This is a genomic window from Zestomonas ipomoeae (assembly GCF_057128665.1).
The window spans coordinates 1-101900 of record NZ_JBSKHQ010000018.1 but is presented as its reverse complement, the minus strand read 5'-3'; the positions used below and the strand labels follow the sequence as shown (position 1 = coordinate 101900).

104 protein-coding genes, 2 tRNA genes, 1 pseudogene and 1 riboswitch are annotated in these 101900 nt (G+C 63.4%); of the genes and pseudogenes, 61 read left to right on the top strand and 46 right to left on the bottom strand.

Features of this window, described 5'->3' with window-relative positions; genetic code table 11:
- Window positions 1-157: 157 nt before the first annotated feature.
- Window positions 158-352 carry a hypothetical protein gene (locus ACWKV7_RS18330; protein WP_483859140.1) on the bottom strand — a complete coding sequence of 65 codons (195 nt, stop codon included), beginning with the start codon at window positions 350-352 and terminating at the stop codon, window positions 158-160.
- A 121-nt stretch (window positions 353-473) separates the two neighbouring features.
- Between ACWKV7_RS18330 and ACWKV7_RS18325 the strand changes: the two genes are divergently transcribed.
- Genes ACWKV7_RS18325 through rimI form a run of 3 tightly spaced genes read left to right on the top strand, consistent with a single transcriptional unit; the run spans window position 474 to window position 3288 of the window.
- Window positions 474-2018, top strand: coding sequence for a 2-isopropylmalate synthase (locus ACWKV7_RS18325; protein ID WP_483859139.1), 1545 nt, complete (start codon window positions 474-476; stop codon window positions 2016-2018).
- Complete coding sequence (locus ACWKV7_RS18320; RefSeq protein WP_483859138.1) at window positions 2015-2800, top strand: energy transducer TonB; 786 nt, start codon at window positions 2015-2017, stop codon at window positions 2798-2800. The genes ACWKV7_RS18325 and ACWKV7_RS18320 overlap by 4 nt, the downstream gene beginning before the upstream one ends.
- Window positions 2801-2835: 35 nt before the next feature.
- The gene (gene rimI / locus ACWKV7_RS18315; protein WP_483859137.1) at window positions 2836-3288 is read left to right on the top strand and encodes a ribosomal protein S18-alanine N-acetyltransferase; all 453 of its coding nucleotides are present in this window, start codon (window positions 2836-2838) and stop codon (window positions 3286-3288) included.
- Window positions 3289-3445: 157 nt separating this feature from the next.
- Here rimI and ACWKV7_RS18310 read toward each other — a convergent pair whose 3' ends face one another.
- Window positions 3446-3955, bottom strand: coding sequence for a phosphotransferase system, HPr-related protein (locus ACWKV7_RS18310; protein ID WP_483859136.1), 510 nt, complete (start codon window positions 3953-3955; stop codon window positions 3446-3448).
- A gap of 231 nt (window positions 3956-4186) precedes the next feature.
- Between ACWKV7_RS18310 and ACWKV7_RS18305 the strand changes: the two genes are divergently transcribed.
- From ACWKV7_RS18305 to ACWKV7_RS18255, 11 genes and pseudogenes are all read left to right on the top strand, one after another.
- On the top strand, window positions 4187-6130 hold the full coding sequence (locus tag ACWKV7_RS18305; protein ID WP_483859135.1) for a bifunctional metallophosphatase/5'-nucleotidase: 1944 nt from the start codon (window positions 4187-4189) through the stop codon (window positions 6128-6130).
- A gap of 77 nt (window positions 6131-6207) precedes the next feature.
- On the top strand, window positions 6208-6858 hold the full coding sequence (can, locus tag ACWKV7_RS18300; RefSeq protein ID WP_483859134.1) for a carbonate dehydratase: 651 nt from the start codon (window positions 6208-6210) through the stop codon (window positions 6856-6858).
- Window positions 6855-7766, top strand: coding sequence for a DMT family transporter (locus tag ACWKV7_RS18295; RefSeq protein ID WP_483859133.1), 912 nt, complete (start codon window positions 6855-6857; stop codon window positions 7764-7766). Before can ends, ACWKV7_RS18295 begins: the two co-directional genes overlap by 4 nt.
- 278 nt (window positions 7767-8044) lie before the next feature.
- The gene (locus ACWKV7_RS18290) at window positions 8045-10981 is read left to right on the top strand and encodes an HD domain-containing phosphohydrolase (RefSeq protein WP_483859132.1); all 2937 of its coding nucleotides are present in this window, start codon (window positions 8045-8047) and stop codon (window positions 10979-10981) included.
- Between the two features lie 237 nt (window positions 10982-11218).
- Complete coding sequence (locus ACWKV7_RS18285; RefSeq protein ID WP_483859131.1) at window positions 11219-11491, top strand: type II toxin-antitoxin system Phd/YefM family antitoxin; 273 nt, start codon at window positions 11219-11221, stop codon at window positions 11489-11491.
- Window positions 11457-11771 (top strand): type II toxin-antitoxin system RelE family toxin, encoded by a 315-nt coding sequence (locus ACWKV7_RS18280; protein ID WP_483859130.1) that lies wholly within the window; start codon window positions 11457-11459, stop codon window positions 11769-11771. Before ACWKV7_RS18285 ends, ACWKV7_RS18280 begins: the two co-directional genes overlap by 35 nt.
- Window positions 11772-11804: 33 nt before the next feature.
- Window positions 11805-12188, top strand: a pseudogene (locus ACWKV7_RS18275) (HD-GYP domain-containing protein); the annotation flags it as partial.
- 367 nt (window positions 12189-12555) lie between these two features.
- Entirely contained in the window at window positions 12556-12999 is a 444-nt protein-coding gene (locus ACWKV7_RS18270) for a hypothetical protein (RefSeq protein WP_483859129.1), read from the top strand.
- On the top strand, window positions 12996-13592 hold the full coding sequence (locus ACWKV7_RS18265) for an Nmad2 family putative nucleotide modification protein (RefSeq protein WP_483859128.1): 597 nt from the start codon (window positions 12996-12998) through the stop codon (window positions 13590-13592). Before ACWKV7_RS18270 ends, ACWKV7_RS18265 begins: the two co-directional genes overlap by 4 nt.
- Complete coding sequence (locus ACWKV7_RS18260; RefSeq protein ID WP_483859127.1) at window positions 13589-14725, top strand: pyrophosphatase; 1137 nt, start codon at window positions 13589-13591, stop codon at window positions 14723-14725. Before ACWKV7_RS18265 ends, ACWKV7_RS18260 begins: the two co-directional genes overlap by 4 nt.
- Window positions 14704-15366 carry a uracil-DNA glycosylase gene (locus ACWKV7_RS18255; RefSeq protein ID WP_483859126.1) on the top strand — a complete coding sequence of 221 codons (663 nt, stop codon included), beginning with the start codon at window positions 14704-14706 and terminating at the stop codon, window positions 15364-15366. The genes ACWKV7_RS18260 and ACWKV7_RS18255 overlap by 22 nt, the downstream gene beginning before the upstream one ends.
- A 203-nt stretch (window positions 15367-15569) precedes the next feature.
- On the opposite strand, the gene ACWKV7_RS18250 is transcribed toward ACWKV7_RS18255, so the two are convergent.
- Window positions 15570-15959 carry a hypothetical protein gene (locus ACWKV7_RS18250; RefSeq protein ID WP_483859125.1) on the bottom strand — a complete coding sequence of 130 codons (390 nt, stop codon included), beginning with the start codon at window positions 15957-15959 and terminating at the stop codon, window positions 15570-15572.
- A gap of 86 nt (window positions 15960-16045) precedes the next feature.
- Entirely contained in the window at window positions 16046-16285 is a 240-nt protein-coding gene (locus ACWKV7_RS18245) for a DNA-binding protein (protein WP_483859124.1), read from the bottom strand.
- A 117-nt stretch (window positions 16286-16402) separates the two neighbouring features.
- On the opposite strand from ACWKV7_RS18245, the gene ACWKV7_RS18240 reads away from it, so the two are divergent.
- Window positions 16403-16675 (top strand): DNA-binding protein, encoded by a 273-nt coding sequence (locus tag ACWKV7_RS18240; RefSeq protein ID WP_483859123.1) that lies wholly within the window; start codon window positions 16403-16405, stop codon window positions 16673-16675.
- An 858-nt stretch (window positions 16676-17533) separates the two neighbouring features.
- Here ACWKV7_RS18240 and ACWKV7_RS18235 read toward each other — a convergent pair.
- The 7 genes from ACWKV7_RS18235 to ACWKV7_RS18205 form a co-directional block, all read right to left on the bottom strand.
- Complete coding sequence (locus ACWKV7_RS18235; protein ID WP_483859122.1) at window positions 17534-17995, bottom strand: hypothetical protein; 462 nt, start codon at window positions 17993-17995, stop codon at window positions 17534-17536.
- Between the two features lie 128 nt (window positions 17996-18123).
- A complete protein-coding gene (locus ACWKV7_RS18230) occupies window positions 18124-18558 on the bottom strand; it encodes a hypothetical protein (protein WP_483859121.1) in 435 nt (144 codons plus the stop codon).
- Between the two features lie 15 nt (window positions 18559-18573).
- Complete coding sequence (locus tag ACWKV7_RS18225) at window positions 18574-19191, bottom strand: hypothetical protein (protein WP_483859120.1); 618 nt, start codon at window positions 19189-19191, stop codon at window positions 18574-18576.
- Between the two features lie 60 nt (window positions 19192-19251).
- Window positions 19252-19722: a hypothetical protein gene (locus tag ACWKV7_RS18220; protein WP_483859119.1), complete on the bottom strand. Its 471-nt coding sequence runs from the start codon at window positions 19720-19722 to the stop codon at window positions 19252-19254.
- Between the two features lie 174 nt (window positions 19723-19896).
- Window positions 19897-20376, bottom strand: a complete 480-nt coding sequence (locus ACWKV7_RS18215) for a hypothetical protein (protein WP_483859118.1) — start codon at window positions 20374-20376, stop codon at window positions 19897-19899.
- A gap of 33 nt (window positions 20377-20409) precedes the next feature.
- Window positions 20410-20784, bottom strand: a complete 375-nt coding sequence (locus ACWKV7_RS18210) for an Imm3 family immunity protein (RefSeq protein WP_483859117.1) — start codon at window positions 20782-20784, stop codon at window positions 20410-20412.
- 1 nt (window position 20785) lies between these two features.
- Window positions 20786-22333 carry a deaminase domain-containing protein gene (locus ACWKV7_RS18205; RefSeq protein WP_483859116.1) on the bottom strand — a complete coding sequence of 516 codons (1548 nt, stop codon included), beginning with the start codon at window positions 22331-22333 and terminating at the stop codon, window positions 20786-20788.
- Window positions 22334-22710: 377 nt separating this feature from the next.
- Between ACWKV7_RS18205 and ACWKV7_RS18200 the strand changes: the two genes are divergently transcribed.
- Window positions 22711-23712 (top strand): alpha/beta hydrolase fold domain-containing protein, encoded by a 1002-nt coding sequence (locus ACWKV7_RS18200; protein ID WP_483859115.1) that lies wholly within the window; start codon window positions 22711-22713, stop codon window positions 23710-23712.
- Window positions 23713-23972: 260 nt separating this feature from the next.
- Here ACWKV7_RS18200 and ACWKV7_RS18195 read toward each other — a convergent pair whose 3' ends face one another.
- The 10 genes from ACWKV7_RS18195 to ACWKV7_RS18150 form a co-directional block, all read right to left on the bottom strand.
- On the bottom strand, window positions 23973-24251 hold the full coding sequence (locus ACWKV7_RS18195) for a hypothetical protein (protein WP_483859114.1): 279 nt from the start codon (window positions 24249-24251) through the stop codon (window positions 23973-23975).
- 207 nt (window positions 24252-24458) lie between these two features.
- A tRNA-Met gene (locus ACWKV7_RS18190) sits at window positions 24459-24535 on the bottom strand.
- Between the two features lie 145 nt (window positions 24536-24680).
- Entirely contained in the window at window positions 24681-25781 is a 1101-nt protein-coding gene (gene ychF / locus ACWKV7_RS18185) for a redox-regulated ATPase YchF (protein WP_483859113.1), read from the bottom strand.
- A gap of 30 nt (window positions 25782-25811) precedes the next feature.
- The gene (gene pth / locus ACWKV7_RS18180; protein WP_483859112.1) at window positions 25812-26396 is read right to left on the bottom strand and encodes an aminoacyl-tRNA hydrolase; all 585 of its coding nucleotides are present in this window, start codon (window positions 26394-26396) and stop codon (window positions 25812-25814) included.
- A 30-nt stretch (window positions 26397-26426) separates the two neighbouring features.
- Window positions 26427-27029, bottom strand: coding sequence for a 50S ribosomal protein L25/general stress protein Ctc (locus tag ACWKV7_RS18175; RefSeq protein ID WP_483859111.1), 603 nt, complete (start codon window positions 27027-27029; stop codon window positions 26427-26429).
- 108 nt (window positions 27030-27137) lie between these two features.
- Window positions 27138-28079 (bottom strand): ribose-phosphate pyrophosphokinase, encoded by a 942-nt coding sequence (locus ACWKV7_RS18170; RefSeq protein ID WP_483859110.1) that lies wholly within the window; start codon window positions 28077-28079, stop codon window positions 27138-27140.
- A 93-nt stretch (window positions 28080-28172) separates the two neighbouring features.
- Window positions 28173-28247: transfer RNA gene (locus ACWKV7_RS18165), tRNA-Gln, on the bottom strand.
- Between the two features lie 3 nt (window positions 28248-28250).
- Window positions 28251-29132 (bottom strand): 4-(cytidine 5'-diphospho)-2-C-methyl-D-erythritol kinase, encoded by an 882-nt coding sequence (ispE, locus tag ACWKV7_RS18160; protein ID WP_483859109.1) that lies wholly within the window; start codon window positions 29130-29132, stop codon window positions 28251-28253.
- Between the two features lies 1 nt (window position 29133).
- Window positions 29134-29751, bottom strand: coding sequence for a lipoprotein insertase outer membrane protein LolB (lolB, locus tag ACWKV7_RS18155; RefSeq protein WP_483859108.1), 618 nt, complete (start codon window positions 29749-29751; stop codon window positions 29134-29136).
- Window positions 29752-29754: 3 nt separating this feature from the next.
- Complete coding sequence (locus ACWKV7_RS18150) at window positions 29755-31488, bottom strand: tetratricopeptide repeat protein (RefSeq protein WP_483859107.1); 1734 nt, start codon at window positions 31486-31488, stop codon at window positions 29755-29757.
- Window positions 31489-31661: 173 nt separating this feature from the next.
- Here ACWKV7_RS18150 and hemA point away from each other — a divergent pair, with 173 nt between their 5' ends.
- The 6 genes from hemA (at window position 31662) to ACWKV7_RS18120 (ending at window position 37155) form a co-directional block, all read left to right on the top strand.
- Window positions 31662-32939: a glutamyl-tRNA reductase gene (gene hemA, locus ACWKV7_RS18145; protein ID WP_483859106.1), complete on the top strand. Its 1278-nt coding sequence runs from the start codon at window positions 31662-31664 to the stop codon at window positions 32937-32939.
- Window positions 32936-34018, top strand: coding sequence for a peptide chain release factor 1 (gene prfA / locus ACWKV7_RS18140; RefSeq protein WP_483859105.1), 1083 nt, complete (start codon window positions 32936-32938; stop codon window positions 34016-34018). Before hemA ends, prfA begins: the two co-directional genes overlap by 4 nt.
- An 87-nt stretch (window positions 34019-34105) precedes the next feature.
- On the top strand, window positions 34106-34933 hold the full coding sequence (gene prmC / locus ACWKV7_RS18135; protein ID WP_483859104.1) for a peptide chain release factor N(5)-glutamine methyltransferase: 828 nt from the start codon (window positions 34106-34108) through the stop codon (window positions 34931-34933).
- A gap of 57 nt (window positions 34934-34990) precedes the next feature.
- A complete protein-coding gene (locus ACWKV7_RS18130) occupies window positions 34991-35749 on the top strand; it encodes a molybdopterin-synthase adenylyltransferase MoeB (protein WP_483859103.1) in 759 nt (252 codons plus the stop codon).
- The gene (gene murI, locus ACWKV7_RS18125) at window positions 35739-36533 is read left to right on the top strand and encodes a glutamate racemase (protein WP_483859102.1); all 795 of its coding nucleotides are present in this window, start codon (window positions 35739-35741) and stop codon (window positions 36531-36533) included. Before ACWKV7_RS18130 ends, murI begins: the two co-directional genes overlap by 11 nt.
- A gap of 106 nt (window positions 36534-36639) precedes the next feature.
- The gene (locus ACWKV7_RS18120; protein WP_483859101.1) at window positions 36640-37155 is read left to right on the top strand and encodes an acyloxyacyl hydrolase; all 516 of its coding nucleotides are present in this window, start codon (window positions 36640-36642) and stop codon (window positions 37153-37155) included.
- 139 nt (window positions 37156-37294) lie between these two features.
- Here ACWKV7_RS18120 and ACWKV7_RS18115 read toward each other — a convergent pair whose 3' ends face one another.
- On the bottom strand, window positions 37295-37795 hold the full coding sequence (locus tag ACWKV7_RS18115; RefSeq protein WP_483859100.1) for a DUF2878 domain-containing protein: 501 nt from the start codon (window positions 37793-37795) through the stop codon (window positions 37295-37297).
- A gap of 157 nt (window positions 37796-37952) precedes the next feature.
- Here ACWKV7_RS18115 and ACWKV7_RS18110 point away from each other — a divergent pair, with 157 nt between their 5' ends.
- On the top strand, window positions 37953-38714 hold the full coding sequence (locus ACWKV7_RS18110) for a substrate-binding periplasmic protein (protein ID WP_483859099.1): 762 nt from the start codon (window positions 37953-37955) through the stop codon (window positions 38712-38714).
- 4 nt (window positions 38715-38718) lie between these two features.
- On the opposite strand, the gene ACWKV7_RS18105 is transcribed toward ACWKV7_RS18110, so the two are convergent.
- The 9 genes from ACWKV7_RS18105 to ACWKV7_RS18065 all read right to left on the bottom strand — a co-directional run bounded on the left by ACWKV7_RS18105 (window position 38719) and on the right by ACWKV7_RS18065 (window position 47733).
- A complete protein-coding gene (locus ACWKV7_RS18105) occupies window positions 38719-39993 on the bottom strand; it encodes a class I SAM-dependent methyltransferase (RefSeq protein ID WP_483859098.1) in 1275 nt (424 codons plus the stop codon).
- A complete protein-coding gene (locus ACWKV7_RS18100; RefSeq protein ID WP_483859097.1) occupies window positions 39980-40777 on the bottom strand; it encodes a DUF1365 domain-containing protein in 798 nt (265 codons plus the stop codon). Before ACWKV7_RS18100 ends, ACWKV7_RS18105 begins: the two co-directional genes overlap by 14 nt.
- Entirely contained in the window at window positions 40774-42021 is a 1248-nt protein-coding gene (locus tag ACWKV7_RS18095; RefSeq protein WP_483859096.1) for an NAD(P)/FAD-dependent oxidoreductase, read from the bottom strand. Before ACWKV7_RS18095 ends, ACWKV7_RS18100 begins: the two co-directional genes overlap by 4 nt.
- Entirely contained in the window at window positions 42018-42785 is a 768-nt protein-coding gene (locus ACWKV7_RS18090) for an SDR family NAD(P)-dependent oxidoreductase (protein ID WP_483859095.1), read from the bottom strand. Before ACWKV7_RS18090 ends, ACWKV7_RS18095 begins: the two co-directional genes overlap by 4 nt.
- On the bottom strand, window positions 42782-43207 hold the full coding sequence (locus tag ACWKV7_RS18085) for a nuclear transport factor 2 family protein (RefSeq protein ID WP_483859094.1): 426 nt from the start codon (window positions 43205-43207) through the stop codon (window positions 42782-42784). Before ACWKV7_RS18085 ends, ACWKV7_RS18090 begins: the two co-directional genes overlap by 4 nt.
- Window positions 43200-44630, bottom strand: a complete 1431-nt coding sequence (gene phrB, locus ACWKV7_RS18080) for a deoxyribodipyrimidine photo-lyase (protein WP_483859093.1) — start codon at window positions 44628-44630, stop codon at window positions 43200-43202. The genes ACWKV7_RS18085 and phrB overlap by 8 nt, the downstream gene beginning before the upstream one ends.
- Window positions 44618-45571: a MerR family transcriptional regulator gene (locus ACWKV7_RS18075; protein ID WP_483859092.1), complete on the bottom strand. Its 954-nt coding sequence runs from the start codon at window positions 45569-45571 to the stop codon at window positions 44618-44620. Before ACWKV7_RS18075 ends, phrB begins: the two co-directional genes overlap by 13 nt.
- Before the next feature lie 3 nt (window positions 45572-45574).
- The gene (locus ACWKV7_RS18070) at window positions 45575-46540 is read right to left on the bottom strand and encodes a YbgA family protein (protein ID WP_483859091.1); all 966 of its coding nucleotides are present in this window, start codon (window positions 46538-46540) and stop codon (window positions 45575-45577) included.
- 206 nt (window positions 46541-46746) lie between these two features.
- Window positions 46747-47733: an NAD(P)/FAD-dependent oxidoreductase gene (locus ACWKV7_RS18065; RefSeq protein WP_483859090.1), complete on the bottom strand. Its 987-nt coding sequence runs from the start codon at window positions 47731-47733 to the stop codon at window positions 46747-46749.
- A gap of 201 nt (window positions 47734-47934) precedes the next feature.
- Between ACWKV7_RS18065 and ACWKV7_RS18060 the strand changes: the two genes are divergently transcribed.
- Both ACWKV7_RS18060 and hemH read left to right on the top strand, forming a co-directional pair.
- Window positions 47935-48837: a TIGR01777 family oxidoreductase gene (locus tag ACWKV7_RS18060; RefSeq protein ID WP_483859089.1), complete on the top strand. Its 903-nt coding sequence runs from the start codon at window positions 47935-47937 to the stop codon at window positions 48835-48837.
- A gap of 8 nt (window positions 48838-48845) precedes the next feature.
- Window positions 48846-49874, top strand: coding sequence for a ferrochelatase (gene hemH, locus ACWKV7_RS18055; RefSeq protein ID WP_483859088.1), 1029 nt, complete (start codon window positions 48846-48848; stop codon window positions 49872-49874).
- A 109-nt stretch (window positions 49875-49983) separates the two neighbouring features.
- On the opposite strand, the gene ACWKV7_RS18050 is transcribed toward hemH, so the two are convergent.
- Complete coding sequence (locus tag ACWKV7_RS18050) at window positions 49984-51249, bottom strand: uracil-xanthine permease family protein (RefSeq protein ID WP_483859087.1); 1266 nt, start codon at window positions 51247-51249, stop codon at window positions 49984-49986.
- A gap of 3 nt (window positions 51250-51252) precedes the next feature.
- A complete protein-coding gene (upp, locus tag ACWKV7_RS18045) occupies window positions 51253-51891 on the bottom strand; it encodes a uracil phosphoribosyltransferase (RefSeq protein WP_483859086.1) in 639 nt (212 codons plus the stop codon).
- 267 nt (window positions 51892-52158) lie between these two features.
- Between upp and ACWKV7_RS18040 the strand changes: the two genes are divergently transcribed.
- The 4 genes from ACWKV7_RS18040 (at window position 52159) to ACWKV7_RS18025 (ending at window position 54163) form a co-directional block, all read left to right on the top strand.
- Window positions 52159-52716 carry a hypoxanthine-guanine phosphoribosyltransferase gene (locus ACWKV7_RS18040; RefSeq protein ID WP_483859085.1) on the top strand — a complete coding sequence of 186 codons (558 nt, stop codon included), beginning with the start codon at window positions 52159-52161 and terminating at the stop codon, window positions 52714-52716.
- Window positions 52717-53190 (top strand): WbuC family cupin fold metalloprotein, encoded by a 474-nt coding sequence (locus ACWKV7_RS18035; protein ID WP_483859084.1) that lies wholly within the window; start codon window positions 52717-52719, stop codon window positions 53188-53190. It abuts the gene before it with no gap.
- 144 nt (window positions 53191-53334) lie between these two features.
- Window positions 53335-53622, top strand: a complete 288-nt coding sequence (locus ACWKV7_RS18030) for a PA4642 family protein (RefSeq protein ID WP_483859083.1) — start codon at window positions 53335-53337, stop codon at window positions 53620-53622.
- Window positions 53623-53749: 127 nt separating this feature from the next.
- Window positions 53750-54163, top strand: a complete 414-nt coding sequence (locus tag ACWKV7_RS18025; RefSeq protein ID WP_483859082.1) for a VOC family protein — start codon at window positions 53750-53752, stop codon at window positions 54161-54163.
- A gap of 69 nt (window positions 54164-54232) precedes the next feature.
- Here ACWKV7_RS18025 and mqo read toward each other — a convergent pair whose 3' ends face one another.
- Complete coding sequence (gene mqo / locus ACWKV7_RS18020) at window positions 54233-55753, bottom strand: malate dehydrogenase (quinone) (protein ID WP_483859081.1); 1521 nt, start codon at window positions 55751-55753, stop codon at window positions 54233-54235.
- Between the two features lie 338 nt (window positions 55754-56091).
- Window positions 56092-56322, bottom strand: coding sequence for a hypothetical protein (locus tag ACWKV7_RS18015; RefSeq protein ID WP_483859080.1), 231 nt, complete (start codon window positions 56320-56322; stop codon window positions 56092-56094).
- 163 nt (window positions 56323-56485) lie between these two features.
- Between ACWKV7_RS18015 and ACWKV7_RS18010 the strand changes: the two genes are divergently transcribed.
- The gene (locus ACWKV7_RS18010) at window positions 56486-57070 is read left to right on the top strand and encodes a YajG family lipoprotein (protein WP_483859079.1); all 585 of its coding nucleotides are present in this window, start codon (window positions 56486-56488) and stop codon (window positions 57068-57070) included.
- Between the two features lie 105 nt (window positions 57071-57175).
- Here ACWKV7_RS18010 and ACWKV7_RS18005 read toward each other — a convergent pair whose 3' ends face one another.
- Window positions 57176-57382 (bottom strand): hypothetical protein, encoded by a 207-nt coding sequence (locus ACWKV7_RS18005; RefSeq protein WP_483859078.1) that lies wholly within the window; start codon window positions 57380-57382, stop codon window positions 57176-57178.
- A 268-nt stretch (window positions 57383-57650) separates the two neighbouring features.
- Here ACWKV7_RS18005 and ACWKV7_RS18000 point away from each other — a divergent pair, with 268 nt between their 5' ends.
- The 17 genes from ACWKV7_RS18000 to ACWKV7_RS17920 all read left to right on the top strand — a co-directional run bounded on the left by ACWKV7_RS18000 (window position 57651) and on the right by ACWKV7_RS17920 (window position 74501).
- Window positions 57651-57938, top strand: a complete 288-nt coding sequence (locus ACWKV7_RS18000; RefSeq protein WP_483859077.1) for a hypothetical protein — start codon at window positions 57651-57653, stop codon at window positions 57936-57938.
- Window positions 57939-58269: 331 nt separating this feature from the next.
- The gene (locus tag ACWKV7_RS17995) at window positions 58270-59100 is read left to right on the top strand and encodes an outer membrane lipoprotein-sorting protein (RefSeq protein ID WP_483859076.1); all 831 of its coding nucleotides are present in this window, start codon (window positions 58270-58272) and stop codon (window positions 59098-59100) included.
- Between the two features lie 29 nt (window positions 59101-59129).
- Complete coding sequence (locus ACWKV7_RS17990) at window positions 59130-60503, top strand: hypothetical protein (protein ID WP_483859075.1); 1374 nt, start codon at window positions 59130-59132, stop codon at window positions 60501-60503.
- Window positions 60478-61440, top strand: a complete 963-nt coding sequence (locus ACWKV7_RS17985) for an ACP S-malonyltransferase (RefSeq protein ID WP_483859074.1) — start codon at window positions 60478-60480, stop codon at window positions 61438-61440. The genes ACWKV7_RS17990 and ACWKV7_RS17985 overlap by 26 nt, the downstream gene beginning before the upstream one ends.
- Window positions 61441-61450: 10 nt before the next feature.
- Complete coding sequence (locus ACWKV7_RS17980; RefSeq protein ID WP_483859073.1) at window positions 61451-62482, top strand: hypothetical protein; 1032 nt, start codon at window positions 61451-61453, stop codon at window positions 62480-62482.
- 17 nt (window positions 62483-62499) lie between these two features.
- On the top strand, window positions 62500-62868 hold the full coding sequence (gene acpS, locus ACWKV7_RS17975) for a holo-ACP synthase (RefSeq protein WP_483859072.1): 369 nt from the start codon (window positions 62500-62502) through the stop codon (window positions 62866-62868).
- 24 nt (window positions 62869-62892) lie between these two features.
- On the top strand, window positions 62893-63648 hold the full coding sequence (fabG, locus tag ACWKV7_RS17970; RefSeq protein WP_483859071.1) for a 3-oxoacyl-ACP reductase FabG: 756 nt from the start codon (window positions 62893-62895) through the stop codon (window positions 63646-63648).
- A gap of 13 nt (window positions 63649-63661) precedes the next feature.
- Window positions 63662-64237, top strand: coding sequence for a 3-hydroxyacyl-ACP dehydratase FabZ family protein (locus ACWKV7_RS17965; RefSeq protein ID WP_483859070.1), 576 nt, complete (start codon window positions 63662-63664; stop codon window positions 64235-64237).
- Window positions 64238-64267: 30 nt separating this feature from the next.
- Window positions 64268-64561: an acyl carrier protein gene (locus tag ACWKV7_RS17960; RefSeq protein WP_483859069.1), complete on the top strand. Its 294-nt coding sequence runs from the start codon at window positions 64268-64270 to the stop codon at window positions 64559-64561.
- 35 nt (window positions 64562-64596) lie between these two features.
- The gene (locus tag ACWKV7_RS17955) at window positions 64597-65748 is read left to right on the top strand and encodes an aminomethyl transferase family protein (RefSeq protein WP_483859068.1); all 1152 of its coding nucleotides are present in this window, start codon (window positions 64597-64599) and stop codon (window positions 65746-65748) included.
- A gap of 125 nt (window positions 65749-65873) precedes the next feature.
- Window positions 65874-68423, top strand: coding sequence for a beta-ketoacyl synthase N-terminal-like domain-containing protein (locus tag ACWKV7_RS17950; RefSeq protein ID WP_483859067.1), 2550 nt, complete (start codon window positions 65874-65876; stop codon window positions 68421-68423).
- On the top strand, window positions 68416-69672 hold the full coding sequence (locus tag ACWKV7_RS17945; protein ID WP_483859066.1) for a beta-ketoacyl synthase N-terminal-like domain-containing protein: 1257 nt from the start codon (window positions 68416-68418) through the stop codon (window positions 69670-69672). Before ACWKV7_RS17950 ends, ACWKV7_RS17945 begins: the two co-directional genes overlap by 8 nt.
- 10 nt (window positions 69673-69682) lie before the next feature.
- Window positions 69683-70771, top strand: coding sequence for a hypothetical protein (locus tag ACWKV7_RS17940; RefSeq protein WP_483859065.1), 1089 nt, complete (start codon window positions 69683-69685; stop codon window positions 70769-70771).
- 10 nt (window positions 70772-70781) lie between these two features.
- A complete protein-coding gene (locus tag ACWKV7_RS17935) occupies window positions 70782-71498 on the top strand; it encodes an ABC transporter ATP-binding protein (RefSeq protein ID WP_483859064.1) in 717 nt (238 codons plus the stop codon).
- Window positions 71491-72213, top strand: a complete 723-nt coding sequence (locus tag ACWKV7_RS17930) for a hypothetical protein (RefSeq protein WP_483859063.1) — start codon at window positions 71491-71493, stop codon at window positions 72211-72213. The genes ACWKV7_RS17935 and ACWKV7_RS17930 overlap by 8 nt, the downstream gene beginning before the upstream one ends.
- Window positions 72206-73531 carry an ABC transporter permease gene (locus ACWKV7_RS17925; protein ID WP_483859062.1) on the top strand — a complete coding sequence of 442 codons (1326 nt, stop codon included), beginning with the start codon at window positions 72206-72208 and terminating at the stop codon, window positions 73529-73531. The genes ACWKV7_RS17930 and ACWKV7_RS17925 overlap by 8 nt, the downstream gene beginning before the upstream one ends.
- A 208-nt stretch (window positions 73532-73739) precedes the next feature.
- Complete coding sequence (locus ACWKV7_RS17920; protein WP_483859061.1) at window positions 73740-74501, top strand: SDR family oxidoreductase; 762 nt, start codon at window positions 73740-73742, stop codon at window positions 74499-74501.
- 251 nt (window positions 74502-74752) lie between these two features.
- Here the strand turns inward: ACWKV7_RS17920 and fabB are convergent, their stop codons facing one another.
- On the bottom strand, window positions 74753-75976 hold the full coding sequence (gene fabB / locus ACWKV7_RS17915) for a beta-ketoacyl-ACP synthase I (RefSeq protein WP_483859060.1): 1224 nt from the start codon (window positions 75974-75976) through the stop codon (window positions 74753-74755).
- 410 nt (window positions 75977-76386) lie between these two features.
- Window positions 76387-77550, bottom strand: a complete 1164-nt coding sequence (locus ACWKV7_RS17910) for a 1-acyl-sn-glycerol-3-phosphate acyltransferase (protein ID WP_487249226.1) — start codon at window positions 77548-77550, stop codon at window positions 76387-76389.
- A gap of 116 nt (window positions 77551-77666) precedes the next feature.
- Here ACWKV7_RS17910 and ACWKV7_RS17905 point away from each other — a divergent pair, with 116 nt between their 5' ends.
- From ACWKV7_RS17905 to ACWKV7_RS17895, 3 genes are read left to right on the top strand one after another with little or no spacing between them, the layout of a single operon-like run.
- A complete protein-coding gene (locus ACWKV7_RS17905) occupies window positions 77667-77849 on the top strand; it encodes a CPXCG motif-containing cysteine-rich protein (protein WP_483859058.1) in 183 nt (60 codons plus the stop codon).
- Window positions 77849-78109, top strand: a complete 261-nt coding sequence (locus ACWKV7_RS17900) for a putative signal transducing protein (protein ID WP_483859057.1) — start codon at window positions 77849-77851, stop codon at window positions 78107-78109. The genes ACWKV7_RS17905 and ACWKV7_RS17900 overlap by 1 nt, the downstream gene beginning before the upstream one ends.
- Before the next feature lie 31 nt (window positions 78110-78140).
- Window positions 78141-78752: an SOS response-associated peptidase gene (locus ACWKV7_RS17895; protein ID WP_483859056.1), complete on the top strand. Its 612-nt coding sequence runs from the start codon at window positions 78141-78143 to the stop codon at window positions 78750-78752.
- A gap of 43 nt (window positions 78753-78795) precedes the next feature.
- Here ACWKV7_RS17895 and ACWKV7_RS17890 read toward each other — a convergent pair whose 3' ends face one another.
- On the bottom strand, window positions 78796-80931 hold the full coding sequence (locus ACWKV7_RS17890; RefSeq protein WP_483859055.1) for a methyl-accepting chemotaxis protein: 2136 nt from the start codon (window positions 80929-80931) through the stop codon (window positions 78796-78798).
- Between the two features lie 169 nt (window positions 80932-81100).
- On the opposite strand from ACWKV7_RS17890, the gene ACWKV7_RS17885 reads away from it, so the two are divergent.
- Window positions 81101-81916: a M48 family metallopeptidase gene (locus ACWKV7_RS17885; protein ID WP_483859054.1), complete on the top strand. Its 816-nt coding sequence runs from the start codon at window positions 81101-81103 to the stop codon at window positions 81914-81916.
- A 157-nt stretch (window positions 81917-82073) separates the two neighbouring features.
- Here the strand turns inward: ACWKV7_RS17885 and ACWKV7_RS17880 are convergent, their stop codons facing one another.
- The 4 genes from ACWKV7_RS17880 to ACWKV7_RS17865 form a co-directional block, all read right to left on the bottom strand.
- Entirely contained in the window at window positions 82074-82517 is a 444-nt protein-coding gene (locus ACWKV7_RS17880) for a ketosteroid isomerase-related protein (RefSeq protein WP_483859053.1), read from the bottom strand.
- 96 nt (window positions 82518-82613) lie between these two features.
- Window positions 82614-83195 (bottom strand): TMEM165/GDT1 family protein, encoded by a 582-nt coding sequence (locus ACWKV7_RS17875; protein ID WP_483859052.1) that lies wholly within the window; start codon window positions 83193-83195, stop codon window positions 82614-82616.
- 20 nt (window positions 83196-83215) lie between these two features.
- Window positions 83216-83392: riboswitch (yybP-ykoY riboswitch) on the bottom strand.
- Between the two features lie 75 nt (window positions 83393-83467).
- Window positions 83468-84466 (bottom strand): methyltransferase, encoded by a 999-nt coding sequence (locus ACWKV7_RS17870; RefSeq protein ID WP_483859051.1) that lies wholly within the window; start codon window positions 84464-84466, stop codon window positions 83468-83470.
- 60 nt (window positions 84467-84526) lie between these two features.
- Window positions 84527-85486, bottom strand: coding sequence for a 2-hydroxyacid dehydrogenase (locus ACWKV7_RS17865; protein ID WP_483859050.1), 960 nt, complete (start codon window positions 85484-85486; stop codon window positions 84527-84529).
- Window positions 85487-85561: 75 nt separating this feature from the next.
- Here ACWKV7_RS17865 and ACWKV7_RS17860 point away from each other — a divergent pair, with 75 nt between their 5' ends.
- On the top strand, window positions 85562-86191 hold the full coding sequence (locus tag ACWKV7_RS17860) for a LysE family translocator (RefSeq protein WP_483859049.1): 630 nt from the start codon (window positions 85562-85564) through the stop codon (window positions 86189-86191).
- A gap of 52 nt (window positions 86192-86243) precedes the next feature.
- Here the strand turns inward: ACWKV7_RS17860 and ACWKV7_RS17855 are convergent, their stop codons facing one another.
- Window positions 86244-87419 carry a thiolase family protein gene (locus tag ACWKV7_RS17855; RefSeq protein WP_483859048.1) on the bottom strand — a complete coding sequence of 392 codons (1176 nt, stop codon included), beginning with the start codon at window positions 87417-87419 and terminating at the stop codon, window positions 86244-86246.
- Window positions 87420-87594: 175 nt separating this feature from the next.
- On the opposite strand from ACWKV7_RS17855, the gene ACWKV7_RS17850 reads away from it, so the two are divergent.
- The 4 genes from ACWKV7_RS17850 (at window position 87595) to ACWKV7_RS17835 (ending at window position 95726) form a co-directional block, all read left to right on the top strand.
- Window positions 87595-89277: a fatty acid--CoA ligase gene (locus tag ACWKV7_RS17850; RefSeq protein ID WP_483859047.1), complete on the top strand. Its 1683-nt coding sequence runs from the start codon at window positions 87595-87597 to the stop codon at window positions 89275-89277.
- 228 nt (window positions 89278-89505) lie between these two features.
- Window positions 89506-91389 carry a DUF1302 domain-containing protein gene (locus ACWKV7_RS17845; protein WP_483859046.1) on the top strand — a complete coding sequence of 628 codons (1884 nt, stop codon included), beginning with the start codon at window positions 89506-89508 and terminating at the stop codon, window positions 91387-91389.
- Window positions 91390-91421: 32 nt separating this feature from the next.
- Window positions 91422-92789, top strand: coding sequence for a DUF1329 domain-containing protein (locus tag ACWKV7_RS17840; protein WP_483859045.1), 1368 nt, complete (start codon window positions 91422-91424; stop codon window positions 92787-92789).
- 195 nt (window positions 92790-92984) lie between these two features.
- Window positions 92985-95726 (top strand): winged helix-turn-helix domain-containing protein, encoded by a 2742-nt coding sequence (locus tag ACWKV7_RS17835; protein WP_483859044.1) that lies wholly within the window; start codon window positions 92985-92987, stop codon window positions 95724-95726.
- A gap of 15 nt (window positions 95727-95741) precedes the next feature.
- Here ACWKV7_RS17835 and ACWKV7_RS17830 read toward each other — a convergent pair whose 3' ends face one another.
- The gene (locus ACWKV7_RS17830) at window positions 95742-96593 is read right to left on the bottom strand and encodes a hypothetical protein (protein WP_483859043.1); all 852 of its coding nucleotides are present in this window, start codon (window positions 96591-96593) and stop codon (window positions 95742-95744) included.
- Window positions 96594-96681: 88 nt separating this feature from the next.
- Here ACWKV7_RS17830 and ACWKV7_RS17825 point away from each other — a divergent pair, with 88 nt between their 5' ends.
- Both ACWKV7_RS17825 and ACWKV7_RS17820 read left to right on the top strand, forming a co-directional pair.
- On the top strand, window positions 96682-97347 hold the full coding sequence (locus tag ACWKV7_RS17825) for a TetR/AcrR family transcriptional regulator (RefSeq protein ID WP_483859042.1): 666 nt from the start codon (window positions 96682-96684) through the stop codon (window positions 97345-97347).
- Window positions 97348-97413: 66 nt separating this feature from the next.
- Window positions 97414-98346: an alpha/beta fold hydrolase gene (locus ACWKV7_RS17820; RefSeq protein ID WP_483859041.1), complete on the top strand. Its 933-nt coding sequence runs from the start codon at window positions 97414-97416 to the stop codon at window positions 98344-98346.
- A 133-nt stretch (window positions 98347-98479) separates the two neighbouring features.
- Here ACWKV7_RS17820 and ACWKV7_RS17815 read toward each other — a convergent pair whose 3' ends face one another.
- Complete coding sequence (locus ACWKV7_RS17815; protein WP_483859040.1) at window positions 98480-99313, bottom strand: metal-dependent hydrolase; 834 nt, start codon at window positions 99311-99313, stop codon at window positions 98480-98482.
- A 110-nt stretch (window positions 99314-99423) separates the two neighbouring features.
- Between ACWKV7_RS17815 and ACWKV7_RS17810 the strand changes: the two genes are divergently transcribed.
- The 3 genes from ACWKV7_RS17810 to trfA all read left to right on the top strand — a co-directional run bounded on the left by ACWKV7_RS17810 (window position 99424) and on the right by trfA (window position 101864).
- On the top strand, window positions 99424-100443 hold the full coding sequence (locus tag ACWKV7_RS17810) for an AraC family transcriptional regulator (RefSeq protein ID WP_483859039.1): 1020 nt from the start codon (window positions 99424-99426) through the stop codon (window positions 100441-100443).
- Window positions 100444-100902: 459 nt separating this feature from the next.
- On the top strand, window positions 100903-101184 hold the full coding sequence (locus ACWKV7_RS17805) for a DNA-binding protein (RefSeq protein WP_483859038.1): 282 nt from the start codon (window positions 100903-100905) through the stop codon (window positions 101182-101184).
- A 62-nt stretch (window positions 101185-101246) separates the two neighbouring features.
- Window positions 101247-101864 carry a plasmid replication initiator TrfA gene (trfA, locus tag ACWKV7_RS17800; protein WP_483859037.1) on the top strand — a complete coding sequence of 206 codons (618 nt, stop codon included), beginning with the start codon at window positions 101247-101249 and terminating at the stop codon, window positions 101862-101864.
- Window positions 101865-101900: the final 36 nt, after the last annotated feature.

Here is a 101900-nt window from a genome sequence, read left to right as displayed (position 1 = left end):
ATACCGGCCTGCGCCGGTATGACGGAGCGGGCAGGATGCCCGGTGATATGCCTGCTTGTCGGCCAGTTGCTACCCGCTTGTCCGCTTCCCACGCTCTCTCAGACCCGTCTCCCCGGCGAAGGCCGGGGCCCAGGACTTTCAGGTCACTACGGTTGTGCTACGGCATGAGCGGGTGAGGGCGGTCCACGTGCAGGGCTTCGTCGCTGCGCTCCTCAACCGCAACCTGCCCCGACTCCCGTAGGTTGCGGTTGAGCGTAGCGAAGCCCAACGTGGCGGCCCAGGCGATGGGCTGGCTCGGCCCCATCGCCACCTCGAATGTCTCGCGCTTGTCCGGCTCCGTCGACCCAATCACTCGTCGCCCTTTCCGCCCGCCGCGTTTCCGGCCACAATTCCGCCATTGGGCGTTCGCCGGAGTGCGCGCGCCGTCAGCCTGAGCCATGGCGCCCATGCGCCGGAGCCTTGAGGAGTCCTGAATGAGCAACGACCGCGTCATCATCTTCGACACCACCCTGCGCGACGGCGAGCAGAGCCCAGGCGCCTCCATGACCAAGGAAGAGAAGCTGCGCATCGCCAAGGCGCTGGAGCGGCTGAAGGTGGACGTGATCGAGGCCGGCTTCGCCATCGCCAGCCCCGGTGATTTCGAGGCGGTCAAGGCCATTGCCGATAGCATCAAGGACAGCACCGTGTGCAGCCTGTCCCGCGCGGTGGATGCCGATATCGAGCGTGCCGCGGAGGCGCTGGCCGGCGCCAACTCCGGGCGTATCCACACCTTCATCGCCACCAGCCCGATCCACATGCAGTACAAGCTGCGCATGCAGCCGGATCAGGTGATTGAGCAGGCCGTGCGCGCGGTGAAGAAGGCCCGCAGCCTGTGTGCCGACGTGGAGTTCTCCTGCGAAGACGCCGGCCGTTCGGAAATCGACTTCCTCTGCCGCATCATCGAGGCGGCCATCGATGCCGGCGCGCGCACCATCAACATCCCCGATACCGTCGGCTACGCCATCCCGCACCAGTTCGCCGAAACCATCCGTCAGTTGCTCGAACGCATTCCAAATGCCGACAAGGCGGTGTTCTCCGTGCACTGCCATAACGACCTCGGTCTGGCCGTGGCCAACTCCCTGGCCGCCGTTGCCGCCGGTGCGCGCCAGGTCGAGTGCACCATCAACGGCCTCGGCGAGCGGGCCGGCAACGCCGCGCTGGAAGAAATCGTCATGGCCATCAAGACCCGCCAGGACCTGCTCGGCGTTCACACCAACATCGATACGCCGCACATCCTCACCGCCTCGCGGCTGGTTTCCGGCATCACCGGTTTCCCGGTGCAGCCGAACAAGGCCATCGTCGGTGCCAACGCCTTCGCCCACGAGTCGGGCATCCACCAGGACGGCGTGCTCAAGCACCGCGAGACCTACGAGATCATGTCGGCGCAGTCGGTCGGCTGGCACACCAACAAGCTGTCGCTGGGCAAGCTGTCCGGGCGCAACGCCTTCCGCACTCGCCTGGAAGAGCTGGGCATCCAGCTGGCGGGCGAGGCCGAGCTGAACGCCGCCTTCGCCCGCTTCAAGGAACTGGCGGACAAGAAGCACGAGATCTTCGACGAAGACCTGCAGGCGTTGGTCTCCGATACCCTCGCCGAGGACGTGCCCGAGCACTTCGGCCTGGTCTGCCTGGAAGTGGCGAGCAAGACCGGCGAAATCCCCGAGGCGAAGATCGTCCTCAACGTCGGCGGCCGCGAAGAAAGCGCCACTGCCCAGGGATCCGGCCCGGTGGATGCCACCTTCAAGGCGATCGAGTCCATCGCCCATTCCGAAGCCAACCTGCAGCTCTACTCGGTGAACGCCATCACCCGTGGCACCGATTCCCAGGGCGAAGTCACCGTGCGCCTGGAGAAGGGCGGGCGCATCGTCAACGGCAACGGCGCCGACACCGACATCCTGGTGGCGTCGGCCAAGGCCTACATCAATGCCCTGAACCTCATGCAGGCCGGGCAGAAGGCGCATCCGCAGGTGGCTGACGTTTGATCGAAGAAGCCCGTCGCCGCGCCTACCTGGGCGCCATGCAGGTGGTCAGCTGGCTGCCGCGCGTGGCGTTGCCGTTCGCTGCGCCTTCGCGCCCGGAACTGCTGGCACCGCCCGAACCGGAGGTCGAAACCCCGGCTGCCGCCCCCGTCGCCGCGCCGGTTGCGCCGGCGGAGCGGCCCGCCGAGCCACGGCCGAAGGTCGAGGTGCCGCGCCCCGTCGTGGCTGCCCGTGGCGAAGCCAAGGCCGCCGAGCCGGCCGACACACCTGCGCCGGCCGCCGACGCCAAGCCGGTCGCCGCGCCACCGCGCTTCGCCCTGCAACTGCTGCGTGCCGGCGCCTGCACCCTGCTGGTCGAGCTGCCCACCGGGGAAGCCTTCCAGAGTCGCGATCCCTCCTACCTGCTGCTCAAGGACCTGCTGCGCGCCGCTGGCCTGCCGGATAGTCCGCGGCTGGTCGGCGAGCCCGTGCGCTGGCCGTTGCTCGCCCGAGGCAGCCTCGACCAAGGTCCGCAGGCGGCCATGGAGTACGTACAGAGCTTCGTCGCCGCCCGTCTGGAAGAAGAGGGCGGTTGCGCCTGCCTGTGGCTGGTCGGCCTGCCGGCCATTCGCTTTGCCGGCGAGGCGGACGCCGACGCCTTCAACCGCGAGTTGCAGATCGACGGCCTGGGCAATGCCTGGGCCGTGCCGGGGCTCGAACTGCTGATGGACGAGCCGGCGCGCAAGGCCGATCTGTGGCGCGCCATGCGCCGCGTCATGCTGCGCTGGACCCCTCCTGCCGACTAACCGCTACCCGACGTATCCCTGGAACTGCGCAACGAATGACCGATGCCGTATCGTTCCGCCCGATGACCGAGGCGGACCTGGAAACCGTGCTGAAGATCGAATATGCCGCCTTCAGCCACCCCTGGACCCGTGGCATCTTTCTCGACGCCCTCAAATCCTACGACTGCTGGCTGATGTTCGAGGGCAGCCAGCAGGTCGGCCATGGCGTGATCAACGTGATCCTCGATGAAGCCCACCTGCTGAACATCACCGTCAAGCCGGAGAGCCAGGGCCGCGGCCTCGGCCTGCGACTGCTGGAACACCTGATGCAGCGGGCGCGGGAAAGGAAGGCGGGGGAGTGCTTTCTCGAAGTGCGCGCCAGCAACCAGGCGGCTTATCGGTTGTATGAGCGCTACGGCTTCAACGAAGTCGGCCGCCGCCGCGACTACTACCCGGCGGTCGGCGGGCGCGAAGATGCGCTGGTGATGGCCTGCACGCTGCTGGACTGAACCGAGCGCACGGCAGATCCAGCCCGCCATCAGGGACCACGCGGGCTATACAGCTGCCCTACGCTGCACCACTGGATTGAAGAACACCCTGTAGGGGCGAATTTATTCGCCTGGCGGGGCTTTGCCAGGCGAATGAATTCACCCCTACGGGAAACGGCTACGGCTTCTTCCTCACCGTATCCACCTTGCGTTCGGTCTCCGAGCCCATGCGCGCATTCTGCTCGTCTTCCAGCTCGCCGTCTTCGCTCCAGGGCTTGCCGTCCAGAGGCTCGACGCGGCCCAGTTCGGCTTCGTCGAGGCCGCCGCCGGCGCCGATGTCCTTGCCCTTGACCACGCTCAGCGTCTTGTCCTTCGGCCTGGCGCCGCCGAGTTCGCGGGGCGAACGGGCACCGGTTTCGTCGTAGAGCGTTTCCGGGCTGAGGTCGTCGAGCGTCACGCCATCTTCATGAGCACTGGCGGTGAGCGTCTCGCCGCCGGTCATGCCGGCCTTGCGAACGCGCTCCGGTGGATAGGCCTCGCGATACTCCTCGCGTGGGCGGGTGTCTCCGGCGCGGCCCTTGCGTTCGTCCCGGTCGTCGCTGAAGTCCAGCTGTTCGACACTGCCCATGCGATCCTGAATGTCGTCGATTTCTCTCGGGGCATCGGGATTGTAGGGGTGCTTGCTCATGGAACCTCCTGGCAGGCCGTCGATTGCAACCGGCGTCGCCGATACCGCGATTGGCCTGCATGTGTGCGGTCTCAAGGTTGTGACCGGCTGCCACCGGGGAGATTCAACCGGTCCGCCGGGTGGCGCGTGACCTGATCTGCTACCTGCACAGGCGCCATTGGCCACTGTCGAGTACCAGTGCTTACCGCATAATTCCCGACCGCCGCCGTTTTTGCTCCCCAAGGATTCCCGATGCGACTGTCCCGTCTTCTGCTCGCTACCCTGTGCCTGCTGGCCGCGGCCCTGGCTCCCGCCGCCGAACGCAGCTTCACCATCCTGCACACCAACGACTGGCAGTCGCGCCTGCTCGGCTTCGGCCCGAACAACGAATACACCCCGGCCACCACCAACGACGACGGCACCGTCGGCGGCGTGGCGCGCCTGGCCACCCTGCTGGAGCAGCGCCGCGCCGCGGCTGGCGAGCAACCGGTGCTGCTGCTCGATGGCGGCGATTTCACCATGGGCACGCTGTTCCACACCGTCACCCGCGAGATCGGCGGCGAGCTGCGCTTGATGAGCGAGCTGGGCTACGACGCCGCCACCCTCGGCAACCATGAATTCGATTTCCGTCCCGCCGGCCTCGCCGCCATGATCAACGCGGCGCACAAGGCCGTAGGCCCGGCGTTGGTGCCGCTGCTCTCCAGCAACCTGCGCTTCGACCCCGAGCACACGCAGGACGACAGCCTGCAAGCCCAATGGCAGGCCGGGCGCATCCTGCCGTACAAGGTGGTGGAGAAGGGCGGCATTCGCTTCGGCCTGTTCGGCCTGCTCGGCTACGACGCCATCGAAGTCAGCCCCATGGTCAAGCCGGCGCGCTATGCCGACCCGGTGGAGACCGCCCGGGCCATGGTGGCCAAGCTGCGCGACGAAGAGCGCGTCGACGTGGTGATCCTGCTCTCGCACATGGGCGTCACCCAGCAGGCCGACGGCAGCTGGCGCGGCGAGGAAGTCGAGCTGGTGGAAAAGGTGCCGGGCATCGACATCGTCGTCGGCGGCCATAGCCATGTGGCGCTGCCGCAGCCGGTACTGGTCAACGGCCATACCCCGGTGATGCAGGCCGGCTCGGAAATCCAGTACCTGGGCGAGCTGCGCATGCGCCTGGACGAGCAGGGCAAGCCACAGATGGTCGACTACCGCCTGCACGCGCTGAACGACCAGACCGCCGGCGACCCGGTGATCACCGCCGAGGTGGAAGACTTCAAGCAGGTGGTCGACCAGCGCATGCTGGCGCCCAAGGGTTACCGCTTCGACCAGCCGTTGGCCAAGGTCGACCGCACCCTGACCCGCGAGTATGACGACCCGATCCTCGCCAACCTGATCACCGACGCCATCCGCCACGCCGCCGGCAGCGATGTCGCCTTCACCGGCAACGGCACCATTCGCGACGACATGATCCAGGGCCGCACCGGCATCCAGGCGGTGTCCGACCTGTTCCGCGTCGCCCCGCTGGGCATCGGCGAGCAGGACGACGCGCCGGGCTATCCGCTGATGAAGGCCTACGTCACTGCCCGCGAAATCAAGAACATCCTCGAAGTACTGCTGATCGCCCACCAACTGCGCGCCAGCGACAACTACTTCCCCCGCGTCTCCGGGGTGAAATTCAGCTACAACCCCTATCGCGTACCGTTCGATCGCGTCAGCCGCATCTGGCTCGGCAGCCCGGTCGAGGGCTACCGCGAACTGGACCTGAACGACACCCGGCTGTTCAGCGTCGGCGCCACCACCTACGTCGGCAGCTTCACCTGGCTGATCCCCGAGATCAGCAAGGGACTGCTCGACGTGGTGCCCAAGGATGCCCAGGGCCGTCCGCTGGCGGACATCAAGGCGGCCACCATCGACATGGACCCGGCCACTCCCGGCGTGCAGGAATACAAGGAATGGCAGGCGCTGCTCGACCACGTGCGCAGCCTGCCGGACCTCGATGGCGACGGCCTCGCCGACATCGCCACCAGTGGCGCAGCGGCCGAACAGCGCATGCTGCGCGAGCCGAGCCTGAAGCCCGCCGAGCTGTATCGCAACGCCGGCATGCTGCAGTGGGGCGCGAGCGTCGCCTTCCTCGCCCTTGCCGCCCTGTTGCTCTGGCTGCTCAGCCTGCCGGCCCGCCGCTTGCTGCGCCGCGCTCGACAACGGCTGTGACCGCTGCGCCCTGCGGCTTGTCAAACCCGGCACTGGCCACATAGGCTGCGCAACGGTTTTTCAGGGAGTACCAGGGCATGAGCGACGACGATCTGCAGCACCTCTTCGACAACAACGAGCGTTGGGCGGAGGCGATCACCCAGGAAGACCCGGAGTTCTTCGCCAAGCTGGCCCGCCAGCAGGTGCCGGAATACCTGTGGATCGGCTGTTCCGACGCCCGCGTACCGGCCAACGAGATCGTCGGCCTGTTGCCCGGCGACCTGTTCGTCCACCGCAACGTCGCCAACGTGGTGCTGCACACCGACCTCAACTGCCTCTCGGTGATCCAGTACGCGGTCGACGTGCTCAAGGTGAAGCACATCCTGGTCACCGGCCACTACGGCTGCGGCGGCGTGCGCGCCTCCATGCAGGACCAGCAGTTCGGCCTGATCGACGGCTGGCTGCGCTCAATCCGCGACCTCTACTACGACTACCGCGAGCACATCTCCCAGCTGCCCACCGAGGAAGCCCAAGTCGACCGCCTCTGCGAACTCAACGTGATCCAGCAGGTCGCCAATGTCAGCCACACCACCATCGTGCAGAACGCCTGGCATCGCGGCCAGAAGCTCTCGGTGCACGGCTGCATCTACGGCATCAAGGACGGCCGCTGGAAGAACCTCAACGTCACCGTCAGCGGCCTCGATCAACTGCCGCCGCAATACCGCCTGCGGCCCATGGACAACCGTTGAGCCCGCAATCCTCGTCCCGCGGCCTGGCGGCCGCCGGGCTGCTGCTGGCGGCGCTTTGCTGGTCCGGCAACGCCCTGGTGGCCAGGGCCTTCCACGATGACATTCCGCCAATGACCCTGGCCTTCTGGCGCTGGGTCACCGCACTCGTCCTGCTGCTGCCGTTCATCGTCGCACCGCTGTGGCGCCATCGCGGCGCGCTGCGGCATGCCGGTTGGCGCCTGCTGGTGGTCGCCAGCCTCGGCATCGCCGGCTACAACTCGCTGCTCTACAACGCTGCGCAGACCACCGAAGCGGTCAACATCACCCTGCTCAACACCTGCCTGCCGCTGATGATCTTTCTCGGCTCCGGCCTGCTGCTCAAGGAATGGCCGGCGCGCCACGCCTGGTGGGGCATGCTCCTCGCGGCCGTCGGCCTGCTGGTGCTGATCGCCCAGGGCCGTTGGGCCAGCCTGGCGGCGCTGTCGTTCAAGCAGGGCGACCTGATCATGCTGCTGGCGGTGGCCGACTGGGCGCTGTATTCCATCCTGCTGCGACGCTGGTCCGCCTACCTCAGCCCGATCCCGCCGCTGGCGCTGCTCGGCCTGCTGATCGCCATCGGCGTGCCGCTGCTGCTGCCGTTCTACCTGTGGGACCTCGCCCAGGGCAGGACCTTCGCCCTGACCGCTGCCAATCTCGGCGCCATCGGCTACACCGCGGTGTTCGCCTCGCTGGTCGCCTACCTCGCCTGGAACCACGGCGTGCGCGTGCTCGGCGCCAACAAGGCGGCGCTTTCCAACTACCTGATGCCGGTATTCACCGCGCTGCTGGGCTACCTGATGCTCGGCGAGCACCTGCAGAACTATCACTGGCTGGGCGGCGCCCTGATCTTCGCCGGCCTGCTCATCGCCACCCGCCCACGCCTGCGCTGAAGCCACCCAAAACCCGCTCCTACGCCGCCCCCGTTGGGCTCAGTTCACCCGCCCGCAGCCTCGCGTGTAGGTTGCGGTTGAGGAGCACAGCGACGAAGCCCAACGTGGCTCACCGCCAGGGCCAATCGACGCCGCCGGGTCGCTGCGCGCCCTTGTTGGGCTTCGCTTCGCTCAACGTAACGGAGCGAAGGCAGGCACAGGCTTCACATCTTTCCGGGCCGTCGTCGCCTATTGCTTCTATCCTTTTGGCTGCAGCGCATAGCCAAGGAGTGTCTGCGATGCGGTCCCATATCCGTCGTTTCCCTCTGCATGTCCACATCAGCGTGTTCTTCACCTTGCTGCTGCTGCTCACCGGGGCGGCGCTGGGCTGGTTCAACTATCGGCAGACCACCGAAATCATCTTCTCCAGCAGCGACAAACTGTTCGATCGCGTCCAATACGCGGTGCGCGAAGACCTGCGCTACACCTACGAGCCGATTCGCCACCTGCTCAGCCTGCTGGCCCTGGAGGAGGGCACCCAGGCCGATGACCTTGACGACCGCCTGGCGCTGCTGCCGGCCTTCGCCCAGGCCCTGCGTGACAACCCCAAGCTCGCCTCGCTCTACCTGGGCTATGCCGACGGCGACTTCTTCATGGTTCGCCCGCTGCGCACCCAGGCCTTGCAGGCGCGCTTCGACGCCCCGTCCGGCGCGGTGTTCCAGGTCTGGTCCATCGACCGCAACGGCAGCGGTATCGACGCCGACTACCTGTTCTTCGACGGCTCGCTCAACCTCATCAGCCGCCGCCAGCGCCTCAAGGAAGCCTACGACCCGCGCGAACGCCCCTGGTACCAACAGGCCCGCGTCGACGGCGGGCAGATCACCACCGAGCCCTACGTCTTCTTCTCCACTGAAGACGTCGGCACCACCCTGGCCCGGCGCACCGGGCTGACCACCGTGATCGCCGCCGACCTGACCCTCGACGAACTCTCCGCCACCCTGGCCGCGCACAAGGTCACGCCCTCCACCGAAGTGGTGCTGTTCGACCCGCGCGGCCTGGTCATCGCCTATCCCGACGGCGCCCAAGTTGTCACCGAGGGCGCGCGGCTGGCCCCGGCGCGCTCGCTGAGCCCGGCCCTGGCGGCGCTGCTCGACAGCAAGCCCGATGCCCGGGACCAGGACGTCATCACCCTGGCCAAGCGGCGCTGGGTCGTCGCCCGCAGCCACCTCACCGAAGGCGGCCCCCAGGGCCTGGAACTGGCCCTGCTGGTGCCGGAAGACGAACTGCTGGCCGATGCCTACCGCATCCGCTGGCAGGGCGCCCTGGTCACCCTCACCGCGCTGCTGCTGTGCCTGCCCCTCGGCTGGTTCAGCTCGCGCATGGTCGCCGGCCCCCTGGGCGTGCTGGTGCGCGAGGCCGAAGCCATTCGCAGCTTCGACTTCACCCACCCCGCCAGCGGCCGCTCCATGGTGCTGGAGGTCGACCAACTGGCCGTGGCCATGGCGCACATGAAGGAAACCATCTCCAGCTTCTTCGAAATCACCAACAGCCTCTCCGCCGAAACCCGCTTCGACGTGCTGCTCAGGCGCGTCCTGCAAGAAACCGTCGATATCGGCGAAGCCGACGGCGGCCTGCTCTACCTGCGCGACGCCGACAGCGGCCGCCTGGAGCCCCACGGCCTGTTCCTCGGCGGCCAACAGCACTCCCTCGACGCCCACGGCATCCCCGCCTTCGCCCGCGACGACAGCGCCATGCCGCGCTGGCTGCAACAGCCCGCCAGCGGCGAACAGACCGCCGTGGTCTCCCTCGGCTTCGACAAGGCCGACATGCTCAAGAGCCTGCTGCGCACCCTCGACAGCCCGCGCGTGCACCTCGTCAGCACCGGCCTGCACAACCGCCAGGGCGAAACCCTCGGCGTGCTGGTGCTGCTGCACCGCGACACCGGCAGCGACGCCGAACTGGCCATGCTGCGTCCCGAACGCATCGCCTTCATCGAAGCCGTATCCGGCGTCGCCGCCCTCTGCATTGAAAGCCAGCGCCTGCTGGACAAACAGAAACAACTGCTCGACGCCTTCATCCAGCTGCTAGCCGGCGCCATCGACGCCAAGAGCCCCTACACCGGCGGCCACTGCCAACGCGTGCCGGAACTCACCCTGATGCTCGCCCGCGCCGCCGAAGCCAGCGACGACCCGGCCCTGCGCGACTTCCGCCCGAGCGAAGAAGACTGGGAAGCCATCCACATCGCCGCCTGGCTGCACGACAGCGGCAAAGTCACCACCCCCGAATACGTCGTCGACAAAGCCACCAAGCTGGAAACCCTCTACGACCGCATCCACGAAATCCGCACCCGCTTCGAAGTGCTCAAGCGCGACGCCTGGATCGACTACTGGAAATCCATGGCCCACGGCGGCGACCCCGACGTCCTGGTAACCCGCCGCAATGCCCTGCTCGCCGCACTGGACGAAGAATTCGCCTTCATCGCCCACTGCAACCAGGGCGGTGAAACCATGGCCGACGCCGACCTCGAACGCCTCCAGCAGATCGCCAAACGCACCTGGTCCCGCACCCTCGACGACCGCCTCGGCATCTCCTGGGAAGAAGCCCAACGCAAAGCCAATACCCCCGCACCCAGCCTGCCGGTGCAGGAACCGCTACTGGCCGACCGAGTCGACCACCTCATCGAACGCCCGGAACTCGAACTCATCCCCGCCGACAACGCTTGGGGCTTCAAGCTGGAAACCCCGACCCACAAATACAACCGCGGCGAACTGCACAACCTCAGCGTGCGCCGCGGCACCCTCACGGCGGAAGAGCGCTACGTCATCAACCACCACATCGTGCAAACCATCATCATGCTCGAACGCCTGCCATTCCCCGCCCACCTCAAACAGGTGCCGGAAATCGCCGGCGGCCACCACGAAAAAATGAACGGCACCGGCTACCCCCGCCGCCTCACCAAGGCAGAAATGAGCCTGCCCGCCCGCATGATGGCCATCGCCGACATCTTCGAAGCCCTCACCGCCGTCGACCGCCCCTACAAGAAGGGCAAAACCCTCTCCGAAGCCCTCGCCATCATGGCCACCATGTGTCGCGAGCACCACATCGACCCCGACCTGTTTCGGTTATTCGTACGCTCGGGTGTGTACCGCGACTACGCGAAGCGGTTTATGCAGGAGGGGCAGATTGATGAGGTGGATGAGGAGGGAGTGTTGGTGGGGGCGGGGGCAGACGGGTGACTGGAAAAGGGCTGGCCTGGATGGATCAGTGATGCTTTTAAGAGTGCTTTTTTGAGTGCTACTCTAGGCGCGCTAACCCCGTGTTCGCACAAACGACATTAAAGAAAGACCTTAATCAGGACAGCTCGGCCCAGTGAGAGAACCCAGATTAGCTCAGCGAAGCTTGACGGTTCGGCCCGTAGAAATGAGCTCAGGCACGATAGAAGCGCGGATAGCAGAGAACAGGTGGATAGAGCGATGACTTACACAGTACTGGCTAACGTTGCGGCGTCAGTGACAGAACTAAAAAAAGACCCAATGGGCACCATCCGAGAAGGTGGCGGTGAAACGGTCGTGATCCTCAATCGTAACGAGCCAGCATTCTATGCCGTGCCACCCGCACGCTACGAAGCAATGCTCGAGCTGATCGACGATCTGCAACTCGCTGAAATCGTACGTTCTAGAGCTGGTGAACCTACTGTACGAGTAGATATCGATGACCTCATCGCGCAAGCCGGCGGAGCCGACTAAGTACGCCCTGGAGTTTAACGCCCAGGCGCTCAAGGAATGGGGCAAGCTGGGCAGCACCATCCAGCTACAGTTCGCCAAAAAGCTCAAGGAACGCCTCGAAAACCCCAGAGTCGAGGCCGACAAACTGAGGGATATGCCCAACTGCTACAAGATCAAGCTACGCACCGTCGGCTATCGTCTGGTCTACGAAGTGATCGACAGCCGCCTGGTTGTCACCGTGATTGCGGTAGGTAAGCGGGAGCGGGGCAAGGTGTGTGGCAGTGCGGCAGGTCGTCTTTAGGCAGGATGACGAGGGGCTGATTGATTCCTCCCCATGCCCGAACGCCTGCCATTCCCCGCCCACCTCAAGCAGGTGCCGGAAATCGCCGGCGGCCACCACGGAAAAAAGAACGGCACCGGTTACCCCCGCCGCCTCACCAAGGCAGAAATGAGCCTGCCCGCCCGCATGATGGCCATCGCCGACATCTTCGAAGCCCTCACCGCCGTCGACCGCCCCTACAAAAAAGGCAAAACCCTCTCCGAAGCCCTCGGCATCATGGCCACCATGTGCCGCGAGCATCACATTGACCCAGACCTTTTTCGGCTATTCGTGCGCTCGGGTGTGTACCGCGACTATGCGCAGCGGTTTATGCAAGAGGGGCAGATTGATGAGGTGGATGAGGAGGGGGTGTTGGGGAGAGCGGGGACTGCGGTGTGATTAATAAGGACAGCGCAGCCCACTCTATGGACCTATCCGGTTCAGCGGGGCATTACACAGGCTTACCGTCTCCTCCGACCTCACTGCGGCAGAGCTTTTTTAGAAAAGAGCTGGCGATGTAGTCATCTTTCCTATTTACGTGAAGCCAGTCACAAGCTAGCTTTCATGTGGTTGCCAAGAGCTGTGGCGAAGAAACTGTGGGGGATCAGGGATGTATCCTAAATCTAGCTCAAATAGTTTAAGTAGTGTGAGCTTATTGATTAGTTCGCACGCTGTGCCCCTGCCGGCCTTTTTCAGCTTCAAATTCTTAAAGAATTCTCTGCCTTCACGAGTGAGGTGTGGGTAATTTCTATTGTCTGGAGGTTTTATGAAAGCACTTGCTCTTTTGCATCCTGATGAAACTTCTTTATTGCATGTTGTAAATGAGGTGCTGCAGGAAAGGAATGTGGCACTGCGGGAGATCGTTTTCCAAGAGCCGTTTGAGGGCGACTGTGCTCAGCATGAAGAGATTTTGTCTTCTGTGAAAGAAGCGGATGCGGTTGCTTATTTTGCTTCTAGGGAGAATAGACAAAATATGTGTCTTGATATGGCTCTGCGTGAGGCTGCCAGGCTAAATGTAAGAGTTATTTGCATTGCGCTCAAGGGAGGGGATATAGGAGCTGAATTTGAACAGTTTGGCGACTGCCTTATCCCTTCTGTTGCAGATTTACCCGATGCGATTTGTGGCGAGATCAAGGAGTGGCAAGATGCTGATGGAATTTTGCGAGAGGATCGGCCGTTTAAGCGATATAAATGTGGGGTTAAGCAATGAAGTTGTATTCATACATTGTGGCTAGGGACTATGGTTTTGCTCCAAACCCGTTTCATGGTGTATGCACTTTAGCGTGCTGTAAGTCACGTATAAGAAAATCTGCGAAGAGTGGAGATTATATCGTTGGGCTAACGCCGAGGGAGTCCGGCAATAAAATATGTTATGTAATGGAGGTTTCATCAAAAATGTCATTTGATGAGTACTGGAAGCATCCCGATTATCAAATGAAGAAGCCGGTTTTTAATCGCTCATATAAGTACGCGGTGGGGGATAATATATATTATAGAAAGGATGATGGTTCTTGGCATCAAGAGAACTCTCATCATACGCATGAGGACGGTGCTCCTATCCAAGCTAACATAGATAGTGATACGGGTTGGACGGATCAAATCTTAGTGAGTAATAATTTTTCATATTGGGGTGCGGGTGCTATTGATCTGCCGCCTAGGTTCAGTGCTCTCAAGGTTACTAGAGGGCACAAGAGTGATTTTTCTCAGAGGTTCGTAGAATCATTTGTTGCATGGTGTCGTGGCATGCCAAAGGGTTTTTTGTCAATTCCTGAGCGTTGGACGCACTTGGGGACATTTCGATGAGTTTAATAAGCTTTCTTTCTGACTATGAAAAGGTTATCGCTGAAACGGACAAGCTCGGTGGCGATGCTGGGCACCTAATAACCTTTGGCTTATTTGGTGAGGTGGGTAGCATTCTTTCTATTTCTAAGAAGGATAAGCGTGGTGAGGCGGCATTTGACCGTAGCTATGCTCTAATTGAAGAGTTGGGGGATGTACTTTGGTATTTTTGTCGCCTATGTCAGCGCTGTGGTGTTTCAGTTAGTGGTGTGGCTGGCAACTATACGCGGGAGAAAAATTACCAACTAGCACCTACTGGTATTAAAAATCATCCATTGGCCCTCGTTCCTGAGAGTTCGGCCGGGACGGTGCTTGAGGCTAGCAAAACTCTGGGGGGAGAGGCTGCAAAACTGCTTGCCTTGAGATTAGATGAGGTCCAGGGTTCTGACCTTTCGGGTTTCTTCAATGCATATATGGTGCTTGTTTCTGTTTCTGGGGTGAGTTTTCAGGAGGTTATTGAATTTAATATGAGGAAATCCACGGGGCGTTTTGCTCCATTAGTATTTTCAAAGCTGCCATCTTTTGACGATGGGGAGCATATTGATGAGAGGCTTCCGGGTAAATTTACAATTCAGGTAACTCAGCGCTCAAATGGGCGTACATATTTAAAAAAGAATGGAGTGTTCATTGGTGATCCGCTGACTGATAATATTGCTGTAGAAGATGGTTACCGATTTCATGACGTATTCCATATGTCCTACGCAGCAATTCTGCACTGGTCTCCAGTTTTTCGTGCGCTCCTAAAGCTGAAGCGGAAAGGCAATCCCGAAATAGATGAGTCTGAGGACGGTGGGCGAGCTATCGTTATTGAGGAGGGCATTAGTGCTTGGATTTTTTCGATTGCTAAGCAGAATAGCTATTTTGAAGGACAGACTAATTTATCCTTCGACGTTTTGAAGACGGTAAAGCAATTTGTACGTGGGTATGAAGTAGAGCAGTGCCCATATAGTTTATTTGAAAAGGCTATACTTGATGGCTATAAAGTGTTTCGGGACTTAAAAGAATATGGAGGCGGTGTTATCATTGGTGATAGAGCTAGTCGTTCTATTATTTTCGAGCATCTGGAGTCAAAGTCATGTCCCCCAAAGAGTTTATAAGGCGACTCGCAGAAGTAAAATCGGCTAACTGTTTTAATCCGTATTCGGAAAACTGCAGTGTATATGATGTTAATGCAGCGGATAGAGTGCGCCGCGCCTTGTTAGAGGGCATGCTTAATAAGGCTGTCAAACTTGAAGTTGATTCAATATGGGTTGGCCGTGATCTTGGATACCGAGGAGGGCGAAGGACAGGTCTGGCTTTGACTGATGAACTTCACGCAAATGCTTACGCCAAGCGCTGGGGGCTAGACGCCGTCAGGGTAACTGTAGGTGAGCCTTGCAAGGAGAGAACTGCGTCGGTTATATGGCATGTGCTAAATTCTGTTGAAGGGAATATTTTTTTGTGGAACGTTTTCCCATTGCACCCCCATGAAGCTGGTAATTCTTTTTCGAACAGAAGTCACAATACTCAAGAGCGGCGTGTTGGGGAGGGGATATTCTCGGAGCTTGTAAGTATGATTAAACCTAGGCGCCTTGTTGCTATCGGGAATGATGCTGTTTCATCTATAGCGCGAATTGCACCTTCAATTCCTGCTGTTAAAGTCAGGCATCCTAGTTATGGTGGTCAGACAGAGTTTATGGGTCAAATGTCTAGTTTATATGGGGTTCGAATCGGAAAGGTTCAAAAAGAATTATTCTAAATCTGGCGGGCGAGAAATGTTTTTTCTTTTCTAAGGCTGTTCCTGCTCGATTCTTGGGCGATAGTACAAGTGTATATTCCTATGCTCAATGTTAGGAAATTGCTTTGTTTCTACCATTATGGCAAACCGGCTCATGAGGAAAAGGGAATCTATTTTCTGCTCTAGCCGAGCGGCTGACGGCTCCCTTTTCAGATCGCCCACGCTCACTGTTCCGGCGCAGCCAACTGCTTGGCCGCGAACTTGACCTCCAGTTCCTTGGCCAATATCCAGCCGGCGGATTCCAGCATCACCACGGAAATGGTGGGCGCCACGATTTGGCCCAGGAAGGGCACGAACTTGGAGAGTTCCTTAGTCAGCGTCTTGATTGGCTGCTTGAGCATGCTGTTCTTGATGGCGGTAACGGCCAGGGTCTTGGCGGCTTCTTCCGTCAGGTTGCCGTTGAACACGGCGCACAGGGCCATGGTCATCGAGGTCATGGCCACCATATCCGCCGCCACGCCCAGGCCGGGCACTGGCACCGCGTTACCGGCCGCTACGGCCGCCGCATGGGTATGGATGATGGCGTGGCACTTCTTTTCTTGTTCTTCGGTCATGTCGAATGCTCGCGACTATTGACTGGGCAGGCTGCGCAGGGCGGCGATGCGTTGCCCGATATGGCTGAGCTTGGCAGCTCAGCGCTCTATGTTTCATGCTCCGGGCTGATCTGGCCTTTCTCCGGCATCACTTCGCCAGTCATAAGCCACCAACGGTATTGAGGAAAGGTGCGGCCGAGAATCTCGATTTCATCGGCGCCGATCCGCGCCTTGCCGCGCTTGATGTTCTGCCAACGAACATAGTCGGTGCTACCTGCCTCAGCCAGGGTTTTGATGCTGGCCATCTCCAGCAATCTAAGCCCTCTATCGGTAATCCCTTCGCTCATTTAAAAAAGCCATAAATGTTCTATGTACATCCATAGCCTAATGCGTACTATGTACATGCTTGCTTTGTACATGGACGCCGGCTTGGCGCGCGTAACGGCTGATTATAGGGACTTTGCATGGAACAGTCTGGAGTAGTGGGGTTCACCGTAGAGGGCTGCGCAGAGCGCATCATCAATATCCGCGACACACCGCTCTGCTCGCAGGCGGTGCTGGCGGAAATGCTCGGCATCGAAGACATCACCCCGGACGTAGTGCGCGGCTGGGTGGAAACGGCCACGCTGCCCAGCGTAAAGGTCGGCCGCCGCCGGCTGATCAACCTGCAACGCATCCGCCACGACCTGGACCAGGGCAAGACGGTCTTCAGCGCGGGGGACTACGCCAATGAGTAGCGCAGCCCAAAACCCCCGCCCCAGCCTGCGCCTGCTCTACCTGCTGCATGGCTCCGGCCAGCCCCGCGCCCAACCCGTGCACACCCAACACCCACCCATCCCCCGCGCCCCACTAAAAGGCCATTGGCCCCCGGTGCTTCCCGAAGGGCTTCTGCTGAGCGGTGGTGTCACAGACAAGGCAGGGGCGGAGGAGGGCAGGGGCGACTAAAGACAGGCATCAAGTAGTCGGGACAGCGACCACCAGGGTGGATGAAAACGTCATCCACCCTACGCGGTCTGGCTGACCGAGACAGGTCTCAGGCGCGTAGGGTGGACAACGCGAAGCTTGTCCACCACTTGATCACGCCAAAAATCTGCAGCGGAAAAGGTTCACGCTCCGGCAGGGAGAACGATCAGTCGCCAGCATTACGATGTGGCCATCGTCGATTTATTGACCTGTAGAGCGAGAATACGATCAATAAAATAGAAAACGCGATTAGCAACTTACTTCGTGTAAAGGTCGTAAGGGAGTAATACGGTATCCACAGCTATATCTACTGGCAGCGAGAAGACCGTAGTGACAGGGCAAACAATCGAAAGCCAGCAAAATACGCTCGAGTAGTCGTAGCCCGAGTACAAATCGTGGGTTAGCAGTTTTACATCCGCCTTGCTCCCAAGGTAAGTGCGCTCCGACAATAACCCATAGGGCGTGGAATCAGGCAGGCGTGCAATCACGGTACCGCAGCCTGAAAGCAATAGAACCAACAGAAAAATAGGAAATATCCTTATATTCACGTTTCCCTTACCTCGAAAAACAGGCCAAGTCTATGACGCAGCCTGAGATTTGATATTGATCATGACGAATTGTGAGAACCTGATTTAGGTCAAGACTTTCTCATAGGTCTCCTTGAACCAGTCAATGGTGTCCTTTATTTTCTCCACCTCATGGCCTTCTAGTTCATCAATTCTCTTGTTGATAGCCTTTACCGTAGTCCGTAGCTTTTCATCTTCCTCAAGTAGCGCGCTATCCTCGGTTACGCAGCTAATCATCGAGCGAAGCATGATTAGATTCACCTCGCCAAGGCGAGAATTTATCATTTCTAACCCGGCAGGTTGATTTATTGAATAAAATATATCGAACGCAGTGGCTTGGTAATATGGCTCTTCGTCTGGCCTCTGCGATATTTCAAGCGCAAGTCTCTCTGCCAGTTCTCGGTGTGCATATTTCAAATCTATGAGTGCATCCGCAGACTCATCATGGTTTTCAGGCTGAATGGCTCTGCGCCAAAGGGCTTTGATTTCACCATCATCAATGGCTTCGCTATAGTTCTCAAGAGTCAAGTTGCGCTCCCAGTGTACCAATCTTCACCCTGCTCTGGAGTCCAGTTCAGGATATAGGCTGTCTTTATTCGTAAATAATTGGAAGCGAGGCGCGGAAATGCTCTAAGGTCTGGAGAATCTCTGCTTTATTATCGGGGGCTGGGTTCTATTTTATAGGGGAATGCTATTTCATCCACGTGGTCGTTCCAAAAACTTGTCTCGTTCAAATGCAATATGGTTTCGTTGTTGGACTTGCTGAGCAGAGCGGTTTCATTGTTTAGGAAAAGCTTAGCATTCTGGCAGTTTTCTATCAGGGCGGCGGTTAGAGTGAGCATTGCCTGAATGCTCTCCTCATATCTGTCGAGATCAATCGTGGCTATCACTTTAGAAAGCGGTTTGAAAGGTAACTCCTCCCGAATGAAGGAGTCCTCTGGCATCTCATGCGCTATTACTATGGAGAGCAAGCCTTGGAATGCAGTTCCTCGTACCATGGCTTCGCACTTTGACATTTCTGCGAAGCAGCATGAGCGAATCTTGCTCTCTGGTGATTCGTCGCTTAAGTAGAATTCATAATCTACAGACATGGGCTGTTCTTTTTGCTAAATGTCTGATGAGCTCAAGAAGTTGGTGTGTTCATTAACTCTATTGATGTCGTTGATCAAAACGTTTCTTGCTGACAGGCGTATATCTTCCGAGTCAGAGTTGGCCAGTTCTTTTATTAGGTCTACAGTGCTCATCTTTAGCCGTCCCTGATACTCAGTCCCAACCAATACACCCAGTGCCTCGATAAGCGGTGCTTCTGGCTTCTTTCTTAGCTCGCTGATTATATATTCTTCCGCTTTGTAGCCAGTGAGTCTAAATAATTTTCCGCAAGCTGAGTAATGGAGGTCGACAGCATCTTCGTCCTCCTCTGAATCTATCCTGCAATTACGGATAATGCTCAATAATCCGCAAATTACATCTAGTTGCTCACTTTTGTCTAGGCGCTTGCTGCCATAGCCAACCAGTGACTCATCTATGAAGGCAGGGCTTTTTAGAAAGTCGAAAGACCACAATCCTATGATTAGGCTACCAATCTCTGGATGGGCTTTGAACATTGTTTTAATGTCAGTGATGTCGAGATCTTTCCAGCCTGATGTGGATCTCAATTTCTTGTTGAGCGTGCCAATGGTGTTTGGAGTCGTGATGTCGATGCTTTCAGCCGTTTCGGCAAGCACGTATATGGTCATTGCTAATCAGAATCTCGCATTCAAGATCGGGTCCAAGCGCATATAAGTTCATTCTACAGTTCCAGCAGAGAGCTGTAAGTCAACTTTTGCTGCGCGCTCATCTTTAGAGAGCTGCTCCCATTTAACGTGAGTGACTGGCTTTAATTCTTTCTCGATAAATTCCGGGGGCTCGGTTGCTTCCCATGATGCGATTTCTTTTTTGCCGAAAACAGGGCAATTGGGAAGTGCTCCAATCTCATAGGCGCTGCCTGTGCTGTCAGGGTCACATGCGGTCACGCCATAAATTTTTCTAAAAATTTCAGCTAGAGAGTTAGGCGATTTTCCCGCCAGCTTTCTGTTAGCTTTTATAAGATCATATACTTCATCGTAGGTAGGGTCGTTTAAAGCGTTTAGATACGCTTCATCGGTGTCGCCATTACTACGGAGCAGAAACTCCCCGTAGAAGTGAGCGGGTATCTTCGCTACTTTGAACTCTGTCTGGCAACTTGCGCAGCGGTATTTAAATAGATGTAGCTTCATGGTTTTCCCGGCGCAACAAATGCTGGCCGCAGTATCTCATTGAACTTGCCGAGATGACGTGTTTGCTCCCCTTGCTCTTCAATCTTTTCCAATCACTTGGGTGGCCGAGGAGATAGGTTCTCCGCCGCAGTCCAGTAAATTATTTAACGAGCCCCTAGCTTCCAGTCATTACAGTCATATTAACTCCAGGCTAGCCCATTTTCCCCTGCTGAACCATTCGGGTAGGTTATCTGTGTATTGAATTAAGAAGCTCTTAAGTGTGTCTCGCGAAACCAATAGTTCTCTAGATAGCATTAACCCATCCGAAAATCTAGCTTGGAAAAAGCCATCCGAGGGCTCATCCAAGATTGTGGAAATTAAATCTTCTTGGCTCTGTTCTGGTTGTCGGTCAACTAGGCAATACCAACCCTCTTCACCTATCGATTCGTTCTCGATATAAATTTGAAAGAAGTAGGAGTCATTGACTTGCTGGAAGTGAATGCTGGGAAACAGACGATTGCCACGTTCCGTTATGGCGGCACATAGCCCTTCATCTGAGCTGGCGAGATTTTCCAGCGAGAAGAGAATGAACTCGATACCGTGTTTCAGGTTTTTTAATTCAAGCTCCACGAAGCGAGTTTCGCCAAGTTGTGGGGCGAGAATCAACGAGGTCATGGTGTTAATGCTCTATCATGCTTCTGGTGAGTTTCATGGGTTATTGGGAGGGGGTGTGTTTGCTCTGTTTTCCTGCGCATTGTAGCGCCTTTTGAAATGCTCTAAGTCCTGAACAAGTTCTGTTTTGTTCTCAGGGTCTAATAAGTTTTCAAAAGAAGAGGTATCGGTTTCTTTGACAAGCTTGATGGCTTCTTTGCTGATATCCTCTCTTAGAAAATTATGCTTTATCCCTTCTTCATATAGGGCTAGATAAATTGCTAGCTTGTCAAGAGGTTGCTCGCGAATCGCTCTTTCGTATTCTACTTGGACCCTTGAGGTTGCCTGCAGGATGTCTAACCCATCTTGCATGAACTCTTCGATATCTTCATGTATGTATGACTTGAGTTCTTTATATGTCCATTCGCTCATATCAGTCACCGGAAAATACATTAAGCTGAATGTTGGGGTATTTTTCTTTAAACTTAAATATCACGTCTGTGCAGCTGGTACAAGTCGGTCGTTCTGTAAATAGGTTTATTGTTCCGGAGGCGTTTGGATTTCCCTCCAGGCGCTTGGATACATCGTTCAAAATCTTGAATTCAGTATCCCACTGCCTGCTATAAGCTTCCGGTGTGTTTGTGCGGACATTATCCGGATCGACCTTCTGCGGTTGGAATGTCCAATCTTGCTCGTCTAGGAGTTGAACAAATCCGTCGGCACCCTGATCTGTGGGTTTGTTAATCCTACTGTGTGCTTTTAGTTCTGAAGGCAAGCCAGGTACATCTACTTCTGCCACACCAAGGTTGCCGCTTCCTTTGAATTTTTTTGGCAGATCGGCCCTGATTTCTTGGGCCCTAGATTGGAGCCGTTTTTGTATTTTTGCCCTTTCTGCTTTAGAAAGCGGCTTTTTACGTTGAGCGGCAATTTTCTCTGCTTCGATGCTTTTCGGCCTCGGCACCTCCACCGTCTGCGCCCCGGTCCCTTTGCCCTGCGCCCGCCCCTTCAGTTTGATCTTGGCATTCTTCAGCGCTCGGCTAAGGCGTTTCAGGGCGTTGCCCAGGCGCTTCAGCGAGGCGGCGTGGCGTACGGAGGAGGCCGCGCGGGCGACGAGGCCGGCGCCGCCGGTAAATACAAATAAGAGCGCGGCCAGTATCAGTTCGAAGGCTGCGCCGCCACCGAACTCGGCGATTTCTTCGACGTTCTGTGCCTTGGCATAGTCCGCGGCGAAGCTGGCGAGCATGGCTTGGCTCGGGCCGTCGTCGTAGATGAAGCAGGCGATCTCGTAGGCTTCGGCGATCTGCTCGCGGGTGATGCTGGCGGGGTCGAAGCCGAGGGCTTCCACCAGTTCCCGGTGCTGTGCCTGTGTGTAGTTGCGCAGGAAGCTGGAGTACCAGCCTTCCGGAGGGCTGACCCTGGCCTTCCAGGCGCTGGCCAGCATGTTCCAAGCGTGGTTCAGCGGGTTGACCAGATCGGACATTTCCTTAAGAGATGTGATCAGGCCCCAGGCGCCATAGAAAAAGCCTTTGCCATAGGCGTAGTACGTGTGGAAAGCATTCGCCGCCACGTTGCGGCCTTCCTGTTCCTTGCGCAGCTTCTCGGCGTCTGCACGCTCGGCGGCGAGGATTTCGTCGAGGGCCGCTTGCACCTCCTTGCGGGCGCTGGCGACGGCGGTATCGACGTCGGCATTGGCCAGCAACTGGGCCTGGTAACTGCTGAGGGGCAGGGTAAGGGTGAAGCCGCTGCGCTCGTTCAGGCCGCCCTGGTGGCAGCTACCCAGGTCTGTGGTGAGCTGGTAGGGGATGTTGGGCGGCAGCAGTTCGCCGTTGTCCCAGATAAAGCGCATGCCTACCAGGCAGTCCGGTTTGGACTGTGGGGGTGTTTCCAGTGGGCGGGGAGGTTGTTGGTCGAAGTTGCCGTTATAGGGCTTCGGCTCGGGTTCTTTCTTGATCTTCCAGTCGTTGGGTACGTAGCCACTCATTTGTCACGGTTCCGTCCGATTGCTACGCCACGCCCGGCATTGCGCCGACGCTTGGCTCGAAGCGGGAATGCTACCCGAAGACCCCTGCGCAAGAGTTTGCGCAGTGCCCAGGCAGGCTTCTGTTTTGTGAAGCGCGCGGCAAAAAGATTCTACTGCGAACCGCATGCTGCGGCTGCGTCCCGCTAGGTGTAGGGCTGTGGCGCTGGTGGGTGCGGGTACGCTTCCGGCCGTTCGTCGGCACACACCTGTCGCCGCGCACCAAGTGTTGGCGGCGGGCTCTAACAGGCGCCTTTCCCCGGGGCCTTGGCATCACGCCTGGGGCTCTGGCTGCTGTTCCGTTGCACGTGCCGATTCGTGCCACTGGCTGGAGAGCCATAATGCCCAAGCTTCTTCTGAAGCCATCGATCAAGTGGCTGCCTGCGCTGGTCGCCCTGTTCGCTGTTTGTCTCTCGCCTTCAATGTTGGCAGCATCCCTGCGGGCGAGCGCTCCGCCGTTCAGCCTGGATGCCGCGGAGGCGCTGTTCGTGCGCGACGTTGCCTACGGCCCGGATCGGCGCCACCGGCTGGATATCTTTCTCCCGCCCGATGCCTATGCACGGAAGCGCCCGACGCCGCTGGTGCTGTTCATTCACGGAGGCGGTTTTTCTGCGGGCAGCAAGGAGAAGGCCTATGTGCGTGGCAATCGCCCAGGGATCAAGCTGCTGTTGCAGCACGGGGTCGCCTATGCCTCCATCAATTACCCGCTGCTGGAGCGCAATGAGCGCCAGGGAGTGATCAAGTCGCTGCGTGCAGCGGGCCGGGCGCTCCAGTTCCTGCGGCTGAACCATGAGCAATTCAATATCGACCCTGGGCGCATCGTGCTGATGGGCACGTCGGCAGGTGGCAGTGCCGCGCTGTGGCTGGCGTTGCACGACGACATGGCAGACCCGTACAGCCCGGACCCGGTCGCGCGCCAGTCCACCCGCGTAAGTGCCGCCGTCGCCACCGAAGTGCAGGCGACGCTGGATATCGTGCGCTGGGAGGAGATATTCAAAGAGTACCGCCTCACCCTGGGGGCTCTGGCGAAGCTGACCAGGCTCTATGGCGTCGAAGCGCTAGAGCAGTTGAATGACCCGCGTATCGTCCAGTATCGCCATGAGGTCGACCTGCTGCGGCTGATGGACAAGGGCGATCCGGAAATCTGGGTGTCCAACCGCCGGATCGAGGTCACCAAGCCCACCAATGCCAGCATTCTGTATCACCATCCCTACCACGCCAGGGCCTTGCAGGAGCAGGCGATGCGCGTCGGCCTGAAAGGCCAGTTCGAGATTCCCCGGATGAATATCGTGCCGGCCGAACAAGAGGGCATGTTGGACTTCATCCTGCGTAAGGTGCGCTAGATCGGGGCCTGGCGATCGGCAGGTCTAGCGGGCCTTCTTGGCTTCAAGCCTGCTCAGCAGGCATTTCCGCGGGGTGTGGTTCGTGGTGTGCCGTTGCGGTGACGAGGCTGGGGTATGCCTTTGCCGGCATTACTGATGCAGGGCTGGAACATCCTCGCCCTGCGATGCAGGTTGGGCCTTGGCGATATCAAGATGTCCATGCGCAATCCGCACGTTGCGCCGGATCACTTGGCCAAGGCTTTTACTGTATCGCCGCTCGATCAGAACTCACCGGCAGCTAGGGCTCTGCGCCGCTTGCGGATGATAGTGCGAAGCACGATGAACAGGACCGTCAGGAAGGTAAGGGCAGAAGCAACCAACCAGCCTGTTGAGGCCATCGCCTGGAAGAACCCAGGGAGGAAAGGAGTCTTGCCAAACCTGACGAGTGCCAGGCAAATCCATGGCATGAAGATGATGTAGAACATTGGAACGTAAACGATGGTCTGTAGGACTATCGCTACTCCATAGGTCCAATCGTTCCAGTGGTGTGGTTTGGCCATGGCATCTTCCTTGATCAACTCGGTTGCTCATGCAGTTCGACGGCGCCTAGGTCAGGCGTTCGCTCTGCGCGCGGGGCTGGCATTTTCCCATAGCCAATCCATCCATCAAGTCTTCTTTGGATGCGGAATTCCTGACTACATCACAGGCTTTTAAACCGCTACCCAGAAACGACAAAGGGCTAGCTTTCGCTAACCCTTTGTTTTGTTTGGTGGCTACACCGGGACTTGAACCTGGGACATCAGCATTATGAATGCTGCGCTCTAACCGACTGAGCTATGTAGCCAAGTGGCGCGCATTATTCTCGTCTCGCGCTGGCGTGTCAACCCCATTAGCCGGATAAATCGATTCACTTTCAAGCGCTTAGGCTCGGTCGCGACGGACGGGGAGAACCGACCCTGCGGGAAGGCAGGGCCGGCCGGGGAGGGCGCTTAGACGTTGAAGCGGAAGTGCATCACGTCGCCATCCTTGACGATGTATTCCTTGCCTTCCAGGCGCCATTTGCCGGCTTCCTTGGCGCCGGCTTCGCCCTTGTACTGGATGAAGTCGTCATAAGCGATGACTTCGGCGCGGATGAAGCCTTTCTCGAAGTCGGTGTGGATCACGGCGGCGGCCTGCGGGGCGGTGGCGCCGACTTTCACGGTCCAGGCACGGACTTCCTTCACGCCGGCGGTGAAGTAGGTCTGCAGGTTGAGCAGGTCGTAGCCGGCGCGAATCACGCGGTTCAGGCCCGGCTCTTCGAGGCCCAGGGACTCGAGGAACATGTCCTTTTCTTCGCCGTCGTCCAGTTCGGCGATTTCCGCTTCGATCTTGTTGCACACCGGCACGACGATGGCGCCTTCTTCGGCGGCGATGGCTTTCACCACGTCGAGGTGCGGGTTGTTCTCGAAGCCGTCCTCGGCGACGTTGGCGATGTACATCACCGGCTTGCTGGTCAGCAGGTGGAAGCTTTTGGCCAGCTGGGTCTCATCGTCGCCGAGCTTCTTCAGCAGGGTGCGCGCCGGCTTGCCTTCGGTGAAGTGGGGGATCAGTTTTTCCAGCAGGGCCTTCTGGGCCACGGCTTCCTTGTCGCCGCCCTTGGCGTTGCGGGCGACGCGCTGCAGTTGCTTCTCGCAGCTTTCCAGGTCGGCGAAGATCAGTTCCAGCTCGATGATTTCGATATCGCGCTTGGGGTCGACGCTGTTGGAAACGTGGATGACGTTGTCGTCTTCGAAGCAGCGCACGACGTGGGCAATGGCGTCGGTCTCGCGAATATTGGCGAGGAACTTGTTGCCCAGGCCTTCACCCTTGGACGCGCCTTCCACCAGGCCGGCGATGTCGACGAACTCCATGGTGGTGGGCACCACGCGCTGCGGCTTGACGATCTCGGAGAGGGCGTCCAGTCGCGGGTCGGGCATCGGTACGATGCCGCTGTTCGGCTCGATGGTGCAGAACGGGAAGTTCTCCGCGGCGATGCCGGATTTGGTGAGGGCGTTGAACAGGGTGGACTTGCCGACGTTGGGCAGGCCGACGATGCCGCAGTTGAATCCCATGATGTTTCCCTCGCGGAGAGATGAGTAAGGTCAGGCCTTCTGGCTGTGCAGCTTCTGCATCGCCTTGGTCCAGTTGCCGTCGAGCATGTCGGGCAACACGTCGAGGGCGAAATCGATGCTGGTGTCGAGCAGTTCCTGCTCGCTGCGCGGGGCGCGGCCGAGCACGTAGCCGGAGACCAGGCTGGCATGCCCGGGATGGCCGATGCCGAGGCGCAGGCGGTGGAAGTTATTCTGGTTGCCGAGCTGGGCGATGATGTCGCGCAGCCCGTTGTGCCCGCCGTGCCCGCCGCCCTGCTTGAGCTTGGCGACGCCAGGGGGCATGTCGAGTTCGTCGTGGGCCACCAGGATGGAATCGGGTGCGATGCGGAAGAAGTTCGCCAGCGCCGCTACGGCTTGGCCGCTGCGATTCATGTAGGTGGTGGGGATCAGCAGACGAACGTCGCGGCCCTGGTGGGAGAACTTGCCCACCAGGCCGAAATACTTGCGATCCATGCTCAGGTTGACGCGCTGGTTGGCCGCCACGCGCTCAACAAAAAGGGCCCCTGCGTTGTGCCGGGTCTGGTCGTATTCCGGGCCTGGATTTCCCAGGCCAACGATCAGTTGAATGGCAGTCACGTCAGGAGCCCTTTCCAGGTGGTGCGAGTATTACTCGGCAGCGCCTTCGTCTTTCACTACGCGGGAGGCGTGGATGTTGGCCACGGCCAGGTCGTTGCCGTGGGCCAGGGCCACCAGTTCGACACCGGCCGGCACTTTCAGGTCGGACAGGTGAACGATCTGGCCCAGCTCCACTTGAGCCATGTCGACTTCGATGAATTCCGGCAGGTCTTTCGGCAGGCAGGACACTTCGACTTCGTTGATGGTGTGGGAGATCTCGCCACCGCCTTGCTTCACGCCGACTGCGGTTTCCTGGTTGAGGAAGTGCAGCGGAACGGTTGCGGTCAGCTTGTGGCCGGCAACGACGCGCATGAAGTCGGCGTGCAGGACGAAGCTCTTGGCAGGGTGGCGCTGCAGGGCTTTGATCAGAACGGTTTCAGCGGTGCCGCCGACGTTCAGGGTGATCACGTGGCTGAAGGCAGCTTCGTTTTCCAGCAGCTTGGCTAGGTCTTTGGCCAGCAGGCTGATGGATTGCGGGGCTTTCTCGCCGCCGTAGATCACGGCGGGAACCAGGCTGGCGTTACGACGCAGGCGGCGGCTCGCACCTTTCCCCAGGTCGGAACGCACTTCGGCATTCAGGGCAAACTCAGTCATTACGATTCTCCAAAATAACCAAAACGCCCGCAGCGCTTGCGACCAGCGCTCGGGCGGTTGGGCAAAAAGCCCCGCACGGGGCGGGGCACTTGTCGTCGGCGCTGTTCCTTAGCGGAACATGGCGCTGATCGATTCTTCGTTGCTGATGCGGCGGACCGCTTCAGCGACAACCGGTGCGATGTCCAGCTGGCGAATGCGCGAGCAGGCTTGTGCCGCGGCGGACAGCGGGATGGTGTTGGTCACCACCAGCTCGTCGAGCACGGATTTCTCGATGTTCTCGATGGCGCGGCCGGACAGCACCGGGTGGGTGCAATAGGCGTAGACCTTGGCGGCGCCGTGCTCTTTCAGCGCCTTGGCGGCGTGGCCGAGGGTGCCGGCGGTGTCGACCATGTCGTCGACCAGTACGCAGGTGCGGTCCTGGACGTCGCCGATGATGTGCATGACTTCGGACTGGTTGGCCTTCGGCCGGCGCTTGTCGATGATCGCCAGGTCAACACCCAGGGTCTTGGCCACGGCGCGTGCACGCACCACGCCACCGATATCCGGGGAGACGATCATCAGGTTTTCGAAGCGCTGGTCTTCGATATCGTCCACCAGTACCGGGGAGCCGTAGATGTTGTCCACGGGGATATCGAAGAAGCCCTGGATCTGGTCGGCATGCAGGTCGACGGTCAGCACGCGGTTGACGCCGACGACGGTCAGCATGTCCGCGACCACCTTGGCGCTGATCGCCACGCGGGCGGAACGCGGACGGCGATCCTGGCGGGCGTAGCCGAAGTAGGGGATGACCGCGGTGATGCGGGAAGCCGAGGAGCGGCGGAAGGCGTCGGCCATCACCACCAGTTCCATCAGGTTATCGTTGGTGGGCGCGCATGTCGGCTGAATCAGGAAGACGTCCTTGCCGCGAACGTTCTCGTTGATTTCCGCGCTGATTTCGCCATCGGAGAATTTTCCGACGGAGGCGTCACCGAGGGGGATATGCAGCTGACGTACGACACGCCGGGCCAGATCGGGGTTAGCGTTCCCCGTGAAGACCATCATCTTGGACACGCGCAGTACCTGCCGGCTGAGGGTGGACCTGATGAATTAAAAAGCTGTTCAAAAAGGTAGCCGAGGCGACAATTTTGAACAGCTTCTTGAGTATGGCAGGGGCGGCTGGATTCGAACCAACGCATGGCAGGATCAAAACCTGCTGCCTTACCGCTTGGCGACGCCCCTGTATTACGGTTGGATGCGCTCCGCATCCGCTTCTCGGGACAGGCTTTGTAGCGTTCGGTGCAACATCGATATGTTGCTTCCCTTGGCGACGAAACCTGGCAGGGTGTCCGGAAGTTGGGCCGCGACTTTATCAGCTTCGGCTTTGTTAGGGAAGGCCCCAAACACGCAACCACCGGTGCCGGTTAATCTAGCTGAAACAAATTTGTTTAGCAAGATCAAAGCGTTACGTACATCCGGGTAACGCTTCTCGACCACCGACTGACAGTCATTTCGACCGCCCCGCTCGAGAACGGAGCGCACTGTAATGGCCGGAGTATTTCGTGTCAACTCCGGGTCGTTGAAAATTTCTGCTGTGCTGACAGCCACTTGCGGAACGGCGACGAGATACCAGGGTTCTTCCGGCTCGACCGGTTGCAGCTTTTCGCCGACCCCCTCGGCGAAGGCGGCGTGGCCGCGGATGAATACCGGCACGTCGGCGCCCAGGCTCAGGCCTAGTGCCGCAAGGCGTTCGGTATCCCACTTAAGGCGCCACACGTGATTGAGGCCGAGCAGCGCGGTGGCGGCATCGGAGCTGCCGCCGCCGAGGCCGCCGCCCATCGGCAGGCGCTTTTCCAGCCAGATATCGGCGCCCTGGGCGCAGCCACTTTCTTGTTGCAATCGGCGGGCGGCGCGCACGATCAGGTTGCTGTCGTGGGGCACGCCTGGGATGTCGCAATGCAGGCGGATGTCGCCGTCGTCGCGCAGGGCGAAGCCCAATTCGTCGGCGTAATCCAGGAATTGAAACAGGGTCTGCAACTCGTGATAGCCGTCGGCACGGCGGCCAAGGATGTGCAGCATCAGGTTGATCTTGGCTGGGGCCGGCAGGGTCAGGTGAGCGTGCTGCATGTCACTGGCCCAACTGGCGCGGCAGCCATTCCTTGAGCACCAGGGTGATCTCCAGGTCGTGGCCGTGCAGTTTCAGGCGCTCGGGCAGGGTGTAGTCGTTGTGCTTGGCGTAGCGCAGGTAGTCGATCTGCCAGCCGTCCTGCTGCAACTGCGCCAGACGGCTTTCGCCGTCCAGGGTGACGCGGCTCTTGCTGCCGGGGGCGGGCAGGCCGCGTACCCACCAGAACAGGTGGGACACGGGCAGTTGCCAGCCGAGCTGCTCTTGCAGCAGGGCCTCCGGCGATTCGGCCAGGTAGCGGCCCTGGTTGGCCACTTCCAGCATGGTGTCGCCGGGGCGGCCGGTCAGGCGCGCGGCGCCGCGACCGAGCGGACCGGCCAGTCGGATGTCGTAGTAGTCCTGTCGCTGCAGCCAGAACAGCGTGGCGCTGCCGGAATCCTGCGGGGCGCGAATGCCGACCTTGCCACTGATCTGCCAGCCGTCGAGTTTGTCGAGTCGCTCCTTGTGGGCTTTCCACAGCGCCGGGTCGCCCTGGCCTTCGACGGTTTCATGGGAGATGAGGCCGGCGCAGCCGGCGAGCAGGGCGATCAGCCCAAGCAGGATGAGGTGGCGGGCGAACATGGGTCAGGGCGTCTCGGAGCCGGTCAGGCGTTGCAGGGTATCGCGCAGAATGCTGCTGTCGGGGTGGTCTTCGAAGGCCTGGCTCCAGACTTTCCGGGCTTCGCGCTGCTTGCCGCTGACCCAGAGCACCTCGCCGAGGTGGGCGGCGACCTCGTGGTCGGGGAAGTCTTCCAGCGCTTCGCGCAGCAAGCGCTCGGCCTCGTCGAGGTTGCCCAGGCGATAGTTGACCCAGCCAAGGCTATCGAGAATGGCCGGGTCGTCCGGGTTGAGCTGGTGCGCCTGCTCGACCAGTTCGCGCGCTTCGGCATAGCGAGTGGTGCGGTCGGCAAGGGTGTAGCCCAGGGCGTTGAGCGCCATGGCGTTGTCCGGTTCGCGGGCGATGATGAAGCGCAAATCCTTCTCCAGCTGGGCCAGGTCGTCGCGCTTCTCGGCCAGCATGGCGCGGGTGTAGAGCAGGTTGAGGTCGTCGGGGAACTGCTCCAGCGCCTGCTCGATTACCTGCCAGGCGCGGTCGTGCTGTTGCCGGTTGGCGAGGGCTTCGGACTCGATCAGGTATAGCTGGATGGCGTAGTCCGGTTGCGCTTCGCGGGCATTGGCCAGGCGCTCACTGGCTTCTTCGCCGCGACCGTTGGCGAACAGCAGCTCGCTCTGGCGTTGCTGCGCGGGCAGGAAGTCGTTGCTCGGGCCGACCAGGGCGTATTCCTGCAGGGCTTTCTCGGTTTCGCCCAGCTCTTCATAGGCGCGGCCGAGGTTGAGGTGGGCGGAGTCGACATGGCTGCCGCGGGCGACCATTTCGTCCAGATAGACGATGGCTTCTTCCCAGGCGCCGGCCTCCAGGCACACCAGGGCCAGGGAGAAACGCAGATCGTCGTCATCGGGGAACTGCTGGACCAGGCCGGCGAATTCGCTCTTGGCATCGTCCAGGCGGCCCTGCTCCACCAGCTGTCGGGCATAGGTCAGGCGCAGGCGCTTGTCGTCCGGATGCTTCTTGATGCCCTTTTCCAGCAGCGGCAGCGCTTCGTCGCCGCGGCCGAGGCTTTGCAGCAGGCGCGAGCGCAGCAGCAGCGGGGCGACGTCGTGGTTGCTGGCCGGCTGGTTTTCCAGCAGCGTCAGTGCTTCTTCCTGGCGGCCGTCCTGTTGCAGCAGCAGTGCCTTGCCGAACAGCAGTTGGCCATTCTCCGGGTATTTCTGCAGCAGCCGGTCGAAGCTTTGCAGCAGGCCGGAGCGGGTGTCCGGATCGGTTTCGGCGGCGGACAGGGCAAGAAAATCGAAGTGGGTATCGCCCTGGCCCTGCAGAACCTTCTCCATGTACAGCATGGATTCGTCATAGCGACCGCCGCGGGCCAGTTGCACGGCGGCGGCGCGCTGGGCGTCGAGGTTGTCCGGAGCGTTCTGCGCCCAGATCAGTGCGGCATCCAGCGCCGCCTGGTCGGCGCCGAGGTACTCGGCGATGCGGAAGGCGCGTTCGGCGACCCCGGCGTCCTGGGTGGCGTTGGCTTGCTGCACATAGTTGCCCAGGGCGATGTCGAAGCGGTTGCGCTGCCCGGCCAGCTCGGCGGTGAGCAGCGAATACAGCGTCTCGGGGCTGAACGAGCCGTAGGCCTGCGGTTCGGCCTCGTTGGCGGCGGGGGCGGTGTCCTCGACGGGCGGGGTGCCGTCGCCGGAGTGGGGCAGCATGGATTGGCAGCCACCGAGGAGAAACAGGGCGGTGGTCAGTAACGCAAAAGATTTATTCATAGGGAAAAAGGCGACTAACCTGCGGTCGGGCCATCATGACACAAGCCATCCGGCAAGCCCATGGGCCGAACTGTCGTGTTGCGGAACAGTTCTGACCACACCGGGCGGTGGTTGTTCTCGCTCTGGCGAAGTAGGACAATTGCGCGTTTTCCGTTTCGAATCAGCGACCCGGCATGGCTTTTCTGGCTCTCGGCATCAACCACAAGACCGCTTCGGTGGACGTCCGCGAGCGCGTGGCGTTCACCCCGGAGCAGGTGGTCGAGGCGCTGCGCGCGCTGTGCTCGCATACCGCGTGCCGCGAAGCGGCGATCCTGTCCACCTGCAACCGCAGCGAAATCTACCTGGAGCAGGAGCTTCCCTCGGTGGAGTCGGTGCTTGCCTGGCTGGCCGATTTCCACCAGTTGAATCTCGATGAGCTGCGCGCCTGTGCTTATGTGCATCAGGACGACCTAGCGGTGCGGCACATGATGCGTGTCGCCTCGGGGCTGGATTCGATGGTGCTTGGCGAGCCGCAGATTCTCGGGCAGATGAAATCCGCTTACGCCGTGGCGGCCGAGGCGGGCACCGTCGGGCCGCTGCTCGGACGCCTGTTCCAGGCCACCTTCAATACCGCCAAGACGGTGCGCACCGACACCGCCATCGGCGAGAACCCGGTGTCGGTGGCCTTTGCCGCGGTCAGCCTGGCCAAGCAGATCTTCAGCAAACTGCATCGTAGCCAGGCGCTGCTGATCGGCGCGGGGGAGACCATCACCCTGGTGGCCCGTCACCTGCATGAGCAGGGCGTGAAGCGCATCGTTGTCGCCAACCGCACCCTCGAGCGGGCCAGCAGCCTGGCCGAGCAGTTCGGCGCCCATGCCATCCTGCTCGCGGACATTCCGCAGGAACTGGTCAACAGCGATATCGTCATCAGCTCGACCGCCAGCCAGTTGCCGATTCTCGGCAAGGGCGCGGTGGAGCGGGCGCTGAAGTTGCGCAAGCACAAGCCGATCTTCATGGTCGATATCGCCGTGCCGCGGGATATCGAACCGGAAGTCGGCGAGCTGGACGATGTCTATCTCTATAGCGTCGACGACCTGCACGAAGTCATCGCCGAGAACCTCAAGAGCCGCCAGGGCGCCGCCCAGGCCGCCGAGGAACTGGTGGCCGCCGGTGCCGACGATTTCATGCTGCGCTTGCGCGAGCTGGCCGCGGTGGACGTGCTCAAGGCCTATCGCCAGCAGGCCGAGCGCCTGCGCGACGAGGAGCTGGGCAAGGCCCTGCGCTTGCTGAACAACGGCACCGCCGCCGAAGAGGTGCTGGCGCTGCTGGCCCGCGGTCTGACCAACAAGCTGCTGCATGCACCCAGCGTGCAACTGAAGAAACTCTCCGCCGATGGCCGCATCGATGCGCTGGCCATGGCCCAGGAACTCTTTGCCCTCGATGAGGGTGTGTCGGATAAGAACCCGCAATGAAAGCTTCGCTGCTGAAAAAGCTGGATACCCTCCAGGATCGATTCGAAGAACTCACCGCGCTGCTCGGCGACGCCGAAGTGATCACCGACCAGAGCCGTTTCCGCGCCTATTCCAAGGAATACGCCGAGGTCGAGCCGGTGATCACCGCCTATCGTGACTTTTGCAAGGTGCAGGCCGATCTCGAGGGCGCCCAGGCGCTGCTCAAGGACAGCGACCCGGACATGCGCGAGATGGCGGCCGAGGAAGCGGCTGCGGCCAAGGTGCGGCTGGTTGAGCTGGAGGATCACTTGCAGCGCATGCTGTTGCCCAAGGACCCCAACGACAGCCGCAACGTGTTCCTGGAAATCCGTGCCGGTACCGGTGGCGACGAGGCGGCGATCTTCTCCGGCGATCTGTTCCGCATGTACTCGCGCTATGCCGAGCGGCGCGGCTGGCGGGTGGAAATCCTGTCGGCCAACGAGGGTGAGCACGGCGGCTATAAAGAGGTCATCGCCCGGGTCGAGGGCGACGACGTCTACGCCAAGCTCAAGTTCGAGTCCGGCGCCCATCGCGTGCAGCGCGTGCCGGAGACCGAATCCCAGGGGCGCATCCACACCTCCGCCTGCACGGTTGCCGTGCTGCCCGAGCCAGACGAGCAGATGGCCATCGACATCAACCCGGCCGACCTGCGCGTGGATACCTACCGCTCCTCCGGCGCCGGCGGCCAGCACGTGAACACCACCGATTCCGCGATCCGTATCACCCACATCCCCACCGGCACGGTGGTGGAATGCCAGGAAGAGCGCTCGCAGCACAAGAACCGCGCCAAGGCCATGGCCTGGCTGGCGGCCAAGCTGAAGGACCAGCAGGAGGCCGCCGCGCACAAGGAAATCTCCGACACGCGCAAGCTGCTGGTGGGCTCCGGCGACCGCTCCGAGCGTATTCGTACCTATAACTTCCCCCAGGGCCGGGTCACCGATCACCGCATCAACCTGACCCTGTACTCGCTGGACGAAGTGATCGCCGGTGGTGTCGACGCGGTGATCGAGCCCTTGCTCAGCGAGTTCCAGGCCGACCAGCTGGCCGCGTTGGGCGATTGATTGCAGCGGCAAGCTCCAAGCCACAAGGCCGCTGCTGAGTGCGGGTTGTCTTGTAGCGTGAGGCGTGCCGCTTGAGGCTTAAAGGTTATGGCCACCATCGAATCCCTGCTGAACACCGCCGAGCTGCCCGATTCGCCCACTGCCCGGCTGGACGCCGAGCTGCTGCTCGCCGACGTGTTGGGCAAGCCGCGCAGCTACCTGCGCACCTGGCCGGAGCAGGCGGTACCGCCGGCGCTGGCCGAGCGTTTCGCTGCTGCCCTGCAACGGCGCCGGGCCGGCGAGCCGGTGGCCTATGTCCTCGGTCGCCAGGGGTTCTGGAGTCTGGAGCTGGACGTCGAGCCCACCACCCTGATTCCCCGTCCGGACACCGAACTGCTGGTGGAAACCGCGTTGGCGCTGGGCGCCGGCGGGCCGGCCAGGGTGCTCGACCTCGGCACGGGCACTGGCGCCATCGCCCTGGCATTGGCCTGCGAGCGGCCGGCCTGGCGGGTGACCGGCGTGGACCGGGTGGCCGAGGCGGTGGCGCTGGCCGAGCGCAATCGTGCCCGTCTCAAACTGGACAACGCCGAGTTCCGCCAGAGCCATTGGTTCACCGCGCTCGCCGGCGAGCGCTTTGCGCTGATCGTCAGCAATCCGCCCTACATCGCCGCCAGCGACCCGCATCTGGCCCAGGGCGACGTGCGCTTCGAGCCGGCCAGTGCGCTGGTGGCCGGTGCCGACGGCCTGGACGATATCCGCCTGATCGTCGCCCGGGCACCTGACTATCTTGAAGCCGCGGGCTGGCTGCTGATCGAGCACGGCTACGACCAGGCCGAGGCGGTGCGCGGGCTGTTCGATGCGCGCGGCTTTGCCGAGGTGCAGAGCCGTCGCGATCTTGGCGGGCACGAGCGCATCAGCCTGGGGCGCTGGGTATGACACTCTCTGCCCATGACCATTTCCCGGTCATGGACCACTCCTACAAGGTAGGGATCGATGCTGACTGACGAAGAGCTGCTGCGCTACAGCCGGCAGATATTGCTGAAACAGATCGACGTGGACGGCCAGTTGCGCCTCAAGCAGAGCCGCGCACTGATCGTCGGCCTCGGCGGCCTGGGCTCGCCGGTGGCGCTGTACCTGGCCGCCGCCGGCGTGGGCGAGTTGCACCTGGCGGACTTCGATGCCGTCGACCTGACCAACCTGCAGCGGCAGATCGTCCACGACACCCCAGCCATCGGCCAGGCCAAGGTGGACTCGGCCATGGCCCGGCTCGCCGCCCTCAATCCCGAGGTTCGCCTGGTGCCCCATCGCGCCGCGCTGGATGCCGACAGCCTGGCCGATGCCGTGGCAGCGGTGGACCTGGTGCTGGACTGTTCGGATAACTTCGGCACCCGTGAGGCGGTCAACGCCGCCTGCGTCGCCGCCGGCAAGCCGCTGGTGAGCGGCGCGGCGATCCGCCTCGAAGGGCAGCTTTCGGTGTTCGATCCGCGCCGCGCCGAGAGCCCCTGCTATCACTGCCTGTACGGCCACGGCAGCGAAGCCGAGCTGACCTGCAGCGAGGCCGGGGTGGTCGGCCCGCTGGTGGGCTTGGTGGGCAGCCTGCAGGCACTGGAGGCATTGAAGCTGCTGGCGCAGTTCGGCGAACCGCTGGTGGGTCGGCTGCTGCTGGTCGATGCCCTTGGCAGCCGCTTCCGCGAGCTGCGGGTCAAGCGCGACCCGGCCTGTGCCGTCTGCGGTCATGCCGATGGGCAATGACGCGCCGGTCGGCGTTTTCGATTCCGGCGTCGGCGGGTTGTCGGTGCTGCGCGAAATCCGCGCGCGCCTGCCCAGCGAATCGCTGCTCTACGTCGCCGACAGCGGTCATGTGCCCTATGGCGAAAAGAGCCCGGAGTTCATCCGCGAACGCACGCGGGTGATTGCCGAGTTCCTGCTGGACGAGGGCGCCAAGGCCCTGGTGCTGGCCTGCAATACCGCCACCGCGGCGGCGGTCGCCGACTTGCGCGAGCGCTACCCGCGGTTGCCCATCGTCGGCATGGAACCGGCGGTAAAGCCGGCGGCGGCCGCCACCCGCAGCGGCGTGGTAGGCGTGCTGGCCACCACCGGTACCCTCAAGAGCGCCAAGTTCGCGGCCTTGCTGGATCGCTTCGCCAGTGACGTGCGGGTGATTACCCAGCCCTGCCCGGGGCTGGTCGAGCTGATCGAGGCCGGCGAATTGCAGGGCGCGGCGACCCGCGAACTGCTGCGGGAACTGGTCGCACCGCTGCTCGCCGAAGGCTGCGATACGCTGATCCTCGGCTGCACCCATTACCCCTTCATCAAGCCCCTGTTGAACCAGTTGGTGCCACCATCGGTCAGTTTTATTGATACCGGAGCGGCGGTGGCGCGACACCTGGAGCGCTTGCTCGGCGAGGCTGGCTTGCTGGCGAGCGGTTCTGCACGTTCGGCGCAGTTCTGGTCCAGCGGCAATGCGCAGGGACTGCAAAAGGTCCTGCCGGTGCTCTGGGGCGAGGCCGCGGAAGTGACGGATCTGGGACGCTGAAGCCGCTTTCAGGGTGCCGGGCCGGCTTTCGCAACGATCAGAAATTTCTATACTTCACCGCAGTTCCCGGCTCTATCCCGCAACTGCCTGAAAAAGGATGTTTCCCATGAAGAAGTTCTATTCATTGGCCGCGCTTGTGGCTTTGTCCCTTGGGCATGCCGTTGCCGTCCAGGCCGCCGATGCGACCTTGGCCATCGGCCAGACCAGCGAGTCTTCCATGGTCTATCGGTTGGGCACCCAGTTCGATTTCAATTCCAGCTGGTGGCAGAGCGATACCGGGCGGCTGACCGGATACTGGGATGCGGCCTACACCTATTGGGATGGCGATGACGCCTCCAGCAACCACAGCCTGTCGTTCTCCCCGGTGTTCGTCTATGAATTCGCCGGCGAGACGGTCAAGCCCTACGTGGAGGCCGGCGTCGGCGTGGCGTTTTTCGAGAGTACCGAAGTGGAAGACCGCCAGCTCGGCTCGTCCTTCCAGTTCGAGGACCGCATCGGCGTCGGCCTGCGTTTCTCGGGGCAGGAAGTCGGCCTGCGCGCTATTCACTATTCCAACCTGGGCATCAAGCAGCCCAACGATGGAATCGAAACCTACACCCTGCATTACCGCATGTCGTTCTGAGCATTGCGAGGCGTGAAAAGCCGAGCCACAGGGCTCGGCTTTTTTATGCCAACCCGAAAAGCAGCCATGTTACCGAGCATCGGCAACGAACCTGACACTGGATTGCCAGTCCGGTTTCACGCCTGTCTCCACTGCGCACTCAGCGCTGCGACTGCTCGCGGTAGAGCCGGGCGAAGCCGTGCAGCAGCGGCAGCATGACCGCCCAGGCCGGTGCCAGACCGAGCAGCGTTTCGGCGGCGCCGTGGGGGAAGGTGAGCCCGCCCAGCCGGCTGTAGGCGAAATACATCAGCGGCCCCAGCGCCGCGCCGAGCAGGCTGGCGTGCCACCAGGGGCGGGCGCTCCAGGCCAGGCTGTGGTTGAGCGTGCTACCCAGCAGCGCCCAGGTCAGTGCCAGCCAGAGTGGCGCCAGCGTGCGCGGCGCGCCGAAATCGAACACGCCCAGTTGCAGGAGAAAGCTGTCCAGTGCGGTGCCGGCCAACAGGGTGCTGACCAGCAGCTTGCCCTCGCTGCGCCAGGAACCGATCCACAGCAGGTGCGCCAGCAGCGCCGCGCCGGCGAGCAGCAGCCAGGCGCCGCCGCCAAGCATGCAGGCTAGCCAGCCGGTGAGGAAGAGTAGGGCGTTGGCGATCGGCTTGGGCATGCAGGCGTCCGGGAAAACGAGGGTGCCGATGGTGCGCTGGCCAGGCCTCGGCCGCAAGGGCTTGACGCCCGGCTGGTCATTGGTCGCCCGCTGCACTCCTTCGCTGGCGAAAAGCCATACTCAAGGAGAGGCTGGGGAGGCAGGGGCCTGCGCGCCTATGAAAAAGCATGCGATACAGATACTGCTGTGGCTGTTGATCGGCCTGTCGACCGGGGTTGTCGCCGAGCCGATTCGCGTGTTCGGCGACGAGCGCTACTCCGGTGTGATCTACCTCGATGCGCAGGGGCGGGCACAGGGGCTGCTGCCGGACCTGTTGCGTTACTACGAGCGGGTTTCCGGGCAGCGCTTCGACATCCAGTTGTCGCCCTGGAAACTCGCCTATTCCAGCGCGCTGGCCGGTCGCGGCGGGGTGATCGGTCTGTCGAAGACCGACGAACGCCTGCCACTGTTCGACTACTCCGAACCCATCTACTACGACGACATCGCCATCGTGGTGCTCAAGGGGCGGGAGTTTGCATTCACCTCCCTGGAGGACTTGGCGGGCAAGAGCATCGGGGCCCAGCTCGGCGCCAGCTTCGGCAACCAGGTGGACAAGGCGATCGCCGCCGGGCTGATCGACGTCGAGCGCGACCAGCGCCACGTGTCCCGCCTGAAGAAGCTGCTGTATGGACGCATCGACGCGGCTTTCGTCGGCAACGGGCGCGACGGCCTGACCTGGCTGGTCGATTCCGACCCCCTGCTGCGTCGCGAGCGTGCGCGCTTCGTCGTGCTGCCCAGGCCGCTGGCCCGCGACCAGTTGCACCTGGGTTTTCCCAAGTCCATGGACATGACCGGGTTGCTCGCCGACTTCGACCGCGTGCTGCGCGAGGGGCGGGCAACGGGTGCGCTGCCGCCGCTGGAGCAGTTGACCGGCGAGTAACCGTTCAGGCATCGAAGCGGCCCAGCAGCGGTTCCGGAAACGCCTTCGGCTTGGCCAGCAGCAGTTGCGCGGTGCCGATGCTGCGTTCGCGGAAACCGCCTTCGCAGTAGCACAGGTAGAACTCCCACAGCCGATAGAACTGCTCGTCGTAACCGAGCTGTTCCAGGCGCTTGTGTGCGCGGCGCAGGTTGTCGTGCCACAGGCGCAGGGTGCGGGCGTAGTGCAGGCCGAAGTCCTCCATGTGGTGCAGGTTCATGTCGGTTTCGCGGGCCACCACCTCCAGCATGCGCTGCACCGAGGGCAGTGCGCCGCCGGGGAAGATGTAGCGCTGGATGAAGTCGACGCTGCCGCGCACTTGCTCGTAGCGCTGGTCGCGAATGGTGATGGCTTGCAGCAACATCAGCCCGTCGCCCTTCAGCAGGCGCGCGCACTGCCTGAAGTAGGTGGGCAGGAAGCGATGGCCGACCGCTTCGATCATCTCGATGGACACCAGCTTGTCGTACTGGCCGTCGAGGTCGCGGTAGTCCTTCAGCAGCAAGGTGATGCGGTCTTCCAGACCCAGTTCAGCGATGCGTGCGCGGCTGTAGTCGTACTGCTGCCGCGACAGGGTGGTGGTGGTCACCCGGCAGCCGTAGTGGGTGGCCGCATGGATGGCCATGCTGCCCCAGCCGGTGCCGATTTCCAGGAGATGATCGCCAGGCTGCAGCCGCAGCTTCCGGCAGATGCGATCGAGCTTGTTCAGCTGCGCCTGCTCGAGGCTGTCCTCGGGGCTCAGGAACTGCGCTGCCGAGTACATCATGGTGGGGTCGAGGAGTTGCTCGAACAGCTCGTTGCCGAGGTCGTAGTGGGCGGCGATGTTTTTGCGCGAGCCGCTGCGGGTGTTGCGGTTTAGCCAGTGCAGGGCCTGCATCAGCGGCCGGCCGAGCAGCAGCGCCAGGCCGCGCTCCATGCCGTCGAGCACCTCCAGGTTGCTGACGAAGACGCGGACCACGGCGGTCAGGTCCGGGCTGTTCCAGTAGCCATGCACATAGGCCTCGCCAGCGCCGATGGACCCATTGCAGGCCACCAGCCCCCAGAGCGCCGAGTCCAGCACCCGGATCTCGCCCTGCAGGGCGGCACCGGGCTGGCCGAACGCCAGCCGTTCCTCGCCCTCGTAGATCACCAGATGGCCGTGACGCAGCCCGCCCAGTTGGCGCAGTACCAGGCGCCGCAGCAGGGTGGCGGTGAGTCCGTTGGCGGTCAGCGGATAGGCTTTGGCGGACAGGCTAGGGCTTTTCATGGACTACTTCCTCGATGGGCGCGGCGACGCCGTAGCGGCCTTGCGCGGCCTGGTGGGGGAACAGCGGGAGTCGTTTCAGCAGCAGGCGCAGCGCCTGCCAGTAGATGCCCAGCAGCGTCTTGGCGGTCATCGCCGGGAACGCCGCCAGGTGGCGCAACAGGCTGGCGCCGCTCAACTCGTGGCGGTGCAGGTCGAGGGTGGCGTCGAACAGCTTGGTCTCGCCCTGCCAGTCCTCCATGTGCACGCCGAGGCGCTCGCCCGGCGGGCTGAAGCGCATGCGGTATTCGAGATCGCGGGGCAGGAACGGCGAGACGTGGAAGGTCTTCGCTACGGCGACACGCTGGTGGCCGTCGCCGTGGGCCGGCAGCACATAGTGATAGCGCTCGCGCCAGGGCGTGTTGCTCACCTCGCAGAGAATCGCCGCGAGGCGGCCGGCGTCGTCGAAGCAATAGAAGAAGCTCGCCGGATTGAACGCCAGGCCCCAGCTGCGCGGCTGTGCCAGCAAGCGCACCGGTCCTGTCGGCACGTGGCCGAGGGCCTCGCCGACGCAGGCTCGCACCGCCTCGATCAGGCGCATGCCATTGCCGGTGAACTGCGGCAGGAAGTCCTGCTCGCGAAAGGCGAAGGGCGCGAAGCGGCCCTTGCCGGCCAGGGGCGACAGGCCGAGCACCGCGTCCTGCTCGTCCAGGTCGAGATAGAGCAGGCCGATGCGATAGCGAAACGCGTGGGCCTTTGGTGCGAAGCGGCGGTGCTGCACCCAGCCGCTGTAGAGGGCGCTGTTCACAGCGCCTCCCCGAAGGCTTGCGCCACGCGCAAGCCGCTGACCACGCCGTCCTCGTGGAAGCCGTTGGCCCAGTAGGCACCGCAGTAGTAGGTGTGATGCATGCCGAGCAGCTCCTCCCAGCGCGCCTGTGCCGCCACGCCGGCCAGGCTGTACTGCGGGTGGGCGTAGGTGTAGCGGCCGAGCACCTTTGCCGGGTCGATGGCATCGCTCTGGTTGAGGCTGACGCAGAAGGTTTCCGGCGCCTGGATGCCCTGCAGGATGTTCATGTTGTAGGTCACCGCCGCCGGCCGCCGCGGATCGCCGCCGAGGCGGTAGTTCCAACTGGCCCAGGCCGGTGGGCGGCGCGGCAGCAGGCGGGTGTCGGTATGCAGCACCACCTGGTTGTCGGCATAGCGCAGTGCGCCGAGGATCTCCTGCTCGGCACGGGTGGGCGCGGCCAGCATGGCCAGGGCCTGGTCGCTGTGGCAGGCGAACACCACCTTGTCGAAGCGGCGCATGCCGGTGGCGCTGTGCACCATCACGCCCTGCGCGTCACGCTCGACCCGATGAACCGGGCAGTTGAGCAGGATCTTCTGCTTGAACGGTGCGCACAGCGGCGCGACATAGCTGCGCGAGCCGCCCTCGACCACCCGCCACTGGGGCCGCTCGCTGACCGACAGCAGGCCGTGGTTCTTGAAGAAGCGCACGAAGAACTGCATCGGGAAGTGCAGCATGTCGGCGAGCGGCATCGACCAGATGGCGGCGCCCATCGGCACCAGGTAGTGGTCGATGAAGCGCTGGCTGTAGCCGTCCAGGCGCAGGTAGTCGCCGAGGCTGATGTCGCTGGGCAGCCGCTGGTGCTCCAGATCGTCCAGCGCCTTGCGATTGAAGCGCAGGATGTCCATGACCATGCGCCAGAACCCCGGCGACAACAGGTTGCGCCGTTGAGCGAACAGCGTGTCGAGGTTGTGCCCGTTGTACTCCAGGCCGCTGGCCGGATCGCTCACCGAAAAGCTCATTTCCGTCGGCCGCGAGGCTACGCCGAGGCGGTCGAGCAGGCGGATGAAGTTCGGATAGGTCCAGTCGTTGAAGACGATGAAGCCGGTGTCCACCGCGTAGCGCTGTCCGGCCACCTCGACATCCACCGTATGGGTATGCCCGCCGATCCAGTCGCTGGCCTCGAAGACCTGGATGTCGTGCTGGCGGTTGAGCAGGTGGGCGCAGGTCAACCCGGCGATGCCGCTGCCGATGATGGCGATTCTCATGAAGCCTCCGAAGGATTGCGCGTCATGCGTTTGCCGAGGGCGAGCCACAGGCGGCCGGGAAGCCGGGCGAGCAGCCGCAGGGCGGCGATGAAGGGAGCCGGGAAGGCGATCTCCAGCGGCCGTGCGTCCAGCCGCCGGGCGATGTGGCGGGCGGCCCGCTCGGCCGGCCAGCACAGCGGCATGGCGAAGTCGTTGCGCCGGGTCAGCGGGGTGTCGACGAAACCGGGGCTGACGAGGGTGACGTCGATACCGTCGTGGGCCAGATCGATGCGCAGCGATTCGAGCAGGTAGCGCAGCGCCGCCTTCGACGCGCCGTAGGCCCCGGCCCGCGGCAGGGGCAGGTAGGTCACCGCGCTGGCCACGCCCACCAGATGCGGATCGATGCCTCGGCGCAACAGCGGCAGCGCGGCTTCGATGCAGTGGCTGGCGCTGAGCAGATTGCTGCGCAGTACCCGCTCGATCATCGCCGACTCGTAGTGGGCGACGTCGATGTACTCGCAGGTGCCGGCGTTGAGGATGGCGCCGTCCAGCCCGCCCCATTCGTTGCCGATGCGCGCGGCGATGGCGCGCACCTGATCGGCATCGGTTAGGTCGCCCGCCACCACCAGCACCTGCTGCGGGTAGCGGGCTTCGAGGGCGAGCAGCGGCGCCACGCTGCGGGCGCTGAGCGCCAGGCGGTGGCCTGCGGCGAGCAGTTCCAGCGCCAGGGCATGGCCGATGCCGCTGCTGGCGCCGGTCAGCCAGAGTCGACGGGCAGCGCTCATGCCAGCCTCCGCTTGAGCCAGCCGATCAGGCCGCCGAGCAAGGGCAACTGCTCGTAGAGCAGCGCCCCGGCGTCGAAATAATCGCGATGCCGCTGCACCTTGTTACCGGCCCAATGCAGGTGCGAGCAGCCGGGAACGGACACTGGCCGGCCGCCGTTCAGGCGCGGGTGGCGGTAGTGCAGGGTCCAGCGCAGGTAGCCCTCGCCTTCGCGGACCTCGTCGAAGCCGTGAAAGTCGAAACGCAGGTCGTGGATATTGGCGTAGAGCTGCTCGAAGTAGCGGGTCAACGCCGGCAGGCCGTGCAACTCATGCAAGGGATCGGTGAAATGCACGTCGGCGCTGTACAGCGCTTCGAGTCGCTGCAGGTTGTCGCGGTCGAGGCTGCCGAAGGCCTCGGCGAAGCGTGGCAGGAATCTATCCATGGCGGGTCTCCAGGCCCCGGAAGGCGGCTAGGGCACGCTCGCGGCTGTGCTTGAGGTCGACCATCGGCGGCGGGTAGTCGGCGTTGCCGAACAGATCCGCCGCAGCCTGGGGCTCATGGATACGCGTGTCGTCCAGGTGCGCCAACTCCGGCAGCCACTGGCGCAGGAAGCGCCCCTGCGGGTCGAAGCGCCGCGACTGGCTGATCGGGTTGAACAGGCGGAAGTAGGGCGCGGCATCGGTACCGGTGGAGGCGCTCCATTGCCAGCCGCCATTGTTCGCGGCCAGGTCGCCGTCGATCAGGTGGCGCATGAAGAAGCGCTCACCCTCGCGCCAGTCGATCAGCAGGTTCTTGGTCAGGAACATGGCCACGATCATGCGCAGGCGGTTGTGCATCCAGCCGGTGGCCAGCAACTGGCGCATCGCCGCGTCGACGATGGGAATGCCGGTGCGGCCCTGTTGCCAGGCGTGCAGCTCCTCCGGCGCATGGCGCCAGGGCAGGGCCTCGGTCTCCCGGCGAAAGGCGCGGTGCATCGACACCCGCGGATAGCCCACCAGGATGTGCTTGTAGAACTCGCGCCAGAGCAGCTCGTTGATCCAGGTGACAGCGCCGGCGCTGCCGCTGTCGAACTCGCCGTGGTTGTGGCGCAGCGCCGCATGCAGGCATTGGCGTGGCGACAGCACGCCGGCGGCCAGGTACGGCGACAGCCGGCTGGTGCCGGGGCGGGCGGGCAGGTCGCGGGCCTGCTGGTAATCGTCCAGCCGCGCGTCGGCGAACTCTTGCAGGCGCGCGTGGGCAGCCGCTTCGCCAGCCGGCCATAGCTGGCGCAACGCCGCGTCGGGCATGGCGAAACCGTCGACGGCCGGCGGCAGCGTATCGCTGGCGACTTCCTGCGGCGCCTGTGCCGTCGGCAGCGGGACCCGGGACGGCAGGGCGGTATGCAGGCGCTGGTAGCAGACCTTGCGGAACTGGCTGTAGACCTGGAAGTAGCCGCCGCTCTTGGTCAGCACGCTGCCGGGGGCGAACAGCAACTGATCCAGCCGGCGGTGAAAAGCGATGCCGAGCGGGGCGAGTGCAGCTTCCACCGCCGCGTCGCGTCGCGCTTCGTTGACGCCGCATTCGTCGTTGACCCAGACGCCCTCGACGCGCTGCTCCTGGCAGAGTTGTGCGAGCACCGCCGGTGCCTGGTCCCAGGTCGAGGAGGTGCGCACCAGCAGCGGCACGTTGAGCGCTGCCAGGGCCTGGCGCAGTTCGGCCAGGTTGCGCAGCCAGAAGTCCACCTTGCAGGGCGCATCGTCGTGGCGCCGCCACTGGCCGGGGCTGAGCAGATAGACCGCCAGGGTCGGTCCCGCCGCCATGGCGCCGGCGAGGGCAGGGTTGTCCCGGACGCGCAGGTCGCAACGGAACCAGATCAGTTGGCGCATGGTGGGCTCGCCTGGAGGGTCAGCAGGCCGTGCGCCTGCAGGACACGGTGGATGTCGAGGGCATCGCCGGCCAGCAGCAGGCCGCGCAGTCCCTGCAATTCCTCGTCATGGATATGCGCGGCGGGGCCGGCCAGCATGACCGGGGCCGTGCAGTTATCGAGCAGGCGCGGCAGGTGGCGGCGCAGCAAATGGGCGTCCAGCGCCTGGCTGGAATACAGCAGCAGGCCGCGGGGCGCGATGCGTTCCGCCGCCAGGCCGAGTTCGGCGAACGGCAGCGGCCAGTCGAATACCTCCACCGGGCAGTCGCTGCAGCTGGCCAGCCAGGCTGCCAGCCACACCCCCGGCTCCATCGGCTGGGGCGAGAGATTGATCACCAGCAGCGGCGCGCCGGTCTGCTGGCGGTTGTTCCGGTACAGCTGCGCGCCCAGCCGGGTGCGTAGCCAGCCGAGGAAGAACACCCGCTCCAGCTGCGCGCCGAACTGGCCTTGCCAGTGCTGCTCGAGCACTGCCAGCAACGGCATCAGCAATTGCTCGCAGAAGGTGCGTGGCGGGTAGAGCTTCATGGCGCGGGTGAAGTGGTCGTCCAGGCGCCGTTCGGCCTGGCTGGCAATCGCCTCGCGCAGGGCCTGGTGCAGGTCGTTCCAGTCGCTGTCGGCCATCTCTTCGGCGGGCTTGCGGGCCTCCAGCAGGCCCTTGACCTGGCTGACCGACACACCGCGGTTGAGCCAGGTCAGGATGTCCTGGATGCGCGCCACCTGCTCGGCCCCATAGAGCCGGTGTCCCTTGGGCGTGCGGTGCGGCAGGATCAGGCCGTAGCGGCGCTCCCAGGCACGCAGGGTGATCGGGTTGACGCCGGTCTGGCGTGCCACTTCGCGAATCGGCAGCCAGCCGTCGGCGAGGGCCTGTTGGTAGTCGCCGCTGAGCGGCAGATGGCTTTTCATCGGTCAGATCGCGTTGCGCAGGCTGAGTTGTTCCGGGTGCGGCTGCAGGTAGGCCTGCCTGGCGACATAGGCATCGGGATGGCGGCGGAAGTGATGCTTGAGCAGCGTCAGCGGCACCACCAGCGGCACGATGCCTTGCCGGTATTGCTCGATCAGCCGCGCCATCTCTGCGCGCTCCTGGGTGTCCAGTGCGCGCTTCAGGTGACCGCTGAGGTGCATCAGCACGTTGCTGTGGCTGCCGCGGGTGGCGCACTTCTTCAGGGCTGCCATGAACTGGCTGAAGTAGCGCGGCCCGATTTCCTGCGGCGCGTGGCGGCCGATGTCGGCCAGCAGGCGGCCGAGTTGGCGGTACTGCTCGCCGTCGTGGGCGAGCAGCAGGTACTTGCGCTGCGCGTGGAAGTTCAGGATCGCCTCGCGGGTCAGCCCGGCCTTGAGCAGGCGCTGCCACTCGGCATAGGCAAAGACGCGGGTGAGGAAGTTTTCCCGCAGCACCGGATCGTTCAGACGGCCGTCCTCTTCCACCGGCAGGTCCGGATGGGCGGCGCAGAAGGCCTGGGCGAACAGCCCGCGTCCACCGCCCTCGGCCGGATAGCCGTCCTCCTGGTAGACCTTGACGCGCTCCAGGCCGCAGGAGGGCGATTTCTGCATGAAGATGTAGCCGCAGATGTCGTCCAGTTCGGCCGCCATGCGCGTGCCGTAGTCGAGCAAGGCTTCGCTGTGGTCACGCTCGCGGTGCACGGTGCCGAGCGCCCGCGGCGACGCCGGATCGCCGACCAGGCGGATCGGCTCGCGCGGGGTGCCGAGGCCGATCGCCACCTCGGGGCACAGTGGCACGAAGTCGAAGTGCTCGGCCAGGCTGCGGCTGCACAGCCGCGACTCCTTGTGCCCTCCATTGAAGCGCACGTTGGCGCCGAGCAGGCAGGCGCTGATTCCAAGCTTGGGTTTGGCGGCGTTGGCGGATGCGGACATGTTCGACCTCGCTGGAGCAATTTGTACAAGATGAATTTCATGTACAACTTTCTAGCCATAATAGGTAAATACTTGTACAAGTAAATAGCCGTGTATAGCTTTTTGTCGGCGAGCGGGCGAACGGGCGTGAGGAGAGCGCTATGCGGGGAACGATGCCGAGGCTGCCGAAAACCGGCAGCCCTTCAGGACAGCAACGGGAGATGGCCTCAGTCGAGGTGTTCGAGCAGGCGGCGCGCGGCCTCCTGGCCGCTCAGCCAGGCGCCCTCGACGCGACCGGACAGGCACCAGTCGCCGCAGGCATAGAGGCCCAGGTCGGCATCGGCGAGTGCGCCCCACTGGTGGGCGCTGGCCGGGCGGGCGTAGAGCCAGCGGTGGGCAAGGGTCATGCTGGGTGCCGGCACCGCGCAACCGATGATCTCGGCGAAGGCACCATGCAGGTGCTCGATGATCGCCTCCTTGGGCAGGTCCAGGTGCTGTTTGCTCCAGCTGTTGCTGGCGTGCAGCACCCAGGTGTCCAGGCTGTTGTCGCGGCCGGGCTTGGTGCCGTTGCGGGCGATCCAGTCGAGCGGGTTGTCCTGCACGAAGCAGCCTTGCAGCGGGGTGTCCAGCGGAGTGGGGAAGGCCAGGGCGACCGCCCAGGTTGGCTCCATGATCACGCTGGCGGCGGCGCTGGCCAGCTTCGGCGCGGCGGCCAGCAGTGCGCTGGCCTGGGGCGCCGGGGTGGCGATCAGCACGTGGCTGAACGGCCCGTGGCTCTGGCCTTCGGCATCCTGCAGGTTCCAATGCTGCACGCCGCGGAACACTTCGGTAATGCGGCAGGAGAAGTTCACCGGCAGGGCGCCGAGCAGCGCGCGGGTGATGGCGCTCATGCGCGGGGTGCCGACCCAGCGCACCTGTTCGTCCGGCGACAGGCTGAGCTGGCCGTCGCGGAAGTTGTACAGGCTCGGGGTCCATTCGGTGACCCAGCCGCGTGCGCGCCATTGCTGGACCACTTCGGCGAAGCGGCGATCACGGGTGGTGAAGTATTGCGCGCCGAGATCGAAGGTGCCGGCGTCGCTGTGCCTGCTGGCCATGCGGCCACCGCTGCCGCGGCTTTTGTCGAACAGCTGCACGTTCAGTCCGGCGGCATGCAGGGTCTGTGCGGCGGAAAGTCCGGCGATGCCGGTGCCGACTATGGCGATGGGTGCATTCATGGTTTACCTCGTTACCTACGGCTTAAGGTTACGCGCTAGGCAAAACCTATACAACGCTACTGCTGGATACAGGTTGGCTCCTATTCCAATCCACTGGCTTTGCTTCAATTTAAGACGATGGCCCGGTCGCGCAAAAGGCACCAGCGTCATTTATTCAGACTAGGGCGATATTGATAGTTCGTGCCATGCGAGGAGGATGCCATGCACATATTGCTGACCGGCGGTACTGGTTTGATCGGCCGCGCGCTTTGCCGACAATGGCTGTCGGACGGGCACCGGCTGACGGTCTGGAGTCGAACCCCGGAGCGGGTGCCGGCGCTCTGCGGGGCGTCGGTGCGCGGCATCGGCCAGCTCGACGAACTGGGCGAGGAGGCGCTCGACGCGGTGGTCAACCTCGCTGGCGCGCCCATCGCCGACCGGCCCTGGACGAACAAGCGCCGCGAGCTGCTGCGTGCCAGTCGAATCGACCTCACCGGGCGATTGCTGGCCTGGCTGGAGCGCCGCCAATCGAGGCCGCGCGTGCTGCTTTCCGGCTCGGCCGTCGGCTGGTATGGCGATGGCGGCGAGCGCGAGCTGAGCGAGGCCGACCCAGCGCCTGGCGATGACTTCGCCGCGCGCCTCTGCGTCGACTGGGAAGCGCGAGCGCGGCATGCCGAAGCGCTCGGCCTGCGGGTGGTGCTGCTGCGCACGGGCCTGGTGCTGGCGCGCGACGGCGGTTTCCTGGCGCGCCTGCTGCCACCGTTCCGGCTGGGCCTGGGCGGGCCGATCGGCTCGGGGCAGCAGTGGATGCCGTGGATTCACATCGCCGACCAAATCGCCCTGATCGATTTTCTCTTGCGGCGGGACGATTGCCACGGCCCCTATAATGCGTGCGCGCCGCAGCCGGTGCGCAACCTCGATTTCAGCCGGGCGTTGGGCCGGGCGCTGCACCGCCCGGCGCGCCTGCCGGTGCCGGCGCCGCTGCTGAAACTCGGCCTCGGCGAGCTGGCCGGCCTGCTGCTCGGCGGCCAGCGCGCGCTGCCGGTACGCCTGCAGGAAGCGGGTTTCACCTTTCGCTTCACCGACCTGGATTCCGCCCTGGACGACCTGCTGGGGCATCGATAGGACCTGCCATGAACGATCACGCCCTGCTGTTGCTCAACCTCGGTTCGCCAGCTTCCACCGAGGTGGCGGATGTGCGCCGCTATCTCGATCAGTTCCTGATGGACCCTTACGTGGTCGATCTGCCCTGGCCGGTGCGCCGCCTGCTGGTATCGCTGATACTGGTCAAGCGCCCGGCCCAGTCCGCCCATGCCTACGCCTCGATCTGGTGGGACGAGGGCTCGCCGCTGGTGGTGCTCAGCCGGCGCCTGCAGGAGGCGGTGCGCGCGCACTGGCAGCAGGGGCCGGTGGAACTGGCGATGCGCTACGGCGAGCCGTCCATCGAAAGCGTGCTGCGCAGGCTCGGCGAGCAGGGCGTGCGCAAGGTGACCCTGGCACCGCTCTATCCGCAGTTCGCCGACAGCACCACCACCACCGCGGTGGAAGAGGCTCGGCGGGTTGTCGCCGAGCTGGGGCTGAGATTCGAGCTGTCGCTGCTGCCGCCCTTCTACGACCAGCCGGAATACCTCGATGCGCTGGTGGAGAGCGCCAGGCCGCACCTCGAACAGGGCTATGACCATCTGCTGTTGAGCTTCCACGGTCTGCCGGAGCGCCATCTGCACAAGCTGGACCCGACTGGCGGGCACTGCCTGCGCGGTCCGGACTGCTGCCGGCTGGCACCGCCCGAGGTGCTGCAGACCTGCTACCGCGCCCAATGCCTGCAGGGTGCCGAGCGATTCGCCGAGCGCCTGGGGCTGGCCCCAGGGCAGTGGTCGGTGTCGTTCCAGTCGCGCCTCGGTCGCGCCAAGTGGATCGAGCCCTACACCGAAACGCGGCTCGACGAGCTGGCAGCCCAGGGGGTGAAGAAGTTGCTGGTGATGTGCCCGGCGTTCGTCGCCGACTGCATCGAAACCCTGGAGGAAATCGGCATGCGCGGGCGCGAGCAGTTCATCGAGGCGGGAGGCGAGGAGCTGGTGCTGGTGCCCTGCCTCAACGACCACCCGCAATGGGCCGAGGCGCTGGCCAGGCTGTGCCGGCGCGCGCCGCTGATGCTGGCCTGAGCCCGCACGTGACGGCGCCCGCAGGAGCGGGCCACGGTCGCGAAGTCACAGTGCTGTCATCGCGGGCATGGCCAGCCCTCGGTGAAGCTCGACGCGGCGGGCTCTCGGCTCAACTCGCGTCTTCTTCGCTCAACCGGCTGCGCCAGCCCTCTCCGCCGGGCAGGAGCAGGTTGAGCAGGATGGCGATGATGCCGCACAGGGAAATGCCCTTGAGGCTGACCTCGCCGGCACCGATGACCATGCCGCCGATGCCGAACACCAGGGTCACCGCCACGATCACCAGGTTGCGTGCTTCGGACAGGTCGACCTGGTGGCGGATCAGGGTATTCAGCCCGACCACTGCGATGGAGCCGAACAGCAGGCAGAGAATCCCGCCCATCACCGGAACCGGAATGCTCTGCAGGGCGGCGCCGAACTTGCCGATGAAGGCCAGCACGATGGCGATCACCGCCGCCCACATCATCACCTTGGGGTTGAAGTTGCGGGTCAGCATCACCGCGCCGGTCACCTCCGAGTAGGTGGTGTTCGGCGGGCCGCCGAACAGGCCGGCGGCGGACGTGGCCAGGCCGTCGCCGAGCAGGGTGCGGTGCAGGCCGGGCTTCTTCAGGTAGTTCTTGCCGGTCACTGTGCCGATGGCTAGCACGTCGCCGATATGCTCGATGGCCGGAGCGATGGCCACCGGCAGCATGAACAGGATCGCGCCCCAGTGCAGTTCCGGCGCGACGAAGTTCGGCAGCGCCAGCCAGGGCGCCGCGGCGATGGCCGTGAAGTCGACCACGCCGAGGGCCGTTGCCATGCCATAGCCGACCGCGACGCCCGCGAGAATCGGCACCAGGCGGAAGAAGCCACGCCCGAGCACCGCCACCAGCAGGGTGGTGAGCAGCGCGGGCAGCGAGATCATCAGCGCGGTGCCGTAGGGCACCAGTTGCGCGCTGGCATCGCCGGCCTTGCCCATGGCCATGTTCGCTGCCACTGGCGCCAGGCCCAGGCCGATGGACATGATCACCGGGCCGATCACTACCGGCGGCAGCAGGCGGTCGATGAAGCCGGTGCCCTTGAGTTTCACTGCGCCGGCCAGCAGCACGTACATGAAGCCCGCCGCCACCAGTCCGCCGAGCGTGGCGGGCAGGCCGAAATCGCCCTTGGCGGCGAGAATCGGGGCGATGAAGGCGAAGGAGGAAGCGAGGAAGACCGGCACCTGGCCCTTGGTGACCCAATGGAAGATCAGGGTGCCGAGGCCGGCGGTGAACAACGCCACGTTCGGGTCCAGGCCGGTGATCAGCGGCATCAGCACCAGCGCGCCGAAGGCCACGAACAGCATCTGCGAGCCGGCGAGCACCTGTCGCCACAGCGGGTCGCGATTCGAGTCCTGCATGGGTCAGGCGTCCTTCTGCTTGGTGCCGAAGATCTTGTCGCCGGCATCGCCGAGGCCAGGAATGATGTAGCCGTGCTCGTTGAGGCGTTGATCGACGCTGGCGGTATAGATGGTGACATCCGGGTGGGCGTCATTGACCACCTTGATGCCCTCCGGCGCCGCCACCAGCACCAGGGCGCGGATTTCCTTGCAGCCGGCCTTCTTCAGCATGTCGATGGTGGCGACCATGGAGCCGCCGGTTGCCAGCATCGGGTCGACGATCATCGCCAGGCGCTGGTCGATCTCCGGCACCAGCTTTTCCAGATAGCTGTGCGCGGCGAGGGTTTCCTCGTTGCGCGCCAGGCCGACCACGCTGACCTTGGCACTGGGGATCAGGCTGAGCACACCGTCGAGCATGCCGATGCCGGCGCGCAGGATCGGTACCACGGTGATCTTCTTGCCGGCGATCTTCTCCACCTGGACTGCGCCGGCCCATCCCTGGATCTCGTAGTTTTCCAGCGGCAGGTCCTGGGTCGCCTCGTAGGTGAGCAGGGCGCCCACCTCCTGGGCCAGTTCGCGGAAGTTCTTGGTGCTTATATCGGCGCGGCGCATCAGGCCGAGCTTGTGGCGGATCAGCGGATGGCGGATCTCGTGGACGGGCATGCAGAGGTCTCCGACGGTAGGGCAGATTCGGTCAAGTAAAGCATTGCTTGTGCCACAGCTGGAACAATCGGCTGGTTAGGCGTGCTTTGCGGACAAAATTCAATAACGGCGCCTAGTTTATCGGTAAGTCTGAGCGAACGGTCAGAAAACCCGCTGCCGCAAAGCGGCTAGACTTGCCTCGCCGCGCTTATCCGGCGGGGCTTGCGACATGCGCGCCGGATGAGTACCGTTGCCGACTTTTATCAGCCAAACCCAGGGGAAAACGACATGTCCGCCGATCTCGCGCATATCCGTCAAGTCATGGCGGAAGCCGATTGCCTGTACAACGAAGCCGAGATCGAAGCGGCCATTTCGCGCATCGCCGAGAAGATCAATGTCGATCTGGCCGAGCGCAATCCGGTGGTGTTCTGCGTGATGAACGGCGGGCTGATCTTCGCCGGCAAGCTGCTGACCCAGCTGGATTTTCCGCTGGAGCTGTCCTACCTGCACGCGACTCGCTACCGCAACGAAACCAGCGGCGGCGACCTGTTCTGGAAAGCCAAGCCGGAAGTATCCTTCATCGATCGCGACGTGCTGATCATCGACGACATCCTCGACGAAGGGCACACCCTGGGTGCGATCATCGATTTCTGCAAGCATGCCGGCGCCGCGGCGGTGCACATCGCCGTGCTGATCGACAAGGATCACGACCGCAAGGCCCGCCCGGACCTGAAGGCCGACTACGTGGGGCTGTCCTGCATCGATCGCTACATCTTCGGCTATGGCATGGACTACAAGGGTTACTGGCGCAACGCAGCCGGCATCTACGCGGTCAAGGGCCTCTGAGTGAAAACGCCGCGCTTTCTGGATCGCAGCCTGTTCGCCGAGCTTGCCGGCCAGGCGGCGCAGAGTGCGCGGCTGCGCCAGCACCATAACTTCCATGCGATGGATGAGCCGTGCCATCGCATGGCGGTAGGCTTGCAACCCGGCACCTATATTGCGCCGCACCGTCATCTGTCGGCCGACAAAGCGGAAAGCCTGCTGGCGCTGCAAGGCCGATTTGGCCTGCTGCTGTTCGATGATGACGGCAACCTGGCGCAGGCCCGCGAGCTCTGTGCCGGCGGCGACTGCGTCGGGGTCGACGTGCCGCCGGGCGTGTTCCATGCGCTGGTGGTGCTCGACCCCGACAGCATTCTCTTCGAGTGCAAGGCCGGCCCCTACCGGCCGGTGGGCGAGGGCGAACTGGCCACCTGGGCGCCGCGCGAGGGCGATGCCGGGGTCGCCGACTACCTCGCCTGGATGCGCTCCCACTTCCCGTGAGGCCCGCCACCGTCCGGTCCGTGCTGCGACAATCTTGCCTGCGCCGCCGCCATCGCCCAGAGTCGGCCGCGTTCGTGCGTTGAGCGACGACCCGCCACGGGGGTAAACTGCCGCCCCCGTGATGCCAGGCCAGTGGAGCAAGCGATGCGTAAAGACAAGAAGCAGGTGATTGGCGAAGAAATCGGCGACGAGCCGATCAAGCTGTTTCTCACCGTCGAGCCCGGCGACGACACCCCGCCGTCGCTGCACAAACTGATCAAGGCCTACCGGGGGCTGCGCATCGACGATTTCGAACGCTTCCTCCGCTTCTTCGTCGAGGCGGGCTATGACCTGGAGGCGAAGAACGCCAAGGGCGAGGATTTCGTCGCGCTGATCCAGGACCAGCGCCAGGCCGCTCCCTACATCGAGGCGATCAAGGCCGTCCGCGGCTGATCCGGCACTGCCCGGCGCCGGCGTTTCCTGTCGGCGCCGATGCGGAACTTTCCGCTTCCACCAGCGGTCCACCCGGCTCTATGTCGACGGCCTATCGGCTGCCGGCTCGTGCAAGGAGGACGCGTCCATGCAAGTCGAACCCTATCTGTTCTTCAATGGCTGCTGCGAACAGGCACTGAACTTCTACTGCCAGGCACTCGGCGCGAAGATCACCTTCCTGGCCCGCAACCGGGATGCTCCGCCAGGGCAGTGTGGCCCGGACGTGGACCCGGACAAGGTGATGCACGCCAACCTGCAAATCGGCGACAGCCAGTTGATGGCCTCGGACGCGCCAACGAGCGCGGGGTTCGGCGGCATCCACCTGTCGATCGATGCCGAAAGCCCCGAGCGTGCCGAGCGCCTCTTCTCTGCCCTGGCCGACGGTGGCCAAGTCACCATGCCCCTGCAGAAGACCTTCTGGGCGCTGGCCTTCGGCACGCTGACCGACCGCTTCGGCGTCAATTGGATGATCAACGTCCAGGACCCGGCGATGCGCCAATGAAGCAGCCGTTGAGTGCAAGCCACGCATGAAAAAGCCGCCCCTCGGGGCGGCTTTTTACTTGCTCGGGCATCAGCCGCGTGCGGCTTCGGCCACCTGGCTCTCTTCGGTCAGGCCCAGTCGCTCGTTGCTGCGGGCCTGTACCTCGCGGTACAGCTCGGCATCGGCGGCGATGTCGGCGGCCCGGCCGGGGAAGATTTCCTTCAGCTTGGCGGACCACTCCTCGCTGCGCACCTGCTCGGGGAAGCAGCGTTGCAGCAGGTCGAGCATGATCGAGACGGTCACCGAGGCGCCCGGCGAGGCGCCGAGCAAGGCGGCGATGGAGCCATCTTCTGCGGCGACCAGCTCGGTACCGAACTGCAGGATGCCGCCGCGCTTCGGGTCTTTCTTGATGATCTGCACGCGCTGGCCGGCCATCTCCAGGCGCCAGTCCTCGGCCTTGGCCTCGGGGTAGAAGTTGCGCAGGGTGTTCAGGCGCTGCTCATCGGACTGCAGCACCTCGCCGATCAGGTAGCGGGTCAGGTCCATGTTGTCGCGGGCAACCGCCAGCATCGGGCGAATGTTGCTCGGGCGGATCGACAGCGGCAGGTCGAGGAACGAGCCGTGGCGCAGGAACTTGGTGGAGAAGCCGGCATAGGGTCCGAACAGCAGGGACTTGTGGCCATCGACCACGCGGGTGTCCAGGTGCGGTACCGACATCGGCGGCGAGCCGACTTCGGCCTGGCTGTAGACCTTGGCCTGGTGATGCTTGACCACCTCGGGGTTGTCACAGCGCAGCCACTGACCGCTGACCGGGAAGCCGCCGAAACCCTTGCCTTCCGGGATGCCGGACATCTGCAGCAGCGGCAGCGCGCCGCCGCCGGCGCCGAGGAAGACGAAGCGGGCGTTGAGGTCGCGATGGTTGCCGGTCTTCAGGTCCTTGACGTGCACGTGCCAGCCGCTGTCGCTGCGCTTCAGGCCGGTGACCTTCTGGCTGCACTTGACCTCGGCGCCGGAGGTGCTCTGCAGGTACTTGAGCAACTGGTTGGTCAGGGTGCCGAAGTTGACGTCGGTGCCGCCTTCCACGCGGGTCGCCGCGATCTGCTCATCGGCCGGGCGGCCGGGCATCATCAGTGGCATCCATTTGGCGAGGGTGGCGCGGTCTTCCGAGTACTGCATCTCGGCGAAGGCGTGGTGCTGGGTGAGCGCGGCGAAGCGCTTCTTCAGGTAGGCAATGCCGTCCTGACCGCGCACGAAGCTCAGGTGCGGTATCGGATTGATGAACGCGCGGGCCGGGCCGAAGCCCTGCTTGCCGACCATGTAGGCCCAGAACTGCTTGGATTCCTCGAACTGGGTGTTGATGGTCACCGACTTCTTGATATCGATGGAGCCATCCGGGCTTTCCGGGGTGTAGTTCAACTCGCACAGTCCGGCATGGCCGGTACCCGCGTTGTTCCAGGGGTTGGAGCTTTCGACGGCTCCCGACTCCATCAGCTCAACCACCTCCAGCTTGAGGTTGGGGTCCAGCTCCTTGAGCAGGACCGCCAGTGTTGCGCTCATGATGCCGGCCCCAACCAGCACTACGTCTACTGCTTCGTAATCGATTTGCGCCATTGCTCGCCACACTCTTTTGAAGTTGTGAAAACCGTCATGCCACGCTCTTTTGGAGTCGTGAACCTCGTAAAAAGTCGTCTGCCACGGGCGCGCCACTACCGCCAGCGTGTGCGACACGCTGCATCCATGCATAAGCGTTCAACGCTACGGGCGGAAATGGCTGCTGGCCGAAGGGCAGCGCGAATGGGCGACTCTCTGGGGCGGTGCGAAAGCCGATGGTAAGAGGCATGCGGCAGGGTGCGTGGCCCGATCAGGAGACGTCCTTATAATCGGGGCGCGATTATAGCGGTGAAACGCAGCGATTGGGGCTCCCTGCGTGACTTTTATTCGCCCGGCGGTCAGGCCGCCAACGGCCGGCGGCCGAGCGAATGTTTGGCGACCTGCTGGATTCGCGCGTTGGCGGGTAGCGGCCGTTGCAGCCAGTCGAGGCGAGCTTCGTACACTTCGATCCAGCCGGGGTCGGCGGGCACCTGCCGTGCCGTACGCAGGGCGCGGCAGATGCCGGTGGCATCCACCAGGGCGAAGTGGCGGTGTTGGCGCGGGGCGAACAGCGACAGGAGCGACAGCATGGGACGGCTCTCCAAGGAGGACTGCCAGCAGTGTCCCCGGGTGGGGTGACAGGGCGATGACAGGAACCGCGGCGCCTGCGCGCCAGTCTGTTGTGCATGCCCTATTAGCCCATGGCGGCGACGGCTATACTGCCGGCCATTCGCCTCAACCTGGAGAGATCGCATGCTGCATCGTTTGCTGCTCGGCCTGATCGCTGCCACCAGCCTGACGCTGGCCGGCTGTGCCCTCAGCCCGCAACAACTCAGTCCGGAACCCAAGCTCACCTCGTCGCTGACCGCCGTCGGCCAGGGCCAGCCGGTCGTGGTACGGGTGGTCGATGGCCGTCCTTCGCCGGTGCTGGGCACCCGCGGCGGCCTGTATCCGGAAACCAGTAATATCAGCGTGCCGGCGCAGAACATCCTGCCCAGGCTGCAGGCCGAGGCCGAGGCTGCCGTTCGCCTGCTGGGCTTCACCCCGTCGCCCAATGCCTATAACGCACCGCAGCTGACCGTGACGCTGGCCGAGTTGAAGTACCAGTCGCCGAAGGAAGGCACCTACGTGACCGAGGCGGACATCACCGCGGTGATGCGCGCCGATGTGCAGAACGCCTCGCGGCGCTACAGCGGCCGCTACACGGCGAGCATGAACCAGCGTTTCGGCATGGCGCCAAACCAGCAGACCAATACCAAGCTGGTGAGCGAGGTGCTCAGCGATGCGCTGACCCGGCTGTTCAAGGACCCCACCGTCGGACAATTGCTGGCCGAGTGAAGATTGGCTCCCCCATAAAAAAAGCCCGGGATCTCCGGGCTTTTCTTTGGCTGGGGTACGCGAGCGACGAGGACGGGTTACCTCATCGTGGCGCTCCGTATGGGCTCAGGCTGCTTCAGCGTAGAGTTCGGGCAGGCTGAAACCGGTATTCGTGTCGATATCCGGTAGGTCGTAATGCTCATGGCCACCGAGGGCGCAGTAGACCAGCCAGTGGTGGTCGTGCACGTTGAATGAAAGACCTTCGATCACTTCCTCCACTTCTTCGAGGGAGTCGATCAGGTAGTCGCGATCCAGGGGTTGGGGATGCAGCATGGCGGGGTTCCTCCGTGGAAAGAAAAGTCGCCGCTTCCCGAGGTTCCGGCAAAACCTGTGGGAATGAGCGTTAACCCTAGACGATGCTCATGACGATTGTCAGACAGCTTTGCATGGCTTTCCGCGTTCGTCGGAAACGAAACTTATAAGCTCGTTGCTTCAGTAGACTCTGCGGCCGAATTTGGACTGCCTGGCATAGCCAGTGTTCCTTCCCCTTCATGCGGTATGGTGGCCGTTGGTCGGTCGCTTTTGTTCGGGTTTCCCTTCCATGTCTCTACAGGTCATTTGGTCGCTGTACCTTGCTCATCCCGCCGGCATGCTCAACGCCCTGGCGCTGTTTCTCGCCGTGGCTGGCAGTTGGCTGCTGCTCGCTACCCGGCTTCGCGAGCTGCGCGCGGTCGCGCCGCTGGCTGCGGATAGCGAAGTGGAGGGAGTGGCCCAGCACGCTGCGTTTGTCGATGCGCCGACCCAGCGGATCAACCGGTTCTTCTACCGCTTCGGCTTCGCCTGCCTTCTGCTGGCGCTAGCGCTGTCCTGGCTGAGTACCCGCTGGTAGAGCCTGCCGGGGCATTGACGGGGGCCTTGTGGCTCCGTTGATGATGGCCGCGAGTCCCTTCTGAGGATGCCGGCCCAGGCTGTGCTCGGTGCGGCTGCGCGCGTCGAGTTTGTGTTGAAACCAAACCATTGAATATAGTCACGAGGCGACCGTTCGGTTTGTTGCAGTTCTCTGCAATGTGACGCGGTTCACGTTTTAACGCGTGCTATGGTGCCATTATCGGCCCGCACTAAGAACTAAGAAAAACAAAGTGCCTTCAAGAAGAAGGCCGAATAATAAAAACAAGAACATTTGCCTGCTCAACCTAACGTTAAGCAGTGAGGGTACACGGATGTGGCGTATCGCTATTCTATGCTGGGTCACCAGCTGTGCTTTTTCATTTCTCACCGTCCAGGCGGAAGTTCTAGCCAAGGCCGATGAGCAAGCCGTCACCGACATAAATACTCCTCCCGTCACGAGCACTATCGAAGCGGCGGATATCATTCGACGTGCTGATCGCATTCGTGCTCCAGCGGAACCGTTTCGCTATACCCTGACCTTGGTCGAAGTCAAAGGCGAGAAGGAAGTAGCGCGACAGATACTCGATGTCGCCATGCGCTTTCAAAAGCCCGACGAAGAGCAGGAAGGCGACGCGCGCGCCCTGGTGCGTTTTACCGACCCGCCGAGCGAGCGCGGTAAATCCCTGCTGTCGATTTTCGACAAACTCTGGTACTACGAGCCGAAGTTGCGTCGTCCCATTCCGATCTCGCGACAACAACGCCTGATCGGCCAAGTATCCAACGGCGATGTGGTCGCTACCGACTTCGATCTTTCCTACGACTCGAAACTGGCCGGAATCGAGCCCTGTGGTGATAGCAAATGCTATCGGTTGGAGTTGGAGCGCCGTTGGGCGTATGTAACCTATCCGAAAATCACTTACTGGGTAGAGCTGGATACTTATCGGCCTTATAAGGCGGAATTCCTCTCCACCAGTAATATTTTGTTAAAGCGCGCCTGGTATACGGATTATCGTCCGGCACTGGGTATCGAACGTCCTCATGAAATTCGTATCGAGGACAGTCTGAAGAAAGAGCACTACACGCGCATGCTGTATTCGCAGGTGCGGCCTGAAGAAGTACCAGAAGCCTACTTTCAGAAAGAGTATCTGTTGCGCTTGCGCTAAATAACTTCAGGTAAACGGTGGTGTTCTGAATGGTTCGAAAGTTCCCGTTCCGGGTTTCGCTCGCCTGCGTCCTGGCGCTCTGGAGTTCGCTGGTTGCCGCCATCGAATGCTCCAGCGGCGGCTACCTCGGCGCCGAGGGCGGCCGCAGCTGGACGCGCAGCGCGGCTCTGAATCCCGCTGAAAGCTTCAGCCGCAGCCAGGACTTGCGCGCGCTGTACGGCGAAATCAGTGGCGACTGTTCGTTCGCCGAGCTGAGGTTGCACGGCAAGGTGGCTGGTGAGCACCTAGGCACCCATGGCGAGTCGGGTATCGCCCAGGAGCCGGATGGCGAGGAAAACCGAGGCTTCGTGCGCGAGGCCTATTTGTCTTTCAGCCCCGATGAATCCTGGTTCATCGATATCGGCAAGAAAGATATTCGCAACGGTCAGATGTTCTTTATCAGTCCGCTGGATTTGTTGCAGAACCCGCTGAATTATTCATCGGTTGGTATTACCCATGCCCTGGGTGTTTCCTGGCAGGATGCCTATCGCGAAGGTTCGGTCGGCGTTCAGGCATCTTGGTTCAGCGCATACGGTACATTGGAACTGGCCATATTGCCGCAACTGGCCAATGAGTCATCGAGCGCCAGAGTCGCCGACTGGAATACCTTGCAGCGCACCAATGGACAGGAGCGTTATTACGCAGCGTACACCACTTCGGTTTTCGAAGATTTCAATCCGCGCGTGGTGTTGGTAGGCGGTGATAGTTTCGCTGCAGGCATTGGAACCAGCGGCTATCTGACCGATGACTGGATACTCAATCTGGAACTGGCTGCCAGTGACAGGAGCCATATAAAGGAACCTGGCAAACGAGCACTCGATGCGTTGCGCAATGGCCAATTCCCCAGTGCCGATTCGATATTGCACGAACAGCAGGATGATGCCTTTGTGCAATTCGCCGGCGGCCTGCGCTATGCCACGGAAAACAATACGGCGATTTCCGTCGAATATCTCTATCAAGGTCAGGGTTATGGCGACGGCCAGTGGGACGATTATTTCGACACGCTGGATTTTACCGAGTCGGCGTATCAATCCAGTGGTTTTCCGCTGTATCGCGGTTATCAACTGTTATTTGCCCAGGAGGCGGATAACAACGCGCGGCGAGATTTGATGTTGGGACGCCACTACCTAATGTCGCATATCGAGCGAAGTTCTGCGGAACTGCGCACGCTATCTTGGGAAGTGGCCGCCATCTATAACCTGGAAGATCAAAGTCATGCCCTGAATCTGCACCTGTCTTCGCAACTTTCCCGGCAATTCGAAGTATATGCCGGTGGCGGTTATCTGGGCGGAGCGCGGCGCAGCGAGTTTGGGCGATTAGGCACTAGCGGAGGGGTTTATGCAGGCGTTCGAGCAATCTGGTGATTCCAACAACTATGTGCTGCTGTTTCCCGGCCAGGGTACCCAGCATATCGGCATGGGCGAGGACGTCTGCGAACAGTCGGCGCGCACGCGGCGGGTGTGGGACTGCGCCGCCGATATCGCCGGATTCGACGTGCGGCGCATGTGCTTCAAGGGGCCGATGACGGCCCTGGCGAAGACCCACTACCAGCAGGTAGCGGTCACCGCGGTGAACATCGCCACCCTGGAGGCCCTGCGCGAGCGGGCCGAAGTGGGGGAGTTGGCGGTGGCCGGGCACAGCGTCGGCGAGTTTTCCGCACTCTACGCCGCCGGCGTGCTCGGCCTGGAGGACTGCCTGCGCGCGGTGGCCGCCCGTGGGCAGATCATGCAGGCCCTGGCGGTGGAAACCGACGGCGGCATGTACGCGATCAAGGGCATCGACCGCGACACGGTTGCGGCGCTGATCGCCGAGCAGGAGCTGGGTGGTCCGGTCGGTGTGGCCAATGACAACTCGCCCCGGCAGCAGGTGATTTCCGGCTGCAAGAAAGCGCTCAAGACGTTGCTGCCGCAGATCATGCGTGCCGGCTACGAACAGGTGCGGCTGCCAGTCAACGGCGCCTGGCACAGCGCCTTGATGAACGGCGGTCGGAACGATTTCCAGGCGGTCATCGACGGGCTGCAATTCGCCCAACCGAGGCTGCCGCTGTTCACCAACCAGGCGGCGGCGCCGGTCAGTGACATCGAAGACATCAAGCGCGACCTGGTTAACAACCTCTCGGCCACCGTGCGTTGGCGCGAAACCGTCGACGCCCTGGTCGCCGGCGGCTATCGCGCTTTCCTCGAAGTGGGGCCGAAGAAGGTGCTCGGTCGACTGCTGCAGGACTTTCCCCATGAGGGATTGATCGCCCGTCATGCCGGCGACCTGCTTGGTACCGGGCAACCGGTCGCCGAGCCGGCCTGAGGAGCGCCCCATGCTGCCGACCTTCCGCCGTCATCTGCGCCACTATGCCCTGGGCCAATGGTTCGGGCTGAGCCTGATCGGCCTGTTGCTGACCTTTACCCTGGTGCGCAATGCCGGCGAGCTGTCGCTGCTGGAGTTGCTGCTGGCCGGTGGCGCGATTGCCGCCGGGGTGGCTTATGCGACGGTGCGCGATGCGCCCGGTTACTGGATTTACGCCGCGCGGGCGCCGAAGTTCATGCTGCTGCCCAGCGAACTGGCGGCGATGCAGGCGCTCAAGGTCACCCCGCTGGCCCGCGCGTTGAACCCTTTGCGCCGGCCCTGGGCCACGCCGCTGCTGCTGGCCGGCGGGTTGGTGCTGGTGCTGCTGGCCGGCGCCCACTGGTTGCCGGAACATCGACGCCTGCTGGCGTTCGTTGCCATCGGTGGCCTGTTTCCCCTGGCGCTAGCCGCGGCGATGGCGGGCAGCGCGCCCTACTTGCTGGCGCTCGCCAGCCCGGAAGGCGCGGCGATGTTGCGCGAAGGACTGGCCGGTAAGCGCAGTGCGCGCAGCTATCTCTACGAGGACTTGGCGATCAGCCTGGCAATCAATTTCGCGCTGGTCTGGCCGCTGCACGACAAACCCGCGTTCAGCCTCGAACGCGGCTATGCCAGCCCCGAGTTCATCGTCGCGGCGGTGATCCTGGCCTGGATCGCGGCGTTCTTCACCTTGCTTGGCGCGCGCCGTTCGCGGGTGTTCTCGGCCACCGGCGAGGCCCTGGCAGCGTTGGTCACCGGCAGCGCTGCCGACGATGGCGCGGTGCCCGCGCCCGGCGGCTTCTGGCGCCGCAGCCTGGCCTATTACGCGTTGCTGGCCGGTTGGACCCTGCTGGCCTGCCTGCTGTTTTCCCTGCTGCCGGCGACCGTGCCGTTCCCGGTGTTCTACCTGAGCCTGCTGCTGCCGTTGGGCGCGATGTTCTGGCGCGAGCGACTGTGGACGTTGCAGCAGGACGCCCGGCAGGTCACGCAGTACATCGACGAGTTCGTGCCGGCCACGGCGCGCTGAAGGGGGGCGGAACGGGCATGCATGTGGGCATCGATATCGTCGAGGTGGAACGCATTCGCACGGCGACCCGGCGCAGCGGAACGGCGTTCATGGAGCGCGTCTATACCGCGCGGGAACGGGAGTACATCGGCGACGTGGAGGAGAACGTCGAGCGCGCGGCGGGCATCTGGGCGGCCAAGGAGGCGGCGGTGAAGGCCCTCGGCACCGGCTTCCAGAGCGGCGTGCTGTTTCTGGATATGGAGATCAGACACGAAGAAATGGGCCGACCGTACCTGGAGTTCGGTGGCCGATTCCTGCAGGTGATGCAACAGGCAGGCTTGAGTGCGGCGAGTTTGAGCATTTCCCACTGTGCGACGCACGCAGTGGCGGCGGTAGTGCTTGGGTGAACTTTCAATACAGGCGGACGAACGATGGCAGCGTACACGGACTTGAAGGACAAGATTGCATTGGTAACGGGAGCGAGCGGCGACATCGGCTTGGCCGTTTGCGAAAAATTGCTGGAAGACGGTTGCAAGGTCTATGCGACCTATAACAACAACCCGGCCCGCCTCGAGGCGCTGGCAGACAACCCGCAGTACGCGGAGCGATTGATCCCGCTGCGTTGCGACATCACCAACCAGGACGACCTGAACGCGGCGATGGCGCGGATCGAGGAGGCCGACGGCAAGCTCGACGTGCTGGTGAACAACGCCGGCAAGTACCGCGACAACCTGTTCGCCCTGATGGACTTCGACGAGTTCGACGACGTCGTCAAGACCAATCTCTACGGCACTTTCATGATGGCCAAGGCCGCCCTGCGTCTGCTGCGCAAGGCCAAGCAGGCGGCGGTGGTCAACGTATCGTCGATTGCCGGCATGACCAACAGCTTCGGCCAGTCGAACTACAGCGCGGCGAAGGCCGGGATGATCGGCTTCACCCGGACGCTGGCCGGCGAGCTGGGCTCCAAAGGCGTACGGGTCAATGCCGTGGCGCCGGGGCTGATCGAGTCGGTGATGACCAAGCGGGTGCCGCGCAACGTGATCCGCCAGACGCTTTCCGTGATCCCTCTGCAACGCATGGGCGAGACCCGCGAAGTGGCCGAGGCCATCGCTTTTCTGTGTTCCAGCTCATCGAGCTACATCGTCGGGCAGACCCTGGTGGTCGACGGCGGCTTAATCATGCGTTAACGGGGGGAGAAACATGGCTGAAACCGAGGAAAGTCTCGTTACACCGGCGCTGCTCATGAAGATGGGCACCTGGCGCTATCCGTTCTTTCTGGTCGACAAGATCTGCGATTTCAAGCGCGGGCCCAAGGGCTACATCACCGCGGTGAAGAACATCACCTTCAACGAGCCGCAGTTCCAGGGGCACTTCCCCGACAACCCGGTGATGCCCGGCGTGTTGATCGCCGAGGCCCTCGGCCAGACCAGCGACTACCTGTCGCTGCTGACTGCCTTCTGCGAGGAATACGAGAGGCGTCACGACTGCGACCTGTCTGCCCGCCGCGACCTGCAAAAGGCGGTGCATTCCGACGAAGGCATCGAGCTGTTCGGCGAGATTCGCAAGAAGTTCGGCGGCCTGCTGGCGGCGCAGGACCTCAAGTTCAAAAGCGTGGTGGTACCCGGCGACACCCTGTTCATGCGCAGCGAACTGACCATGAAGGACCCGGCCGGCTTCAGCCACTTCAAGGTGGAGGCTCGCGTCGGACGGCGGGTGACCACCGCCGGCAAGGTCACCAACTTCTGGTTCGACATGACCAAGAAAATGCCGCTCTGACGGCACGCTCACTACCTAGAGGAGAGGGATATGGACAGCAACCTGCAAGCCGTGATCGCCGAACGCCAGGCGGTTCTCGATAAGTTGAAGGGCAGCCTGATCGACCGGCTCAACCTGTACCAGAGCATCGAGCAGATCGACGACGACACCCCGCTGTTCGGCAGCGGCCTGAAGCTCGACTCGGTGGACGCCACCGAGCTGGTGGTGATGCTCGACGAAGAGTTCGGCGTGCGGGTTTCCGAGGGCGACGACCCGTCCTACATGCGCAATATCAACTCGCTCGCTTCTTTCATCCTCAAGCGCCAGGCCGCCGACGCCGCTTGACGGCTTCCCTGGGAACCAGACAAAGGAGAACACCGATGAATCCGATGGAAGCCGTTCACAAAGCCGCCGGCGCCACCCTGGGCGAGCGCAATGGCGTCGCCGTACCGCTGCACTATGGCCAGCCGGCAGAAGAACACCAGGCCATGCGCAAGAACATCCTGATGGTCGACTACTCGCACTTCGGCCTGGTCGAGGTCAGTGGCGACGATGCCTATGACTTCCTCAACCGTGTGGTCGGCGGCGATCTCTCGGCCATTCGCGACGAGCAGGCGCTCTACACCGTGCTGTTGGACGAGCACGGCAAGATCGTCACTGACCTCTACATCCTCTGCGATGACGAGCGCTTCGTGCTGCTCAGCGAGTGGATGCGCGGCGACAGGCTGGCGGCCAGCCTGCAGGCGGCCGTGGGCGAGGAGGGCGTGGACATCGCCTCGCTGGACGACAAGTACTCCACCGTGCTGTTCGAAGGCCCCTACAGCTGGGAACTGATGGCCGAACTGTTCGGCTTCGACGTGCTCGGCCTGCCCTACCTGGAGTTCATGCCGGTGGACGAAGGTCTGCTGCTGCGTGCCGGCAAGCACGGCGAGTTCTCCTTCAAGGTGCTGGCGGAGAAAGACCAGGTGGCTGACCTGTGGGCGCGTGCCGAAGAGGCCGGGGCCAAGTTCGACCTGAAGAAGGGCGGCATCGACTTCCAGAACAAGGCGCGCCTGGAAAACCCCTGCTGGGACCCGAGCCTGGCCGGCGAATTCACCGCCTGCCCGATCGAACTGCAACTGCAGTGGGCGGTGCGCTACGACAAGGACGAGTTCATCGGCAAGGACGCGCTGCTGGCCAAGCTGGAAGAGGGGCCAAAGGTTCGCGTGGTCGGTTTCTTCGCCCAGGGCGAGGGTGCCGAGGCCGCGCGCATCGGTGACAGCGTGCTGAGCGGCGACCAGGAAATCGGCCGGGTGATCACCCTCGGCTATTCGGCCGGGCTGGATGCCTACATCGGCCAGGCGCTGCTGGACGTCGAGCATGCCTACGCCGGCATCGACCAGTACCGCATCGCCGCGTCGGCGGCGCCGGTGGCCATCGTCACCTCGGCGATTCCGTTCCTGCAGAACTTCAGCTTCATGGTCAACCCGGCGGAGCACAGCTACGTGGACCCGTCGCGGCCGAAGAGCCTGCTCGAGCAGCAGGCGCAGTAGCAGACGCGCAACGCGGCGGGCGGGCCGCACCGCGTGCCCCGGCTCCGGCTGGGTCCGCGCGGTGCGGCCGGTCGCCTGCGCAAGGTTTCGAGGAGCGGACAGATCCGCGCAGGAGATTCAGCAAAATGGTCAAGCGCAAACGAGTAGTGGTCACCGGCATGGGCGTGCTGACGGCCTTGGGCACCAGCGTCGAGGAATTCCGCCAGGGGCTGCTGGCAGAGAAGGCATCGATCGCACCTAGCCAGCACTTCCTCAAGTATTTCGATCACGCCAACGCCTCGGAAGTACCGGCGGAAATCGACTACGAAGGCCTGGACCCGGCCCTGTTGCCGGAACTCGACCGTACCGTGCTGTGGGGCTACAAGGTCGGCCGCGAGGCCCTGGTCCAGGCGGGCCTGCTCAACGCACCGCTGCTCGAACGCACCAGCCTGGTGGTGGGGGTTTCCTCCGCCGGCGCCGAGGCGATGATGCCGCTGATCGAGAACCGCCCCGAGGAATTTTCCCCGCGCAAGCTGGAGATTTCCGGCAGCTTCGCAGCCATCTGCCCGGTGGTGTCCTCGCTGCTCGGCCTGCGCGGCGGCTTCGAGCTGGTGGCCACCGCCTGCACCGCCAGCACCAACGCCATCGGCATCGGCTTCGACCAGATCCAGAACGACAAGACCCCGGTGGCGCTGATCGTCGGCTCCGACCCGGTCTACTTGCCCACCTTCGCCGGCTTCTATGCGCTCAAAGCCATGCACGAGCAGTCCTGCAGCCCGTTCTCCGGCACGCCCGGCATGTCCATCGGCGAAGGCGCCGGCGGCCTGGTGCTGGAAGAATACGAGCACGCCAAGGCCCGTGGCGCGACCATCTATGGCGAGATCATCGGCTACGCCACCTCGTCCGATGCCCACCACGAAACCGCGCCCGACCCGCGCGGCGAAGGCGCCGCCCTGGTGATGCGCACCGCGCTGAAGAACGCCGGTGTCGGCACCGGGGACATCCAGTACATCAACGCCCACGGCACCGGCACCGAGGCCAACGACCGCGCCGAAACCGTGGCGATGAAGAAGGTCTTCCCCAACATCGCCGAGATTCCGGTCAGCTCGACCAAGTCCTATTTCGGCCACAACATCGGCTCGGCCGGCATCATCGAGATGATCGCCTGCCTGGTCACCCTGCCGGACGGCAAGGTACTGCCGACCCTGAACTTCGGCACGCCGCGCACCGGCTGCGACCTGAACTACGTGCCCAACGAATTCCAGCGTCACGACGTGCGGCTGTTCATGAAGAACAACTACGCCTTCGGCGGCAACAACTGCAGCATCGTGTCGGCGGTGAAGCCGGAGTCGGTACCGCAGACCGAGTACCGCCCGCGGCGCGTGGTGGTCACCGGGCTGGGCATGCTGACCTCGCTCGGCTACGGCCTGGAGGAAGTCATCGCGCGTATTGCCAGCGGCGAGCAGGGCAGTGCGCTGATTCCCGCCTCCGAACTGGGCAGCATGGCCAACGACGGCGAGCAGCTACAGCGCTTGCTGGCCAGCAATCCACGACTGGCGCAGGTGCTCGACGAGGCTGGCGGCGACATTGCCGGACTCAGCTTCCGCGCCCATGAGATCCGCAATATCGAGCCGCGCCGGCATCTGAAGAACTTCGATGCACGCAAGGCCAGCAAGATCGGCACCTACGCCCTGCTGGCGGTGGAGCAGGCATTGCAGGGCGCCGGCAAGAAGGTGCGCCATGGCGATAGCGACACGGCGCTGATCATGGGCATGTCCAAGGGCCCGCAGGCGACCATGGCGCGCTATGCCCAGAGCCTGTCACCGGACCCGCGCCGCGCGCGCACCTTCGAATTCCCCTCGGCGCTGATGAATGCCATCGCCACCTTCTGCGCCATTTCCAAGGGTCTGAAGGGCTACAACAGCACCCTGTCGACCGGTTTCAACTCGGCCTTCGGCGCGCTCTGCTACGGCTACGAGATCGTGCGCCAGGGCCTGCAGGGCCAGGCGCTGGTCGGCGGCGCCGACGAGAACGCCTATGCCTCGGCGCTGATGTCGCAGCGCAACAGCGAGCGGCTGAACTGGGAGTCCGGCACCGACGCCTTCCAGGTCTACAGCGCGTCGAAGAATGGCTACCTGATGGGCGAGGGCGCCGGCGTGGCCTTTCTCGAAGACGCCGAGCAGGCCGCCGCGCGCGGTGCCCGGGTGCTGGCCGAGCTGGTCGGCTACGGACGCTCCTGCGATGCCGTGTATCCCGGTGAGGGCGGCATGGCGCTGGATGGCGCCAGCATGGCCGCGGCCATCGACCAGGCCCTGGCCGAAGCCGGCCTGCGGGCCGAGCAGATCGATCTGGTCTGCGGTACCAGCTGGGGCACCGCCGAAAGCTCGCAGAAGGAGCTGGCGGCGATTCGCCAGGCCTTCGGTCAGGCTCGTCCCGACGTGCCGGTGGTCAATTACAACGGCCACTTCGGCTTCGTCGAATCGGCCACCGGCCTGCTCAACCTGGCGATGCTTACCCGCGCGATGCAGACCGGCGAGGTCCAGCCGATCCCCTTCACCGAGGACTACTGCGCCGACGACATCGCCTTCGTGCGCTACCCCCGGCGCCTGGAGATCCGCCACGCGCTGCTGCTCGGCGCCTCGGAAGGCGGCAATAACTATGCGCTGGTGCTGCGCAACGGTGCCGTCCATGCCTAAGGCGAATGCCGCGGTGATCTCCGGCGTCGGTGCCTGCAACGACCTGGGCGCCGACCGCCGGGCACTGGTCCGGGCCCTCGGCGATGGCCGTCAGGGCCGTCGCCAGCCGTTCTTCGCCGATGCCGAAGCGGCGGCACCGCTGGGCCTGGGCTTCAATCCGGCGCAGGTGCCGATGCCGACGTTCGACAAGCCCCGGCGCGGCGAACAGGCCGGCGGGGCACAGAGCGCGGCGCGGCTGCTGCAGCGGGTGATCGACGAGGCCCTGGCCGATGCCGGACTGGCACCGTCGGCGCTGACCGAACCCGGCGCGCAGCTGTACCTCGGCGGGCAGGGCGTGCAGCCGGACATCATGGGGTTCTTCGGTTACCTGCGGCGCAACGACGAGGAAGACCTGCTGTTCAATCCGGCGATCCGCCAGTTGCACAGCCGGCAGTATTCCGAGGAGCAACTGGCGCGGCTGCTGATGCAGCACTACCGCCTGGCCACGCCGCCGCTGTCGCTGTACAGCGCCAGTTGTTCGAGCATGTCGGCGCTGTACCTGGCGAGCAAGGCGATCGAGTCCGGCAGCGCCGAGCTGGCGGTGGTGGCCTCCTGGCAGCAGGTATCGCTGTACAACCTGATGTTCATGGGCGGGCTCAACGCGTTGGCGAAGACCGTCTATCAACCCTTCGCCGCCGGCACCGAGGGCGTGATGCTCGGCGCCGGCGTGGCGGTGAGCATTCTGGAAAGCCCCGCCCGCCTGCAGGCCCGCGGCGCTCTCGGACGCATGCGCATCGAAGGCTTCGCCATGAGCCAGAACGGCGGTTCGGCGCGCGGAGGCCAGGCGTTCGCCCCGGACTTTCGCCTGATCGCCCGAACCATTGGCGACTCCCTGGAACAGGCCGAGACCACGGCGGGGCAGATCGGCTGCGTGTTCGCCCACGGCAACGGCATTCGCGGCAACGACCAGGCCGAGTTGATGGCGATCCGCAAGGTCTGGGGCGACAACGCGGTGCCCACGGTCTCCTACAAGGCGCAACTGGGCTACCAGGTGGCGGCCAGCGGCCTGACCGACGTGGCCATCGCCGCCGACGCCCTCGAGCAACGGCGCCTGCTCGCCTTCCAGGCCATGGCACCGCTGGATGCCGCGGCTGGTGTGCGGCTGCATGCGGATACCGAGCCGCTGCCGCTCGGCAGCGACAAACTGGTCAAGATCGGCCTCGGTATCGAGGGTTCGATCGCGGCTTGCACCCTGGCGCGGATTGCCTGATGGAGAAGCCATGACAATCGAAGAGAAGCAACTCGCCGCTAGCGGCGCGGCGCTGTCCCAGCAGGCCTGCATCGCCCCGGCGGCGGTGACCCTGGTGGGCATGGCGGCGGTCGAGCCCGGCCGCGCGCCGCAGCCGTTCGCCACCCAGTGGTTTCGCGCCTGGGAGGCGCAATTGCACAAGAAAGCGGTGCGCAAGACCCAGCGTCGCCAGTGGGACCTGTGCCGCTTCGGCGGTGCCAGCGGGCCCGATGCGGCCAAGGCCAATTACCGCGAGGCCCAGGGGGCCGTCAGCCAGGCCGCACGCCAGGCGCTCGGTGCGGCCGAGGCCAGTACCGGCAAACGTTCTTCCCGCGAGCGGCTGGCGCTGGTCTATTCGGATTTCTGGGGACAGTGCTCGCACCTGGAGCAGGCGCACAACTGGCGTGACAGCTTCGATCTGGATGTGATTCCCAAGCAGTTGCTGCGCGACCTCGGCATCGATGGCTTCTCCTGCAAGATCCAGGCGGGGCGTTCCGCCTTCGCCCAGGGGCTGCGGGTCGCTGGCGAGCTGCTGCATGGCGGTGAGATCGACACCGTGCTGCTGGGCGGCATCTTCCGTTTCTACCCGGCCCTGGGGTTTTCCGAAGCCATCGACAACGCCGACCAGGAACGCGGCTGGCTGGGCAAGGGTGGCCGGCACAACGCGCCGATCGTCGAGCGTGCCGGCTTCGTCGTGCTCAAGCGGCCAGAGGCGACAGGGGCCACGGCAGGCATTCGCCTGGGGTTGCCGCGCTACCTGCAGTTGCCCAAGGGCCGGGAGCAGGCGGCGACCGCCCTGGCTGCCGGCTGGTCGGCATTGCTGCCTGAAGGCAAGGCGCTGGTCTACGGCGGGCTGTATCCGTCGAGCCTGCTGGCTGAAGTGGAGAGCCAGGCGACCGCCGCCCTCGGCGATTCGGGGCTGTACGAGAACGTCTGTCGCCGCTTCGGTGACAGTGGCGGCATCAACCCGCTGCTGGCCCTGCAGCGCTTCGCCGCGCGCAAGGCTGCCGGCGACACTCCGCCGGCGCTGCTCAGCCTGAGCGACAGCCTGGGCGGCACCTGGCTGCTCAGATGCGACTAAGGATGCGGATATGAACCAGATAGTGAGCGCAGCGGAGTTGCCCATCGTGCGCCTGAGCGCGGTGGAGAAGTTCTACGGCCGGGGCGCCAACCAGGTGCACGCCCTGCAGGCCATCGACATCCTCGTCGAGCGCGGCGAGTTCGTCGCCCTCTGCGGCCAGTCCGGCAGCGGCAAGAGCACGCTGCTCAACCTGATCGGCGGCATCGACCGGCCCAGCGCCGGCCACGTGCACTTCCTCGGCCAGGACCTGGCCAAACTGAACGACCCTGAGCTGGCCCGCCTGCGCGCCGAGGAAATCGGCTTCGTCTTCCAGTTCTTCAACCTGCTGCCGGTGCTCAGCGTGTTCGACAACGTCTACTACCCGCTGATGCTCAACGGCCACAAGAAGGAGCGCGCACGGCGCCAGGTCATGGACGCGCTGGCGCGGGTCGGGCTGGAGAAGCACTACCTGCGGCGTCCGGTGGAGCTGTCCGGCGGTCAGCAGCAGCGGGTCGCCATCGCCCGCGCACTGGTGAAGAAGCCTGCGCTGGTGATCGCCGACGAACCGACCGGCAACCTGGATTCGGAAACCGGCCGTTCGGTGCTGGAGCTGATGCAGGAGATCAACCGGGAGAACGGCACCACCTTCATCATCTCTACCCACTCGGATGCCGTGCGCGATGTCGCCAGCCGGGTGATCAACATCGCCGACGGGAGGCTCAAGCAGGATGAGATCGCTCATGCGTAACGCCACGCGTCTGCTCGCCCTGGGCGGCCTGTTGGCCAGCGTCGGGCTGGGTGCCAGTGAAATGCCCGGCAGCATCGCCGACTACCGTGCACAGAGCGAGGCGGCGCTGACCCGCCTGGCGACCAGCGAACGGGTCGACGGGCTGCGCGACGAAGCCATCCTCGCGGTGGTGCGTGCCGGCGACAACGGGCTTGCCGAGCGCACCCTGGAGGCCCTCGACGACTACCGGCAGCAACACCCGGCCGACCTCTACGCCAAGATGTACGAGGGCTATGGCTGGCTGTTCACCGCTGGCGAGTACGTGAAGAAGCAGAACTATTTCCGCGCTGCCGAACTGGCCAAGCGCGGTTTTTTCCTGATCGACGAGGCGGTCGACGAGCAGCCGGATGATTGGCGGCTGCGCTACCTTCGCGCGCGCATGGACGTGTTCGTGCCCGCCGAGTTCGGCCGCCACGTGGTCGCGCTGAAGGACCTCGGCTACCTGGCCGATGCCGGCGCCACAGTGCCCGCCGAGCTGGGCGCGGTCATCGACTTCCTGCGGGTGCGGGCGCTGAAGGCCGCGGCCGAGGACGCGCAGGCCGAACGGGTGGCTGCCGAGCTGGCTCGCCGTCCGCTGTGGGGTGAACTGCTGGCGCAGACCCAGGGCCGGCTGTTCCTCACCCGCGAGGAAATCCAGTACGTGGTGGCGCCCATCGTGGAGACCGATCATGAGTGAGCTGCTCTACTACCTGGCCAACGCGGTGATTCTCTATGCCGCGCTGTTGCTGCTGTGGACCGCGCTGAAGCGGCCGACGTCGATCCGCTACGCCTTCGCCAACCTGTTCCGCCAGCGCCGCCGCTCGGGCATCACGCTGCTGGCGATCGTCATGGGCGGGGTGGCGGTGTTCATCTTCGGCGGTTTCGTGCAGCACTCGTTCTCGGCGCTGCGTGAGCAGACCATTCGCACCAACCTCGGCCACCTGCAGCTCTATCGCGAGGGCTACCTGGCCAGCGGCGCCTCCAACCCGCTGCGCTACGGCATCGAGGGCTACGAGGACATTCGCAACCTGCTCACCGGCGATGAGGTGCTCGGGCCGATGATCAAGACCGTTACCGGGCAGATCGAGTTCTCCGGTATCGCCTCGCGCTACGAGGCGGAAACCTCGACGTTCTTCTCCGGCGTCGGCATTGAGCCGGAAAGCGCACTCAGCCTTGGTGCGCTGGACCGCATCGTGCTCGGCAGCGACCTGTCGCGCATCGACGGCCTCGGTGCCACCATCGGCACCGGGGTGGCCAAGGGCCTGTCGGCCGGCTACGACGACTACCTGGACCTGCTGGTGGTCAACCCGAAAGGCGGGCAGAACGCCATGTCCGTCACCGTGCGCGGGGTGATGGAGTCGGGCATCAAGGAGTACGACGACCGCGCCCTCAAGCTGCCGCTGAAGACCGCCCAGGAGCTGCTGGAAACCGAGGAGGTGAGCAAGATCATCGTGCTGCTCAACGATACCGACCTCACCGACGCGGCACTGGCGCGGGTGAACCAGCTGATCGAGCAGAAGGGCCTGAAGCTCGAGGTGCGCCCCTGGTCGGAGCTGGCGGTGTACTACCACCAGGTGGTGGGGCTGTTCGACGGCATCTTCTTCTTCATCAAGTCCATCGTCAGCGTGATCGTGGTGTTCATGATCGGCAACACGCTGATGATGAACGTGGTCGAGCGCACCCGCGAGATCGCCACTCTGCGTGCCCTGGGGCTGACCCAGCGGGAGGTCGGCCGGCTGTTCATCCTCGAAGGCATCTTCATCGGCCTGCTCGGCGCTGCGTTGAGCCTGGCGGTGGGCATCGGCCTGGCCGAGCTGATCAACGTCAACGGTCTGCCGATGCCGCCCTCGCCGGGTTACACCAAGGGCTATCTCGCTTTCATCTTCTGGAATGAGAACTTCGACCTGTTCTGGTTCACCTGCGCGCTGGCGATAGTGACGGCGGTATTGGCGTCGATCATTCCCGCGCATCGTGCTTCGAGATTGCAGATAGCCGAAGCGTTTCGCTTTGTTTGAATCAGGCGTTGAATTTAACCAAGGGACATGTATCGAAGAACTCCGAGTGGCTTGAAGTTTTAGGGTCGAGTGACCCGTTGCAGTAAGCCGCTGAATAAATCGGCGTCGTTTGAAGTTGGTTGGGCGGGCGCCGTCAAGAGCGCGGAAAGTTGCTCGTTAAATACGAGCGACTTGGCGAAGCAATGAACTTCATGGCAAGGAATTATTTATGCAGGCAGAAAGGGAAGTTGTACTGATTACCGGTGCGGCGCGCGGCATTGGCGCGGCCATCGCCGAGCGCTTCATCGACGACGGCTACGACGTGGTGCTGAACTATCGCCGTTCCCAGGGCAAGGGTGCGGTGAACCTGGACAAGCTGGTGGAACGGGCCGAGGCCTGTGGCGTGCGGGCGGTGAAGGCGCAGGCGGATATCTCCGAGTCGCGTGACATCGAGCAGATGGTCAAGGGGCTGGAGCGCGACGGCGTCACCTGCATCAACCATCTGGTGCTGAACGCCGCCAGTGCGCCGTTCAAGGCCATCACCGAGCTGACCAAGCACGACTGGAAGCAACTGTTCGGCACCAGCCTGATCGGCAACGTTGCCTGCATCAACGCCATCACGCCGCTGATGCCGCGCGGCAGCACCATCTGCGCAATCTCCGGGGTGGGCAGCCGCATGGTGCTGCCGAACTACCCGCTCGGCCTGATGAAGGCGGCGCTCGAGAATCTGGTGCGCTACATGGAAGTCGAGCTCTACGACCGCGACATCCGCGTCAACGGCGTGTGCGGCGGCGTGGTGAAGAGCGACATGCTGCCCTACATGGCGCAGATGTGGCCGGACATGATCGGCCATCTCGAAGCATCCGGACGGCGCTGGGTGCTCGACCCGGAGGAGATCGCCAACATCGTCGCCTTCCTCGCCTCCAAGCGCTCGTCGGCGATTCGCGGCGAAATCCTGGTAGCCACCGGCGGCACCATGCTGGCGGCCTGAGGGGCAGGGGGCGAGGCTTTACGCCGCCGCCTCAACGAAGCACGGTGCAAGCACCAATCTCATTGGTTGGGTTGAGGAACGAAGCCCAACATTCGCGGCCAAGTTCGGCGTCGAAACCGGGTCGCTATCCTGGGAGCGTTTCGCGTTCCATGTTGGGCTTCGCTGCGCTCAACGCCAACCGTGCGCAGTCGTAGGTTGGGTTGAGGAGCGAAGCCCAACAGGACGCAACGCCCCCGCTGGCTAACGGGCGTTCACTCCCGCCAGCGGCGCAGCACCAGCGTGGCGTTGGTGCCGCCGAAGCCGAAGCTGTTGCTCATCACCGTATCCAGCCCCACGTTCTCGCGGGTTTCCCGGACGATGGGCAGGTCCGCCAGTTCCGAGTCGAGCATGTCGATATTCGCCGATGCGGCAATGAAGTTGCCCTGCATCATCAGCAGGCAATAGATCGCCTCATGCACGCCGGCGGCGCCCAGGGCGTGGCCGGAGAGGCTCTTGGTCGAGCTGATCGGCGGCTGCTCGCGCCCGGCGAAGGCCTTGCGCAGCGCGCGCATTTCGGCGAGGTCGCCGACCGGCGTCGAGGTGCCGTGAGTGTTCACATAGTCGATCGGCGTGTCGACCTTCGACAGGGCCAGCTGCATGCAGCGCAAGCCGCCTTCGCCGCTGGGCGCGACCATGTCGTAGCCGTCCGAGGTGGCGCCGTAGCCGACGATTTCCGCGTAGATCTTCGCTCCCCGCGCGCGTGCATGTTCCAGCTCCTCGACCACCACCATGCCGCCGCCGCCGGCAATGACGAAGCCATCGCGGCGGGTATCGTAGGGGCGCGAGGCGCGCTGCGGACTGTCGTTGTACTGGCTGGAAAGGGCGCCCATGGCGTCGAACAGGTAGCTCTGGCTCCAGTGCTCCTCTTCGCCGCCGCCGGCGAAGACGATGTCCTGGTTGTCCATGCGGATCTGCTCCATCGCATGGCCGATGCAGTGCGCGCTGCTGGCGCAGGCCGAGGCGATGGAATAGCTGACGCCCTTGATGCGAAAGGGCGTCGCCAGGCAGCCGGATACCGTGCTGCTCATGGTGCGCGGCACCCGGTAGGGGCCGACGCGGGCGATGCCCTTGCTCTTGAGGATTTCCATCGCCTCCATCTGGTTGAACGCAGAGGCGCCGCCGGAGCCGGCGATCAGGCCGGTGCGCGGGTTGGAAACCTGAGCGGTGCTCAGGCCGGCATCTGCGATGGCCTGCTGCATGGCCAGGTAGGCGTAGGCGGCGGCGTCGCCCATGAAACGCTTGACCTTGCGGTCGATGTCGAGGCTGTCCATGTCCAGCGACACCGCGCCACAGACCTGGCTGCGCATGCCCATTTCGGCATAGACCGGGTTGAAGCGAATGCCCGAGCGGCCTTCGCGCAGGCTGCGGGCGACGCTGTGCGGATCGTTGCCCAGGCTGGAAACGATGCCCAGGCCGGTAATCACGGCGCGACGCATGGGAAAGTCCTTTTAGTGGCGGTCAGTGGGGTCATCGCAATGAGCGCTCTCATTAGCACTCCCTCGCATCGAAGCGAACTTCTTGTGGGGCAAGAGACGAATCTTGTCTATCAACCAATGACGCAACGAAAAACCTGTTTCTTATAGTCGCCATCAGGCCGAAGTCTTTGCGCGGAGAAGTCGGAAGATAAAGAAAAACAATGCGCCAAGACTATCCCTTAAATGGGCTATGGCGCAAAGGAAAGTTGGGGTAAGTTGAGATGGCTTGTTGCACTGATTTGTTGCGCCGACAGCATCTTATTGTTGGTAAGACGGTGCTTGGTGATACGCGCAAGTTGTTGTCGGAAGCGTCAGGAGTATCGCAACGGGCAGCCGGCGACGCGCGCAGGGCGTATCGCCGGAGCAGGGGATTACAAGGGCAGGCCGGCCCTGACGCGGTACTGGTTGCGGACCGGATTGGCGTATTGCAGCACCAGGTAGGGGCGCTGTTCGCTCGGGCAGGCGGCCAGGCGCTTCTGCCACTCCGCGTCGGCGCGAGCCACTTCGGCGGCGGAGAACAGCTCCGTGGCGCTGGGCACGGCCAGTTCCGGGTCGCGCTCGGTCCACATGGCGTAGGCCAGGTAGTGCACCGGGAACAGCCGGTAGCCGCCGAGAATGCGCCGGTCCATCTCTGCCGCCAGCAGCTTGCTGTCGGCGATCTCGGCGTCGATCGGCTCGCCGAAGTGGATATGCACCCGGCCCTTGTAGCCGGTAATGCCGAGGGCAATGCTGGCGTCGTCTTCGCCGGGAGCCTTGGTGTAGGAGCCGGTGCTGGCGCGAATGTATAGCTCGTTGGCCTTGGCCTGGTCGCAGGGGTCGTATTCGTAGCTGATCGATACCGGCGTGAGGTTCAGGGCCTGGATGGTCGGGCCGAACGGCTCGTCCTTGCGGCTCATGTGGAACATCTTGAGGATCGCCGAATCGGTGCGGTCGTCACCGTCCTTGGCGCGGCCTTCGGCCTGGGCGATCCAGATCGATTCGCTGTCGGTGCGGATCGAATGATTGATGTACGCCGACAGCAGCTGGTACGCCGCCAGCTTCTCGCGGCGGCCGCTCAGCGAACGGTGCACGATGAAGCTCTTGTTCACCCGCATCAGGTCGCTGACGAAGGGCTTTTGCAGCAGGTTGTCGCCGATGGCGATGCGCGGCGTCGGCAGCCCGGCGTGGAACAGCGCATAGTTGACGAACGCCGGGTCCATGACGATGTCGCGGTGATTGGCGAGGAACAGGTAGGCCTTGCCCGCGGTCAGTCGCTCGACGCCGGAGTAGGTGACGCCGTCGGTGGCGCGCTCGATGGTACGGTCGATGTAGGGCTCGATCTTCGCCTGCAGGGCGGCCACCGAATCGACACCGGCGAACGCCGCACGCAGCCGATGGGCTATAAGTGGTTTAAGCAGCCAGCCAAGCGGACCGGCCAGGCGTGGGAAGCGAAAGTGGGTGAGGATGTTGAGAAAGCTCTCGTCGGCGAACAGACGCGCCAGTACGGCAGGGACTTCGGCGTCGGCGTAGGGTCGGATGGCATCGAATTCGCCCATCATGCTCTCTTGTTATGCATTCGGCGGTGGAAGATAGCGGCGCCCAAGACGGGCCCTGCCCAGGGTGGGCTGCAAATAGACCGGCGATTATAGCCGCAAGTCACACGGAGGCTGCGATGCTGGAAACCCAGGACTACCAATGCCCGTACTGCGGCGAGCCGGTCGAGGCGGTGCTCGACCTGTCCGGGGGCGATCAGCGCTATATCGAGGACTGTCCGGTGTGCTGCCGGCCGATTGTGTTCCAGTTGAGCAGCGACGGTATCGACTGGAGTCTGGACGTGCGACGGGAGGATGACTGATGCAGCGAATCTACGAGCCCCAGGACCTGCTGGAAGCGGAGCTGCTGCGCGGTATGCTGGCCAGCGAAGGCATCGAGGCGCACCTGACCGGCGGCCACTTGCTCGGAGCCATCGGCGAATTGCCGCTGTGCGGGCTGCTCGCGCTGCTGGTGGAAAACGAACAGGCCGAGCGCGCACGCCGGCTGATCGCCGCGTACAATGCCGCGCTGCCCGTGCCGGGCGAAGAACCTGAACAACTGCCCGGCGTGCTGCTCTGCTGATTCCCCTTACGCCTACGAGTCCTACCATCTTATGTGTGGACGTTTCGCCCTGTTCCGTTGGTCGCCCGCACTGACGGCGCTACCCGGTTTCCCTGCCGATCACCAACCCCACTGGAACCTGGCGCCTGGCAGCCAGGTGCTGATGCTGCGCGGCGGCGAGCGCCAGGCAGCATTGGCGCGCTGGGGGCTGACGCCGCCGTGGCTGACCGATCTGTCGCGCACGCCGGCTCAGGCCCGCGCCGAAACGCTGGCCGAGCAGCCGATGTTCCGCGAGCCCTTTCGGCAACGACGCTGCCTGTTGCCGGCCAACGGCTTCTACGAGTGGCGTGGAGGCGCGCGCAAGCGGCCGTACTGGATCAGCGGCGAAGACGGCCTGCTGCATTTCGCGGCGATCTGGGAATGCTACCCGGTGCAGGGCCACGATTACCTGAGCGTGGCTGTGGTGACGCAGGCAGCGGCCAGCCTGCGCCGGCCATTGCTGCTGGACGAGGCGGAGCAGGCCGCCTGGCTCGCCGAGTCGACCCCCGAGTCGCAACTGCTAGGCCTCCTGGCCAAACCGCAGAAACCGCTGCGCGAGCGGGCGTTGGCCAGCTTGGTCAACGACCCCGCGCTGGATGGGCCGGAATGCCTGACGCCGGCCTGAAAAGGCCATGGTGCCTGCCCGGTCCTGACGGGCCGGGCGTCGATCACACCCTGAACTGATTGATCAACCGCCGCTGCTGCTCGGCGAGCTGGGTCAGCTCGGCGCTGGCCTGGCTGGCTTCGTCGGCGCCGCCGGCAACCTCGTTGGCGACCTGGCCGATGTTGGTGACGTTGCGGTTGATGTCCTCGGCCACTGCACTCTGTTCCTCTGCGGCACTGGCGATCTGGGTGTTCATCTCGTTGATCACCGACACCGCCTGGGTGATCGACTCCAGCGCATGGGCGGCATCGGCGGCGTGCTGCACGCTATCGTCGGTCTTGGCCTGGCTGGCTTCCATCACGCTCACCACCTCGCGGGTGCCGTGCTGGAGCTGCTGGATCATCGACTGGATTTCCTCGGTGGCCTGCTGGGTCTTCTGCGCCAGGTTGCGCACCTCGTCGGCCACCACGGCGAAGCCTCGGCCCTGTTCGCCGGCGCGGGCTGCCTCGATGGCCGCGTTCAGCGCGAGCAGATTGGTCTGCTCGGCAATGCCGCGAATCGCCACCAGGATGGCGTTGATGTTTTCGCTGTCCTTGGCCAGGCTCTGCACCACGCCGACCGCCCGGCCAATCTCGCTGGCCAGCGCGGCAATGGCCTGGGACGTGCTCTGCACGGTGCGCATGCCATTGTTGGCGGCCTGGTCGGCATGGTTGGCGGCTTCCGCCGCGTGGGTGGCGTTGCGCGCCACGTCCTGGGCGGTGGCGGTCATCTCATGCACGGCGGTGGCCACCAGCTCGATTTCCGAGAGCTGCTTCTGCACGCCCTGGTTGGTGCGTATGGCGATGTCGGCGGTGTATTCGGAGGAGTCGCTGACCTTCTGCACCGAGCTGACCACCTGGCTGATCATCGCCTGCAGCTTGGCCAGGAAGGTGTTGAATCCGCGGGCGATGGCGCCCAGCTCGTCGGCGCGGTTCACCTCCAGGCGCCGGGTCAGGTCGCCTTCGCCCTGGGCGATATCGTCGAGCATGGCCACCATCTGCTTCAGCGGCCGGGCGATACCGTAGCCCACCAGCCAGATTACTCCCAAGCCGATGGCGGCGATCAGCAGGCCGACCAGGGTCATGCCCAGCGCATTCTGCCGCCCCTGGCTGGCCAGCTCGTCCTGCAGCGCATGCAGTTTGCCGAGCACGGCGTCGGTGGGCAGCTCGATCACCAGTGTCCAGCGGGTATCGGTACCGGCGACGCGGAACGGCAGCAGCAGCTGGATCAGCTTCTTCTCTTCATTGACGCGGGACACCGGCTGGTTGTCGGCGCTCTGCTTGACGCGCCCCAGCAGCTCGTTGTCGAACGCCTGGCTGGCCGGCTTGCCGATCAGCGAGGCATCGCGGGTGATGGCGATCAGGTTGCCGTTGTTGGAGATCAATGCCAGCTCGCCGGCACCCTCGTAGAGCTTCTGGTCGGCGTCCTTGAGCAGGTCCTGGATGAAGTCCAGCGCCAGATCGTTACCCACCACGCCGCGGAACTTGCCCTCGACCATGATCGGCGCGTTGAAAGAGGCGACCATCACCTGCTTACCGCCGTAGTCATAGGCGGCGGGGTCGATGACGCAAGGCTTGCCGGTCTGTTTCGGACACAGGTAGTACTCGCCCTCGCGCACGCCGGTGGGCAGCAGCTTCTCGCTCTCCATCTGCGCGGCGGTCAGCGCTTCCATCTTCAGGTTGCCTCCGTCGCGATACCACCAGGGCATGAAACGGCCGGTGTCGTCGTAGCCGCTTTCGGTCTGGCCCTTGTAGAGGTCGTCATCCTGGTCGAAGGCGTTGGGCTCCCAGCCAATGTAGAAATCCAGCAGCTTGGGGTTGGCCTTGAGGTACTCGCCAACCAGCGCGCTGAGTTCCTCGCGGCTTATCTGCAGGGCGCCGTAGTTGTCGCCGCTGCCCATCGCCGCGTTGACCACCGCCAGCGAGGCAGCGGTATTGAGCGGATACTGGAACTCACGCTGCAACTGGTTGACCTGGCTCTGCGCCAGCGTCAGCAGGCGCTCGTCGATCACCTGCTGGAGCAGCGCCTGGGTGCGCTGCTCGACCAGCTCCTGGGTCCGGCTGCTGGCAAACAGTGCGTACAGCAGCAGGGCCAGGACCACGGCGAGAATGCTGGCGCCGGCCATGGCCGCCACGGAAAACTGGATGGACTTGAACTTCATGGGAACTCCGAAAGCGTCAGCTCTGCCCCGGCTTATCGGCCAGGCATGAGCAAATCATTAGTGCGCTCTGTCACAGGCAAGGATAGACGGCGACTATCGGGTCGGTGCGCGGTTGTCCAGGCAGCCTTGCGGACCTAGCATACGGCCGTTGTTTTCACGGAGTACCGGCATGAATTTTCCCCGTTTTCCCGCGATTTGCCTGGCCTTGCTGCTGGCTGGCTGCCAGGCTGTGAACACCACCAGCGGTGGCGCGGTGGGCGTCGAGCGCAAGCAGTACATGTTCAGCATGCTGTCGACCCAGCAGGTCAACCAGATGTATGCGCAGTCCTACCAGCAGACGCTGAGCAAGGCGGCCAGCCAGGGCGCACTGGTGCGCGGCACCGCCAGCGCCAAGCGCCTCAACGTGATCGCCGAACGGCTGATTGCCAAGGCGCCGATCTTCCGCCCCGATGCGGCGCAGTGGCAGTGGGAGGTACATCTGATCAAGAGTCCCGAGCTCAATGCCAGTTGCGGGCCGGGTGGCAAGATCCTGTTCTACAGCGGCCTGATCGAGAAACTTCAGCTGACCGACGATGAGATCGCCGCGGTGATGGGGCACGAAATTGCCCACGCGCTGCGCGAGCACGGTCGCGAGGCAATGTCCAAGGCCTACGGCATCGCCATCGCCCGACAGGGTGCCGGTGCCTTGCTCGGCCTCGGCGAGAACAGCCTGGCCCTGGCCGACACCGTGGTGGAATATGCCCTGACCCTGCCAAACAGCCGCGAGAACGAGCGCGAAGCCGATCTGCTCGGCCTCGAGCTGGCGGCCCGGGCCGGCTACAACCCCAACGCCGCCATCAGCCTGTGGCAGAAGATGGAGCAGGCCGGGGGCGGAGCCCCACCGGAATTCATGAGCACTCACCCGTCCTCCGGCAGCCGTATCGCCGCATTGCAGGCCGCCATTCCCAAGGTCATGCCGCTGTATCAGCAGAATCGCGTGCGCTAGGCGCGGAGGGTCGCCGGGCTCGGGGTTCGCTCTTCGTGACGGGTGGTGAACGGGCCTGAGCTGCGTGGCGCGGCACCGCAGTATTCGCGGGCTGCGCGACAACGGCCTGCTGGCGATGGGCCGGGCGATGTTGGAAAGCGCCTGCACCCGATGGGCCCTAAGGCAGGGCCTTTTCGGCGAAGGGTCGGATGTCCAGCCCCAGTTGGGAGCGAAAGCTTTCCATGTCGAACATGGTGCAGATCTCCTGGATCTCGCCAGCCGGGGTCAGCGTCCAGAACGCCATGGCCGAGATGCTCAGCACTTTGTCGCTGGGTGGATAACCCAGGGCTGGTTTTTCGATGGTGCCGATCAGTGTGCTCCAGGTGAACACCCGGCGATCCTCGGCAATGCACTCTTCGATCACCACCTCCAGATCCGGCATGGCGTCGCGGATCTCCTGCACCATGCGGGCAAAGCCGCTGCTGTCCAACGGGCGGCCGATGAAGGCGCTCTTGTAGATGAAATCCTTGCTGTGCAATTGCTCGGTCAGGGCCAGGCGGCCTTTGTTCCAGCTCAAGTCGATATGTTGCCGGACCAGCTTCTTCATCTCTTCCAGTGACATCGCTCGCTCCATGGGCACGCGGACAAGTGTGCAAGTCTTTGCGCAACTTTAGCAGGGCTTTGTCGGACAGCATTGGCCACAACGCCAGCGCCGCGGTCAGATCGATCCGGCCAGCGTCAGGGCCTGATAGCCGGCATACAGCGCCAGGGCGGCAAAGGCGCTCGCGGCCAGGCGACGAATGAGCGTCAGCGGCAGACGTTCGGCAGCGAAGTTGCCCGCCAGCACCACCGGCACATTGGCCAGCAGCATACCCAGCGTAGTGCCGACCACCACCAGCAAGAAGTGCGGATACTGCGCCGCCAGCATCACCGTGGCGATCTGCGTCTTGTCGCCCATTTCCGCGAGGAAGAAGGCGATCAGCGTCGTGAGAAAGGGGCCGTAGCGCTTCAAACCGGATGCTTCGTCGTCGTCCAGGCGGTCGGGGATCAACGTCCAGATCGCCACGGCGGCGAAGGCCAGGGCGAGCAGGGCGCTCAGCGTGGTTGCCGAGAAGAATCCGGCGACCCAGTTACCGATGGCGCCGGCCGCGAAGTGGTTGGCCAGGGTGGCGACGACGATGCCCCCGATGATCGGCCAGGGACGGCGAAAACGGGCGGCCAGCAACAGGGCGAGCAATTGGGTCTTATCGCCGACTTCCGCCAGGGCAACGATCAGGGTGGGGACGAACAGGGATTCCATCGGGGATTCCTACGGGGCGGGTCGACAGATGGCTATGACACGCACGGCCGACCCACCCCGGGTATTGGCTGTGTGTGTCATAGGTCTTGTCAAACCTCTGCTCGAGGTCGCGGGCGCCATGGTCTGCGGACCAAGTGTGTTGACGCACGCCGGGCGAGCGCTGGGCTCGCGGGAGACTACTCCCCTAGGACGGCGCGCATTCTGCCCGAGCGGGGCCGGGTCGGCAAGCCGGGTCTCGGGATCGGTGCGGCTGGCATGCTCGCGACATGCATTCAGCGGCGCTTGGCCCGATAGATGCGAAAGCCCTCGGCTTCCGCCAGTGCCTGGCACGGACCGAGGTTCTCCTCGATCAGCGGTGCGTACTTGAGAAAGCTATTGGCCACCAGACGCAGCTCGCCGCCCGGAACGAGATGTCGCACCGCTTCACGCAACAACTGCTCGGTGGCCTGGTAGCTGGTGTGCACGCCCTGGTGGAACGGTGGGTTGCTGAGAATCGCGGCCAAGCCCTTGGGCGCTGCCGCGATGCCGTCTCCGGCCATCACCTCGGCTTCCAGGTTATTGGCCGCCAGGGTCAGGCGGCTGCTGGCGACGGCAAAGGCATCCACGTCCAGCAGGGTCAGCGAACTGTGCGGATAACGCCGCTTGAGCACCGCACCGAGCACGCCGGCGCCGCAGCCGAAGTCCAGCAGATGGCCGGGCGGCAGGCCGTCCAGATGTTGCAGCAGCAGCGCGCTGCCCCGGTCGAGCCGGCCATGGCTGAATACGCCGGGCAGGCTGAGAACGTTGAGCGGGCCGTCCGCCAGGTCCAGCGTGTAGCGCTTGGCCAGGGCGTTGAGGTTCGGCTCGGCGGGCGCTCGCGCGACCGCTACCTGCCACAACTGGCAGTGCCGTGCGCTGTCCAGCTTGCGCGGCGTGCCGTAGCCGGCCAACTGCTTGGCCGCGCCTTCGATGCCGCCGCGCTTTTCGCCGACCAGGTACAGCGGCTTGCCGGCCAGGCGAGCCGCCAGGGCTTGCAGGAGATAGGCAGTCAGTTCGCGGGACTTCGGTAGAAACAGCACGGCGCTATCGAATCGCGCCTGCGGTGGCATCACGTCGAACCGGCAGCGTCCGGCGAAGCGTGCCGCCAGACTGGCCTGTTCGCCGGCGTGCCAGCTCCAGCCCTGGGCATCGGGCAAGCGACCCAGCAGGTCGTCGGCCGGCAATCCGGCCAGCAACAGCTTGCCGCCGAACAGCTCGGCCTGGCGCAACAGCACTTCGCTACGCGGGTCCATGAGGGGCTCCTGAAAAAAGCGCGAAGGATAGCAGCCGCCGGTCGCGTTTGAGGAGCGCGGCTATACCACCCGCTGCGGTGCGCCGGCGAAAAAGCCGGCGGCGTTTTCCGCCATCTGCACGACGATGCGTTGCCGCGCCTCGCGGCTGCCCCAGGCGCTGTGCGGGGTGACGATCAACCTGGGGATGTCCGCCGCCAGCAGTACATTGCCGTCTCTCGGCGGTTCCTGGGTCAGCACGTCGGTGGCGGCTCCTCCCAGGTGGCCGGCGCGCAGGGCATCGGCCAGGGCCATTTCGTCCACCAGCCCTCCGCGCGCAGTGTTGATCAGGAAGGCCCCGGGCTTCATCAACGCGAGTTCCCGTGCGCCGATCAGGTGGTGGGTGTGTTCGTTGAGCGGGCAGTGCAGGCTGAGGGCATCCACCTGTGCCAGCAAGTCCGCTAGCGGCAGGCGGTCGTCACGCACGGGTCGCCCCGGCAACTGGCCGAGCAACACGCGCATGCCGAAGGCTTCCGCCAGCCGACCCACCGCGCTGCCCAGTTCGCCGTGGCCGAGCAGGCCGAGGGTCTTGCCCTCCAGTTCGACGATGGGGAAGTCCAGCAGGCAGAACTGCCGGGCCTGCTGCCAGCGGCCGGCGCGCACCGCGGCCTGGTAATCCGGCAGCCGGGTGGCCAGGGCGAGCAGCAGCATCAGGCAATGCTGGGCCACCGAGGGGGTACCGTAACCCTGGCAGTTGCTCACGACCAGGCCATGGGCGCGGGCGGCGGCCAGGTCGATGTTGTTGGTACCGGTGGCGGCCACCAGCACCAGCTTCAGGTCCGGGCAGGCGGCGAAGGTTTCCGCGCTCAGCGGCACCTTGTTGCTGATCGCCACGTGCGCGCCACGCAGCCTGTCGATGACGTGCTCGGCGGTCGTCTGGCCGTGCAGGGCCAGCTCGCCGAAGCACTGGCGCAAGGGAGACAGGTCGAGATCGCCGAGATCCAGGGAGGCATGATCGAGGAACACGGCGCGGCTATTGCTCATCAGCTGTACCTTTTCGAGGTTGAGTGGAGGCGCTAAGGTGGCGAGCCTAGCAGACCGACGACTCGCGAGGCCCTCATGTACTGGACCGAATTCCTCACCGTTGCCCTGATCCACCTGCTCGCCGTGGCCAGCCCCGGCCCGGACTTCGCCGTGGTGGTACGCGAGAGCGTGGGCTACGGCCGGCGCGCCGGCATCTGGACCGCCTTCGGTGTCGGTACCGGCATCTTCGTGCATGTGGCTTATTCGCTGCTGGGAATCGGCCTGATCGTGTCCCAGTCCATCGTGTTGTTCAATGCGCTGAAATGGCTGGCGGCCGCCTATCTGCTGTATATCGGCGTCAAGGCACTGCGTGCCCGCCCGGTGGCCTCGGACAAGGCCGAGGTTACCCTTGCCGCGGGCGAGCGCAGCGCCCGCGGCGCCTTCGCCGTCGGTTTCGTCACCAACGGCCTGAACCCCAAGGCGACGCTGTTCTTCCTCTCGCTGTTCACCGTGGTGATCGACCCGCATACCCCACTGACGGTGCAGGCCGGCTACGGCGTCTACCTGGCATTCGCCACCGCCGCCTGGTTCTGCCTGGTCGCCCTGCTATTCAGCCAGCAACGCGTGCGCGCCGGCTTCGCCCGCCTGGGCCACTGGTTCGATCGGCTGATGGGCACAGTACTGGTCGGGCTGGGGGTGAAGCTGGCGTTTACCGAGTTGCGCTGACCGCTAACGAGAAAGGCCCCGCGTTTGCGGGGCCTGTGGTTTCCGACGTCGCTTACAGCAATTCGACCGCTACCGCCGTCGCTTCGCCGCCGCCGATGCACAGCGAGGCCACGCCGCGTTTGCCGCCTTTCTTGCGCAGGGCGTTGATCAGCGTGAGGATGATGCGCGAGCCGGTGGAGCCGACCGGATGGCCCTGGGCACAGGCACCGCCGAACACGTTGACCTTGGCATGGTCGAGGCCGTGCTCGCGCATCGCCAGCATGGTGACCATGGCGAAGGCTTCGTTGATCTCGAACAGGTCTACGTCGTCCTTGGTCCAGCCGGTCTTCTTGAACAGGTTGCTCATGGCGCCGATGGGGGCGATGGTGAATTCGCTCGGGTCCTGGCTCTGGGTCGCATGGCCGACGATCCGGGCCAGCGGCTTGAGGCCGCGACGGGCCGCTTCTTCAGCGGTCATCAGCACCAGGGCGCTGGCGCCATCGGAGATCGAGCTGGCGTTGGCGGCGGTGATGCTGCCGTCCTTCTTGAAGGCCGGTTTCAGGCTGGGAATTTTCTCCAGATTGGCATTGAGCGGTTGCTCGTCGTCCTTGACCCGTACTTCACCCTTGCGGGTGACCACGGTGACCGGGGCGATCTCGTCGACCAGCGAACCATCGGCAATGGCGGCCTGGGCACGCTTGAGCGATTCGATGGCGTAGGCATCCATGTCCTCGCGGGTGATCCCGTACTTCTCGGCGGTTTCCTGGGCGAAGGAACCCATCAAACGGCCGGTGCGGGCGTCTTCCAGACCATCGAGGAACATGTGGTCCTTCACTTCGCCGTGGCCCATGCGCAGTCCGCTGCGGGCCTTTTCCAGGATGTAGGGGGCATTGGACATGCTTTCCATGCCGCCGGCGACCATCACCGAATTGGTGCCGGCCTTGAGCAGGTCATGGGCCAGCATCACGGCCTTCATGCCGGAGCCGCACAGCTTGTTGATGGTGGTGCAACCGGTCGCGCTGGGCAGGCCGGCACCGAGCGACGCCTGGCGCGCCGGGCCTTGCTTGAGGCCGGCCGGCAGCACGCAGCCCATGATTACTTCCTGCACGTCGGCGGGCTGGATGCCGGCACGAGCGACGGCTTCGCGAATGGCGATGGCGCCCAGCTCGACGGCCGGCACGCTGGAAAGGCTGCCCTGAAAGCCGCCCATTGGGGTGCGGGCGCCGCTGACGATGACGATATCGGACATCGGATTAACCTCTTCGGGTGAGGACCGGGAGCGGTCGATGATGCCGATTCTACCCTGTGACCAAAATCGGCCAAAGAGTCACTCGGCAAATCATTCTTTGGGCTGATTGATGTGCTGGCCAGGCGCTCTAGAGTGCACCTCACTTCAAAAATAACAAGCATGCGCAGGTGCCCCCATGTTGCAGACCCGTATCATCCCGCCGGCAGAAAACGCCCATCCGTATCCCCTGCTGATCAAAAGCCTGCTGCTATCCGGCAGCCGCTACGAGAAGACGCGGGAAATCGTCTATCGCGACCGCATGCGCTACAGCTATGCAACCTTCAACGAGCGCGTCGCGCGCCTGGCCAATGCGCTGACGGCTGCGGGCGTCAAGGCTGGCGATACCGTGGCGGTGATGGATTGGGACAGCCACCGCTACCTCGAGTGCATGTTCGCCATTCCCATGCTCGGTGCGGTCCTGCACACCATCAACATCCGCCTGTCACCGGACCAGATTCTCTACACCATGAATCACGCCGAGGATAAGGTCGTGCTGGTGAACAGCGAGTTCGTGGCGCTCTACAACGGTATTGCCAGCCAGCTGACCACGGTCGAGAAAACCTTGCTGCTGACCGATGGCGAGGATAAGACTGCCGAACTACCGAATCTGGTGGGCGAGTACGAGAGCCTGCTGGAAGCCGCCGGCACCAGCTATGCCTTCGCCGACTTCGACGAGAACTCCGTGGCCACGACCTTCTACACCACCGGCACCACCGGTAACCCCAAGGGCGTGTACTTCACGCACCGGCAACTGGTGCTGCACACCCTGTCCATGGCCAGTGTGCTGGGCAGCCTCGACAGCATCCGGTTGATGGGCAACGACGCCGTCTACATGCCCATCACCCCGATGTTCCACGTGCACGCCTGGGGCGTGCCCTATGTGGCCACCATGCTGGGGGTCAAGCAGGTCTACCCAGGCCGCTACGAGCCGGACATGCTTTGTCGCCTCATCCAGCAGGAAAAGGTCACGTTCTCCCACTGCGTTCCGACCATCCTGCAGATGGTGATGAATGCAGCCGCGGCCAAGGATCACGACTTCAAGGGGCTGAAGATGATCATCGGCGGCAGTGCGCTGACCCGCTCCTTGTACGAAGCCGCCAAGGCCCGCGGCATTCAGCTCACCGCCGCCTACGGCATGTCGGAAACCTGCCCGCTGATCTCCTGCGCCTACCTCAACGAGGAGCTGTGTGCCGGCAGCGAGGACGAGCGCACCACCTACCGTATCAAGGCCGGCGTGCCGGTGCCCCTGGTGGAGGCGGCGATCATGGACGGCGAGGGCAACATGCTGCCCGCCGACGGCGACGCCCAGGGCGAACTGGTATTGCGGGCCCCCTGGCTGACTCAGGGCTATTTCCGCGAGCCGGAGAAGAGTGCGGAACTCTGGGAGCACGGCTGGCTGCATACCGGGGATGTGGCCACGCTCGATGGCATGGGCTTCATCGAAATCCGCGATCGCATCAAGGATGTGATCAAGACCGGCGGCGAGTGGATTTCTTCCCTGGAGCTGGAAGACCTCATCAGTCGTCATCCGGCCGTGCGCGAAGTGGCAGTAGTGGGGGTGCCCGACCCGCAGTGGGGGGAGCGGCCGTTTGCCTTGCTGATCGTGCGTGACGGCGAATCGCTGGATGCCAAGGGCTTGAAAGAACACCTCAAGCCCTTCGTCGAACAGGGGCATATCAACAAGTGGGCGATTCCCACCCAGATCGCCCTTGTTACCGAAATTCCCAAGACCAGCGTAGGTAAGCTGGACAAGAAGCGCATTCGCGTCGACATCGCCCAGTGGCAAGCCTCCGGCAGTGCATTTCTATCCACCCTGTGAGCGCCGCCGGCCGGGTCCCTCGCGGTGACTGATCAGTCAAACAAGCGTTTGGCTTGTTAATTGCTGTTTCGCTGTCGCCCTGGCTCCCTCTGCACTCGGATTACACCCGGTGAAAGCGGCGGGCCAGAGTTCCTGGGGACTGCAAATCACACTTTAGAGCGATCAAGCGGTGATACCTGCTGGCTATAGTCCGCAGCATCCATAACAAAAACACATGGAGTAGCGTCGATGACATCAACAAAACCGTTCTGGCGCCTGGCAAAGTTGCCGCTGGCCGTCAGCCTCGCATCCACTCTCGCCGCTCCGGCATTCGGCGTGACTTTCAATATCGGGGAAATCGAAGGTCAATTCGACTCCGCCCTGTCCGTCGGTGCCAGCTGGTCGGTGCGTCGCGCTGATCCGGATCTGATCGGTTTCAACAACGGTGGCGACGGCCTGTCCCAGACCACCGACGACTCCCGGCAGAACTTCAAGAAGGGCGAAACCTTCTCGAAAATCTTCAAGGGCATTCACGACCTCGAACTGAAGTACAAGGACACCGGCGTATTCGTACGCGGCAAGTACTGGTACGACTTCGAACTGAAGGACGAAGAACGCCTGTACAAGGACATCGACGACCACAACCGCAAGGAAGGTGCCCAAGCTTCCGGCGCGCAGATTCTCGACGCATTCGTCTATCACAACTATGCCATCGGCGATCAACCGGGTTCGGTGCGTCTCGGCAAGCAGGTAGTGAGCTGGGGTGAAAGTACCTTCATCGGTAACTCCATCAACTCAATCAACCCGGTCGATGCCGCCGCATTCCGTCGCCCAGGCTCCGAAATCAAGGAAGGCCTGATTCCGGTCAATATGTTCTACGTGTCCCAGAGCCTGACGGAAGACCTCTCCATGGAGGCCTTCTACCAGTTGGAGTGGGACCAGACAGTTATCGACAACTGCGGAACTTTCTTCGCACAGCCGGATATTTTTCAGGATGGTTGTGACCAAAATCTGGCGGTCTTGCGTACCAGAAATCAGGTTATTGCTGCTGGGGCGGGTGCTTTTATTCCTGCACTGCAAGCAAACGGTGTAACTTGGGGTAGCCCTGACGAAGGGGTGATTGTACGTCGTTCCGGTGATCGCGACCCCAGAGATGATGGTCAGTGGGGCGCTGCATTACGTTATTTTGCACAACCGCTGGATACAGAGTTTGGCCTGTACTTCATGAACTATCATAGCCGTGGGCCTATCTTCAGCGCCCAAGCGCCGGGCCAGTCGGTGTATACGGCTGCGGCGGGCTTTGGAGCGTTGGGGCCGCTCGTTGTTGCTGGAAACTCATCTTATTTCATCGAATACCCAGAGGATATTCGTCTTTATGGATTGAGCTTTTCTACCACACTACCAACCGGTACCGCTTGGAGTGGAGAGATTAGTTATCGTCCCAATGCGCCAGTACAATTGAATACTACCGATGTGCTGTATGCCGGTATTCGCCCCTTGATACCCAATGCTTCTATCTTAGGGGGATCGCTGGCAAGCATTCCTAATACAACATTGCATGGTTATAACCGAAAAGAAATTACCCAATTTCAAACAACCTTTACTCACTTCTTTGATAGGGTGATGGGGGCTAGCCGTCTAACTTTAGTTGGTGAAATTGGTATTGCCCATGTAGGAGGGTTAGAAAGCTCTTCCACTGCGCGTTACGGGCGGGATCCAATTTACGGTCCTGGCCCTCTACCGGGTACAACTAGTGGAATGCCTAGCTGCCGAGCGTTGAATTTCGGTAGCTTGGGTAATAATCCCAATGCTGAAAATCTTACTAAATACTGCGAAGACGACGGTTTCGTAACTAGCACTTCTTGGGGTTACCGCGCCCGCGCTATCTGGGACTACAACGATGCGATCGCCGGTATCAACCTGCGTCCGAGCATCGCCTGGTCCCATGACGTCGACGGTTATGGTCCGAACGGCCTGTTCAACGAAGGCAACAAGGCTATCAGCCTGGGTCTGGATGCCGAGTACCAGAACACCTATACCGCCAGCCTGGCTTACACCGACTTCTTCGGTGGCAAGTACAACACCTCGGTTGATCGCGATTTTGTATCGCTCAGCTTCGGCGTGAACTTCTAAGCGGCCTAGGAATTTCGAGGAAGACTATGCAGATGAAAACAACAAAAGGTCTGTTGCAAACTGGTGTGCTGGCGCTTTCGCTGCTGGCTACCGGTGTGATGGCGGCGGTTTCCGCCGAGGAAGCGGCCAAGCTGGGCACTACCCTGACTCCGGTTGGCGCCGAGAAGGCCGGCAATGCCGATGGCAGCATTCCCGAGTGGACCGGTGGCCTGCCGAAGAACGCCGGTGCCGTCGATCCCCGTGGCTTCCTGGCGAATCCTTTTGCCAACGAGCAGCCGCTGTTCACCATCACCGCGCAGAACATGGACCAGTACAAGGACAAGCTGACCCCCGGTCAGCAGGCCATGTTCAAGCGCTATCCGGATACCTACAAGCTGCCGGTCTACCCGAGCCATCGCAGCGCTACCCTGCCGGACAAGGTGCTGGCCGCTACCAAGCAGAATGCGGTCAACACCAAGATGGTCGAGGGCGGCAACGGCCTGGAGAACTTCCAGGTCGCCAACCCGTTCCCGATCCCGCAGAACGGTCTGGAAGTGATCTGGAACCATATCACCCGCTATCGCGGTGGCAGCGTGCGCCGTCTGGTGACCCAGGCGACCCCGCAGCCGAACGGCTCCTACAGCATGGTGTACTTCCAGGACGAGTTCACCTTCCGTGATGCCTTGAAGGATTACGATCCAAGCAAGCAGAGCAACGTGCTGTTCTACTTCAAGCAGCGGGTAACTGCGCCTTCGCGTCTGGCCGGTAACGTGCTGCTGGTGCACGAGACCCTCAATCAGGTGAAGGAGCCGCGTCTGGCTTGGCTGTACAACGCCGGCCAGCGTCGTGTGCGTCGTGCGCCGCAGGTGTCCTATGACGGTCCGGGCACCGCCGCCGACGGCCTGCGTACTTCCGACAACTTCGACATGTTCAACGGTGCTCCCGACCGTTACGACTGGAAGCTGGTCGGCAAGCAGGAGCTGTACATCCCCTATAACAGCTACCAGCTGGACTCGCCGAAGCTGAAGTACGACGAGATCATCAAGGCTGGCCATATCAACCAGGACCTGACCCGTTACGAGTTGCACCGCGTATGGCATGTGACCGCGACCCTGAAGCCGGGCGAGCGCCACATTTATGCCAAGCGTGACTTCTTCATCGACGAGGACACCTGGCAGGCCGCCGAGATCGATCATTACGATGGTCGCGGTACCCTGTGGCGCGTTGCCGAGGCCCATGCCCAGTACTACTACGACCAGCAAGTGCCGTGGTACACCCTGGAAGCCCTGTACGACCTGCTGTCCGGCCGTTACCTGGCGCTGGGTATGAAGAACGAGGAGAAACAAGCCTACGACTTCAACTACACCGCCTCGGAAAGCGACTACACCCCTGCCGCACTGCGTCAGGCTGGCGTGCGCTAACAGCGTTTCGCGCCAAGAGAGCCGGCCTTCGGGCCGGCTTTTTATTGCCTGCAACTTGTCTTGGCGCCAACGGTCGGGCGAGTACGCAGAAGCCGCGTCCGGCCCGGGTAGCCGCTGGGGCTTCAAATGCGTGCCTTAAGGGTCTAGGCTGCTCTGCGTTTATCCTAAATGCGACGGAGTGGGCAAAACCTAGCGATGACTGACCTGTCGAGTCTGCGAAATGTCGCCTGTCCTGCGCCGACTTCGGTGGAGGCGCGCTTCTTTCGACCTCCGCTGCCGGCCGGTTATGTGCCGCGGCCGCGGTTGTGCGAGCGCTTGGCCATGGGCCTGGATGGCCGCCTGCTGTTGGTCAGTGCGCCGGCCGGCTTTGGCAAAAGCTCGCTGGCCATCGAGTTTTGCGAGCGTCTGCCCGATCAGTGGCAGAGCCTCTGGCTCGGGCTCAGCAAGCGCGATGGCGATCCCGGGCGCTTTCTCGAACGCATGCTCGATGGCCTGCGGCAGTTTTTTCCGGGCCTGGGCGACGAAGCCCTTGGCCTGTTGAAGATGCGCCAGCGTCATCAGCCGTTTGCCTTCGAGGAGTGGCTGGACGGCCTGCTCGACGAGTTGTCCGGTCGCCTCGACCCGGAAGCGCCGGTGTTGCTCGTGCTGGATGACTATCACCTGGCTCAGGGGCCTGTGCTGGACCGTTGTCTGCAATTCTTCCTCAACCATCTGCCGAGCGGCATGCTGCTATTGGTTACCAGTCGGCAGCGCCCTGACTGGCATCTGGCGCGTTTGCGACTGTCCCGCCAACTGCTCGAACTGCATGAGCAGGATCTGCGCCTGACCGCCGAGGAAGTTGGCGAACTGCTGGCCAGCCAGGGCGCGACGATGCAGGGCGAGGCCCTGGAAAGCCTGCTGCAGCGCAGCGAGGGCTGGGTAGCCGGGCTGCGCCTTTGGCTGTTGGCCAAGCAGGATGCGCCGATGCAGGAAGGGCCGGAAAGCGAGCCCCATGGCGCCGAGGGACTGATCCGCGACTACCTGCTGGAGGAAGTGATCGACCTGCAGCCGGCGGCTGTGCAGGCATTCCTCTACGAGACTGCCTACCTTGAGCGCTTCTGTGCCGAGCTGTGCGATGCGGTACGCGAGAGCCATGACAGCGCCTCCATCCTCCAGCACTTGCAGGCGCACCACGTATTCCTAGTGCCGCTGGACGAGCACGGGCACTGGTATCGCTATCACCACCTGTTCTCCGATCTGCTGCGCGCGCGGCCGGCAACCGAGCTATCGCTGCCGCTGGCGAGCCTGCACCTGCGCGCGTGTCGCTGGTTCAGCGAGCAGGGGCTGGTGCACGAGGCGGTCGAGCAGGCCTTGCGTGCCGGCCAGCCGGACGTGGCGGCCAGCCTGGTACAGAACCTTTCCGAGGAGCAGTTGCTTGGCGAGCAGAACGTCGCCATGTTGCTGCGCTGGAAGATGGACCTGCCCGACAGCCTGTTGGTCAGCACGCCGCGTTTGATCCTGCTTTACGGCTGGGCGCTGGCGCTGGCCTGCCAGTTGGATGCGGCCGAGGAGCTGGCGGCCAAACTGGCGCGCTTCCTGCCCGCGGCGACTGCCTCCGAGCAGCAGGGCCTGATGGCCCAGTGGTTGGCCCTGAGCGGCGTGATCGCTCGTGGGCGTGGCGATGGCCGACGTGCCGAACTCTATTGCAGCGAGGCGCTGGCGGTGCTGCCCCAGAACCGCTACGGCCAGCGCCTGATGTGCCTGTCGAACCTGGCCAACCTGGCCATCGTGCGCGGCGATCTGTGGCGGGCCCGTGGACTCAACCGGGAAGCCCTGGAGCTGGCCCAGCGTATCGGCAATCCCCTGTTCGAGGCGCTGGCCTACTACGACCGCGCCCGTGTCCTGCAGGCCCGGGGCGAGGTGGTGCGGGCGCTGGAGGAGGTGCAGCTGGGTAAGGAGCGCCTGCGCGATCTGCCGGCGCAACGACGCTACGCGGTGCGCGCGCGGCTGAGTCTCTACGAGGGCCTGTTGCTGAGCATCCGCCTGCAGCCGGCGGCGGCCCGGGAAGTGCTGCTGTCCGGCATCGCCGAGGCGCGCGCCTGCCGGGACGTCAGCCTGCTGATCGGCCATTGCGTGCTGGCCAGCATGGATGGGCGCGCCGGGCGCCTGACCGAGGCCTTCGCCCAGCTCGCCGAGGCGGAGCGGTTAATGCATATCTGGGATGTACCGCCGGTCTACTACCTGGCGATCATCACACTGGTCAAATGCGAGCTATGGCTGGCCCAGGGCCAACGGGAGCTGGCCGGTGCCTGGTTGGCGCGGCTGGCGGACACCTATGGCGGCGAGGGGGCGGCTGCCGCACCGGAGTTGCACCCGCAGTTGCCGCTGCATATCGGCTTGGAGCGCGCCTCCCTGGAGCGCATCGAGGGCGACCTGCAGGGGGCCGAGCGCCGTCTGCGGGCGTTGAGCATCCAGGCCAAGACCATCGGTGGGCATCTGCTCGGGGTGATTGCCGAGGTGCAACTGAGCCTTTTGCTGTTGACCCTCGGGCGCGAGCGCGAGGCCCAGCAAATGCTGGCGGCGAGCCTGGATGCGGCGATCGGTGGCGGCCTGCTGCCGTTCAGCGAGCTGCTGGTGCATCGTCCCGACTGGTTCCGCGAGCAGTTGCAGGCCTGGTCCGATTGTCCGGCCCGTGATGAGCTGCTTGCCCTGTTACCTACCCCTCAGGACGAACTGGAACTGGCCGATGCCCAGGCGCCGGCCGAACCGCTGAGCAGCCGGGAATTGGCGGTGCTGCGGCTGATCGCGCAGGGGTGCTCGAACCAGGAAATCAGCGACCGGCTGTTCATCTCTCTGCATACGGTCAAGACCCACGCTCGTCATATCAACAGCAAGCTCGGGGTAGAGCGGCGGACCCAGGCGGTGGCGCGGGCCAAGGCGCTGGGCCTGCTGCGCTGAGGTTTGCCGACGGGGCTAGGGTTGCTCCGGAGGCGTCAGGTCGAGCGTGGCGGTGGGCTTTTTCGGCGCGACCGGCTCGGCCAGGCGTTGCTGCATGTCGGCCTGGATGGCGGTCAAGACCGGCAGTGCGCCGGCCAGGCTGGTGCGCACTTCGCCATAGGGATGCTGCTCGGCCAGTCGGGAAATCCGCTGGAGCAGTTCATCGCGTACTTCGCCGCGCAGGTGCACGAACAGTTCCGGCAACTGCTGGCTCAATTCCGCGCCATAGGTCACCAGCTCTTGGCGGCCGAATTGCCGGGTCAGGTCGAGGTAGTCCAGTGCGCTGGAAATGAGCATGGCGGCGGCCGCCTTGGTTTCCTGCAGGCCTTGCAGGCGCACCGGGCTGCTCTGTTCGCGCTCGGCCAGGGTCATCCAGAACTCGGTGGTCAGGGTGAACAGGATGGCCTGCTGGCGCAGCGAGTAGGTCATCAAGCCGAGCGCCTCACTGCCGTAGGGTTGCTGTGCGGCGCGGAAGTCGAAGTACAGGCGCATCAACTCTTTCAGCGCGAACAGCACTTCACGCGCTTCGTTCTGCCTCAGCTCCAGCGGCGCATAGATATTCAGCTGCGGCCGGAAGTTCTCCTCGCTGACCATGCGCCGGTAGATCGGCCCGGTAAATTCGCCGCTGCGCCGTGGCAGGGCGTTGGCTTGGGTGGTATCGATCTGCCGCAGCGCGCCGATCAGCAAGTGGTAGTCGGCGCTGTTCCAGGGCTTCTGGATATCCGGGATTTTCTGGCCGAGGTAGAACAGCTCGTTCGCCAGCAGCGGGCGCGCGACAACCAGCAAAAGGATGGCCAGCGGGCAGAGCAAATGGCGTGTTAGCTTCATCGACAACAGAATCCGGCGAAAGGGCGTGGCCAAGAGTAGCCAGCTCGCTCGGCGGCGTCACCCGCGCCTTGGTTGGGAGAGCACGCACATGGACATGGCCGAATCCGGAGCGATCCGCGCGGTCTTCGAGGACCTTGGCGGCTACAACGCCGTGGCCCGGCAGCAGGGCGAGGCGGGGGAGGGCCCGCTGGTCGGGCATCTGCAGCGCACCAACATCCAACTGGCGGCGATTCCGGTATTCGCCCGCAAGGGATTGGCCGAAACCACCGTGAACGACCTGCTGGAGGCGGCCAAGGTGTCGCGACGTACCTTCTACAAGTACTTCGCCAACAAGATGGAGGTGCTCGAAGGCATCTACCAGACTGCCGTATCGCTGCTGCTGGCGCGTTTTCGTGAAATGCAGCCTGCTGCCGGCAGCCCCCAGGCCTGGCTGCGCAGCATGGTCGAGCGCTTCTTCGACTACCACTTGGCGGTGGGGCCGATCATTCGGCTGATGCAGGAGGAAGCCCTGCGCGCGGACTCGCCGCTGGCCGCCCATCGCCAGCGGGCCCACCTGGAAATGGTGCGCCTGCTCGGCGAGCGCCTGGACGGCAGCGCGGCCCAGGACCCGCTCACCTATCGCGCGCTGATCTGGGCCCTGGAAGCCTCTTCCCTGGAGTTGCTCAGCAGCGCTGCCCGCCGCGATGAGGTGGAAAAGGCCAAGCGTGTATTGGGCGATCTTTTGATAGCTGCGCTCTGCCCAGGCTCAACCTAGGTTGGGCGTCAGCCGGCGCCGTGCGTGTTCTGATAGGTCATCCCATAAGAACAACACGAGGTGCCCATGTCCGCTTCCAGCCTTTCCCTCAGCCCGCCGTTGCTATCCCGCCTGGGCTTCGGTGCCTTGCCCCTGGAGCGACTGAAGGCCCGCTACGCCCACTCGGAAAGCGGCTCGCGCTTCGTCGAACTGGACGGCTTTTCCGTGCACTACCGCGACGAGGGCAGCCGCGACAAGCCGGTACTGGTGTTGATCCATGGCGTGGTTTCTTCGTTGCATACCTGGGACGGCTGGGTGCACGACCTGCAGGCGCACTACCGTATCGTGCGGTTCGACGTGCCGGGCTTCGGCCTGACCGGCCCGGCCCGCGACGGTCTATACACTGCCGAGCGCATGTTGCGCGTGCTCGGCCTGCTGCTCGACTGCCTGGGTGTCGAGCGGGCGCACATCGCCGGGAATTCCCTGGGGGGCTATATCGCCTGGAACTTCGCTCTGGCGCAGCCACAGCGGGTAGACAAGCTGATTCTCGTCGACCCCGCCGGTTACCACATGCAGCGAGTGCCCTGGATGATCGCCGTGGCGGGGCTGCCGGGTTCGCCCTGGATCGCTCCGTTGTGGATGCCGCAGGCACTGCTCGCCCGGGGAATCCAGGAGGTCTATGGCGATCCGGCCCGTATCCGGCCCGGTCTGGTGGAACGCTATTACGACCTGACCCGCCGCCCCGGCAATCGCCGGGCGATGATGGAAATCTTCCGTGTGCTGCTGGCCGCCAATCGCGACGAATTGCCGGGCACGCCTGCGCGGGTTGCGCAGATCAAGGCCCCGACACTGCTGATGTGGGGCGACCGCGATCGCTGGATTTCCCCCGGGCATGTACCGCTGTGGCAGCGCGACCTGCCGGGAATCCGGGTGCGTACCTATGCTGGAGTCGGGCATGTGCCAATGGAGGAAATTCCCCAGCAGACAGCGGCGGATGCGCTGGCATTCTTGCGCGATTGATGCTGGCCAGCCGGGGCAGCGCGGCTGGCGTTGAGCGAAGCCCAACAAGGGTTTGAAGTCTGGCGCGGCCTCGTTGGGCTTCGTCGCTGCGCTCCTCGATGCCAGCCTGCGGGCACCTTCTGACGCTGCGAATTCAGGCCCCTGCCGGTTGCGGGTCGAACTCCAGGCGATACTTTTCCACCAGATGCAGGTTGTCATGCTGCCAGGGGTGGAAGTCGGCCTTGTAGAAATCGCAATACACGCCGATCAGCTTGCGGTAGATGCCGTTCCTGCCCCACAGCCAGATCAGGCCGTCGCGCCAGACGCGCCAGTTCCATAGCAGGCCGTCGCGCTTGAGCATCTGCACCAGGCCCTTGGTGGTATCGAGAAAGAAGAAGAAGGTGCTCTGCAGCATCGCCCGGCGCCGAAGCCAGCGGCTGCCGCTGATCTGCTGGAACACGTCGAAGGCCACCGCCTTGTGCTCGGTTTCCTCCAGGGCATGCCAGCGCCATAGGCGGGCCAGGCGTGGGTCGGCGCCCCCCATCCAGGCGGGATCGGTGAGCAGCGCGTCGGCCATGATCGCCGTCAGGTGCTCGGTGGCGCAGGTGGCGGCCAACTGCAGCTCGGGCGAGACATGCTTCCTCACGAACCCGAGGCGACGTTGCAGGCCCTTCTCCAGGCGGTCGATGTCGTAACCCTGCTCCCGCAGGCGCTGGCTGTACTCCAGGTGTTCGCGGCTGTGGTGACCCTCCTGGCCGATAAAGCCGCGGATCTGTTCCTTCAGCAGCGGGTCGTCGATCTTTTCGCGAAATAGTCTCACCGAATCGATGAAGAAACGCTCGCCGTCCGGAAACAGCACAGACATGGCATTGAAGAAGTGCGTCTTGAAGGCATCGCCGCTGTGCCAGTGCCGCGGCATCGGGTCGGGCAGGTCGAAGTCCGGTTGACGCGGCCGGATCTGCAAACCGGGCGGTGTAGTGCTGGCCATGCTGACTCCTCGGGGACATTGGGACCATGGTCCACTATGGGCTTGCCGGCTTTTGTCGGACAAGGTTATCTTCTGCCATTCTTCGAGTCATATCCGGCCAGCGCCTGCCAATGAAACACGCCTTCGATTTCTCCGCCGAGTTGGTGCCGCTCGCCTATGTCGCGGCGCTGATCGCGCAGGCGGAAGAGTTGGGGCTGTCGCGCGATGAGCTGTTCGCCAGCGGCGGGGTCCGCCCCGAGGTCCTGGAAAACCCCGGCGGGCGGGTGTCGTTCGCTACCTTCCATCAACTGGCGGGCGCCGCCCTGGCTGGCTGCCGAGAGCCGGCGCTGGGGCTGCTGTTCGGCCAGCGGCTGAACGTATCCACCCACGGCATTCTCGGCTACGCGGTGCTGGCCAGCGCCAACCTGGGCAAGGCGATGCAGTTCGCCCTGAAGTACTACCGGGTGCTCGGGTTGTCCTTCGAGCTGGAACTGGTGGAGCTGGGGGATCGGGTCGAGCTGCGGGCCAGCGAGTCCATGCCGCTCGGCGCGCTCTCCTGCTTCGCCGCCGAGGCCCTGGTGGGCAGCCTGCACGGCATCGCCCGTTTCCTGGTCGGCGAGTCGCTGCGGGGCCTCGAACTCGGCTTCGCCTACCCGGCGCCGCCCCATGCCGCGCGCTACCAGCAGATTTTCGAAGCGCCGGTGGCCTTCGATCAGCCTTACCACCGCGTTTGCTTGCCAAGCGCCTACCTCGATCGGCCGATGGCACTGGCCAACCCGGCCACGGTGCAGATGTGCGAGCAGCAATGCGAGGCGCTGCTGGCCAGCCTCGATGTGGAGGAGGCGCTGCTCACGCGCCTGCGCCGATTGCTGCTGGCCCGCCCCGGCGAATTCCCCGACCTGGACAACGCCGCCCGCGCGCTGCACACCAGCGGCCGCAGTCTGCGCCGGCACCTGGCCGGGCTCGGCACCAGCTACCAGCAGGTGCTGGACGAGGTGCGCAAACGCCTGGCTCTGCAATACCTCGGCAGCACCCAGTTGCCGCTGTTCGAAATCGCCCTGCTGCTCGGCTTCAACGACCCCTCCAACTTCCGCCGCGCGTTCAAGAAGTGGACGGGCAAGTTGCCGAGCGATTACCGTGCCGACCCTTGAGTACGAGGACCTCCGATGAACACTGCCCAACCCGCCCTGATCCGCGAAACCTTCCCTGTCGGCCCCTTGCAGTGCAACTGCGCAAATCACTGATTTTCCAAGTGACTGATTTTTCTGGGTTTATCTGTTTTTCTTCTTTTATATCAATGGTTTGGGTGTGAGCAGTGCATTGCATCGTTTATCGGTGTTCTGCAGGCTTTTGCAGTCTAGGTGTGCCAGATTTGTGCCGAAGCCCGGGGGCTATTTTCATGCAGCTGGCCGGCACCCCCGTCACTGAACTAGCTGCTGATTGCCCAAGGCCCTGACTCCTTGTGCATCCACCAGCAGCCCCTCGTTTGGTAAGAAATCTTCGCAAACCGTACCGTGAGTGCAGAATTGTGTTGCACGAGTCTGGCGGCATTCGCAAACCAATGCAGCCATGAGCACGAGTCGTGATCTGGCTGAGACGAGTGCCAGGCCATGCAAGCTCTGCTTACAGTTGATCAACTTTCCATCTATCTGCAAAAGTCAGTCGCGAGCATCCGTAGCGACGTTACGCGCAATCCCCTGGCTCTTCCGCCGATTTGTCGGTTGCCCGGCACCAAGAGGCTGCTGTGGCGGGTAGAGGATGTCGAGCAGTGGCTGGCAGAGCATGTGGTCAGTGTGGATGCCATTGCTTCCACTGTGCCCCAGGAAAAGACTCGACGCGGGCGGCCGAGCAAGGCCGAGCAGGTTAGCCGTCAGCGGCGCCTGGTTCGATGAGCCGAGAGGTTTCAGTCTCTCCGGCTTCGCTTGCGGCACGAGTGGAGCGTATCCGGAGATCCGTGTCGGTTAAGGATCTGGCTAAGCCTGCTCCTCGACAACTGTTCTTGCCTGGTCTTCACGAGATTTACCGGGCCATGCCGAACCATATTGCCCGCTCCAGCTTATTTGCCCCTGTGGCCCGTGGGCCCAAGCAGATGCACAAGGCGAGCATGCTGGTCAGTCGGAAAGATGCAGTAATCACGTTCTGGGGCGAGCAGCTCGATGAAACCCAGGCCGATGTTTGGATGCAGTTGATGCACGAGGCGACAAAAGGTCCGCTAGGAGAACCTGTGCCTATCAACCGTGCCAGGCTACTGAAAGCCATTGGCAGGAAGACCGGAAATTACGAGTACCAATGGCTGCATCGAACGATGAAGGCTCTGACCTTTGCGATGCTTGTTATCGAGACGACCAAGCAAGGCAAGCCTAAGCTTGAAGTCGGTAAGGCCGAGACCCTGCACATGATCGACAAGTTTGCATATGACCCAGCGCGTGAGTGCTACACGATCTCTATCGATCCCAGGTGGCGGCTCCTCTATGGCAATTGCGAGTATGCGTTGATCGATTGGGAAAAGCGGTTGCAGATTCGCAAGGGGCTGATCTTGCCCAGCAATCGTGGACACCCCGTTAAGCGATAAACTCTAACGAGGTGAACCATGGCAAGACCAGCAACC

Coding starts and splice junctions, on each gene's coding strand:
- ACWKV7_RS18245 (WP_483859124.1), bottom strand. CDS start 16,285: ATGAGCGAAGGGATTACCGATAGAGGGCTTAGATTGCTGGAGATGGCC.
- ACWKV7_RS17930 (WP_483859063.1), top strand. CDS start 71,491: ATGCGTAACGCCACGCGTCTGCTCGCCCTGGGCGGCCTGTTGGCCAGC.
- ACWKV7_RS18105 (WP_483859098.1), bottom strand. CDS start 39,993: ATGAAAAGCCCTAGCCTGTCCGCCAAAGCCTATCCGCTGACCGCCAAC.
- ACWKV7_RS18085 (WP_483859094.1), bottom strand. CDS start 43,207: ATGGATAGATTCCTGCCACGCTTCGCCGAGGCCTTCGGCAGCCTCGAC.
- ACWKV7_RS17865 (WP_483859050.1), bottom strand. CDS start 85,486: ATGAGCAATAGCCGCGCCGTGTTCCTCGATCATGCCTCCCTGGATCTC.
- ispE (WP_483859109.1), bottom strand. CDS start 29,132: ATGCAGCACGCTCACCTGACCCTGCCGGCCCCAGCCAAGATCAACCTG.
- ACWKV7_RS18025 (WP_483859082.1), top strand. CDS start 53,750: ATGCAAGTCGAACCCTATCTGTTCTTCAATGGCTGCTGCGAACAGGCA.
- ychF (WP_483859113.1), bottom strand. CDS start 25,781: ATGGGATTCAACTGCGGCATCGTCGGCCTGCCCAACGTCGGCAAGTCC.
- ACWKV7_RS18040 (WP_483859085.1), top strand. CDS start 52,159: ATGTCCGCCGATCTCGCGCATATCCGTCAAGTCATGGCGGAAGCCGAT.
- ACWKV7_RS18015 (WP_483859080.1), bottom strand. CDS start 56,322: ATGCTGTCGCTCCTGTCGCTGTTCGCCCCGCGCCAACACCGCCACTTC.
- ACWKV7_RS17960 (WP_483859069.1), top strand. CDS start 64,268: ATGGACAGCAACCTGCAAGCCGTGATCGCCGAACGCCAGGCGGTTCTC.
- ACWKV7_RS18150 (WP_483859107.1), bottom strand. CDS start 31,488: ATGAATAAATCTTTTGCGTTACTGACCACCGCCCTGTTTCTCCTCGGT.
- ACWKV7_RS18005 (WP_483859078.1), bottom strand. CDS start 57,382: ATGCTGCATCCCCAACCCCTGGATCGCGACTACCTGATCGACTCCCTC.
- ACWKV7_RS18285 (WP_483859131.1), top strand. CDS start 11,219: ATGACTTACACAGTACTGGCTAACGTTGCGGCGTCAGTGACAGAACTA.
- ACWKV7_RS18240 (WP_483859123.1), top strand. CDS start 16,403: ATGGAACAGTCTGGAGTAGTGGGGTTCACCGTAGAGGGCTGCGCAGAG.
- ACWKV7_RS17995 (WP_483859076.1), top strand. CDS start 58,270: ATGTGGCGTATCGCTATTCTATGCTGGGTCACCAGCTGTGCTTTTTCA.
- ACWKV7_RS18210 (WP_483859117.1), bottom strand. CDS start 20,784: ATGAGCGAATGGACATATAAAGAACTCAAGTCATACATACATGAAGAT.
- ACWKV7_RS17870 (WP_483859051.1), bottom strand. CDS start 84,466: ATGGACCCGCGTAGCGAAGTGCTGTTGCGCCAGGCCGAGCTGTTCGGC.
- ACWKV7_RS18120 (WP_483859101.1), top strand. CDS start 36,640: ATGAAGAAGTTCTATTCATTGGCCGCGCTTGTGGCTTTGTCCCTTGGG.
- prmC (WP_483859104.1), top strand. CDS start 34,106: ATGGCCACCATCGAATCCCTGCTGAACACCGCCGAGCTGCCCGATTCG.
- ACWKV7_RS17850 (WP_483859047.1), top strand. CDS start 87,595: ATGTTGCAGACCCGTATCATCCCGCCGGCAGAAAACGCCCATCCGTAT.
- ACWKV7_RS17895 (WP_483859056.1), top strand. CDS start 78,141: ATGTGTGGACGTTTCGCCCTGTTCCGTTGGTCGCCCGCACTGACGGCG.
- ACWKV7_RS18305 (WP_483859135.1), top strand. CDS start 4,187: ATGCGACTGTCCCGTCTTCTGCTCGCTACCCTGTGCCTGCTGGCCGCG.
- ACWKV7_RS17985 (WP_483859074.1), top strand. CDS start 60,478: ATGCAGGCGTTCGAGCAATCTGGTGATTCCAACAACTATGTGCTGCTG.
- ACWKV7_RS18000 (WP_483859077.1), top strand. CDS start 57,651: ATGTCTCTACAGGTCATTTGGTCGCTGTACCTTGCTCATCCCGCCGGC.
- ACWKV7_RS18195 (WP_483859114.1), bottom strand. CDS start 24,251: ATGGCCAAACCACACCACTGGAACGATTGGACCTATGGAGTAGCGATA.
- ACWKV7_RS18130 (WP_483859103.1), top strand. CDS start 34,991: ATGCTGACTGACGAAGAGCTGCTGCGCTACAGCCGGCAGATATTGCTG.
- ACWKV7_RS18090 (WP_483859095.1), bottom strand. CDS start 42,785: ATGAGCGCTGCCCGTCGACTCTGGCTGACCGGCGCCAGCAGCGGCATC.
- ACWKV7_RS17875 (WP_483859052.1), bottom strand. CDS start 83,195: ATGGAATCCCTGTTCGTCCCCACCCTGATCGTTGCCCTGGCGGAAGTC.
- fabB (WP_483859060.1), bottom strand. CDS start 75,976: ATGCGTCGCGCCGTGATTACCGGCCTGGGCATCGTTTCCAGCCTGGGC.
- ACWKV7_RS18075 (WP_483859092.1), bottom strand. CDS start 45,571: ATGAAAAGCCATCTGCCGCTCAGCGGCGACTACCAACAGGCCCTCGCC.
- fabG (WP_483859071.1), top strand. CDS start 62,893: ATGGCAGCGTACACGGACTTGAAGGACAAGATTGCATTGGTAACGGGA.
- ACWKV7_RS17955 (WP_483859068.1), top strand. CDS start 64,597: ATGAATCCGATGGAAGCCGTTCACAAAGCCGCCGGCGCCACCCTGGGC.
- ACWKV7_RS17860 (WP_483859049.1), top strand. CDS start 85,562: ATGTACTGGACCGAATTCCTCACCGTTGCCCTGATCCACCTGCTCGCC.
- ACWKV7_RS17900 (WP_483859057.1), top strand. CDS start 77,849: ATGCAGCGAATCTACGAGCCCCAGGACCTGCTGGAAGCGGAGCTGCTG.
- ACWKV7_RS17885 (WP_483859054.1), top strand. CDS start 81,101: ATGAATTTTCCCCGTTTTCCCGCGATTTGCCTGGCCTTGCTGCTGGCT.
- ACWKV7_RS17825 (WP_483859042.1), top strand. CDS start 96,682: ATGGACATGGCCGAATCCGGAGCGATCCGCGCGGTCTTCGAGGACCTT.
- ACWKV7_RS18270 (WP_483859129.1), top strand. CDS start 12,556: ATGAAAGCACTTGCTCTTTTGCATCCTGATGAAACTTCTTTATTGCAT.
- ACWKV7_RS18280 (WP_483859130.1), top strand. CDS start 11,457: ATGACCTCATCGCGCAAGCCGGCGGAGCCGACTAAGTACGCCCTGGAG.
- ACWKV7_RS18215 (WP_483859118.1), bottom strand. CDS start 20,376: ATGACCTCGTTGATTCTCGCCCCACAACTTGGCGAAACTCGCTTCGTG.
- ACWKV7_RS18255 (WP_483859126.1), top strand. CDS start 14,704: ATGTCCCCCAAAGAGTTTATAAGGCGACTCGCAGAAGTAAAATCGGCT.
- ACWKV7_RS17805 (WP_483859038.1), top strand. CDS start 100,903: ATGCAAGCTCTGCTTACAGTTGATCAACTTTCCATCTATCTGCAAAAG.
- ACWKV7_RS18065 (WP_483859090.1), bottom strand. CDS start 47,733: ATGAATGCACCCATCGCCATAGTCGGCACCGGCATCGCCGGACTTTCC.
- upp (WP_483859086.1), bottom strand. CDS start 51,891: ATGCCCGTCCACGAGATCCGCCATCCGCTGATCCGCCACAAGCTCGGC.
- ACWKV7_RS17835 (WP_483859044.1), top strand. CDS start 92,985: ATGACTGACCTGTCGAGTCTGCGAAATGTCGCCTGTCCTGCGCCGACT.
- murI (WP_483859102.1), top strand. CDS start 35,739: ATGGGCAATGACGCGCCGGTCGGCGTTTTCGATTCCGGCGTCGGCGGG.
- lolB (WP_483859108.1), bottom strand. CDS start 29,751: ATGTTCGCCCGCCACCTCATCCTGCTTGGGCTGATCGCCCTGCTCGCC.
- ACWKV7_RS18290 (WP_483859132.1), top strand. CDS start 8,045: ATGCGGTCCCATATCCGTCGTTTCCCTCTGCATGTCCACATCAGCGTG.
- hemA (WP_483859106.1), top strand. CDS start 31,662: ATGGCTTTTCTGGCTCTCGGCATCAACCACAAGACCGCTTCGGTGGAC.
- ACWKV7_RS18030 (WP_483859083.1), top strand. CDS start 53,335: ATGCGTAAAGACAAGAAGCAGGTGATTGGCGAAGAAATCGGCGACGAG.
- ACWKV7_RS18175 (WP_483859111.1), bottom strand. CDS start 27,029: ATGACTGAGTTTGCCCTGAATGCCGAAGTGCGTTCCGACCTGGGGAAA.
- hemH (WP_483859088.1), top strand. CDS start 48,846: ATGAACGATCACGCCCTGCTGTTGCTCAACCTCGGTTCGCCAGCTTCC.
- ACWKV7_RS17950 (WP_483859067.1), top strand. CDS start 65,874: ATGGTCAAGCGCAAACGAGTAGTGGTCACCGGCATGGGCGTGCTGACG.
- ACWKV7_RS18010 (WP_483859079.1), top strand. CDS start 56,486: ATGCTGCATCGTTTGCTGCTCGGCCTGATCGCTGCCACCAGCCTGACG.
- ACWKV7_RS18250 (WP_483859125.1), bottom strand. CDS start 15,959: ATGACCGAAGAACAAGAAAAGAAGTGCCACGCCATCATCCATACCCAT.
- ACWKV7_RS18060 (WP_483859089.1), top strand. CDS start 47,935: ATGCACATATTGCTGACCGGCGGTACTGGTTTGATCGGCCGCGCGCTT.
- can (WP_483859134.1), top strand. CDS start 6,208: ATGAGCGACGACGATCTGCAGCACCTCTTCGACAACAACGAGCGTTGG.
- ACWKV7_RS17980 (WP_483859073.1), top strand. CDS start 61,451: ATGCTGCCGACCTTCCGCCGTCATCTGCGCCACTATGCCCTGGGCCAA.
- prfA (WP_483859105.1), top strand. CDS start 32,936: ATGAAAGCTTCGCTGCTGAAAAAGCTGGATACCCTCCAGGATCGATTC.
- ACWKV7_RS17965 (WP_483859070.1), top strand. CDS start 63,662: ATGGCTGAAACCGAGGAAAGTCTCGTTACACCGGCGCTGCTCATGAAG.
- ACWKV7_RS17990 (WP_483859075.1), top strand. CDS start 59,130: ATGGTTCGAAAGTTCCCGTTCCGGGTTTCGCTCGCCTGCGTCCTGGCG.
- rimI (WP_483859137.1), top strand. CDS start 2,836: ATGACCGATGCCGTATCGTTCCGCCCGATGACCGAGGCGGACCTGGAA.
- ACWKV7_RS18325 (WP_483859139.1), top strand. CDS start 474: ATGAGCAACGACCGCGTCATCATCTTCGACACCACCCTGCGCGACGGC.
- ACWKV7_RS17920 (WP_483859061.1), top strand. CDS start 73,740: ATGCAGGCAGAAAGGGAAGTTGTACTGATTACCGGTGCGGCGCGCGGC.
- ACWKV7_RS17840 (WP_483859045.1), top strand. CDS start 91,422: ATGAAAACAACAAAAGGTCTGTTGCAAACTGGTGTGCTGGCGCTTTCG.
- ACWKV7_RS17820 (WP_483859041.1), top strand. CDS start 97,414: ATGTCCGCTTCCAGCCTTTCCCTCAGCCCGCCGTTGCTATCCCGCCTG.
- ACWKV7_RS17910 (WP_487249226.1), bottom strand. CDS start 77,550: ATGGGCGAATTCGATGCCATCCGACCCTACGCCGACGCCGAAGTCCCT.
- ACWKV7_RS17925 (WP_483859062.1), top strand. CDS start 72,206: ATGAGTGAGCTGCTCTACTACCTGGCCAACGCGGTGATTCTCTATGCC.
- ACWKV7_RS18095 (WP_483859096.1), bottom strand. CDS start 42,021: ATGAGAATCGCCATCATCGGCAGCGGCATCGCCGGGTTGACCTGCGCC.
- ACWKV7_RS18110 (WP_483859099.1), top strand. CDS start 37,953: ATGAAAAAGCATGCGATACAGATACTGCTGTGGCTGTTGATCGGCCTG.
- ACWKV7_RS17935 (WP_483859064.1), top strand. CDS start 70,782: ATGAACCAGATAGTGAGCGCAGCGGAGTTGCCCATCGTGCGCCTGAGC.
- ACWKV7_RS17905 (WP_483859058.1), top strand. CDS start 77,667: ATGCTGGAAACCCAGGACTACCAATGCCCGTACTGCGGCGAGCCGGTC.
- ACWKV7_RS17810 (WP_483859039.1), top strand. CDS start 99,424: ATGAAACACGCCTTCGATTTCTCCGCCGAGTTGGTGCCGCTCGCCTAT.
- ACWKV7_RS18070 (WP_483859091.1), bottom strand. CDS start 46,540: ATGTCCGCATCCGCCAACGCCGCCAAACCCAAGCTTGGAATCAGCGCC.
- ACWKV7_RS17940 (WP_483859065.1), top strand. CDS start 69,683: ATGACAATCGAAGAGAAGCAACTCGCCGCTAGCGGCGCGGCGCTGTCC.
- ACWKV7_RS18205 (WP_483859116.1), bottom strand. CDS start 22,333: ATGAGTGGCTACGTACCCAACGACTGGAAGATCAAGAAAGAACCCGAG.
- ACWKV7_RS18230 (WP_483859121.1), bottom strand. CDS start 18,558: ATGTCTGTAGATTATGAATTCTACTTAAGCGACGAATCACCAGAGAGC.
- ACWKV7_RS18200 (WP_483859115.1), top strand. CDS start 22,711: ATGCCCAAGCTTCTTCTGAAGCCATCGATCAAGTGGCTGCCTGCGCTG.
- acpS (WP_483859072.1), top strand. CDS start 62,500: ATGCATGTGGGCATCGATATCGTCGAGGTGGAACGCATTCGCACGGCG.
- ACWKV7_RS17830 (WP_483859043.1), bottom strand. CDS start 96,593: ATGAAGCTAACACGCCATTTGCTCTGCCCGCTGGCCATCCTTTTGCTG.
- ACWKV7_RS17880 (WP_483859053.1), bottom strand. CDS start 82,517: ATGTCACTGGAAGAGATGAAGAAGCTGGTCCGGCAACATATCGACTTG.
- ACWKV7_RS18050 (WP_483859087.1), bottom strand. CDS start 51,249: ATGCAGGACTCGAATCGCGACCCGCTGTGGCGACAGGTGCTCGCCGGC.
- ACWKV7_RS17855 (WP_483859048.1), bottom strand. CDS start 87,419: ATGTCCGATATCGTCATCGTCAGCGGCGCCCGCACCCCAATGGGCGGC.
- ACWKV7_RS17945 (WP_483859066.1), top strand. CDS start 68,416: ATGCCTAAGGCGAATGCCGCGGTGATCTCCGGCGTCGGTGCCTGCAAC.
- ACWKV7_RS18265 (WP_483859128.1), top strand. CDS start 12,996: ATGAAGTTGTATTCATACATTGTGGCTAGGGACTATGGTTTTGCTCCA.
- phrB (WP_483859093.1), bottom strand. CDS start 44,630: ATGCGCCAACTGATCTGGTTCCGTTGCGACCTGCGCGTCCGGGACAAC.
- ACWKV7_RS18310 (WP_483859136.1), bottom strand. CDS start 3,955: ATGAGCAAGCACCCCTACAATCCCGATGCCCCGAGAGAAATCGACGAC.
- ACWKV7_RS17815 (WP_483859040.1), bottom strand. CDS start 99,313: ATGGCCAGCACTACACCGCCCGGTTTGCAGATCCGGCCGCGTCAACCG.
- mqo (WP_483859081.1), bottom strand. CDS start 55,753: ATGGCGCAAATCGATTACGAAGCAGTAGACGTAGTGCTGGTTGGGGCC.
- ACWKV7_RS18115 (WP_483859100.1), bottom strand. CDS start 37,795: ATGCCCAAGCCGATCGCCAACGCCCTACTCTTCCTCACCGGCTGGCTA.
- ACWKV7_RS17890 (WP_483859055.1), bottom strand. CDS start 80,931: ATGAAGTTCAAGTCCATCCAGTTTTCCGTGGCGGCCATGGCCGGCGCC.
- ACWKV7_RS18260 (WP_483859127.1), top strand. CDS start 13,589: ATGAGTTTAATAAGCTTTCTTTCTGACTATGAAAAGGTTATCGCTGAA.
- ACWKV7_RS18220 (WP_483859119.1), bottom strand. CDS start 19,722: ATGAAGCTACATCTATTTAAATACCGCTGCGCAAGTTGCCAGACAGAG.
- ACWKV7_RS17845 (WP_483859046.1), top strand. CDS start 89,506: ATGACATCAACAAAACCGTTCTGGCGCCTGGCAAAGTTGCCGCTGGCC.